Here is a 112,742-nt window from a genome sequence, read left to right on the forward strand (position 1 = left end):
CCGGCAAGAGCGACAATGGCGGCTCCGGCAAGAGCGACAATGGCGGCTCCGGCAAGAGCGACAATGGCGGCTCCGGCAAGAGCGACAATGGCGGCTCCGGCAAGAGCGACAATGGCGGCTCCGGCAAGAGCGACAATGGCGGCTCCGGCAACGGCTCCGGCAAGGGCGACAATGGCGGCTCCGGCAAGGGCGACAACGGCGGCTCCGGCAAGGGCGGCTCTGAATCCAAGCCGGACTAAGCTTATCCGCGCAGAAACGAAAAAGGTGAGGCCGGTCTCCGGCCTCGCCTTTTTGAGTCATCGCTTTGTATATCGATCGGTAGCAAGTACCGTGAGGGAACCAACGCGCGGATCGTTACCGCCGCTCGGCGAGCGCGAGCCTGCAGCCTTGCATATATGGGGGCAAACCGCGAATGCACTCTGCACAAGCGAAGGGTAATGAAGGATGCGCCGTGTAGCCCCCTCACCTACGCTCAGCGCATTTGAGGCTTGCGGGCATCCCTCGCTTCACGCCGCGCAGGTCTCGCACAATCCGCGGATCTCGATCGTCGTCTTCTCCGGCTTGAACTTCTGCCCGCGCACCCAGCTCATCAGCCGGTGGTCGACCTCGTGGTCGTGGAATTCCGTCACCTGGCCGCAGCTTTCGCAGATGGCGAAGGCGACGATGCCGTGGCTGTGGCAGTCGTCGCCGGGATGGGCACAGGCGACGAAGGAATTGATGCTTTCGAGCCGGTGCACGACGCCGTATTCGAGCAGTTTTTCCAGCGCCCGGTAGACTTGCAGCGGCGCGCGAAAACCGTGGTCGCGTAGCTTGTCAAGGATGGTATAGGCGCTGAGCGGCCCTTCGGCCTTTTCGAGCACATCAAAGACCAGCGACTGGTTCTTGGTGAGTTGCGGTGTCGTCATGAGCCTTGTCCTTGCATGACCGCGCGGTGCCGCCTGACGGGAAGCAGGCTGAACATGAAGAGGATCAGCGCCGCGACCACGATCGAGGGGCCCGACGGCGTGTCGTAGGTGAGCGAGCCGAACAGCCCGCCGACAACGGCCACAGCTCCGATCAGCGAGGAGAGCACCGCCATGATCTCCGGCGTCGCCGAAAAGCGCCGAGCCGCAGCCGCCGGAATGATCAGCAGCGAGGTGATGAGCATGATGCCGACGATCTTCATGGCGATGGCAATGACGACGGCCATCAGCAGCATAAAGAACAGCCGCGCGCGCTCCGGCTTCAGCCCCTCGGCCTCGGCAAGCTCGGCATTGACGGTTGCCGCGAGCAGCGGCCGCCAGAGCCAGGCCATTGCCACGAGCACGAAGAGCCCGCCACCCCAGATCAGCGCGATGTCGGTCGGGGAAACGGCGAGAATATCACCGAACAGGAAGGCGATGAGATCGATCCGCACCCAGCTCATGAAGGCGACCATGACCAGGCCGATTGCCAGTGTGGCATGCGAGAGGATGCCGAGCAGCGCATCGGCCGACAGCGCCTGGCGCTTCTGCAGGAAGAGCAGCAGCACCGACACGAGCGCGGCGACGGCAAAGACCGCCAGCGTCAGATTGAGTTCGAAGAGCAGCGACAGCGCGACGCCGAGCAGCGCCGAATGAGCGATCGTATCACCGAAATAGGCCATGCGCCGCCAGATGATGAAGCAGCCGAGCGGCCCCGTCGTCAGCGCCAGGCCGACGCCGGCAAGGATGGCGCGCACGAAGAAATCGTCAAGCATGGCGGCCCTCCCCACTGTGAGAATGGGCATGCGAGTGCTCATGTCCACGGTGATCGTCATGATCATGAGCGTGGTCGTGCGCATGATCGTGGTCATGCGCGTGATGTCCGTCGTCGGGGTGGCAGTGATCGGTGACCGTGCCGTCGGCATGCTGCACGCGCCCATCCGGCAGGTGCGTATGGTCGTGGTGATGGCTGTAGACGGCAAGCGTCTGCGCCGCCCGGCTGCCGAACAGGCGCACATATTCCGGGCTGCGGCTGACAGCCTCCGGCGTGCCGCGGCAGCAGACATGGCCGTTGAGGCAGATGACCGTATCGGTCTCGGCCATGACGACGTGGAGATCGTGCGAGATCAGCAGGATGCCGCAGCCAGTCGCATTGCGGATCGACTTAATAAGGTCGTAGAGCGCGATCTCGCCTGAGAAATCAACCCCCTGCACCGGCTCGTCGAGCACCAGCAGATCGGGTTTGCGGGCAATCGCGCGGGCCATCAGCGCCCGCTGGAATTCGCCGCCGGAGAGATGCTGCACCTCGGCATCAAGCATATGAGCGACGCCGGCGGATTCGAGCGCCGAAAGCATGTCACGCTCCGGCAGCGGGCCGGTCAGCGTCATCAACCGGCGCACCGAAAGCGGCAGCGTCCAGTCGATTGAGAGCTTCTGCGGGACGTAGCCCACTTTGAGGCCGGCCTTGCGCTCCACCCTGCCCTCATTGGGCTTCAACACGCCGATCGCCGCCTTGGCGCTGGTCGACTTGCCGGAGCCGTTCGGCCCGATCAGCGTGACGATCTCGCCGCGCGACACGGAAAATTCGACGCCGCGCACCAGCCAGCGGCCGTTGCGAAGGACGCCGACATTCTCAAGCGAAACCAGCGGTTCGGCCCTGATACCAGCGGGGGGCTTTGCGGGAGAGAGCATCAAATTTTCCGAAAGTGCTGTTGCGTCCTGCTATCGCACACGTTATAGCATAACGCAATTGATGTAATAACATAACAATTTGAATTCAAGCGGAGCATGCCAATGAAACGCGCCTTGGGGTCTGCCCTCAAAATGCTGGCCCTCAGAATGCCGGTTCTTGCAATCCCGGCTTTGGCAATCCCGGCTTTGGTAATCCCCGCTCTGTTCTTTGCCGGCACGATGCGTGCGGCGGATGCGCCTGTCGTCGTCACCTCGATCAAGCCGATCCATTCGCTGGTCTCGGCGATCATGCAAGGTGTGGGCGAGCCGGAACTGATCGTCGACGGCGCCGCCTCGCCGCACACCTACAATCTGAAGCCCTCGAACGCGCGGGCCTTGCAGGAAGCCAAGGTGATCTTCTGGGTTGGCCCCGGCCTCGAGGCCTTCCTCGAAAAACCGCTGCAGGCTCTGGGTTCGGATGCCAGCATCGCAGCACTCGACGACGCGCCCGGCCTCGTGAAGCTGCCGTTTCGCGAGGGCGGCGCATTCGAGCCGCATGACGACGGCGATGAACATAGCGAGGCCGAAGCCGCACATGGCGCCGAAGCCGACCATGATCACGACCACGGCGCCTTCGACACACATCTCTGGCTCGATCCGATGAACGCCAAGGCGATGGCCACCATGATCACCACGACGCTGGTCGCCGCCGATCCCGCCAATGCGCTGACCTATCAGGCCAATGCCAAGGCGCTGGACGACCGGCTGACGGCGCTGGACAAGGAGATCGCCGCCGCCGTCGCTCCCGTCAAGGACAAACCTTTCATCGTCTTCCACGACGCCTACCAATATTTCGAGCACCGCTACGGCATCCGCGTCGCCGGCTCGATCACCGTCAGCCCGGAAACCATCCCCGGCGCCGAGCGCGTCTCGGAAATCCACAGCAAGGTTGGCGAGCTTGGCGCAACTTGCGTCTTTGCCGAGCCGCAGTTCGAGCCGCGGCTCGTCGATGTCGTCATCGAGGGCACACGCGCCAAGTCAGCCGTGCTCGACCCCGAAGCCGCTACGCTGAAGGCCGGTCCTGATCTCTACTTCACCCTCATGCGCGGCATCGCCAACAGCATGAAGGACTGTCTCTCCAACGCATGACCACCATGCGGCGACGCGCGGAGAGAGCTGAGGCGGAAAGAGGCGGACAACCCCGTTCCGCTTTTTTTCGGCAATTCATAGGTAATGATATAACATTAATAATAATCTGATGAGGTCCCATGAACAACAGACTTCCCGTCACGGTGCTTTCAGGTTTTCTCGGCGCCGGCAAGACGACGCTACTCAACCATGTGCTCGCCAATCGCGAGGGTCTGCGCGTCGCCGTCATCGTCAACGACATGGGCGAAGTGAACATCGACGCTAGTCTGGTGCGCGATGGCGGCGCCAATCTCTCGCGCACGGAGGAGCAACTGGTCGAGATGACCAATGGCTGTATTTGCTGCACGCTGCGCGACGACCTGCTGGAGGAGGTACGCCAGCTCGCCGATCAGGGCCGCTTCGACTACCTGCTGATCGAATCCACGGGCGTCGCCGAGCCCCTGCCCGTCGCCACCACCTTCGAATTTCGCGACGAGAACGGCCAAAGCCTTTCGGACGTCGCAAGGCTCGATACGATGGCGACGGTCGTCGATGCCGCCAATCTGCTCGCCGACTACGCATCGGCCGATTTCCTCGCCGACCGCGGTGAAACGGCGGGCGACGGCGACGACAGGACCATCGTCGACCTGCTGGTCGAGCAGATCGAATTCGCCGATATCGTGGTGCTGAACAAGATCGGCACGGCAAGTGAGACGGAACGCGACGCCGCGCGGAAAATCATCATCGGCCTCAACCCCGATGTGAAGCTGATCGAGGCGGATTTCGGCAAGGTGGCGCTCAAGGAGGTGCTCGGCACCGGCCGCTTCGACATATCAAAGGCGGAGACCCATCCGCTCTGGTACAAGGAACTGCACGGTTTCCGCGACTATGTGCCGGAGACCGAAGAATACGGTATCCGCTCCTTCGTCTATCGCGAGAAGCGTCCCTTCCATCCGGCAAAATTGCAAGCCCTTCTCGACAGGACATGGCCGGGCGTGGTGCGCGCCAAAGGCTTCTTCTGGTTGGCGACGCGCCCGCATCACGTCGGCGAAATCAGCCAGGCGGGCGCGATCGTCCGCACCGGCAAGATGGGTCTGTGGTGGGCGTCGGTGCCGCGCGAACAATGGCCGGACGAGCCGGGCTTCCTGCGCGCCATCAGCCCCTATCTCGACCCCGTCTGGGGCGACCGTCGCCAGGAGATCGTCTTCATCGGCGCCGACCCCATGGACGAGACCTGGATCAGAAGAGAGCTCGACGCCTGTCTCGTCGAAACCGAAGTCTTCGCGCCCGAGCGCTGGCGAAACCTGCCCGACCCTTTCGCCAGCTGGAACCGCCAGGCGGCATGAAGGCAACGGCAATCAAACCCTACCGCTGCGTCTGCACGGAGTGTGATCCGTTGCCACCGATCAAGGGGCTGCATCCGTCGGCGCATGATGAGGATGTAAAGGTCGATGCCGGAAGTCCGAAGGGGTTGCTTGGCATCATCGCCGCCGTGCGCCGGAAGAATTAGCGCAGGCGTCACCTCACCCCACCCTCATCCCTGTGCTCGTCACAGGGATCCAGCCCACCCTCATCTCTGTGCTCGCTACAGGGATCCAGAGCGCCCAAGTCCTTACCGCGCGGACGCGCGGTGGCTGGATTCCTGTGACAGGAACAGGAATGAGCAGTGGGGGAAGCGATGGCGCTCTATCGAGACAAAATACCCACTCCAGCCAGGATCTCCACATTACTCCCAAAATCTGAAAGGGCGGCCGAAGCCGCCCTCCTCATATCCACCAATCAGCGACCAGCAATAATGCTGGAGATCACACCGCTGGTGACGCCGATCAGCAGGTAGTCGTTGTCGGCCCGGACCCAGCGATAGCCGCGCGGCGGCGCAGCCAGCCGGTAGCGGCGGTAGTCGTTGACGTCGTGAAACCGGCGGCGCTCGCTGGCGTTGACGCGGTACCCCTTCTTCCAGTGCGGCCGGACGACCGTTTTCTCGACGATCACCTTCTTCTGCACGACGACAGGCGGACGGCGATAATCATCGGCGCTGGCTTGGGAGACAACCATCGGGGAGAGAAGGAAGGAAGCGGAAAGGAGAGCTGCAAAAATCTTTTTCATGTGGGGTTCCTCGTGTTGGGCACGGGAGAGAACTAGGCCCGAAAAGATGAACCGAAACTGAAATTTAAATTAAACTTTCGTAACGGAATCTGTAGCCTGTAGCTCGGCGCTTATATTTTAGATTAGCCTTATACGCCATGCCGAGCAGCCGTTTTATTCGAGACGTCGTGATCGGCGGAGTCCGAAGATCGGATTCGATTTTCGGAAGGATTGGGCGCAGATTCAAAATCATGGAGCGTTTCTCCGCGGACCCGATCAGGAGCTTTGCGCCGCCGGACCGTCGTGCGGGATCGCTCGATAACAATGGAGGAAACCTATGCCCGGCATCAGCATGCGTTACATCGTCGACGACGTCGACGCCGCGTTGGAATTCTATACGAAACATCTTGGCTTCTCGATTGCGCTTCACCCCGCGCCCTCCTTCGCCATCCTGACCAAGGACGGGTTTCGTCTGCTCGTCAGCGGCACGACGGGACCGGGCGGAGCTTCCCAGCCAATGCCCGACGGGCGAAAACCTGAACCCGGCGGATGGAATCGCATCCAGATCGAGGTCGGCGACCTGGAGGCGGAGGTCGCGACGCTGCGCCAGGCGGGCGCGCGTTTTCGCAACGAGATCGTGCAAGGCATGGGTGGCAAGCAGATCGTGCTCGATGATCCGGCCGGAAACCCGATCGAACTCTTCGAGGCGCCGAAGAGATGAACGCCACGGCATCGATCATGCGGTCGGCTGCGCCCTCTTGTGCACCGCATCGGGCAACCGCGCACATCATCTGACGCGGTGGGCCGGCATCGGCATCATCACTGGAAGAACGGCGGCTGCGCCTTGCTACATGTGTGCGAGCGTGTAGTTTCGGGCTAGCATCATTTCAGAGGTAGGGAAAACATGTCCGAATCCGCGGGCGGGCTCTTCGACTATGTCGGGATACTAGCCGTGCTACTTCTCGTCGCAGCCAATGGCTTCTTCGTCGCCGCCGAATTCGCGCTGGTCTCGGTGAGGCGCAGTCGTGTCACCGAACTTGCCGCGGCCGGCCGCATGAATGCCTCAGCCCTTCAGCGCGCCGTCGACAATCTCGACGCCAACCTCGCAGCCACCCAGCTCGGCATCACCATCTCGTCGCTGGCGCTGGGCTGGGTCGGCGAACCGGCGCTTGCCCACCTGGTCGAACCTCTGCTGTCCTGGCTGCCCGGACAATGGGCGACCACAGGTGCACATACCGTCGCCATCGTCATTGCCTTCGTCATCATCACAGCACTCCACATCGTGCTCGGCGAGCTTGCACCGAAAAGCCTGGCGCTTCAGCGCAGCGAAGCCACTTCGCTTGCCGTGGTGCGTCCGCTCGGGCTTTTCCTGGTGCTGTTCAAGCCGGCGATCTTTGCTCTGAACGGCATGGGGAACCTGGTTTTGCGGGGTGTGGGTCTTCGTGCCGGAACCGGGGAATCGTCGTTCCATTCGCCGCAGGAGCTCAAGCTGCTGGTCGCCGAAAGCCAGGAGGCCGGCCTTCTCAACCAGGTGCAGCAGCAGCTTGTCGAGCGAGTCTTCAACATCGGCGACAGGCCGATCTCCGACATCATGACCCCGCGTCTCGATATCGAATGGTTCGACGCCGATGACAGCGAGGCGGAGATCCTGAAAACCATCCGCGAATGCAGCCACGAACAATTGCTGGTCGCCCGCGGCTCGATCGACGAACCGATCGGCATGGTGTTGAAGAAGGATCTTCTCGACCAGGTTCTCGACGGCGGCAAGGTCCGGCCGATGGCGGTGATCAAGCAACCACTGGTGCTGCACGAGGGCACCTCGGTCGTGCGTGTGCTCGACAGTTTCAAGGCCTCACCTGTCCGGCTCGCCATCGTTATCGACGAATATGGCAGCCTCGAAGGCATCGTCACCCAGACAGATCTGCTCGAAGCCATCGCCGGCGATCTGCCGGGATCCAATGAGGAGCCCGACATCGTCGTGCGGGAAGACGGATCGCTGTTGATCGATGCAATGATGCCGGCCTTCGACGCCTTCGAACGGCTGGGCCTGCGCGATCGCCCGGATGCGGATTTCCATACGCTTGCGGGCTTCGCGCTGCACCAGCTCCAGCATATCCCCGAAGCCGGCGAAACCTTCGTGTTCGACAGCTGGCGTTTCGAAGTGCTCGACATGGACGGCATGCGCATCGACAAGATGCTGGCGACGCGCATCCCTGCAGACGGGGTGGGAGCCTAAAGAATTTCGGTTTTTCTCCCACTCAGAAATGCTTAGTTTACTGATTTTTGCGCTATTCTGGACGCTACCGCTGCGGACCTTTGAAAGCGCTCTAGCTTACCGCCAGCGTCCAAAGCATTCCCGATATCGCACAGGCAAGCAACGTCGTGATGACCGATGTCTTGAACCGGAAGATCGCGATGGCGGCGGCGGCCGACAGCGCCATTGCCGCCGGCACGGCCGATTGCAGCACGGGGATATCGAGCCGCAGGCCGCCAAGGCGGACGGTCGCGACCTCGGCAAACAGCGTGTGCAGGCCAAACCAGATGGCGAGGTTGAGAATGACCCCGACCACAGCCGCCGTGATCGCCGACATCGCGCCGGCGAGCGCCACATTGCCGCGCAGTTTTTCGATGAACGGCGCGCCGAGGAAAATCCACAGGAAACAGGGCACGAACGTGACCCAGGTCGTCAAGATTGCCGCAAGCGTGGCGGCGAACATCGGATCGAGCGATCCGGGATTGCGGTAGGCGCCCATGAAGCCAACGAACTGAAGCACCATGATCAGCGGCCCCGGCGTCGTCTCGGCCATCCCCAGGCCATCCAGCATCTCGCCGGGTTTCAGCCAGCCGAAACGCTGCACGGCTTCCTGCGCGACATAGGCGAGCGCGGCATAGGCGCCGCCGAAGGTGACGACCGCCATCTTGCTGAAGAACAGACCGATCTCGGTGAAGACGTCGTGTGCCCCGAACGCTGCATAGAGGGCGGCGATGGGTAAAAGCCAGAGAGCAAGCAGAGCTGCCGACATACGCAGCGACCAGGCGAGATTGGGACGCGCATGATCAGGTATGCCGTCCCCGAGCGCAGACTCGGCATCCGAAAGCATCGAACCGCTCCCAGCCTTGTGGCCGCCACCCGGCCTGAAGGCGGCAAGCCCGAACCTGCCGCCGATGAAGCCGCTCATGCCGGCGGCAAGCACGATCAGCGGGAACGGCACGTGCAAGAAGAAGATAGCGACGAAGGCCACGGCCGCAATCAGGAGCATGACGTTGTTTCTGAGGGCGCGGCCGCCGATGCGGATGACGGCCTGCACGACGACGGCAAGCACCGCTGCCTTCAGCCCGAAAAACACACCGGCGACGATGCCGACGCTGCCATAAGCCGCGTAAATATAGCTGAGGCAGAGGATCGACAGGAATCCCGGCAGCACGAACAGCAGGCCGGCGACGAGACCGCCCAGCGTGCGGTGCATCAGCCAGCCGATATAGACGGCGAGTTGCTGCGCCTCGGGGCCGGGAAGCAGCATGCAATAATTCAGCGCATGCAGAAAACGATGCTCGCCGATCCATCGCTTCTCGTCGACAATGATCCGGTGCATGACGGCGATCTGGCCGGCCGGGCCACCGAAGCTCAAGGCGGCGACGCGCAGCCACACCTTGAAGGCTTCGCCGAACGAGACGCCGTGGTGATGCCCTTCTCCCGCATTTCTCTCCACCGTTTGGCCCGTAGGGCCATTGTCTGTCATCTCGGCCATCTCATGCCCTCTTCTTCGGCGCGGGCCAGTTGTGGGTTTCCTCGGTCGCGTCCCGGCACCAGCGGAAGAAGGCATCGTAGAGAAGCATTCCGGCCTCGAGCTGCTCCAGATCGTCGGAATACATCCTGGAGAGGCCGAGCGAAGCGGCAAGCAGGCCAGACGCCTCGGGCGCAAGATCGAACTTTGCGGTATCCGCCGCCCTGACGATCTGCGCCAGGCGCAGAAGCGGCTCGGACGCCAGGCCGAATTCCTCGACCATCACGTCGAAGGTGCAGAGCTCGCCGCGATGGCTCCAGAACACACCTTCGATATCGAAGGGTACGGCGCCGAAGCGCTCGCCGACGGCACACACTTCGGGCGCCGGGACGAACAGGAAGACGGCGTCCGGATCAACGAAGCGCCGGATCAGCCAGGGACAGGCAATGCGGTCGATTTTCGGCCGCGCGCGCGTCACCCAGACGGTGCGTCCTTCAGCGTCGCGGGGCGGCAGCTTTTCATCAGGCACCGCCGCTCCGCCAGCGATCCAGGCTTCGAAGCCGCCTTCGAGGCTTTCGGCGTCGATCCCGCTATGGCGCAGATAGGCGGCCACACCATGGCTGAGCTTGCTGCCCTTTTGACAGACCACAACGACGGCATCGGCATCGATGCTGCCCGCCCAGGACGCGACCTCGGCATGGTCGCGCCGGATCGAGCCCGGAACCAGGCGCGGATCGAGTGCGAAGTCCGCCTCGGTGCGAACATCGATAATGCAAGGCGCCCCGGGGGTTCCGATGAGGCGGCTGAGTTTTTCGGCGCAAATTTCGAGAAATGACGGCATGACGCGTCCCTCCGTTGATCGGTACTATTGGACGCGATTCTTCAGCATGACGCCTCGTGGGGTGATCGCGACCCCATGGCAAAACCATGGGCAACAGACCCCGTCGTGTCAAGCGGACGCTTGCATAGAACAGAGACGCGCAACGTTCACGTCGGAGCGGCTGTGGGCAAGCAAGCCCACAAGCAGACGGCCCTGGCTGCCGATTCTGGCGGGCTGCGGCGCGGAAACCCCTGATAGCAACCGGTTCCCGGCACCTGCACGGAACAAAATGCCCACTTCGGCATTCTTCTTTCACCGAAAGAGGAGAAAGTACCATGACGTACGACCCCAATAATGCCAACGACCCGAACCGCCCGCTGAACCCAAATCTGGATCTGCGCACCACGCCTAGCCCGCGCACCAATAATACGTGGGTTGTCTGGGTCGCTGCATTGGCCGTTATCGCTGTCGCTGCATTCGCCTATTCGCAGTGGAGCACCCCCGGCACATCCCCTGATACAACAGCCTCCACGACGCAATCCGAGCCGGCGCCGGCCAAGCCGATCGCTCCGACTGACAACCCTGCAACGCCTGCACCGGCACCAGCACCGGCACCGGCCACGCCGGCGGCGCCTGCCCAGCAGTAACAGTTGCTCACTCGAAAGAAGTCGGCAAAGCGCCGGCTTCTTTCTGCCGTGGGCTCTTGAACATTGTGAAACAAACCCTATTTGAGGGATAATAAATTTGTCTCTGACGGCTGACCACGGATGTACTGGCAGCCGTTATCGAGACAGATCGAGGAAGGGTCGGTGCGAGTTTCGCCCGGCCTTTTTTCTTGAGCGGGTTACCGAAGAATGCATGCCGGTGATGACGCTGAAATCAGCGATTGAAATCGGAAATTATTTCGGGATTCTGTTATAGAAGGACTGGGGATCGTACACGCACTGGTAGTCGAGAAGGCAAATTTTGCCGTTGCCATCCCTTAACCTCGCCGTTTCGTACTTGTCGCCCAGATTGCACCTGGCCGGTGGATAACGAAAGCTGCGGCCACCCAAGCCCATGCGCACGAAAACGGCTTTGTCTTTGCGGATGATCTGGGAAAGCTCATCGCAACTATGATCCTTGGCATTGACTTCCACCGCCTCGACGGCGAGGGCTGCGGACGGAAACAACAGCGCAACGGCCAGCACAACGCTTTTCATGAAAACTCCTGAATATGCAGATATGAAGTTGAGGCATCGCACCGATTCATGCCTCAAAAGCTAAGGGAAGTTATAGGGCGACGCGGGATCGAAGACACAGACATAGTCGAGAATGCACTGCTTCCCACCCGCATCGCGAAAACTCGTCGTCGCGCGCTTGTCGCCCATGCTGCATTGCGCTGGCGGATAGCGGAAGCTGCGGCCACCGAAGCCGACGCGGACAAAGACCTTTTTATTCTGACGGATAATCTGCGCAAGCTCGCTGCAGCTATGCTCGCTTGCCTTGACCTCCTTCGCCCCAGCGGCAAAGGCCGGCAACGGCAGCAACAACGCAATGGCTAGAATGACGCTTCTCATGAACCCCTCCCACTTATGAGAGAGCAAATAGGGCGCTGGGATCGACGCTGCCAGACCTGCGGACAGCCCGACCATGCCGCCCAGTCCGGAACAGTCTCCGGCAGGCCGGAAAACCCGGCCTGAATTCAAATAATTCAATATTATCAAGAGATTTTGGTGGGTGATGTAGGGCTCGAACCTACGACCCGCTGATTAAGAGTCAGCTGCTCTACCAACTGAGCTAATCACCCGTTCGCGCTTGGTTGCGCGGTGTGACGGGGCGTATAAACAGGATCGGCAGGCTTGTCCAGCACATCGGCGAATTTTCTTTGGTTAATCGCGAAGATTTTTCGGCATGGCTGCAATGCAGCGCGCAACCCCGACCATCGGAACCGATTTTCGGCAAGGATTATGCGCAGATTCAAAGCGATAAGGCGTTCTTAGCTATCGGACGCGCGGCGCTCTGGTGAAATCAAAGGTCGAGCGTGCCGCTGGCCAGTCGCACCGCCTGGCCGCCGATCCGCGCATTGGAAATCGCCCCGCCGTCGACATCGATATGCAGGTGGATGAAGGATGGCCGACCCATCTCGACGCCCTGCTCGATCATGATCGGGTGATGCCCGTCCGTCAGCCGGTCGAAATGGTGGATGGCACCGGAGAGTGCTGCCGCCGCCGAGCCGGTGGCCGGGTCTTCGACGATCCCCATGCCGCTTGCGAACATGCGCGCATGGAACTTCGCTACGTGGTTGACGCCGCCGCGGCAATACACATAGGCCGAGGCAAGCGCACCGTCGACGAAGGGCACGATCTTTTCCCAGAGCTGCGGATCGAATTCCACCCGCTGCGCGGCTCCGACATCGTGCACCGGGATGAGCAGGAAGGGAACGCCGGCGCTCCAGACCGAGGGCACGTGATTTTCGAAGCCGATCTCGGTCACCTTCAGCGACAGCGCATCGGCCATGCCGAGTTTGTCGAGCGGCATGATGGCCGGCTGCGATTTACGCGGCAGGTCGAATTCCGCAAAACTCGCCTCGCCCTCCCTAAGCCGCACGGCGCAGCGCACCGGCCCGACATTTTCCTCAAGCACCGTAACGAGATCGAGCATCGCAGCGCCATGCGCCCGCTCGGCCAGCGCCACCGCCGTACCGACCGTCGGATGGCCCGCAAACGGCAGTTCGCGCCCGGGCGTGAATATCCTGAGCTTCGCCGCATAGGCGGGATTGCTCGAAGGCTGCACGAACACCGTTTCGGAGAGATTGATCTCCCGGGTGATCGCCTGCATCGCCTCGTCGCTGAGATCGTCGCCGTCGAAGATCACCGCCAGCGGGTTGCCCGCAAGCTTTCGATCGGTGAACACGTCATAGACGCTGTAGCTGCGCGCCACATCGGCCTCCTTGAATCGGTCATCGCGCCGCCAACCTGCCCGACCAAACGGCCGAGTGCAAGGCGCTAAGTCCGCATGGGTGCAAGGAGCAAAAGCCGCGGCCTGTCCTTCGAGGCTCCGGTCTTTGGCCGGGTGCCTCAGGATGCGGGGCGTTGGAGGATGCCGCGACCTGTCTCCGACCTCATCTGAGGTGCCCCGCAGTGGCCTCGAAGGACGAGTTCGGCCTCCCGCCTCTTATGCGCCCGCCTTGCCGAAATACCAGCTAATCACCGGTAGCATCGAGATGTTATAAGGATGCGCCGAGGGGTCCGCCGAGCGGATGGCCACCGCACCGGCGATCTCCTTGTCCTCGGCGACCAGCATGTGGGCTTCGATCCGCTTCACCATCTCGTCCGCCGTCATGTCGAAGCGGAAGAGCCGCATGAGCGTTACCGTGCGTCTGGAATAGCTGGCGTAGAGCCCCGGCCCGGCCGCCGCGTCGGCGAGGTCCAGGCCTGTCTCTTCGTGGACTTCGCGGCGCATATTGGCCTCGATGTCGCAACGCCCGTCGACGATGTCCTCCTGTTCCAGCGAGCCGGCGGCGAAATAGACCTGGCCGGGATTGGCGGTGTGGGCGCCCATGCGGATCGCCACCAGCGCGCCGTCGGCGCTTTCGAGCACCGGATAGGCAAAGATATGCAGGCCGCCCTGACGCTGCGGCTGCCGGCGCCACCACATGAAAGCGGAAAAGGGAGTAACGTAGCCCTCGCCCGCAATCCCGTCTTCACTGAACGACAGCCGCTGCTGGAACACCAAGCGCCCATCGAACAGCGCCGGGTTGGCGGCCGTTTCCTTGGCCCAGTTTTCGCGGATCGCTGCCTCCTCGGCGAGGACGAAGGGATGGCTGCCGGGCAGGACGCGCAGATTAACGCCGGCGATCGGGAAAACCGTCGCCTCCGGCGGCCAGCCGGCGAAATCATCGGAAAGGTCGCTCGTCGGAAATTTCATGTTCAAATTCGTTTTCATGTTCGCTTTCAGGGGAGATCCAGTGTCATGACAACGGGGCAATGATCGGACGCTTTCGGCCTGTCCCAGCCGGTGCGCGGGTAACGTTCCACCTCCTGCCCCGGCGGGAAGATGGTGCGGTAGGGTTGGCCGCTGCGGACAATTTCCGGCAGGCGGCCGGCATTGTGGGCGGCGAGATCAGGTGAAAGCCAGAGATAATCGAGCTGGCAGAGCCACTGCTCCTGCGGCCCGCGCGCGTGATAGAGCGTCCAACGGTCGAGGGGCTCGCGGCGGCGCACGACGTTTTCGGCAAAGCCGTCATGGCTGAAAACGTCGAGTGCGCTCTCGGCCTCATCGTGGTGCTCGAAACGATAGCCGGCCCCGCGGCGGCCGATGACATCGACGCGCTCCTGATAATCGTTCATGTCGCCGCAGATGGCGAAGCTCCTCGCGCCGGCTTGATCCGCACCGAAGCGATCCTCGATGATGCGCCGCACAGCGCGCGCCTCGGCGCGGCGGATCGGCATCGTCGATTGCCGCCCGTCCAGCCCGTCGCGCGGATTGCCCATCGACTTGAAATGCACGACATAGAGCGAGAACGGCCGACCACCGATCAGAAGATCGAGTTCCAGGCAGTCGCGTTTGAAGATCTTGTCGTCGACGCGGTTGGTAAGCGCCAGCTCCTCGTCGAAGAGATCGAGATCGCGATAGGTCGTCATCGCATGGCTTCTTATACCCCTGAGCTCGATCTTCTGGCCGTCGCGCGTTTCCTCGCGCATCAGCACGGCGACATCGATGCCGCGGCTGTCATTACCCTCCACCAGATATTTCTGCCGGTAGCCGTTTCCGACCATGCGGAAGAGATAACCATATTCGAAGGCTTGAAGGGCGGCCATATTATCGATTTCCTGCAGGCAGAGGATATCGGCATCCGCATCGGCGATCGCCAGCGCCGTCATCTGCCTGGTGTCGTCGGTGGCGGCGATCACCCGCGCCTGCTCAAGCTGCTGATAGACACCCTCGCTCGACACCTCGAAAAGCTTGATGACGCGGTCCTGGCGTAGCTGGTTGCGAAAGCCGGTGAAATCGAAACGGGTCAGGAGATTTTCGACATTGAAGGTGGCGAGGCGAAGCGACATGGCAGGAGTCCGGTTGCGAGCAGTACCTTAACCGGCAATCGCCGCAGGAAAAGGTGGCGCGGCCAAGAAAGTTGCGGACAAATGCCCTCTGCGCCTAGATATGGCTGGGCGGGCTTGAGGTGGCGGAGTCGTGAGGTTGGCTCGGCGCGCTATTGGAACTGCTCGATGAGCTCCCGTTGCTCGAACTGCCATGTAATTCACTTGGCTTAAATGTTCGGGTTTTCCATTCGCCATCCCGTTTCTGCGGCTGTAAAGATGGGCATCCCTGAAGCACGCTCGCGGCACTCAAAAGAACCGCCGAAAGCACGAAAACGGATCGAATACGCCTTACTTGAACTGGAATGCGAGTATGGTCCCTCAATAAACTGATTATCGCGGGGGTTTTGCTTAGTCCATTGCGTTCGTAATAACTTAGCCGTTTGCTTTACATCATGGATGGCTAGATCGAATTCGGAAGAGATATTCAATTTTTTGGCGATTCGTAAGAAGATAACCGCGATTTTCAATCTTATATTGCCGATCTTCAACTGGCTCACCGTAAAAGTCGAGACTTCCTCCATCAAGCCGCCACCCGGCGCGGATGACGACGCGCACCGCTTCACCGGGCAAGACAGCCACGCGGCTGAAAGCGCGCAGCGTCTGGCCGTTGCCGAGCGTGAGTTTGACGGCATAGCGCTCGCCTTCGAACAGCACGGTTTCGACAACTGCCGGAGCCCCCTCGCCGCCGATGATCACATCCTCCGGCCGCACCAGGATATCGGCGCCATCGGCATTGGCCGCCTGCAGTGCATCCTGCAGCTCGTCCCACTCCAGATGGCGTTCGCTTCCCATGACCGGCAGCGTAAGGACGGCCCCTCGCCCGATCAGCCCTCCGACAACATGCCCCTCCGGCCGTGCGTAGATCTCGGCCGGCGGCGCCACCTGCAGCAGGCGGCCTTCGGACATCACGGCGACGTCGGTTGCCAGCGCCATCGCCTCGCTCTGGTCGTGGGTGACGTAGATCATTGTCGCGCCGGAGCGCTGGTGAAACTCGCGAAAAGTCTCCTCCATCTCGTGTTTCAGATGCTGGTCGAGATTGGCGAAGAGACCGTTTGATGATCCTCGCTTGGAATTAATTGAAAGCGTAAGCTAACGCGAGCGCTTCACGCAGGCGTGAACGCCCGGCCATTGCCATCGAGCCGCTTTGCGGTACGTCAATCATTTTTCGATGAAGGAGGAGTTTCAATGGAATATCGTTCGCTCGGCCGTTCCGGCCTGAAGATCTCCACATTGACCATGGGCACAATGACCTTCGGCGGCGTCGGATGGGCGAAGACCGTCGGTGACCTCGGCGTCTCGGAGGCGCGCAAGATGATCGATATGTGCATCGATGCCGGCATCAACCTGATCGACACCGCCAATGCTTATTCCAATGGTGAATGCGAAAACATCATCGGCGATGTGCTCTCCGGCAAACGGCCGCAAGGCGTGCTGCTGGCCACCAAGGCCCGTTTCGGCATGGGTGACGGCCCGAACGATCAGGGCCTGTCGCGCTACCACCTGATTCGGGAATGCGAAGCGAGCCTCAAACGCCTGAAGACCGATGTCATCGACCTCTACCAGGTGCATGAATGGGACGGCCAGACGCCGCTCGAAGAGACGATGGAAGCCCTCGACACCCTGATCAAGCAGGGCAAGGTGCGTTACGTCGGCTGCTCGAACTATTCCGGCTGGCACATCATGAAGGCGCTTGGCATTGCCAACGAGCACCGCTACCAGCGCTTCGTCAGCCAGCAGATCCATTATACGCTGGAAGCCCGCGACGCCGAATACGAGTTGCTGCCGATCGCAATCGACCAGGGCCTCGGCGTGCTGGTCTGGAGCCCGCTTGCCGGCGGCCTGCTTTCCGGCAAGCATCGCCGCAACCAGGCTGCTCCCGAAGGCACGCGCCAGTTCGCCGGCTGGACCGAACCGCCGATCCGCGACGAAAACCGCCTCTGGAATATCGTCGAGACGCTGGTCGCGATCGGCGAGGAACGTGGCGTCTCAGCCGCCCAGGTGGCGCTCGCATGGCTGATCGGCCGCAAGGCAGTGACCTCGGTCATCATCGGCGGCCGCACCGACGCCCAGTTCCGCGACAACATCGCCGCCGCCGAACTGACGCTCACGGGCGAGGAGCGCAAGCGCCTCGACGCCGTCAGCCTGCCGCCGGTGATCTATCCCTATTGGCATCAGCTGAACACGGTCAGCGACAGGCTCGGTGAAGCCGATCTCGAGCTTTTCGGCCCGCATCTTCAGCGATAGGCGATCATGACGGCGCCGTAGTAGACCGCGTCGGCTACGGCAAGAGCGAAACGGCGAACGAAGGCTGGACGACGATCTTCTGATTGGCGCTGGCTGGCTGCTCCCCCTTCTCCCCACCGGGGAGAAGGGGGCCCGAAGGGTCGGATGAGGGGGCCACACGGCGGGCCTTTGCTTGCCTTCGCTTGCGCTCGGCGCATTCGCGGCGTTCGCCGCTCACCCCCTCATCTGCCTGCCGGCATCTTCTCCCCAGCTCGCGCGCACGCCACGCCCACCCTCGCCGCAACCTGCAGCGATCAGCCGCCGATCTCGGCCGCAATCAGCGCGCCCAGGCGACCGATGCCGTCCTCGATCATCTGCTCGTTGGCGCACGAGAAGCTGACGCGGAAGGTGTTGGCGCCCGAACCATCGGCGAAGAAGGCCTTGCCGGGCACGAAGGCGACCTTGGCGGTTTCGAGCGATTTCGCCAACAGCTTGGCGCCGTCCATGCCTTCCTGCAGTGTGATCCAGATGAACATGCCGCCTTCCGGCTTCGTCCAGCTGGTGCCCTTGGGCATATATTTCTCGAGCGCCGCCAGCATGCAGTCGCGGCGACGGCTGTAGGTGGCCTTGATCTTAGCGACCTGGGCATCGAAGCCGCGCTCGGCGACATCGGCAATTGCCATCTGGTTGATCGTCGAAGAATGCAGGTCGGCCGCCTGCTTCATCAGCACCAGCTTGCGGATGACGGGGGCATTTGCGACGACGAAGCCGACGCGAAGGCCGGGCGCCAGCGTCTTCGAGAAGCTGCCGCAATAGATCGTGCGCGTATCGTTGATATGCCCCTTCTCGGCGATCTCCAGCGCCAGGATCGGCGGGATCGGGTCGCCGTCGTAACGCAACGACTGATAGGCGGCGTCTTCGATGACGGCGATCTCAAGTTCTTCGGCCAGCGCCAAAACCTTCCGGCGGCCATCGAGATCGACCGTTTCGCCGGTCGGGTTGGAGAAGTCGGCGGAGAGATAGGCGAACTTCACCTTCCCGCCGGCTGCCGCTGCGGCCGCGCGGTAGGAGTCCGGCGTTCGGTTGCCGTTCGGCGTTAGCTGGTCGTAGGCCGGCTCATAGGCGTTGAAGGCCTGCAGCGCGCCAAGATAGGTCGGCCATGTCACCAGCGCGGTATCGTTCGGCGACAGGAACAACTTGCCGAGATAATCGAGGCCCTGCTGCGAGCCGGAGACGATGAAGACATTGTCGAGTTCGCAGGGAATGCCGAGATCGGCCATCTGCCGGACCAGCCATTCGCGCAGCGGCTTGTAGCCTTCGCTGACCGAATATTGCAGCGCCGAATTGACGGCAGCGCCAGCGAAAATATCGGCATAGGCCTGCTTGAACTCCTGATCGGGAAACAACGCCGGATCCGGAATGCCGCCAGCAAAGGAAATGATGTCAGGTCGGTCGAGAAGCTTCAAAAGCTCGCGGATCTCGGATGCGCGCATGCGCGACGAGCGCGACGCAAACATGGTGTCCCAGTTCAGCATGGGGTTTCCTCGTATTTTCTATTCCCTGCAGCAGACCATGCCGGGGAATTTATGTCAATAATGCTGACCTATTTTCTTGTCATGGTGACATGTTGGAATCTTATATTCAAAAGCCTTTGATGTTCGGGAATTCACTTGATGTAGCCGCCATCCGATGTCGAAGGCATCGGTTGCGAATTTGCTGCTCGACGTCAGCCACATCAAACGGTTATTCCTCTGATCAAAGTCGAAACCGGCTGATTCAGACCCTTTCAAGACCTACTCGGCGGCGGTAGTGTCGCCACTATTCAATTTACTATCAAGGTGCCAGAAATGACCGTGACGTCAGCCTCCCCTGAAATCAAAATCGAACTCCACAAGTCTCCCGTCTCGGACGCCGATCGCATCCAGGCACTCGAGACTCCCGGTTTCGGCAAGCTCTTCACGGATCATATGGTCCTGGCACGATGGACTGCCGAAGATGGCTGGCACGATGCAAAGGTTACGCCGAGGCGGCCCCTGGAGCTCGATCCTGCGAGCGCCGTGCTGCACTATGCTCAGGAAATCTTCGAGGGCATGAAAGCCTACAAGGCGGATGATGGCCGGATTCTGCTCTTTCGGCCTGAAGAGAACGCACGCCGCTTCGCGCAGTCGGCGACCCGCATGGCGATGCCTCCTGTGCCCGAAGAACTCTTCCTGAAGGCGGTCGAAGAACTGGTCCGCGTTGACAAGGCCTGGATTCCGTCCGGCGACGCCAGCCTGTACCTTCGCCCCTTCATGTTCGCCAACGAGGCGTTTCTCGGCGTTCGTCCGGCTCAGGAATATGTCTTCTGCATCATCGCCTCTCCGGTCGGCGCCTACTTCAAGGGCGGCGCAAAGGCGGTTTCCCTATGGGTCGAGACCGAATACACACGTGCAGCCGCCGGCGGCACCGGCGCTGCAAAATGCGGCGGAAACTACGCAGCCAGCCTCGTGGCGCAAGCCGAGGCGACCAAAAAGGGTTGCGATCAGGTGGTCTTCCTGGACGCCGCAGAGCATCGCTGGGTCGAAGAACTCGGCGGCATGAACGTCTTCTTCGTGATGAACGATGGATCAGTGGTGACCCCGCCCCTTGGCGGCACGATCCTGCCGGGCATCACCCGGGCTTCCGTGATCGTGCTCGCCGAAGAAAAGGGCTTGCGCGTCGAGCAGCGCCCCTACTCGTTCGCGGAATGGCAAGACGACGCTGCCAGTGGCAGGCTCGTCGAAGCGTTCGCTTGCGGCACTGCCGCCGTCCTGGCGGGCATCGGCCTGGTTCGACATGCCGGCGGCGAGTTTCTGGTCGGAGACGGACAGACCGGCAAGTTGACCAGCGAACTGCGCCAACAACTCGTCAGTCTGCAAAAGGGCGTAACGAACGATGCGCACGGCTGGACGCGCTTGATCCCGACCTGAACTTCGGACGTTCCACGCGAACGGCGGCGTCAACACCGACAGGGTAGGCGCCGCTGTCCGTCGCCCGCCATCGACAGCTTCATCGCCTATACCGCGAGATGCATGGTGGTGCCCCTCGACACGACGCTTGCCCACCGTGCCGCGGAGATATCGGCAGCCCTCAAACTTGCCACCGCTGATGCGATCATTTACGCGACGGCCGAGCACCATGATGCAGATATTCTGACCTGCGACGTCCATTTCAAGGATTTCGAGCGGGTCGTCTCCATCGATAAAAAAGACTGACCTTGATGTGACCCAAGTGTTCGACGGCGGCGCTCAACGCTTCTATGATAAAGTGGGAAATGGTAATCTGGCATCGGGGACGCCGACACCGGCATGGACGGGCGGCACTGAATTCAATGGCGAAAATGACGATCTCCCTTCCGGATGATCTGGCCGAATACGTCGCACGCCGTGTTGCAAGCGGCAGATACAGCAGTGCCGGCGCATTTCTGGCGGAACTCGTCCTGAAGGATCAAAACCACCGCAAGCTCGATGACGAAGAACTGCGCGAGATTCTGAGGCTGGCTGAGGAAAGCGGCATCAGCGACCGGCGCATTGCCGATATTCTGCTGGAAACGAAGGCGAAGCTGCGTGACCACCTATAGGCTGACCCGAACCGCAGACGCCGTGTTGTCGGGCATCGACGAATATGCCAGCCTGCATTTCGGCGAGGCGCAGGCGGATGCCTATCTTCTCGATTGGGACAGAATTTTCGTGCTTCTTTCGCGCGTGCCCTCCATGGGAGACGAGTGCGACGAACTCGGCGCCGGCCTTCGGCGCCTCCTCCACATGCGCCATGTCGCCTTCTACCGCGAGATACCGGAAGGCATCCTGGTCATCGACATTATCGGAGCCGACCGGCTTCCCGAGAGACACCTTCAATCCAACCGACGCCCCCGAACGGCCGACCCGCATGCCTCGTGACACGACCTCCGCCTTTTACGAGAAAAACGCCGAGACATACGCCGATCGGGCACGCAGCCTGCCGAGGCAGCAGCTCGATGCCTTCCTCGCCGGTATTGCACCGGGTGGCGCAATCCTCGAACTCGGCTGCGGCGGCGGGCAGGACAGCGGCTACATGCTGTCGCAGGGTTTCGAGGTGACACCGACGGATGGCTCCGCCGAGCTTGCCAGACAGGCGGAAGTGCGGATCGGCAGGCCGGTCAAGGTCATGCTGTTCCAGGAGCTCGACGCCGACAGCGCCTTCGACGGCGTCTGGGCACATGCGAGCCTTCTCCACGTCCCGAGGGCTGAACTGCCCGATGTCTTCGCCCGCATCCGCCGCGCCCTGAAAATCGGCGGCTTCCTCCACGCAAGCTTCAAGGCGGGAGAAGCGGAAGGCCTTGACGGCCTCGGGCGTTATTACAACTATCCGTCCGCCGAATGGCTGTCGGAATTGCTGAAAAAAGACGGCTGGTACAACATCGCCATCGAGGAAAGCGACGGCGGCGGCTATGATGGCAAGCCGACCCGCTGGCTGACGGTGAGCGCGGAACGATAAAGGCCGAAGCTTTCGCCCCGGCCTTAAACTGCAGCAGCTTGATGCATATCGCCCAAAGCGCGGAATTACCTCTCGAAAGCATGTCACCCCGTCCTGGCCGGTCAGTTGGCAACAGGATCGCCGCGAAGGGTTTGAGCGGTAATGGACTGCCGGCGCACAAGCAAATAGAGCGCAACCATATGGGTGATCATCAGCAGCGGTACATAGACGATCACGACCACATAGGCTGCGCCTAGCTGCCCCGCCAAGACAGGCAGACCGGACTGGGCGCCGCGGTAATAGTCGATGACGAGATCACCGGCGCCCACGAGATTGAAGGCAATGACGAGCAGCCAGAACAGTGGCCGGATGCGGAACGAGATCAGCGCCAGCATGGCCAGTAGCCCGGCAGCAAGGTCGCCATAGGCGGCCGTGACGGCAAAGCCGGCCGGCAGATCGGGACCGACGACGCCGGGAAGGATGAAGACGAGGCCGAAGAAGCGGAAGCTATGGAGCGTTGCGACCGCCCGTTGCGCCCCGGCGCGGTCCATCGACTTGAGCCGGGGCAGGACATAGACGCCGATGCAAAGCAGCCAGGCGACGTAGCCGAGCAGCAGGTGAAGCTGGAAGATGGCGGCCGGGGACATTTTGCCTCCTGTCTGGCTGCTGGTTCCAGCGCAATATACGGCCGCTTACACCGGCGACTATTCGGGATAATATGGACGGGGCATGAAGCAGAACTTCACAGTCAGGCAGGGCGCGCTCGACGGGGTGGAGGCGTTCCTCAGCGTTGCCCAGCACCGCAGCTTTCGCCGGGCGGCGGCGGAACTCGGCGTCACTCCCTCGGCGATCAGCCAGGCCGTGCGCACGCTGGAGGCGCGGATCGGCGCAGCCCTGTTCATCCGAACGACGCGCAGCGTCGGGCTGACGGAAGCTGGCGAGCGTTTCCTTTCGCGTGCAAAACCGGCCTTCGAAGAACTCATCGCCGCAAGCGCCGTCGCGCATGAGCTTGGACGACGACCGACCGGACGGCTGCGCCTCTCGGTGCCGCGTGCCGTTGTCCCGGTCCTGCTCGAGCCGCTGATTGCGTCCTTTTCCCAAGCCTATCCCGAAATTGAAGTGGAGATCGCCGCCAGCGAGAAACTGGTCGATCTCGCCGTCGAAGGCTTTGATGCAGGGATAAGAATGGGCCAGTTCATCGATGCCGACATGATCGCGGTTCGGTTGACGCCGCCGTTTCGGTTCATCATCGTCGGGAGCCCGATCTATTTCTCCAACCGGGATCTTCCAGCGTCCCTGGACGACCTGCGTCACCATGCATGCCTCAGAATACGCCGCTCCAATGGCGCGCTCGCGCCGTGGTCGCTCGACGACAAGGGCCGCGCCATCGAGATCGCCGTCGCGGGGCCGCTTATCACCCACGACTTCCCGACCATGCTCGGCGCAGCCATCGAGGGGATGGGCGTAGCCCATGTGCCGGAGCCGATCGCCGTCGAACAGATCAGGGCGGGAAAGCTCATCGAGGTGCTGGCATCATTCGCGCCGACGGCGCCGGGCGTATTTCTCTATTATCCCAGCCATCGGCAAATGACGCCGAAACTGCGCGCCTTCATCGATCACATGAAGAACCGTCCGGATGCGGCCGGCAAGACTCGCATTCGGGGCAACGGTGACAAGCCAGTAAAATGATTCCCGGTCGGCTTGAAATCATCGAGCACGAGCATCGCAAGTTCCACGATCTCAGGTGGCGAGCCGCCTTTGCCCTCGATCTCAACAATCCAATATCGTTGCCCGGTCCTTGTGATCCCAGCCCGCTCTCCCACGGCGATGCGGCCAATGCGGCTGGCGCCACCGACGTCGATGCATCGATCGAAAATCAACGAGCCGTCGATCGATAGGCCGAGGGCTTTGCCAACATGTGAACGGCCATCAGGTCGTGGACGCGCCGACGGATACCTGCGCACAATGTAGCGGTTTTTGGGAGACGACATGCCCAAAACAAAAAAACAAGCGCGCCGCACGAACCAAGGCCCGTGCGACGCACCCTTGAAACCGCTTAGTTGACCGACTTATCGACCAGCTTGTTCTTGCCGATCCAGGGCATCATGCCGCGCAGCTTGGCGCCGACTTCCTCGATCTGGTGGCTGTCGTTCAGGCGGCGGATGCCCTTGAAGCGCGAGCCGCCGGCGCGGTATTCCTGCATCCAATCGGAAGTGAACTTGCCGGTCTGGATGTCGTTGAGGACGCGCTTCATCTCGGCCTTGGTCTCGGCGGTGATGATACGCGGACCGGAGACGTATTCGCCCCACTCGGCCGTGTTCGAGATCGAGTAGTTCATGTTGGCGATGCCACCTTCATAGATCAGGTCGACGATCAGCTTCACTTCGTGCAGGCACTCGAAGTAGGCCATCTCAGGCGCGTAACCGGCTTCGGTGAGCGTTTCGAAACCAGCGCGGATGAGCTCGACGAGACCGCCGCACAGAACGACCTGCTCGCCGAAGAGGTCGGTTTCACACTCTTCGCGGAAGTTGGTTTCGATGATGCCCGAACGGCCGCCGCCAACGCCGCAGGCGTAGGAGAGCGCCAGTTCAAGCGCATTGCCGGAAGCATTCTGATGAACGGCAACGAGGCAGGGAACGCCGCCGCCCTTCTGGTATTCACCGCGAACCGTATGGCCCGGGCCCTTCGGCGCGATCATGACGACGTCGACCGAAGCCTTCGGCTCGATCAGGCCGAAATGCACGTTGAGGCCGTGAGCAAAGGCGATCGCAGCGCCGTCGCGGATATTCGGCGCGATCTCCGCCTTGTAGATGTCGGCCTGCAGCTCGTCGGGGGTTGCCATCATCATCAGATCGGCCCAGCCGGCGGCTTCGGCAACCGTCATGACCTTGAAGCCGTCGGCTTCGGCCTTCTTGATGGTCGGCGAGCCGGCCTTGAGCGCGATGACGAGGTTCTGGGCGCCGCTGTCCTTGAGGTTCAGCGCATGGGCACGGCCCTGCGAACCGTATCCGATAACGGCGACCTTCTTGGCCTTGATGAGGTTGAGATCGGCATCACGATCGTAATAGACGCGCATTTGAATTTCCTTCCCTTTGCTTGTCTTGTTGACTGTCATTAAAGCGAAATCAGCCGAGAACCGGCATCTCCGCCAGAACCTTGTCCGTGCCATGGAGCCTGAGGAAGGCGGTGACCGCCCTCTCCGCCTGGCGTGCGGTATCCTTGAGGCCCGGTTCACCGAGCAGCATGCGCACATGCAAGTCGGAAACGACAAGGCCGTAAAGCGTGTGATAGGCCTCATCGGCATCGGAAAACCGCAGGAGCCCTGCCCTCTTTCCGGCATCGATCAGCGCCATGGCTCGGCGGTCGATCTGGCGGCGGCCGCGCTCGAGCAGCAGCCTGCCGAGCTTCGAGCCGTCGCGGTTCGACTGGCCGATCGCCAGCCGGTTCAGCGCCAGCGAGACGTCGCCCGCAAGCACCTCCAGCAGATCGCGCGCGAAAATCACCACATGATCGTGCAGGCTCGCCGCCGTTAGCCGCTCACCATTGCGCTCGAAGGTGCGCACCTTGCTCGCCTGATAGGCAATCATCGCCGACAGCAGCCCATCGCGATCGCCGAACCACTTGTAGAGGCTTTCCTTCGAGCAATTGGCAGCACGTGCGACACCAGACGTCGTCAGCGCCTTCTCGCCGCCATCGACGAGCAACCGCAGCGCCTGTTCCAGAACGGCGTTCTGGCGCGGCGAAAATTCGCTCGGCTCTGCGGTATCGACTGACACGGTCATGGCTCCCATATACGTACCGTACGGTACGGTTCTTGAGGTTTATGCGACAAACCGATCAGGCCGTCAAGAAGCCCGGATAGATTTTTTTAGTACGGGAAACCGCGCTGAAACACCAGAATTGGATAGGCACCGCCGCTCAGCGATCGCATAATGCCGCGCTACGCGATTTTCCCGGAGGCTTCGATGTCACGTCTGTCTGCAGCTGTTTTCCTGCTCGTAGGAATTTTCCTTGGCGGCTCAGACACTCTCGCCCAGTCCGACAGCGACGTCTATAACCGCATCGAGGAACTGCACGGCGATGCCGCAGGATTTGACCGGCCGCTGCGCCAACTCGTTCAGGCCATGCGCTCGGGCGACGCCGAAACCATCGCCGGCCTTGCCGAATACCCTTTGACGGTCAAGGCCGATGGCGAGAGCTATGACGTTGAGAGCGCTGAGGATTTCATCGACAATTTCGGTGATCTGGTGACACCGGAAACGCGCAGCGCCGTCGGGCGCCAGCAATATCAGGATCTCTTCGTCAACAGCGACGGCGTCATGCTCGCAAACGGCGCAGTCTGGATGGGCGCCGTCTGCGAAGACAGCGCCTGCGAGGCGAGCCATTGGGCGATCATCGCGATCAACAACTGAAATCAGGCAACAAGGAAAGCCATGAAATACCGGATAGCCGCCGCGGTCATGACCGTAGCTCTTGTGGTCGCAACCAATACGCGGGCCGCCGAGACCCATTGCGGCTGGATCGAGAACCCGACCCCCGCCAACTGGTGGCTCGAGGATGCCGAGAACACCTGGACGATCATGACCAGGGTGACGAGAACGGCGAACCCGAAGGCATGGAGCTGATCCCCGATATCTCCGAGAATGATTATGTCAGGAGCAACGGCAATTACGGCTATGCCTGCGCCTGCATGAACGTCGAGACGGATGGCAAGGAACGCATCACGAAAATCCTTTCCTTCCGCCAGCTTGCGCTCGCCAAATGCCGTGCCGACAAGGCGCTGAAATTTCCTGGCTGATCCGCGAAGAGGCGCAGCCTATGACGTCGTAGCGCAGCCAGCCGGGATCGACAGAGGCTCTGCCGTCATCGTCTTATCGATCGCGTAAAGCTTTGCGAAACCGGCATCCTCGATCAACGTCAGGCCCGCCGGCATGAAGGTGCCGACATAGCGGTCGGAAACATCGCCATTAGCGACAAGAATAAAATCGAAACGTCTGCGCCAGTCCGAAAGATAGGGCGTAAAGTCTCCATACTCCCGCATCATTGCGGGACATGAAAGCACGCCGATCGACAGCAGATTGCCTTCAGGGACCGCGATCTCAGACCACGGCGGCAGAACGGATAACGGCTGCTTGCCTTTTGCCGTGAAGACCGTCGGCACGAAAGCATGGGAGAAGGGAACGGCGAGCGTCGGCAGGTGCCGGAAAGTATCCAGCCCCCAGGCAAAATACCGATTGGAGTGGGCAAGACCGACCACTGTCGTGGGTTCATGCCCCAGAGGCAGCACAGCCGCACCGGCCGGCACATTTTTCAGCACACGCTCGACAGCACCGACATCCTTCTGTGCCAACCACCAGTTCCACCCGACCCAGGCTGTACGGCCGAAGACCGCAAGATTGACCACGAGCGCCAGCAACAGGGACTGCCGGCGCGTGAGATTGGCAAAGGGGCACACCATCGCCATGGCGACGAGCGCCGTCATGATCGGAAAGCGCCAGCTGATCCATCCGGTGCCGAGCATGTGCCGTGGCGAAACACAGGAGAAAAGCAGTAGGCCGAAGGCGGCGACGGCAAGACCTGCATGCACGCGGATGTCGCCCGCCCGTGCGGCACGCGTGCAAACGAGGATCAGCGGCAAAATCAGCACGACATCCACCAGCGGGACGTAGGTGACGATGGCCGACAGCAGATTGATGGCGATAAGGGCGACGCCGTCGTTCCAGACAATACCAAGTCCATCACCACCGGCATTGGGCAAAGCTGCCGTATGGAGATAGAGCGCGAGCGGCGGCAGGATGCAGGTCCCGAGCGCCAGCGCCAACCGGCCGGCAAGCCTGACGACGCCCGCCTTCAATCGCAGTATGTCGAAGCGCCAGGAAAATTCGAGGCCGCAGACGATCGCCATGTAGAAGCCGAGCGAGAAGATATGCATTGACGTCAGCAGCAATGCCGCGGCAAGCCGCCAGGCAAACAGCAGGCCGGGATTTCGGCCCTGCAGCCGTAAATCGACGCAGGCGAAGAACAAGGCCATACCAAGGCCGATCTGGAAATTGATGAAGCCGCCGATCATCGTCGAGCACCAGCCAAGCGACGTTATTGCGATCTGCCAATAGTGCCGGCCGCCGAAAAGGGCGCGATGCAAGGCGATCGCGCCAAGCGGCGGCAGCACGATCGCCAGGAAAAGCAAGGCCCGCGCCAGCCTGTCGGCGCCAACAACCGGCCCCAGCCAGGTGGCAAGAAGATCGATGCCGACATTGGTAAAGGTGCGGTTCCAATCGACCGCGTAGATTTCAGGAAACGGCTGCTCGCTGATCCCGCCGGAAAGAAGCCAGATGCGGGCGTAGTGATTGGCGTAGTCGAGCACTGGCGGAAAGGGAAAAAGCACGACCAGGATCGCGGCAAGTGTGACGAAAGCGACGATCGCAATAGTCGAATCCTGCGGGGCGGTGCATTCCCCAGGCTCGGCTGCCGCCATGGGAGACCTCGCAATCCGGTCCATCAACCGATCCGACTGTTCTTCTGCGACCGCAGCTCACCGGATGCGAGGGCTGCATCCAGCGCGGCGCGCTTGTCGCCGGCGTTCATCTCCGAAAAAGTGGTGGGCAGTTCGGCCGGTTCGCCGCCGCGCAGGATTGTTTCGATCATGAACATCGGCCGCTTCTTGCTCTCCTGTACGAGACGCCCGAGATACTCGCCGATGATGCCGATACAGATCAGCTGGATGGCGCTGAAGGCGCTGACCGCAGCCATGATCGACGACCAGCCAGTGACCGTCTCGCCCTGCAACCAGCGAACGAAGGTGAAGACGAGCAGCGCCATCGCGACGCCGGCGCTGATCATGCCGAGCCATGTGGCTATACGCAGCGGCGTCGTTGAAAAGCTGGTGATCGCATCGAGTGCAAAATTGATCATCTTGCGCAGCGGATATTTCGTCGTGCCGGCAAAACGGGCGTCGCGCTCATAGGGAAGCGCCACCTGCCTGCCGCCGATCCAGCTGACCATGCCACGAATGAAACGATCGCGCTCCGGCATCGCCAGCAAAATATCGACGACGCGTCGGCGCATCAGCCGGAAATCGCCGGTATCGCGCGGGATGGTCACGGAAGCGAGCTTGGAAAGCGCGCGATAGAAAAGCGAAGCGGACGCGAGTTTGAACCAACTTTCGCCTTCGCGGCGCGTGCGCTGGCCGTAAACGACATCGGCGCCGCGCTCCATGATTGGCATCATCATCAAAAGCAGCTCGGGCGGGTCCTGCAGATCGGCGTCGATCAAAAGAACGCGCTCGCCCCGCGACGCCGAAAGCCCTGCCGTCGCCGCCAGCTGATGGCCGTGATTGCGCAGCAGACGAACGCCGAGCACCTGCGGCACATCAGCCGCCAGATGTGAAATAATCTTCCAGGTGTCGTCGGACGAGCCGTCATCGACGAGAATCAGTTCGAAGGCATCGCCGGCGACGCTCTGGGCAGCAGCGGCGGCGCGGCGGCAGAACTCGCGCAGTCCCTCTTCCTCGTTATGACAAGGCGCGACGATGGAAAGGAGTGGTGCTTGCGTCATGCGGACAGCGGTGCCTGCTCGATGTTCGGCGCCAGACTAGCCACGAAACGTCAAACATCCTTTAATGCCGCGCCGTGCCTTGGCGCGTCGCGCGCGCCGGCGCGCTATTCCGCCGCCATGATCTCGCGCCCGCCGTCGACATCGCGGGCGGGCGAGGCGCCGTAGAGGCGGCTGTATTCGCGGCTGAACTGCGACGGGCTCTGATAGCCGACGCGGTGGCCGGCCGTGCCCGCATCGAGGCGCTCGACGAACATCAGCCGGCGCGCCTCATGCAGGCGAAGCTGCTTCTGATACTGCACCGGCGTCATCGCCGTGACCGATTTGAAGTGGTGATGGAAGGACGAGACGCTCATGCTGACGCGGTCGGCAAGATCCTCGATGCGCAGCGGCCGTGCAAAATTCTCCTTCAGCCAGGCGACGGCGCGCGAGATCCTGTTGCTGTGGCTGTCAGCCGTGGCGATGTTGATCAGCCGCGCGCCATCCGGCCCGGTCAGCACCCGGTAGAGAATTTCCTGCTCGATCAGCGGCGCCATGGCAGGAATGTCGCCCGGACGATCGAGCAAGCGCAGCAGGCGGACGGCAGCATCCAAAAGCTCCGGCGGCGCGACGTTCACCACCATGCCGCGCTGCCCATCGGTATGGGCGGCAGGGCGGGGAATATCGATGCGGCTGAGCAACTCCAGCAGCTTTTCGGAATCGATTGCCAGCGCCAGGCAGAGATGCGGAACCTCAAGGCTCGCCTCCGTGACACGCCAGGCGACCGGCAGGTCGAGCGAGGTCAGCAGATAGTCCCCAGTCCCGTAGCTGATCAGTTCCGTGCCGAGGCGCAGCCTCTTGGCCCCCTGCAGGACAAAGCCAAAACAGGGCCCGTAGCTGCTGTGCAGCGGATCGCTGGGCTTGGAGCAACGGCTGAGGTGAAGATTGCCGATATCAGTCGAGAATGCGCCGTCACCCGGCGTGAAGCGCAGCGCGATGTCGACGATTTCCTGATAGGGGCTGAAAGGCAATGTCATGCGGCAACTCTTTCTGTCTGACGCCAATTGGGCAGCTTTTATGTAAGTAGCTCCGGCACTTCCCAAATAGGCCGCTCCCGGCATTTTTGCAGGATCGTGCAAAAAGCTGAGAGGATCACTCTACCTCCGTCGCGCAGTTCCGGGCAATAGTCCGCCATCCCGATCAACCCCTACCTCCAAAATCGAAAAGGAAGGTTCCCATGCCTATTGCAAAAGGCTACGCCGCGACCGACGCCTCCAAGCCGCTAACCCCCTTCACCTTCGAGCGCCGTGAGCCGAACGATGACGACGTCGTCATCTCGGTGCAATATTGCGGCGTCTGCCATTCCGACATTCATCAGGCCCGCAACGAATGGGGCAACTCCAGATACCCGATGGTGCCCGGCCACGAGGTTGCCGGCGTCGTTTCCGCCGTCGGCTCCAAGGTCACCCAGTTCAAGGTCGGCGACCGCGTCGGTGTGGGCTGCTTCGTCAATTCCTGCGTCGGCTGCGCCACGCGCGACCTGGATTACGAGCACTTCATGCCGGGTCTGGTCCAGACCTATAACGACGTCGAAGCCGACGGCGCGACCCCGACCTTTGGCGGTTATTCCGATTCTATCGTCGTCAAGGAAGGCTATGTGCTGCGCTTTCCCGACAATATCCCGCTCGATGCAGGCGCTCCCCTGCTTTGCGCCGGCATCACGCTCTACTCACCGCTCGCCCACTGGAAGGCCGGCCCCGGCATGAAGGTCGCGATCGTCGGCATGGGCGGCCTTGGCCATATGGGCGTGAAGATCGGCGCGGCCATGGGCGCCGACATCACCGTACTCTCGCAGTCGCTGTCGAAAAAGGAAGACGGCCTGAAGCTCGGCGCCAAGGACTATTACGCAACGAGCGATGCAGAAACCTTCACCAAGCTGGCCGGCACCTTCGACCTGATCATCAACACGGTCGGCACGGTGATCGACTGGAACGCCTATCTCAGCCTCCTGAAGCCCGATGGCACGATGGTACTGGTCGGCGTTCCCGAGCATCCGGTTCCGGTCCATGCCTTCTCGGTCATCGGCGGGCGCAAGAGCCTCGCCGGTTCCATGATCGGCTCGATCAAGGAAACCCAGGAAATGCTCGACTTCTGCGGCAAGCACAACATCGTCTCGGAGATCGAGAAGATCAACATAGAGCAGGTCAACGAAGCCTATGAACGCGTCCTGAAGAGCGACGTCCGCTACCGCTTCGTCATCGACATCGCCTCGCTGGCGGCTTGAGGAAACGAGAGGCGGCTCCTTTGGGAGCCGCCTCGTCGATAGCGAGCGGCATCCTCAGCCGCCCTCATGCCGAGGTGCGATCCGCAGGATCCCCTCGAAGCACCCCCGCAAACGCCGCTCCGTGGCTCGCCAGAGCGCCCGCCCCGTGCTTCGAGGCTCCGGCCTTCGGCCTGCGCACCTCAGCATGAGGCTCTCTTGGACTTTTGGGCTCTCAGGCAAGCTCAACCGTCTCGCGACACGCTCTCGGCACGGCCCAGCAAACGCAGCAGATATTCGACGGGGTTGAATGGATCAGGCCCCGAGCGCCGGCGCAGGCGTGGCGGCCCGGCCATAGGGTTATAGTGTTCGAAAGCGGTTTCCATCGTCCCTGCCCCGCTCGTCAGGCCCGGCAATTGCTGCTGGACGCTTTGAACCATCTGAGACGCCAGAGTGCCTTCGAGCCGCGCCACGCCATCGGCGATCACCGAATCCGACGTCGCCGCAGCGGATTTCGCCAGCAAAGTGAGCACGCTGCTCAGGCTCTCGACAGGCGCTTCCAAGTGAAAGCGGTTGAAAGGCTCGCAGACGACCGTTTGCGCAGCCGAGAGCGCCGTTGCCAGCACCCAGGGCGTCAATTGCCGGAAATCGGCGGCGGTGCTTGCGGGCGAACTGTGCCGCGCCGCCGTCATCGCCACATGACAATCGATGACCTGCCAGCCGAAAATGCCCTGTTTCAGCGTCTCGAACACGGTTTCCTCGACCGCCCGGTAAAAGGCAACGGGCATCTGCCCGACCTCCACCTCCAGCGCGAAGCTGTTGCCTGCGCCGGCAGGACGCGGCTCGACGCGCAGGCCGATGGTGGCGAGAAACGGATTCGGCTCCTTGAAGAGGATCTGCAGGCCGGCCCCGGTGCCGGCGGGTCTCTCGACCAAGATGGGCGTACTTTCCTCGAAACCCGCATCGAGGCCGAAATCCGTCAGCAGCGTCGATTGGATAACCTCCTTCTGCACCTCGCCATAGAGCGACACGAAGACTTCATTCGTCTCCTCGGTCCTGCGCAGATTGATCAGCGGATCCTGCTCGGCCATCTGGTTCAGTGCCAGCCAAAGTGCCGCGCTGTCCGAGGGCCGCCGGGCAAGCACGCGAGTTTCGAGCGTCGGCGGAGCGAAGTACGCCCGCCCGCCCGAGGCCGGATCGCTGCCCACCGCATCGCCGATCCGGGCGCCGGCAAGGCCGCCGACGCGGGCAATCTGGCCGGCGCAGAAGCGCGCGGCGCCATGGCTGCGGCCGGCCTCGAACACATGGATTGCGGTCACCCGATCCTCGCCCCTGGGCAGATCCAGATATTGCCGCAGCCGCACGGTGCCCGAAGTCAGGTAGAGATAGGCGAGCTTTTCGCCGCCCCAGCCGCGCTCGATCTTGAAGATCTTGCCGGCGACCGGCCCGTCCGGATCAAGCCGCCGCCCGGGCAACAGCGTCGCGATGGCCGAGCTTAGCGCCGGCAGGCCGGCGCCGGTCATGGCCGCTCCTGCGAAGACGGGATTCACCAGGCCCCTTGCCACCTGATCGGCCAGGCTGCGCCTGAGCCTTTCCGTGGTCAGTCGTTCGGGGGCGAGCACATAGTCATCGAGCAGCGCCTGGTCGTTCTCGCCGAGCGCCTCGCAGAGCGCCGAAAAAAGCGGCTCGTCTCCCGGCGCCAGAGCCTCCACCCGGGCAAGCTTGCTGCCGGCGTCGATGACGGAAGACATGGCGATGGGACGCACCGCCAGTTGCGCGGCAAGCGCTTCCATCACGTCCGGATACCGCGCGCCGAGGCGATCGACCTTGTTGATGAAGAAGACGAAGGGCACGCCAAGTCGCCGCAGCGCCCGCACCAGCACACGCGTCTGCGCCTGCACGCCCTCGACCGCCGAAACGACGACGACCGCGGCATCCAGTAACCCAAGCACCCGCTTGACCTCGGCGATGAAATCGGGGTGGCCGGGTGTGTCGATCAGATTGACGGTCCTGTCGCCGATCGTAAACGACACAACCGCGGCCCTGATCGTAATGCCGCGTTGCCGTTCGAGTTCGAGCGTGTCCGTCTGTGTATTGCCTGTATCGACGCTGCCGAGCTTGTCGATGACCCCGGCGTCAAAAAGCAGTCTTTCGGTAAGACTAGTCTTGCCCGCATCCACATGGGCGAGGATGCCCAGATTCAAAGTGCGCATGAACCACCAACTTCTCAGAATTTCGGATGTGATTTTCGTGAGAAGTGAGTCGGCGCATTGGAACCTCTATTCGCTGATCGCGACGGCTGGATGCGGAGCGCCCGGTGGTTGGGCGACGCGGGTGGAATGCTAAGGGCGCGTGGGCAGATGTGTCAAGCCTGGGTGTATCCCTGCGCGTGGCGCGGCGCCAAGCACACCGATCAGCCCTCATGGTGAGGGGGCCCAGAGGGCCGTCTCGAACCACGAGGGCGGGTGACTATGCGGGAGCGTGCTGCGGGCCGAATCGCTGGTGACGCGCCGGTGGCCGGCCCCGTCCTTCGAGGCCCCTCCGGGGCACCTCAGATGAGGCCGGAGAGAGGGCGCATTCCGAGATGCACTTTAGGCAATCCGCAGGATCGCCATACACACCGCCGAGTCCTACCCCTCCTCCCGCATCGTCTCCCGCTGCGTAATCAGCCGGGCGCTGTGCTGGCCGCTGAGATAGATCCATAGCCAGCTCCAGGCGACGGAGAAGCGCGAGCGGGTGCCGATCAGGAAGTAGATGTGGGCAAGGCCCCAGATCCACCAGGCGATCCAGCCCTTCAGCTTGATGCGGCCGAAATCGATAATCGCCGCACTCTGGCCGATCGTCGCCAGGCTGCCCTGATGCCGGTAGCGGAAGGATGCGGGCGCCGGCTTGCCGGACAGGCGGGCGCGGATGACCTTGGCGACGTAGCCGCCCTGCTGCTTGGCCGCCGGTGCGATGCCCGGCACCGGCTTGCCATCCTCGCGCATGACCGATGCCGTGTCGCCGATGACGAAGACATCGGACAGACCCGGTGCGCTCAAGTCCTTTTCGACGACGACGCGCCCTGCCCGGTCGGCGGCAACGCCGAGCCAGCGTGCCGCCGGCGAGGCGGTGACGCCGGCTGCCCAGACGATCGTCCGGCTGGCGACGAAGGTATCGCCGATCTTCACGCCGTCGGCGCTGCACTCGGTCACCGGCCTGCCGAGATGGATCTCGACGCCGAGTTTCTCCAGCACCGTCTGGGCATAGGCCGAAAGCTCCTCGGCGAAGCTCGACAGCACCCGCGGGCCGGCCTCGACCAGCACGACGCGGGTCTTGCGCGTATCGATGTTGCGGAATTCCTTCGGCAGCGTGAAATGCGCAAGCTCGGCGATGATGCCGGCAAGCTCGACGCCAGTCGGCCCGGCACCGACGATGGTGAAGGTCAGAAGCGCGTCGCGCACGGCAGGATCGCTCTCCATCTCAGCCTTCTCGAAGGCGAGCAGCACGCGCCGGCGGATCGTCGTCGCATCCTCGAGCGTCTTCAGGCCCGGCGCCACTGGCTCCCATTCGTCACGGCCGAAATAGGCATGCGTCGCCCCGGTCGCCAGCACCAGCGTATCGTAACCCAGAGTCATGCCGTTGCGGAGGGACACCGTCCTGGCGCCGCTATCGACACCGGTGACCTCGCCGAGCAACACCTTCACATCGGGCCGGTCGGCATAGAGGCGGCGGATCGGCCAGGCGATCTCCGAGGTGGAGAGAATGGTCGTCGCCACCTGGTAGAGCAGCGGTTGGAAGAGATGGTGATTTCGCCGGTCGACGAGCGTGATCCTGACGCCGGCACCTTTCAACCCGTTGACGAGCTGCAGCCCGCCGAAACCGCCGCCGACAACGACGACATGATGGTCGCTCATGACATACCCCTTTGCGCCATTTTGCACAAAGCCAATGTGGCCCTCGGCGCAATGGTTGCAACCGCCGTTTCGGCATGTCTCCCCTCCGCCGATCGCAGTCGATGGCGCTGAGATTATCGGCTACTCCTGCAATGATCCCGGCGAAGTTCCGGCGCGGAAAGCCAGTCGGGTTTTAGTTGCCCGGAGCGAGCTTCGGCTGGGTGCAAGGCAGACATGCCATGCGAACGGGTCGCAGGACGGTCGTCGGGCCTGCAACCAGTTCACAAGCGGCATATGCGTCGTACCAATCAATAGGCACCGACGCACTGGCGACGGGGTCCGTGATAGGGCTGGAAGGTATTGTCGAACGCCCTGTACGAACGATAGCGCGCATAACACCAACTCTCGTGGCTGCTTCCCCCTCCATAATAGGCTGATGATGCATAGTTCTGATATGGCCGGCCGTAATAGCCGTAGTAGGGCCGGCGGTAGCCGTATGGCGAGCCGTAATAGCCGTAGGGCGACCCGTAGTACGAGCCGTAATAGGGCTGTGACAAGGCGCCGCCAATGATGGTGCCGACAGCGAGACCACCCAAGGCCCAGCCCCAGCCCGCTCCACTATGGTGGTGCCCCCCGTAATACCCGCCTCCGTAATGGCCGCCACCCCCGTAATGGCCGCCACCCCCGTGGCCGCCATGGCCACGCCATTGCACCTGCTCTATCTGCTGCTGTGCTTCGATCCTGGGTGGGTTGATAGCCGGAAACGCCTGAGCCGGCGTGATGCCCGGCACACCTATGATCAAGCATAACGCGGCGACGCTTAGCTTTCTCATGACTGTTCTCCTCTGCTCCTCCAAGTGGAGGAGACATCTTCCCCTCCTCCTGAACCAAAGGTGAACGCAATATGTCGAAAAATGTTCCGTCTGGAGACAAATTAATCGCTATCGCTGGTGCTGAGAATTATCGGCTCCTCGTGCAATCCGCACCTTGCCTTTTCCAGAAGGCTGTAAACGTGTCGCGCATCGTCGATCCCCAGAAGCTGAGGTTCGTTGGCGAGACTACCGGGCGTAGCCCACGGGTATCGCCATTCCATGTTTCAATTCTTCCATCGAGATCGACGCCGAAACATCGAAGAGTTCGAGCTTGCGAACGATCTGCTTGTAGATCACGTCGTAATGCTCGACGCGCGGCAGCACGATTTTCAGGATGTAATCGTGATTGCCGGTCAGCCGGTGCGCCTCGACGATCTCGGGAATGTCGGCGATGATCCGGCGGAAGGTCTCTGTCCACTCGTCGGAATGATGCGCCGTCTTGACCAGCGCAAAGACCGTCGTCGGCACGCCCATCTTTTCCCGGTCGAGCACGATGATGCGCCGGGCGATATGGCCGCTCTCTTCCAGCCGCTGGATCCGCCGCGAGCAGGCCGACACCGAAAGCGCCACGCGCTCGGCCAGATCGGTCACGGATATGCCTGCATCCTTCTGCAGCATGTCGAGAATGCGCCTGTCGCGATCGTCCAACATGTGTAAGAAATAACCCTTCCGCCCTGATTTTGCACGATCTCTCCAAATCGCGCAAAATAATAGCATGTATTGGACGTAAGGGACAAATAATGCAAACACGCCGCGCCAGAACTGCGGCATTATTTTCGAAACTCGAAGCATGAGGAGCATGAAGAGATGGAAACGATCGGCCTGATCGGCGGCATGAGTTTCGAAAGTTCGGCGGTCTATTACCGCTTCGTCAACGAGATGGTGCGCGCCCGCAGGGGCGGCCTCGCCTCGGCCGAGCTCATCCTGCATTCGGTCAATTTCGAGGAGATCGTCGCTCTTCAGAAGGCCGGCGACTGGGCTGGAGCGGCCCGCCGCCTCGGCGCAGTTGCGGAACGGCTGCAGGCTTCAGGCGCCGGCTGTATCCTCATCTGCACCAACACCATGCACCTGATCGCCGATGAAATCGCGGCAAAGGTGTCCGTGCCGCTAATCCATATCATCGACGAGACGGCGAAATCGCTGCATGCGGCCGGCCGCAAGCGTCCGCTGCTGCTTGCCACGCGCTACACGATGGAGCACGGCTTCTACGCCGACCGGATGAAGAGCCTCGGCCTAGACATCATGGTGCCCGACGCCGCCGACCGCACCATCGTGCACGACATCATCTTCAACGAACTCTGCGCCGGCAGGGTGCTCGACAGCTCGCGCGAAAAGCTGATCGATATCATCGACCGCGCCATGGATAACGGCGCCGACAGCATCATCCTCGGCTGCACCGAGATCTGCCTGATCCTCGATCCCAACCGCCTGCCACTGCCGGGCTTTGACACTACCGCGATCCATGCCCGCGCGGCGGTGGATTTCGCTCTCGGCGACGAGGAGGCGGAGACAGAAGAGGCGGAGACAGAAGAGGCGGAGACAGAAGAGGCGGCTTGACCGCGCCACAATTTAGTTGACTCAGTCAACTAAATGTATGAAAAATGTCTTCGTTCGGAGATCTTTTTTCAGTTTGTTGGCACAGTCGGCCACCCCTCCTTCGTCATGCTCGGGCTTGTCCCGAGCATCTGCCTCCGGTTGACAGGCAGCAAATCCTCGGCACAAGGCCGAGGATGACGCCGAGTGAAGAGCGTGCTTTGCCCCGCAGTCTGGCGAGATCTCCATCTGGAGATCTCCGTGTCTCCCTTGGAGATCACGCCCATGTCCGATTCCGCCCTCATCGAAACCGCCCGCGATTTCAACCGCTTCTACACGAACTTCCTCGGCCTGCTGAACAAGGCCTATCTTGACTCGCCCTTCACCCTGACGGATGCCCGCATTCTCTTCGAGATCGGCTCGCATGACGGCGTCAGCGCCGCAGCCCTTGTCCGCGACCTGCATCTCGACCCGGCCTATCTGAGCCGCATCCTCAAGCGTTTCCGCACCGAGGGGCTGATCGAGACCAGCCCGGATCCGGCCGACCTGCGCAGCCAGATCATCAATGTCACCGACCGGGGACTCGCGCAGTTCGAGGAACTCGGCCGGCGCGCCAATGCCCAGATCGCCGCCCGTTTTGACGATCTGGCGATCGGCGAACCGCAAGCCGTCGTCTCGGCCATGCATACCATCCGCGCCCTGCTCGACCCGGCGGCCAAGCCCGCACCCGCCATCATCCGCGCCCACCGCGCCGGCGATATCGGCTGGATCGTTCAGAGCCAGGGCCGCTTCTACGCCGAGGAATATGGCTGGGACCTGCGCTTCGAGGCGCTGGTCGCCGAGGTCGCCGGCAAATTTCTCGCCAACTTCGATCCCGCCAAGGAATATTGCTGGATCGCCGAACGTGGCGGCGTCAATGTCGGCTCGGTCCTCGTCACCAATGGCGGCGACGGCATCGCCAAGCTGCGGCTGCTCTATGTCGACAAATCGGCCCGCGGCCTCGGGCTCGGCAAGCTGCTGGTCGACGAATGCATCCGCTTTTGCAGGCAGAAGGGCTACCGCGAGCTTTCGCTCTGGACCAATGACATGCTGGAGACGGCCCGCGTCATCTATATCAAGGCCGGCATTCGGCTTGTCTCCGAGGAGAGACATCGAATGTTCGGCCCCGAAGCGAATGGCCAGACCTGGGTCCTCACCCTCTGACTTGCTTCGTCGCAAAATTTCGCTTGATTTGGAAACGATCATTTCCTAATTAGGCGAACATGAACGCAACGACCCTCGACCATCAAGAGAAGACCCGGAGCCGCGGTCGTCCGCGGGAATTCGATGCGGAGGCGGCACTCGACGCAGCCCTGCGCGTCTTTTCCGAGCGCGGCTATCATGCCGCCTCGATCAGCGAACTCACCGAGGCCATGGGGCTGGCCGCCGGAAGCGTCTACAAGGCCTTCGGCGACAAGCGCGGCATCTTCCTCGCCGCCTTCGACCGCTACCGCGCCGTGCGTCGCGGCCTGCTCGATGCCAGGCTGGCAAGTGCCGAGACCGGCCGCGACAAGCTCCATGCGCTCATCACCTTCTTTGCCGGCTCTTCGCACGGTGAAATCGGCAGGCAGGGTTGCCTCGTCGTCGGCAGCGCCAGCGATCTCGCCCTCTTCGACGAAGAGGCGGCCGAACGTGTCGCCACCGCCTTCATGACCGACGAGACGCTTCTCGCCGACCTCATCCGCCTCGGCCAGTCCGACGGCTCGATTTCGGCGCATATCGATATATCGGCGGTCGCACTTGCGCTTCTCTGCCTCACCAAGGGCATGCGCGTTATCGGCAAGACGGAACGCAGCGGCGAAGAAATGGCTGCCGCTGCCGAAGCCGCGATGAAGCTGGTGACCTGACATTTCCCCCAGGGGAATGCCAGCATTCCCCTGGGCGGCCGGAAACGGGTGGCTGCCGGCAGACCGATTTGCGATTATTCCTTTCAACCATACCGGAGTTTCTGATGAGCATTTCAGCCACCGCGCCGGATAAGGCCATTCCACGGGCGCTATCCCCCTGGCTCACCTTTCTTTTTGCCGCCGCCTGCGGGCTGGTGGCCGCCAATCTCTATTACGGCCAGCCGCTTGCCGGCTTAATCAGCGCCGAGCTCGGCTTCACGCCTGCCGCAACCGGCCTGATCGTCACGCTGACGCAGATCGGCTACGGCCTCGGCCTGCTGCTGATCGTGCCGCTCGGTGACCTCACGGAGAACCGCCGGCTTGTGCTGCTGCTGGTTGCCGTCTCCGCTGTTGCGCTGATCGGCGCGGCGCTGGCTTCAACACCCACGGCCTTCCTCGTCGCCTCACTCTGCATCGGCCTTTCATCGGTCGCCGTTCAGGTCCTGGTTCCCTTTGCCGCCAACATGGCCCCCGATGCGACACGGGGACAGGTCGTCGGCAATGTCATGAGCGGCCTGCTCTGCGGCATTATGTTGGCCCGCCCCTTCGCAAGCTTCGTCGCCGAGGCCTCGTCCTGGCATGTGGTCTATTACGTCACCGCAGCGTTGATGATCGTGCTCGCCGTCATCCTGCGCGCCAACCTGCCGGTCCGCGTGCCGAAGACGAAGCTACGCTACAGCGAGCTGCTGGCTTCCATGGGCCACTTGGCGCTGACCTCGCGCGTGCTGCAGCGCCGGGCGCTTTATCAGGCCGGTATGTTCGGCGCCTTCAGCCTGTTCTGGACGACGACGCCGCTGCTGCTCGCAAGCCCGGCCTTCGGCCTGACGCAGAACGGCATCGCCCTCTTCGCGCTCGCCGGTGCTGCCGGTGCCATCGCCTCGCCGATCGCCGGCCGGCTTGCCGATCGCGGCATGACGAAAATTGCCTCGACGCTTGCCATGCTGCTCGGAATGGCTTCCTTCCTGATCAGCCATTTCGCCGCGGACGGCTCGCTGACCGCCCTGATCCTTCTGACGGTGGCGGCGATCATGCTTGATTTCGGGGTGACGACCAATCTCGTCTGCGGCCAGCGCGCCATCTATGGCTTGAACCCGGAACATCGCAGCCGGCTAAACGGCCTCTTCATGGCCACCTTCTTTGCCGGCGGCGCGCTCGGCTCGGCGCTCGGCGGCTGGGCCTACGCGACCGGCGGTTGGACGATGACCGCCTGGATCGGCTTCGCCTTCCCGGCGCTCGCCTTCCTGTTGTTTCTGACGGAACACCGCGGCAAGCAGGAAAGCAAAATCTGAGACCGGATATCTAAAACCTTGACAGTGCCGGCTTATAAATGCGGACATCCCGGCAGCAGCCTACGCATCCGCTCACTGCTGCCGAATTTTCGTTTCTGCATGGGATGTTCCAGCATGGACATAGACGAAGACAAGATCGATGACGCTGTTCTGGCATTGCTATGACTGACGCTGCATGACGAGGACAGAGCTTGGAAAGGCTTCGACTGGGACGCAATGGACCGTCTGTATCGGAAGGGCCTGATCGCAAATCCCGCAGGCAAAGCCAAATCCGTCGTCCTGAGCGACGAAGGTTTGCGACGATCTGAGGAATTGTTCCGCGCTCTTTTTACTCGACCGCCGGAATGATCACCGTTTCCGGTTTCTAGAAACGTGACCTACCTTACTAACTATCGGCTGAATCAAAACGCGAACGGGCGGCGCGAACGGCGTCGTGGTTCGCTTCCGCCCAGTTCAACAGTTGCGACAGTGGCCGGTAGAGCGAACGGCCGAGATCCGTCATAGAATATTCGACGCTCGGCGGCTTGGTCGGGAAGACTTCGCGAGCGACATAACCGTCCCTTTGCAGATCACGCAGCGTCTGCGTCAGCATGCGCTGCGATATATCGGGAAGCATGCGCCGCAGCTCGCCGAAGCGGCGGGGCTCGGCCGCCAGCACTTCGAGCAGCAGCGTCGACCATTTGCCGCCGATCTGCTGCATCATGTCCCTGACGGGACAATTGGAAAAATCGAGGCCAGCCAGATCGATCTCGCGCCGCGCCCCCGGCATTCTGTTCTTCAGACTGACGACCGCACCGCTCATCTGCTGGTTCCCTTTTGGTAACGTAGAGCCGAAAAACTGCCTCCTTTACATCGCCGAGTCAATTCCTATTCTAGTGTTACTCTCTTTTCGAGACTACCCCCAGAACACAGAAGGAAACGACGTATGAACGAAACCATCCTTGTCACCGGCGCCGCCGGGCAGCTCGGCCAGCGTGTCATCCATCATCTCATCGAGACCTATAAGGTCGCTCCCGGCAGCATCGTGGCGGCTACGCGCAGCCCGGAAAAGCTCGCCGAACTCGAAAACAAGGGCGTCGTCACCCGCAAGGCCGATTTTGATGACGCGGCAGGCCTGGAGAAGGCTTTCGCCGGCATCGACCGGCTGCTAATCATCAGCACCGATGCGCTGGATACCCCCGGCAAGCGCCTCACCCAGCACAAGGCAGCCGTTGCCGCTGCCGCTAAGGCAGGCGTCAAGCACATCGCCTATACCTCGATGCCGGCGCCGGACGATTCGCTCGTCACCTTCGCGCCGGATCATCTCGGCAGCGAAAACGCCATCAAGGCAAGCGGCATCGCCTATACGATCATCCGCGACGCCTGGTATCACGACAATTACCTGCACGGCATGCCGCACAACCTGCAGGGCGGCAAATGGTACAGCGCCACGGGCGACGGCAAGGTCTCGACCATTTCGCGTGACGACTGCGCCCTGGCAATCGCCGCCGCCCTTGCCTCCGGCACCTCCGAGAGCGCCACCTATACGCTGACCGGCGCGCAATTGCTCACCAACCGGCAGATCGCCGCCATCGTCTCCGATGTCGCCGGCAAGCCGCTCGAGGTGGTCGACGTCAACGACGAGCAGCTCGGCCAGGGCATCCGCGGCGCCGGCCTTCCCGGTTTCGTCGCCGACATGCTGGTTTCGGCCGACGCCAACATCCGCGCCGGCAAATTCGACATCGTCACCGGAGACTTCACCAAGCTGACCGGCAAACAGCCGCAGCCGCTGAAGGATTTCTTCGTGGCGCACAAGGCTGCGTTGACGGCTTCAGGCAATGCCGGAGGCCATTGAGCTTTCCGCTCATCCCTGCGCTCGCGGCAGGGATGAGCGGACTCCGATTCTGGACACTGGATCCCTGATCACATCAGATGTGTCGCTCACCGCACCGACGCGCAGGGTCGCCCCTCAGAATTGCGAAACGAAGCCAGGCGGTTTTTCCCTGAGGTCAAGTCCGTATTCAAGCTCGGCCCGCATCCAGAGCACGCCGCTTTCATAGGGATCGTCGGACATTGTCTCAGTTCGCGCGTCGGCGACATTGCTGTCAGCCCAGTTCTTGACACACGCGACGCTCTCGCGTTTCCGCTCATTCCGATCGATTGCACACCATTCTCGTCCTTCGTCGAGCGGAACCCATGCGAGACCATCCCGGAAACAGGTGATGGCCCGATATTTCGGCTCGACGACAGTGTTCCCGGCGGCATCCTCAATGCCCCAAAGCAAGGTTCCGTTCGAATTCCTCGAGACGCGCTGTCCGCCGTCGGGTCCGCAACGCAACTTTGATCGCCGGTCTTCCAGGCGGCGCGGCTCGGAGACTTCACGTCCTGATGCGTCGATCCAAAACTTCCGCCCATCCTTCGATACCGCATAGGCACCGGAATCGGGCTGCAACTCATCGAACTGCGGAGCGAGGGCTAACACACCGTTGGCGTCCAGTATTCCCCATTTGCCCTGAACATCGACGCCGGCATAGCCACCGCTGAAACCAGATTGGCTCTGAAATGATGGTGGATCGACAAGCAGTTTACCGTCCTGCTTGAGAAACCCCCATTTTCCATTGTACCGAACCGATACGGGGAATTCGCAGGTCATGTACGTGTTGTCAAAAAGATACGAAACGGTCGGCTTTCCATCCGCTCCGACGACCTGAATAAGGTTACCGCGGTGGATGAATTTGAGACCCGAAGGACATGCCGCCCACGCCTTCCCGTCCTCCGGGTCGGGCACCAGATCCCCGGCCCGGTTGAGCCCGATCCACTGGCCGTCCACCGATACCCTGGCCACCTCACCGGAATAATCCGGCAGTCTCGCATCGTCAAACAGACGACCGCCAAGCAACCGTCCCGCCTCGTCAAGGACGCCCAATTTCTGGTCTTTGGCCACACGGTAAAACCCGTTTCGATGATCCTGGATCCTAAATTGCTGTGGGGCGAGAATAGTTTGGCCGTCCCGGCCGATCACGCCGCATTGGGTGGCGTCGGCCCGGTCACGTTGGCTGGACTGTCCTTTGTGTCCGGCCGAACCGCCATAACAGACAATTGCTCTTCCTCCACCGAGTTTGCTGGCTGTTTCGAAGCGAGGCTCGACCTTCCAGGTTCCGTCGGGAGCAAGCAATCCGTATCGTTTATCTCCCGGCTGAGCTGCCCAAACGAAAGTGCCGAATTCGAATTCTTTAATGGCCAGCTCGTCCTTCAGTATCTTTCCTGAAGGCAGATCGACGAGCAGATAGGGTCGATCGCTCCTCTCAAAAAACAGTTCCCCGAACATAAAACGCAGGAAGCCGAAAGAATCCGACGCGACCGCTTTGCCGGGACGAACGAGCGCCGCCCCGGCTCCGAATGGAATGGCACGCGCATAGTACGGCAACAGCAGAAACTTGCCCGTTCTGTCGATAATTCCTGCCTTGTCAGCGACCACCACTTCGGCGTGGCCTTTGCGAAATCCGCGGGCAAGGTCGAACGCAGGCGCGATCACCATCTCGCCACTCGAATTGATATAGCCGAATTTCCCCTCGGAGCGCACGGCGGCCAGCCCCTCCGAGAAAGGAAGCGCAACTTCGAACTTGCGATCAATCCGCGGTTCTAACGTCGCTCTGTCGATATAGCCGCAAAGAGCGTAGACGCCGCCGCACCTTTCCACCCATCTTTCCGGCCGGGGATCGGCCACGCCGGTTCCAACGGAGCAGAGCAAACTCGCCCATGCCGCCGCGACAAACATAAATTGACGTGTAGCAACGCTCACCCTAACGCCCCCCGGTTGAAAGAACTAGGAGATGCTCGTGTGTTGGAAATATGGCCAATCCGCAGGTCGGAGGTCATGAGTACAGGAATCCAGCGCCTTCACCCCATGAGCACGGGAAACCTTTGCAGCGTATCAAATTAGTTGCCGCCAATACGCAAGAAGGAAACAGCCCTTCCTTAAACCGCCTGCCCACAAGCCCGGCAGAACCGCCGCACCGTCTCGGCCATGCCGTATTCCAGCGCGTCGGCGGTCAGGCCGTGGCCGATCGAAACCTCGGCAAGCTGGGGAATGCGCTTCACCAGCGCCGGCAGGTTTTCGACGGTCAGATCGTGGCCGGCATTGACGGCAAGGCCGATCGCCAGCGCCGCATCCGCCGTCCGTCCGAGCGCGTCGAGGATCGGGGCCGCCCGTTCCGGCGCGTCGTAGCAGCCGCCATAGGGACCGGTATAAAGTTCGATCCGGTCGGCGCCGACCGCCTTGGCGATATCAATGGCTTCAGCATCGCCATCGCCGTCCGCAAACAGCGACACGCGGCATCCCATCGCCTTCAGCTGCGCGACGGCATCGGTCAGAAATGCCCGGTGCTTGCGGAAATCCCAGCCGTGATCCGAGGTCGCCTGGGCGGGATCGTCGGGCACCAGCGTCACCTGCTCCGGTGCCGCCCCGGCGCAGAGTTCGAAGAACTCCTGCGTGGGATAGCCCTCGATATTAAACTCGGCCTCGGGGAATTCGTCGTCGATCAGGTTGCGAATGACCGGCAGGTCGGAAAAGCGGATGTGGCGCTGGTCGGGGCGCGGATGCACCGTCAGGCCGCTGGCGCCGGAGGCAAGCGCAATGCGCCCGAGCGCTTCGACGCTCGGCCAGAGCAAATCGCGCCGGTTGCGCAGCATGGCAATGGCGTTGAGGTTCACAGAGAGGTTGGCGGGCATGGCTGATATCCATCGGTGCTGAAACAAAGGCCCCTGCTTTTAAGCCAAGTGCCTTGAGATGACCAACGAGATTCGCAGATGGATGCGATGCCGATTGTTGATGGCCATCGCTGTCGGTGGGGGTATTCACCCGCCCCGGCGTACCGCAAACAGTAATTCCCGTCGCCTTTGAAGACGGCCGACCGATGCTGCAATGCAGCGCGTGTTTTGCTGCAGCACACCCAGAAACCCGGGCAAATCACGTCGTCGCGTTGCTATCCCATTTAAAAGAGATTACTTTTAGCACTTATAAAAAAGATCGTTCACGCATAACGTGGACATTGTATAGCGTAAACGTAGGCCGCGTACTGCTTCTTTCCCAATGACAAGAACGCCAGAGGAAAACCCCACTCGCCGCGCCTGGGAAGCAACTGGCAAATCCGCATGAGGTGCAACACTATGCCCTAGGAGGGTTCATGCCAGACGGTTCCAAACGCCTGTTTGCTGCCGCCGGTAACGCTTCGGAGGCCCGGTCAAAATACCGGTTCCTGCCTTCGGCCGCGCTGCCGCCGGATCTACCGGATGGTCCGGTGCCCATTGCCGATATGGCCAACGCATTCGGCGTTACGCACAGGACGCTGCATTTCTACGAAGAGAAGGGGTTGGTTTCGGCCAATCGCATCGGCCTGATGCGGGTCTACGGACAAGACGATGTGATGCGTATGGCGGTCATCACCGTCTGCCGTGAGACCGGAATGCCGATCGCCGTCATCCAGGAATTGATGGACGAGCTTCGCAAGGCCGAGTCGCAGGAAAGAGCCGAGGCGATGTTCCGCGAAGCGCTGCAGGTGCGCAAACGCGAGCTGACGGCCGAGATGTCGACCCTGCACCGCCAGCTCCAGCAGGTCGGCGACCTCCTGGACTATGACGCCAGTGTCGAAGAGCCGCCGTTGAACGACAACCAGGACAGCGCAAGCCTGACCCCGCAGGAGCGGCAGTGCCTGGAGCTGATGGCGGAAGGTTATTCCACCCAGCGAATCGCCCGAGCGCTCGACCTGAAACACGACGAAACCAGGGATCTCGAAGCCGGAATCATCCTGAAATTCCGCGCCAACAACCGCTTCCAGGCGATCGCCAAGGCTGTTCTGCTCGGCATCGTCCAGGCATAACCACGTGCAAGCCTGACGCACGTCGCGTGCAAGCCTAACGCACGCCGCATGCAAACTTGCACGCATCATTCTCGACGGCCGCCACCGTCGACTTCCCGCCCAAGATCGCCAGGCGCGATCGAGGTCAGCGCACGATCGTCAGCGTCTCCGCCGCGCGCGTGATCGCGGTATAAAGCCAGCGTTCGCGCGTATCGCGAAAGGCCCAGCTCTCGTCGAACAGCACGACGTCGTTCCATTGCGAGCCCTGCGCCTTGTGAACGGTAAGCGCATAGCCGTAGTCGAACTCGTCGTAGCGTTTGCGGGTGTTCCAGGGGATCTCGCCTTCGACATCCTCGAAGGCCTGTTTCAGGAGCTTGATCTTGGCAGCTCCCCGGTCCATGTCGTCGTCCTCGGGCCGAACGAGGAGATTGATGCCGGGCTTCGTCGTTTCCTTGGACGAGGTCATCACCTGCCAGAGCGAGCCGTTCAGCAGGGCCTTGGCGGGATCGTTCCGGAGACAGACGAGCTTGTCGCCGGTCTGCGGGTAATCGGCATTGAAGCCTTTCAGCTCGCGCAGGCGCTGATTGTAGCGCCGCCGGGTCCTGTTGGTGCCGACGAGCACTTGGTCGGCATCGAGTACCAGCTGCTGCGTCACCTCGTTCTTCGAGATCACCTTGGCCGTGCCGTAATCGCCGTACATCACCTCATTGCCCTCGCGCACCTGCATGGCGAGCTTGATGATCGGATTATCGCGCGCCTGGCGATGGATATCGGTCAGCAGGTAATCGGGATCCTGATTGGTGAAGTAACCGCCGCCGGTGACCGGCGGCAGCTGGCCGGGATCGCCGAGCACCAGGATCGGCGTGCCGAAGCTCATTAGATCCTTGCCGAGCGCCTCGTCCACCATCGAGCATTCGTCGACGATAATCAGCGCCGCCTTGGCGACCGGGCTCTGCCGGTTGATCGAAAACATCGGTGCGATCGAAGTCTTGCCGGTCTCTTCGTCCTCCACCGCTTCCTCGCCGCGCGGGCGGTAGATCAGCGAATGGATCGTCCGGGCGTTGGAGGCGCCGCGCGAGCGCAACACTTGTGCGGCCTTGCCGGTAAAGGCCGCAAACAGCACATCACCGTCGACATTCTCGGCGAAATGCTTGGCAAGCGTCGTCTTGCCCGTTCCGGCATAGCCGAATAGGCGAAAGAGCGGCGAACGCCCTTCATTCAGCCATTTCGAAACAGCCTTGAGGGCTTCGTCTTGTTGCGGCGCAAATTGCATGATCGGACGACTTGGCAGGATTCGCGGGCGTTAGGCAAGGCGGAAAACGGCAAATCGCGCGGCGGGACGATCATCCGTTCTACTGCCAGCCCATGCCGCTCGCGCACATAGACGGGTCCCGCCCGATCGCGTCGGTCAGAAAATCCAGAACCGTCTTGACGCGGAGCGGCATGTTGCGCCTCGAGGGATAGACGACCGTGATCGGCAGGCGGCTTGGTTGAAAATCCTCCATCAAGGGGATCAGCCGGCCATCGGCGATATCCGGGACGGCGATGATATGGGAGAGGACCGCCAGGCCCGCGCCGGCAAGGGCTGCCCTGTGAATGGCGACGGCGCTGCAGGCGGTCAGGCGCGGCGAAATCCGAACCGAAATGTCTTCCGAGCCATTCGAGAACGACCAGGTGGAAGCTCCGCCGGCCCTGTTGTAGCACAGACATTCGTGCTCCCTGATGTCTTTCGGCGCCCGCGGCGCTTCCTTGCGCGCGAGATAGGTGGGTGATGCCACAAGGAAAGCCGTCGTCCAACCTATCCGCCGGCAAACGAGGCTGCTGTCAGCGACCGAGCCCAGCCGCACTTCGAGGTCGAGGCGCTCCTCGATCATATCGGAGCTTTGCTCCCTGAGGAGCAGTTCGACCGAAAGCTTCGGATGGACGGCAAGAAGATCGCCCAGCCGTTCGCTGAGATAGAGGCCGAGCGGCGCGGGGACGCTGAGTCTGACCTTCCCCGAAGCCATGGCCCCATCCGATCCGGCCGCATCGCCAAGTTCCTCCACCGCTTCAAGAATCCTCAGCGCCATCGGCAGCATCCGTTCCCCCTCCGCCGTCAGCGACAGGCCGCTCGTCGTGCGATGTAGGAGGCGCGTGTTGAAATGGCCTTCAAGGGCTGCGACCTGCCGTGAAACCGCCGGCTGTGTCACGTCGAGATCATGCGCCGCCGCTGAAAACGAGCCCGTCTCCACGACGCGTTGGAAGGCTCGCAATGCCGAAACGATATCCATCCCTGCCCCCTCATACTTTTGCGCATAGGCCTTATGCAGCCAAACTAAGCGAGAATGGCTTTACAGTCCAGCAATTAAGGATATCTTATATCCATAAGGATACTAAATATCCTTAATTAGAGGAGAGATGACATGAGCCAGCGATTGAACTACGCCCAGCAGTCCCCCGAGCTTTTCAAGAAATTCATGGAATTCAGCATGGCGCTGAAGAGCAGCGTGATCGACGAGAAGCTTCAGGCCCTCATCGAGATCCGCGCTTCACAGATCAATGGATGCGGCTTTTGCCTTGACATGCATGTGAAGCAGGCAAAGATCCATGGTGAGACCGAGCTCAGGCTCCATCACGTCGCCATCTGGCGGGAATCCAACCTGTTCGTTCCCCGCGAGCGCGCAGCCCTTGCCTGGACCGAAGCGCTGACGAAGCTTCCCGAGGGCGGCATTCCCGACGAGATTTACGAACGGGTTCGCGGCCAGCTTTCCGAAAAGGAAATCTCCGATCTGACCTTTGTCGTCATGGCCATCAATGCTTGGAACCGCGTCAATGTCGGCTTCAAGACGGTCCCCGGCTCGGCCGACAAGGCCTATGGCCTCGACAAATCAGGCTTGAACTAAACCCCACAATTCATTGAGAAGATTCACCTTTGACGCTGTCGCACCCCGGCAGCGAACGGAGATCTGTTATGAAAATCGTTGTCATCGGCGGAACCGGCCTCATCGGTTCAAAGACTGTCGAACGCTTGCACAAGCGCGGGCATGACGTGATTGCCGCCTCGCCGAACTCAGGCGTCAATACGATCACGGGAGAAGGATTGGCGAACGCGCTCTCGGGCGCCGAAGTGGTGCTAGACCTTGCCAATTCGCCATCTTTCGAAGACAAGGCCGTGCTCGAATTCTTCGAGACCTCGGGCCGCAATCTTCTCGCCGCCGAGAAGGTTGCCGGGGTAAAACACCATGTCGCTCTCTCCGTCGTCGGTACCGAGCGACTGCAGGAAAGCGGCTATTTCCGCGGCAAGCTCGCTCAGGAAAGACTGATCAAGGCGTCTGGTATTCCCTACACCATCGTGCATTCGACGCAATTCATGGAATTCCTCGGCGGAATCGCCCAATCGGCAACGGTCGGCCAGACAGTTCGCCTGTCGCCGGCCTATGTCCAGCCGATCGCCTCCGACGACGTCGCCGACGTCATGGCGGATGTGGCGCTCTCCGCGCCCGCCAACGCCACAATCGAGATATCAGGTCCGGAACGGGCGCGCCTGAGCGAACTCGTCGCCCGATATCTGAAGGCGATGAAAGACCCGCGTACCGTCGAAGCCGATCCGGAAGCGAAATATTTCGGCGTCCGGCTCAACGACCAGTCGCTCGTTTCCGACGACAGCCGCAGCCTCGGCTCGATCACCTTCGAACAATGGTTCGCAAAATCCGCCCAGCCGAAGTGATTTGCGCCAGGACGCGGCCGCTCAGGCGCGTCCTGCTCATCCAAGCAATATGGAGATTCCAATGATCAAAACCTCAGTCCTCGCCGCCGTCGCCCTCGCCTTTCTGACTGCCACCGGCGCCAGCGCCCACGACAACAGCAAGTCTGCGAAGGTCACCCTCGTCTATGAGCACGAGCTTCCGAACGTGCCGGGCAAGAGTATCAAGGGCGTGCTGGTCGAATATGGGCCGGGCGGCTTCTCCGAAGGCCACACCCATCCGGACACGGCCTTCATCTACGCCACCGTGCTCGAAGGAGCGATCCGCAGCCAGGTCAATGACGGCCCCGTCAAGGTCTATCATGCCGGCGAGAGTTTCTCCGAAATGCCGGGCGACCGGCACGGCGTCAGCGCCAACGGCAGCGAAACCAAGCCCGCCCGCCTGCTCGCCGTCTTCGTGGTCGACACCAACCAGAAAGAGCTGACCTATCCCCTCAAGAAGTAAGTGGCCGCCAAACCCGTCCGCGCGGGCCGATGCTTGCGCTGGCGGCCGACATGCTGAATCATACGCCGCCCGCCCCTCCCGGAGACAAAGACAGATGATCTACGACGCGCTCTTCGGCAAGCCTCTGATATCGCTCATAACAGTCGGCTTCGCCGGGATCGTCGTCTGGCACCTGCTTTCCCGCCAACGGCCCACGACGCGGCTGGTGGTGCAGATATTCTTCTTCGCCGCGATGACTTTGATCCTCGTCGGCAGCGGCATCGAACCCCACCGGTTTCAAGGATATGAGTCCGAGGATCCGCAGGCCCTGCTCGTCATCGTCGCGAAAACGCTCTGGTGGATTCATTTGGCATGGGCCGTCATCGGTTTCATCAGGCTGTATCTGGTGCTGGAAGGCAGTCCACGAGAGGCTCGCCTGCTCCAGGATCTCGTCATTGGCGTCGTCTATATCGGCATGGCCCTGTCCGTTCTGGCCTTCGTCTTCGGCGTGCCGATCGGCACCCTCGTTGCGACCTCGGGCGTCGTCGCCATCATTCTCGGCCTTGCGCTGCAGAGCACGCTCGCAGACGTCTTCTCCGGCATCGCGCTGACCCTCGGCCGGCCATACATCATCGGTGACTGGATTCTTTTGAGCGACGGCACAGAGGGACGCGTCGTCGAAAGCAATTGGCGTGCGACGCACATCCTGACCAGCGCAAACAATCTCGTCGTTCTGCCGAACAGTTTTCTGGCCAAGCTCGCCGTGACGAATGTAAGCCGGCCGGACGAAAGCCATCTGCTGATCCTCACCATCCGCATCGCCCCGACACGGATGCCGGCATCGGTCCGCCAAGTGATGTTGTCGGCGCTCGCGAGCTGCAATTCCATCGTGCGCGAGCCGCCGCCGGTCGTGGCGCTGAGGGGGCTGGACGCCACGGCACTGGAGGTCGAGCTACAGTTCCGGGTGACGAGCCCCAGCCAGCGCGCGACGGCGCGAAACGAGGTGCTCGATCTCGTCTACCGTCACTGCAAATCGGCCGGCCTGCTTTTGGCCGTTCCGGCGGCCGCCTCGGTCCTGACGGGCGATCTGCCGACCGAAGAGAGCGCACGGGCGCCCCGCGTAACGCCGCTCGAACTGATCGAGGCCATACCGATCTTTGCGGCGCTGACGACCGATGAAAAGCAGAAACTCGCCGAGACAACCGCCGTGCGTGAGTTCCGCAAGGGCGACGTGATCGTGCGGGAGGGCGAAATGCTGCCGTCCCTGATGATGGTGCGGGCCGGCATTATCGCGGCGCGGCACGGAGATTGGGAACGCGGGCGGCTCGCGCCGGGTGATTTTTTCGGAGAAACCGGACTGCTCTCCGCCATGCAGGAAGTCTGTACCCTGGAGGCTCTTACCGCCGTGACGGTCTATGAAATCGATCAGCAGGCCTTCGCGCCGCTGCTGAGTGAGCGTCCGGCGCTGGCGGAAGAAATCGCCGAAGACCTCGCCCTCCGCGCGGAGCGATTCCGCGACGATGCCGCCCTGCCCGCCGAACCCGCCCACAGCGCGCGCGCTATCCTGAAAACCATCAGGACAATCTTCAGGGCCTAGCGCATCGTGCTTTCCGAAAATCGAAATCGATTTTCGGAAAGCACGATGCGTAGATTCAAAGTGTTACAGCGTCCTTTGCGCGTCTAATACGACCCGCGGCGCTGTAATCAGCCGGCGCGCTTGAGCACCCATTCGAACGTGCTCCGCCAGAGCTCGGGGGGCACTTCCTCGGACAAGGTGCCGACCAGATCGGAAAGCCGGACGCGTCTCAGCGTATCCCGCCAGGCCTCGTCCGCCGCCCACATAACGCGCGCGACCGCGCAGGGCTTGCTGTCGCAATATCCTTCGGCCCGGCAAGGATTGTTCGCCCGGATGTTCGTGCAGGTGAAGCTCAGCGTTTTGCCCTCGACCGCCTCGACGATGTCGAGGAAATTGATCTCCGAAGGAGGGCTCGCAAGCCTGTAGCCGCCAGTCGGGCCAAGCGTGGTCTCGACCAGCGATGCCTGCGAAAGGCTCTGCAGCGCCTTGGAGAGATATTCCTTCGGCAGACCATGAAGCTCTGCGAGCGCCTTGGTGGAAAGGTACCTGCCCTCGGGCAGGCCTGCGAGAATGGCGCAGCAGTGGAGCGCCCACTCGACCTGGCTTTTCAGGATCATTCAGCAACTCGCGTGATGGCTGTTTCAGGATGCGAATTAAGGATATACGCTATCCGAAAACCGGCATAATGTAAATGACCGCGCAAACCGGCCTTCGCCCCTGCCCGCGGAATATCGGCACGGGCTCGCGCGCCTCCTGCCATAAAACTTTCCATGCGTTGGGAACAAAACCGCCTCGTCTCGTGTCTCATCTCAGGCATCGCAAAATTGCATGCCCAATCTCAAGGAGAGACATCATGAAATCCGTGAAATTCCTGTTCGCCGTGGCGGCTGCCGCCCTTGCCGCCACCGCTGCTTTCGCAGCCACTCCAGTCAAGGAAGTCGAATCCGCCAAGGGTAAAGTTCTTGCCGGCAAAGACGGCATGACCCTCTACACCTTCAAAAAGGACGCCAAGGGGGTTTCCAACTGCAACGACGATTGCGCCAAGAACTGGCCGCCGCTGATGGCCGCTGGCGGTGCCAAGGCTGATGGTGCATATTCTATCATCGACCGTAAGGACGGCACGAAGCAATGGGCCAAGGACGGCATGCCGCTTTATTACTGGGTCAAGGACAAGAAGATGGGCGACATCACCGGCGATGGCGTCGGCGGCAACTGGAGCCTTGCCAAACCTTGATTGTAGAGGCCTTGATCGAAGGGGCGGTCATTACAAGAGAGCGGTCGGCGTGAAAACACCCGCACCGGAAAGTTTCGAGGGCCAGATCCTGGCCCTCCTCCCCTCGCTCCGGCGCTATTCGCGCAGCCTGACGCGCTCGGATGCCGATGGCGAGGATCTGCTCCAAGACTGTGTCGAGAAGGTGCTGGCGCGCCGTGGCCAATGGCGCGGCCTCAATCTGCGCGGCTGGGTCCTGACCATTATGACCAATCTCTACCGCAACGGCCGGCGCGGCAAGGCGCGCGACGCTATCGTCGAACTCGACGCCGCAGGGGACATCGCCGCACCCGAAACGCTGGCCGATCCGCTGGAGCGCGCCCGGCTCGACAACGCGCTGAACAGCCTTTCGGAGGAGCGCCGCGCCGTGCTGATGCTCGTGGTCATCGAGGGATACACGTATAGCGAGGTTGCCGCAGCCCTCGACATCCCCATTGGCACCGTCATGTCCCGGCTGTCGCGCGCCCGCCAGCGCGTCGCCGAGCGGCTGAAAGCCGATAACATCATTACGCTTCGGAGGCCGAAATGAACGAAGCCAACCCGATCGTCACCGAAGCCGATCTCCACGCCTATGCCGACGGCCAGTTGCCGCAAGCGGCGCGCGCCCGGATCGAGGCTTACCTCGCCGACAACCCCGACGAGGCGGCTCTGGTCGCCGAATGGCAGGCGCAGAATAGCAGCATCCGGTCGCTGTTTTCAGGATATGAGAAAGCGAAGGGCACGGACACCCTGCTCGTCTCGCCCCTGCGCAGCGTCTCATCGGGGCGGAAACGCCTGGCGATCGCCGCCGCCGCCCTCGTCGTCTTCGCGCTCGGCGCCGTCGCCGGCCACTACGGCCCGGCTCTGCTGGAAAGGCCGGAGCTGCAGCTTGCCGGCTCCGAAACCCTGCCGAAGCAGGCTGAGACCGCGTTCATGGTCTATGCCGCCGAGGTTCGCCATCCGGTCGAGGTCTTCGCCGACGAGGAGCTTCATCTCGCCACCTGGCTCGGCAAGCGCCTGGCCATCCAGAATCTGAAGATCCCCAATCTGCAGCCGCTCGGCTTCAAACTGGTCGGCGGCCGCCTACTGCCCGTCGATGGCCGACCGGGCGCCATGTTCATGTACGAGAACCAGGCAGGCGAACGCCTGACCGTCATCGTCGGCCGCAACACCGAAAACCGCACGACCAGCTTCCGCTTCGCCTCATCGGGCAATCTCGAGACCTTCTACTGGATCGACGGCGAACTCGGTTATGCCGTCACCGGCGAAATCTCCAGGCAGGCGCTGCGTAATGTTGCCGAGGAATGCTACCGGCAGTTTCCGTCCTAGAGCATGTCTCGCAAAAGTGTGCCGCGGTTTTGCGATAAAGACATGCATAAAAACAAAGACCTAAAGCGTGACAACCGAATCTGAAAGATCGCGACACGCTTTAGAGCAACTCCAGGAAAAGTGCGAAGCGGTTTTCCGGCCGAAATTGCGTAAAAACAAAAGACTAGAGCGGTTCTGCGCTTCCGTTGAACCGCTCTACAGATCAGCGCAGCGGATCGTTGGTAAGTTCGATCGGCTGCCCGTGCGGCGTGGCTTCGGCAGCCCGCTGCCAGCTCTGCTGCAGGTCGAGGATGACGGATGCATCTGCTATGTCGCGGCTGACGAGCAGCTCGGAAAGGGCCGCCACCCAGCAGTCGAAATAATCGCTGCCATCTTCGGCACGGCCGGGCGTATGCAACTCCTTAGACAGGACCTCAGCCCATTCGCCCCAGGCGAATAGCCCCTTCTCATGCAGATGCACGGTCATAGCGAAAGCTTCCGCCGCCCAAGGCTCGGGAAAAATCGGATCACCCTCCGACGACCTCGGCAAACCTGGCGATTGCGCCAGCTGAGACGGCGTCTCACAAACGCTCAAGATAGCTCTCCCACGCATCGATGGAGACCCTCAGTGATGGATCCGCCCCCTCGCCCCAGATCTCGCCGCCGTCGAAGACGACTGTGTAGAGCCATTGCGGATTTTCGCCGCGGCCATGCGCGTTATCGTCGGGGAAGACGAAAGCCCCTTGCACCGCCTCGACGACACCCGTCTTGGCGCGCGCATAACGTGGCAGCCGCGTATGCGTGGCCGGATTGAAATTCTTCGTCCTCACCGTCTCGCCGACCGCGAAGAGCGGCGTCGTCCCGATCGGACGATCGCAAGGTCCGCCTTTGGCCAGAGTAGCGGGCACCATCTCCGCCTTCAGCACCCGCTTCGGCGCCGCACCGCCCTGCTGGGCATGGCCTGACTGCAATTCCGCGCGCGTCGCAAAGCCGTGCCGTTCGAGCAGCACCTCGACGCCGCGGATCCAGATCTCGTAATAGCTGGCGGCGAGGTAGTCGGCCGGCGGAATATTCTCGCGCACATGCCGGCTTTCATCGATCGTCCATGCGCCGAAAGCCCCGCAGGAAAGCGTGACGCCGAGCGCCCGCTTTTCCCATTCGGCGTGGAAACAGGGTTCGTCCTTTTCCGGCGCGACAGGACCAAAACCCATCTGACCACCGAGATCGTGCGGTCCGTTCATGCAGGAGCCTCCGGGCTTCGGGCGACGGCCGTGCCGATCATTGCATCGCGGCTGACGAGATCAGCGAGAGCTGCCTCGTCTATTCCGTCCGTGCCGTCCGGCCGTTCGGGAATGACGAGATAACGCAGCTCCGCCGTCGAATCCCAGACGCGGATCTTCTTCTCCTTCGGCAGCGTCAGCCCGAATTCGGCAAGCACGCCGCGCGGATCGATCACCGCGCGCGAGCGATAGGCCGGCGCCTTGTACCAGACCGGCGGCAGGCCGAGCACCGACCAGGGATAACAGGAGCAGAGCGTGCAGACGATGAGATTATGGGTCTCGGCCGTATTGAAGACGGCGCGCATATGCTCGCCCTGCCGGCCGGTATAGCCGAGGCTGGCAATCGCCGCCGTCGCATCGCGCTTCAGCCACTCGGCGAAATCGGCATCGCTCCAGGCCTTGGCAACGACATGCGCACCGTTCCTCGGCCCCACCTTCGTCTCATAGGTCTCGACAATCGCATCGATCGCCGTCGGGTCGATCAGACCCTTCGCCGTCAGCAGCGTTTCCAGCGCTTTGACGCGGGCTTGCATGTCGGAATAGTGGTTGTCGTGGTCATGGTCGTCGTGGTCATGACCTGCATGATCGTCGCTGTGCCGCATAACGCTCTCCCGAATAGGCGGCTGGATCTTAGGCGCTGGTCGGATGGCCGCCAAGTGCGTTTCTCGTAAAGATGCCGCCAGGCGAATAGGGATTGGTTAAGCAAACCATCCTTCACCCCGCCGATATAACCAAACATTAATGGCTTCATCTTCAGATTGCACCGCATGAAAACTCCGACATTCGGCCGAAGAACCAATCCGCCCGCCTCTTCCTCCTCCTCTCAGGCAGAGGAAATAAAGATCCGTGCGCAAAGCGCTGTGCAGGACGATCCGCGCCCGAACGAGGCCGGCAATCCTTTGCAAGGCCCGAGGCTCGTGGCCCGCGCCCTCCTCGACCGGATCCGTCAGGAAATCGCCGAAGACGGCCGTTTTCGGATGATCGATCTATTGGCGGCGCTCGGATCAATCGGCGGATTCTCTTGTGTTCTTGCCGCACTCAATGTGGCTGAAGCAGGGCAATGTCGCGACGGCGCCGATCTAGTCACCATGGAAACAAGGGATGGATCTCGCTACTACGCTGGCAATCTGCCGAATGCTTTCCTGCTGGAAAGCCATGATTCTCTGCTGGCGCTGACCTATGGCGCCGCCGGAAACCAGGGCGCGGTTCTGTCGCAAGAGACGGTCCTCGATACGTTTCGCCATGTCGCGGCCACCATCGGCGATCCGCAGTTCGGCAGGCCACGGTTGGCGCAAGATGATCAGCCCGGCGCCCTGCCCATCAGCTATGTCAGGCGCCTCTGGCCGATTGCCCGGCAGGTTCTGGATATGAACCATGTCCCGGTCCGGCGGCGGCCGCTGGCGATCGGCATGGCAATCGAGCTTGCTTTCGCGATCGACGAGCAGCCGATAGACCCGCTACTGGCAGCACAAATCGTGACCGAATGCGCCGTTCCCATGGCAAAAATCGATCCGCGTAAAATTACTTGAGGTATCGGTAACCTCCTCCTTATGAATATTCTCATTCTCGGTGCTACAGGCTTTATCGGTTCGGCGGTCGCGGCAAGATTGCTAGAGGATGGCCATGTCATCACCGGGCTTGGCCGGAATCCCGGCCGGGCGCGCCTCCGCCAGCCCAGCATCCGTTGGATCAGCGCAAATCTGGCTAGGATGACCGACGCGGCCGACTGGGCGACGGTACTTGAAGGCCAGCAGATTGTCGTCAACGGCGCTGGCGCTTTGCAGGACGGCCTGTCTGACGACCTTGCCGCCACACAGGAACGGGCGATGATCGCGCTGCAGGGAGCAGCACGCACGGCCGGCGTGAAGTTGATCGTCCAGATATCGGCGCGCACTGACGGCGCCGGTCGTGATCGGCCCTTTCTAGCGACCAAGCGTGCCGCCGACCTGGCGCTTGCGGCAAGCGGCATTCCCTACGTGATCCTGCGCCCAGCGCTAGTGCTCGGCCGAAACGCCCACGGTGGCACAGCGCTGCTGCGTTCCCTCGCTACCATCCCCCTCGTCCTGCCGCTCATCCACGCCGACAGCCCGGTCGAAACCGTCGCCGTCGAAGATGTCGCCGCCGCAGTCTCAGCCGCAATCTGCGGTGCGCTCCCCTCCGGCAGCGATATCGAACTGGCGGCCGAAGAACGGCAAACGCTCGCAAGCCTCGTCAAACTCCACCGCGCCTGGCTCGGCCTGCCGCATGCACCCGTCATTTCCATTCCGCCCATTCTTGCAAGGCCGGTCACATGGCTTGCGGATATGGCCGGTCATCTCGGCTGGCGCTCGCCGCTGCGCTCTACCGCCATGACCGTCATGTCCGAAGGTATCAGCATGGATCGCGCGCCACCGTCAGGCCTGGCGACTCTCTCGGCGGCCGCAACCCTTTCGGGCAATCCCTCCGGCGTGCAGGATCTCTGGTTTGCCCGGCTCTATCTCCTGAAGCCGCTCGTCATATCGGGCCTCTCCGCCTTCTGGCTACTCTCCGGCCTGATCCCGCTGCTTGCGATCGAGAAAACATCCACCCATTTCCTGCCGTTTATGCCGGAGGCAGCCGCAACGATGCTGACACTGGCCACCTGCCTGATAGACATCGCGCTCGGCGCCGCCGTCCTTTTCCGTCCGCTGGCCAAACGCGCTCTTCTCGGCATGCTGGCCGCGTCGCTCGCCTATCTCATTGGCGCAAGCCTCATAGAACCGGCACTCTGGCTCGATCCGCTCGGCCCGCTCGTCAAGGTGCTGCCGTCGATCCTGCTGACGCTGACAGCCCTCGCCACCCTGGATGAACGCTGATGCTTGAGCAATGGTTGCTCTTTGCCCATGTCATCGGCGCGACCGTGCTCTTCGGCACCGGCGCCGGCATCGCCTTCTTCATGATGATGGCGCACCGGACACGTGATCCCCGGCTGATTGCCCATGTCGCCGCCACCGTCGTCGTCGCAGACACCGTCTTTACCGCCACCGCAGCCATTCTCCAGCCGGCCACCGGCGCTCTGCTGGCCCGATCGATCGGCTGGGAGCTGTCGGAGGGATGGATCGCGCTTTCGCTGCTGCTTTACGTCGTCAGCGGCCTGTTCTGGCTGCCGGTTGTCCGGATCCAGATCCGGCTGCGCGATCTCGCCCGCATGGCCGCGGCGTCTGGAAGCGCCTTGCCGCCGGCTTATTTTCGCCTCTACCGCATCTGGTTCGCCTGCGGTTTTCCGGCCTTCTCAGCCGTCGTCGGCATTCTCTGGCTGATGCTGATGAAGCCGGCAATCGCTCTATTTTAGCATCGGCCAGAGGCTCGCCACCAATAGCACCGCCATGCTGATATTGAACCATCTCAGCCGCACCGGATCGGAAAGCCATTCCCGCAACGCCGAACCAAAGCCCGCCCATGTCGATACGCTTGGCACGTTGACGGCTGCGAAAGCCAGGCCGACGAGAAGCACGCTGCCCAAGTAAAGCTCCTGATTGGTATAGGTCGCCATCGCGGTGACCGCCATTACCCAGGCTTTCGGATTGACCCACTGGAAGGCGGCAGCCGAAAAGAAGGACATCGGCTCGACGCCGCTCCTGCCTTCGACGAGCGACCGCGAAGAGGCGATCTTCCAGGCGATCCAGACGAGATAGGCACCGCCGGCAAATTTCAGCGCCATATAGACGACCGGCACCGTATGCAGAACCGCACCGAGCCCGAGGCCGACGCCGATGAGCAGCGAGAAGAAGCCGACACCGATGCCGAACATATGCGGGATCGTCCTGCGGAAGCCGAAATTCACGCCCGATGCAAAAAGCATCATATTGTTCGGCCCCGGCGTGATCGACGTCGTAAAGGCGAAGAGAATGAGGGCGAGAAATGTATCCAGCGGCATGCGACCTCCCGAACCGACCTTCTCGGCCGAGTTCATTTTAGGTCAGCATAACTGTCCTAAACAGCTGACACCATTCCATCATTGTCACGGTGACAGGATTGCTTGAAAGATGGCGATACGGCCCAATCTCTTCGCGAACGGAAGAAAACCCATGCAGGACGACCCGATCCCATCCATTACATTCCCGAACGGCGTGCAAGTGCCGGCACTCGGCCAGGGAAGCTGGGCCATGGGCGACGATGCCGGCCACGCTAGGGCGGAGATCGAAAGTCTCAAGGTCGGTATCGATCTCGGCATGACGCTGATCGACACCGCCGAAATGTACGGAGACGGCGGTGCCGAAGAGATCGTCGGCCAAGCGATCAGCGGACGGCGCGACGAGGTCTTCATCGTCAGCAAGGTCTATCCCTGGAACGCCAGCCTGAAGGGCACGGTCGATGCCTGCGAGCGCAGTCTCGAACGGCTTCGCACCGACCGCATCGATCTCTATCTCCTGCACTGGCGCGGTAGCCATCCGCTGGCCGAGACCGTCGCGGCCTTCGAAATGCTGAAGGCATCCGGCAAGATCGGCGCCTGGGGCGTCTCCAACTTCGACACCGGCGACATGGAGGAACTTCTCGGAGTGCCCGACGGCGCCAATGTCGCCGCCAACCAGGTGCTCTACAATCTCTCCCGCCGCGGCATCGAATTCGACCTCTTGCCCTGGTGCCAGAGCCGTAAGATTCCCGTCATGGCCTATTCGCCGATCGAGCAGGGACATATCCTGCATCATCCCGAGCTGATCCGCATCGCCAAGGCCTATCAGGCAACGCCCGCCCAGCTGGCGCTGGCCTTCCTGCTCGAACGCGACGGCGTCATCGTCATCCCGAAGACATCGAATGCTGAACGCGCGGCGGAAAACCGCGACTGCGTCTCGCTCGATATCACTGCCGAGGACTGGCAGGCGCTCGACGCCGCCTTCCCGCCGCCCACCAAGAAAAAACCGCTGGAGATGCTCTGATCTTCAGCGGCTTCCAATTATTACAGCAGCGAGCTTACATGCCCTGCGCGCCGCGATTCATTGCGGCGATGCCGGTGCGGCAGACCTCGATGAGGCCGAGCGGCTTCATGATCGCCACGAACTGATCGATCTTCGATGACTTGCCGGTTATCTCAAGAATAAAGTGACCGACCGTCGCATCCACCACCTTGGCATGGAAGGCATCGGCCAGGCGCAGCGTCTCGGCGCGCATGTCGCCCTCGCCGATCACCTTGACCAGCGCCACTTCGCGCTCGATCGGCCGGTCCTGGCCGAGTTCGCGGGCACGCACCGTCAGGTCGACGACGCGGTGTACCGGTACGATGCGCTCGAGCTGCGCCTTGATCTGCTCCAGCACATGCGGTGTGCCGCGTGTGACGATGGTGATCCGGGAAAGATGCGCCTGATGTTCGGTCTCGGAGACCGTCAGGCTTTCGATATTGTAGCCCCGGCCGGAAAACAGGCCGATGACCCGGGCAAGAACGCCCGGCTCATTGTCGACGAGAATGGAAAGCGTGTGGCTTTCGATCGCCGCCGTTTCCGGCGAAATGAAATAGGCGGAGCCCGTGGGCTGAAGGTGTGCGTTCATGGTCTTGAGTTTCCTCTTCCCTGCCGCATAACCCCGAAAATCGGAAACGATTTTCGGAAAGGATTATGCGCAAATTAAAAATGTCAGACGAGCGCGCGGCCCTTGGCATCGATTGCATTGGCGACCGCTTCGTCCGTGGCCTCATCCGGCAGCAGCATTTCGTTGTGGGCCTTGCCCGAGGGGATCATCGGGAAACAATTGGCGAGATTGGCAACGCGGCAATCGAAAATGACCGGCTTTCTGACCTCGATCATCTCCAGAATGGTGTCGTCGAGATGCTCCGGCTTTTCGCAACGCAGACCGACAGCACCATAGGCTTCCGCCAGCTTGACGAAATCAGGCATCGCCTCGGTATAGGAGTTCGACAGCCGGTTGCCGTGCAGCAGCTGCTGCCACTGGCGCACCATGCCCATATACTGGTTGTTCATGATAAAGATCTTGATCGGCGCATCGTGCTGGATCGCAGCCGACATTTCCTGGATGCACATCTGGATCGAGGCATCGCCGGCAATGTCGATGACGAGGCTGTCGGGATGGGCGATCTGTACGCCGAGCGCTGCCGGCAGGCCATATCCCATCGTGCCGAGGCCGCCGGAGGTCATCCAGCGGTTCGGCTGCTCGAAGCCGAAGAACTGCGCCGCCCACATCTGGTGCTGGCCAACCTCGGTCGTGATGTAGGTGTCGCGGTCCTTGGTATGCGCGTAGAGCCGCTCCAGCGCATATTGCGGCATGATGACATCGCTGCTCCTTGTATAGGCAAAGGAGTTGCGCGCCCGCCAGCGAGCGATATCGGTCCACCAGTCCTCAAGGCGGCCCTTTTCCGGCTTCTTCGGCAGCGCCCTCCACAGGCGGACCATGTCTTCGAGGATATGGCCGACATCGCCGCGGATGCCGATATCGACACGGACGTTCTTGTTGATCGAAGATGGATCGATATCGATATGGATCTTCTTCGAATTCGGCGAAAAGGCATTGAGACGGCCGGTGATACGGTCGTCGAAACGGGCGCCGATGCAGACCATGACATCGCAGTCGTGCATCGCCATGTTGGCCTCATAGGAGCCATGCATGCCGAGCATCTTCAACCAGTTCTTGCCCGAAGCGGGATAGGCGCCGAGGCCCATCAGCGTCGAGGTGATCGGGAAATCGGTGAGTTCGACCAGCTCGCGCAGCAGCTTGGAAGCCTCAGGCCCGGAATTGACGACGCCACCGCCGGAATAGATGACCGGACGGCGCGCATTCGCCATCAGCTCGATCGCCGCATGGATCTGGTTGAGGTCGCCCTGGATCTTCGGCTGGTAGCTCTTCTGGATCGCGTAATCGGCGGGCGGCGTGTAGGTGCCGGTCGCAAACTGCACGTCTTTCGGAATATCGACGACGACAGGACCCGGACGACCGGACTGGGCGATGCGGAAGGCTTCGTGGATGACTGCGGCGAGCTGGTTGACGTCCTTGACCAGCCAATTGTGCTTGGTGCAGGGCCGGGTGATGCCGACCGTATCGCATTCCTGGAAGGCGTCGGAGCCGATCAGCGGCGTCGGGACCTGACCGGTCAGGCAGACGAGCGGGATCGAATCCATCAGCGCGTCCTGCAGCGGCGTGACCGCATTGGTAGCGCCCGGGCCCGAGGTCACCAGCATGACGCCGACCTTGCCGGTGGAGCGCGCGTACCCTTCGGCCGCATGACCTGCCCCCTGCTCATGGCGGACGAGGATGTGCTTGACGTCTTCCTGCTGGAAGATCTCGTCGTAGATCGGCAGGACCGCGCCGCCCGGATAGCCGAAGATATGTTCGACGCCGTTGTCCTTCAGCGCCTTGAGAACGATCTCCGCTCCCGTCATCCGATTGCCTGCCGCCTGATTGTCCGTGCTCATCTGTCTGTTCCGTTTGATGCTGGGATTGCGTTTGTGGCCGGAAGCCCGAATTTCGGGCATAAAAAAAGGCCCCGGAGGAGCCTGTCATCTAGCGCATGGGTGGCTACCGCCGGATGGTTACACCATCCTGCCCATGCGCTTTCCCACCACGATAAGAGCCGTTGCGATTTTCATGGTCGGAAGTGATAGACAGAAAATTTCGCAGCGTCAACGCATGCCGCAATAAAAATCCATCCGCGCTCCTTTACCCTCTAAAAACCATGGTTTGAAGGATTTGTTAAAGGATGGACTTTATTCTTATGTCCCATTGCAGGGAGTAGCCCTTTGCTCAACAACGACTTGCGCGTGTCTGGCAAGGCAGGCGAGCACGATCGCCGCGATGGCCATGCACCGGGAAATCGCTTTCTTGGCCGCGTCGTTGCGTGCAGCGGCTCGCGGGCGACCATTGCTGCCGTCGCCGAAGAAGGCGGCACCGATCTGACCGAACTCTGGTCCGTCGGTCGGCTGATTTCGATCAGTGTCGGCCGCAACCGCGTCGTCGCCCTCGTCTACCAGATGAACACCGGCAGCCATGCCTGGGGCGAAGGCGAGGACAATAATTTCAAAATCGAGACCGAGCTGCTCGGCGAAGTCCGTGTCGATGAGGACGGGCGCGAAGAATTCTCGACCGGCATCTCGTGTTATCCCTATCTCGGCGCCATCGCCCATCGCATCCGCGCTGCCGACCTGATACGCATCTATGATGCGGGAGAGGGCACGACCGCCGTCATCGGCAAGCTGACTCAGGATGAAAGTATCGACGCAGCGATCCACATCCCCTCGATGCTCTCCAAGCATTTCGCCGTCGTCGGCTCCACCGGCGTCGGCAAGTCGACGGCCGTGTCGCTGCTCTTGCACAAAGCGATCGCGGCGGATCCGAAACTGCGTGTGCTGATCCTCGATCCGCATAACGAATTCGCCGCTGCCTTTCCCAACCACGCCGTCACGATCGATACCGATACGCTCGACCTGCCCTTCTGGCTGATGCGATTGGAGGAGTTTGCCGAAGTCGTCTTTCGCGGCCGCCCGCCGGTGCCCGAAGAGCTCGACATGCTGCGCGATATCCTGCCGGAAGCCAAACGCGCCTTCCGCGGCAGTGACAATTCGCTGGTGCGCCGCACGACGGAAAAGAGTTCCATCACCGCCGACACGCCGGTGCCCTACCGCATGGCCGATCTGCTGGCGCTGATCGACGAGCGCATCGGTCGCCTCGAAGGTCGTACCGAAAAGCCCTTCCTCCGGTCGCTGAAAATGCGCCTGATCGCCGCGATCAACGATCCGCGCTACCACTTCATGTTCTCCAACAACACGATCAGCGACACGATCACCGAGACCATCGCGCAGATCTTCCGCGTTCCGGGCGAGAACCGGCCGATCTGCGCCTTCCAGCTCGCCGGCATTCCCTCCGAAGTCGTCAATTCGGTCGCCTCCGTGCTCTGCCGCATGGCCTTCGAGGTGGCGCTGTGGAGCGAAGGCGCCATCCACATGCTGGTCGTTTGCGAAGAAGCCCACCGCTACATCCCCTCCGATCCGAGCCTCGGCTTCGTGCCGACGCGCCAGGCGATCGCCCGCATCGCCAAGGAGGGACGCAAATACGGCGTCTCGCTCGGCATCATCACCCAACGGCCGGGTGAGCTCGACCAGACGATCCTGTCGCAGTGCTCGACACTCTTTGCCATGCGCCTTGCCAACGACCGAGACCAGGAAATCATCCGCTCGGCCATCCCGAACTCGTCGATCTCGACGACGAGTTTCATCTCCTCGATCGGCAACGGTGAGGCGATTGCTTTCGGCGAGGCGATCAGCGTACCGATGCGCATGCGCTTTTCCCGCGTCGACGAGAGCCTGCTGCCGAAGGCGAGCAGCGCCAACAGCAAACACAGTGACGAAGATCCGGATACGGTCGACCTGCGCAAGATCGTCACCCGCATGCGGGCGGTCACTGTCGGACCCGACATCTCGAATTTCCAGGTGAGCTATGCTGCGTCCGCCGCAGGCCCCGACGAGGCCGATGCAGCCGACGAGGATATCGACGCAATACCCTACGCGCCGCCTGCGCCGTCGTCCGCTCCGCTCGAATCCTACCGGCGCGAACTGCTGCCGCAGACACCGCGACTGGACCCGGTCGCACCGCCAGCGATCGACCCCCGGCTGGACGCGCTCCGCCGCGAGATGCGCCGCGAGGAGCCGGTCTTCCCCCGGCCGGCATCACCGACGGACCAGCCCGCGATCACCCGCCGGGAACCCGGCACGTCGCTGCGCGAAAGCATCCTGAAAAAACCGCTGAGCAGCCTCTACAACAAGGATTGACGCTGGCGCTCGATCTCCAAAGTACGACCCGAAAAGCGTAGCGGTTTTCGGACGACATCATGCCCTACCGTTCCAAGGCGCTCAGGGGCTCGACAGCGTCGAGCACACGCTGCCGATCCATCGGCCCAAGCGGCAAGAGTGGCCGCGGCAGCTGTACCTGGGCGAGAGAAAGAACGTCGACCAGCGTATAGACCACACGGATGCTTCCGAAATCCTTGAACGTTTTCCAGAGCGGCTGCAGGAGGCCATCGAGCCGGAGCGTCTCGGCGCGGTCTCCGGCAATCGCGGCTGTGGTTAGCGCAAGAGCAACGCGCGGAAACAAGCCGCCGACGACGCTGTACCAGGCGTCGGCGCCTGAGAGGAGCGCCTCGGCAGCGCCCCAGTCGCCGCTGTAGCCGATCTCAAGGTTCGTCGTCTGACGCAATGCCGCCAGTTCGCCTCTGAAATCGCTGTCAACGGGCAGAGGCATCTTCACCGCCCTGATTGTCTCGATCTCGGAGAGCCGCTGCAAAAGGTCCCGGCTGAAGGTAAAGTGGGTCGTGCCGGGATTGTTGTAGATGCAAAGCGGCAGCTTCGCCGCCTTCGTGACCGCGAGGAAGTGCTGGTAGGCTTCTTCCTGGGTGAGCGGCGTATATGAGACGGGCGCCAGCAGAAGAGCGTCTGCACCAGCGGCCTCGGCATCCCTGGCGAGATCGACGGCATGGTCCGTCCGCAGGGCACCGGCGCCGACGACGAGGGGAACGCGACCTGCGACGCACTCGACCGCAGCTTGAACGGCCCGCAGCCGCTCCTCACGCGTGAGAAAGGCGTAGATCCCGGTGCTGCCGAGAAGGCCGATGGAAGCGACGCCTGCGTCACACAGACGATCCAGCAGGCGGCAGAGGGATTCGGTGTCCACGCGGCCATCTATATCGGCGGGGGTCGGCGGAAAGGCCGAAAGGCTATGAAACGGTGAAGCGACAGACATGATGCGATCCTAAAAGACGGTCGACATGAGAACAACAGGCGCGATCCGGCACCGGCGAAAAACACGGCAAGACTTCCCTCGGTCGCCGACGCAGACTTTGGTAACAGCACCAATGTCGACTATGCCAATGACACTTATCAGATCTCCTGCGATCGCAAAGTACCCGGTTACCATATGCCTGATCGAGACCGACCGGGAGCCGTCGACGAAGGCGGGCTCTTATGGTCACGAACAACCGCACAGAATGAAAGTGGATTTTGCCCAATACCCAGCACAAGTGCGACAGCCGAACGACTTCGCCGCCTCACCTAAACCGTCATCCGTTCCCAGCTGCCGCCCATCTGGTTGCGGAACCAGGTCATTTGCCGCTTGGCATATTGCCGCGTTGCCGCAGCCCCCTTCTCCAGCACCTCGTCGCGCGTCATCTGGCCCTTCAGCATCGCCGCAATCTGCGGCACGCCGATTGCCTTCATCACAGGGGCCTCGGCCGGCAGACCAAGCGCCACCAGCGTCTTCACCTCGTCCTCCGCGCCCTGCCGCAGCATCTTTTCGAAACGACCGTTGATGCGCTCATGCAGCACCGCCCGGTCCGGCAGCACGACGATCTTGCGAGCCTGGGCAGCGTCGATCACCACTGGTCCGGACCGGCCCTGGAATTCGGCGATCGACCGTCCCGTCGCCTTGACCACTTCAAGCGCCCGGACGATGCGCTGCCCGTCCTGGCGGTTGAGGCTTGCCGCCATGGCGGGATCGGCCTCGGCAAGCTCTGCATGAAGCCCCTCCGGCCCCTCCTCCAGCAGCCGCGCCCTGAATTCCTCCCGTAACGCCTCCGGTATCTCGGGCATATCGGCGAGGCCGCCGGTCAGCGCTTTGAAATAGAGCCCGGTGCCGCCGACGAAGACCGGCAGCCGGCCGGCAGCTCTGAGCGCCGGCAGCAGCACCGCGACATCGCGCAGCCAGGCGCCAGTGGAATAACCGGAACCCGCCGGCACATGGCCGTAGAGATGATGCGGCACACCCTGCATCTCCTCTTCCGACGGGCGCGCGGTCAGCACCTGCAGCGTGTCATAGACCTGCATGCTATCGGCGTTGACGACCGCGCCGCGATGGCGCTTTGCCAGTTCGACGGCGAGAGCGGACTTGCCGCTGGCGGTCGGCCCGGTTATCAGGATCGCGTTCACTGTGCTCAGAAGGTTTTCCATCATGGCCCTCGTTGCCACGCTTGTTGCCAATCCGTCAAATCCCGTGCTGACACCCGCAATTGCCGAAAAGGCGGCCGAGGCGGTGAACGCTGCCGGCCTCTACTGGCTGGCCGACGGCATCGCCTGCGACATCGCGCTGCGTGACGGCATGGATGCGCAAGCGACCGAGGCCAATATTCTTGCAGTCCTATCAGGCGCGCCGATCGACCTCGTCATCCAGGAGCAGGAAAGCCGCCGCAAGAAGCTGCTGATCGCCGACATGGATTCGACCATGATCGGCCAGGAATGCATCGACGAACTTGCCGCCGAAGTTGGCCTGAAGGAGAAGGTCGCGACCATCACCGCCCGCGCCATGAACGGAGAGATCACCTTCGAGCCCGCTTTGCGCGAACGCGTCGCCCTGTTGAAGGGCCTGCCGATATCGGTCGTCGACGAAGTGATCGCCAAGCGCATCACGCTGACGGCGGGCGGCCCGGAACTGATCGCCACCATGAAGTCGAAAGGTCACTACACCGCCCTCGTCTCCGGTGGCTTCACCGTCTTCACCAGCCGCATCGCCGCCGCTCTCGGCTTCGATGAGAACCGCGCCAACACGCTGCTCGAAGACGGCGGCATCCTCTCCGGCTTTGTCGCCGAACCGATCCTCGGTAAGCAGGCGAAGGTCGATGCACTGAACGAGATTTCGGCAAGCCTTGGCATTTCGCCGGAAGAAGCAATCGCCGTCGGCGACGGCGCCAACGACCTCGGCATGCTGCACCTCGCCGGCGCCGGCGTCGCCCTCCACGCCAAGCCCGCCGTTGCCGCAGAAGCCAAAATGCGCATCGACCACGGCGACCTGACCGCGCTGCTCTACATCCAGGGCTATAGGAAGACGGATTTTGTGACCGCGTAAACCACGCGACACACACTTCTCCGCCTTCACCCGTGTGACTGTGGCCGCCCCTCTGCCCTGCCGAACATCTCCCCCACAGGTGGGGAGATCGGCTGGGCGCACTGGCTTCCCCAAACAATTAACGTCCAGCACGGCAAAACGATAGATAGGAGGCGCAGGCCATATCCGATCTCCCCCCCTTGTGGGGGAGATGCCCGGCAGGGCAGAGGGGGTACCGCACGGCACGCCCTCTCCTCGCTCATTCCAGTGCTTGTCAATGAAGGAAGTCGAGGCCACGGCAGCGAGACGGTCACCGCCGCCGTCCCCTTACTCCATCGGCACCGCCACAAACCGCAGATCGCCGTTTGCCGATGCGATCATCAACTGGGCGTTGCGGCGGCCCTCCTGTTTCAACGCCTGCACTTTGGCGGCGACCGCATCCGGCGACTTCATGAACTCCTGCGCCACCTCGACGATCACATCGCCTGGCTTTAACCCCTTTTCGGCCGAGGCCGAACCGGGCGTCACCTCCGTCACGACGACACCGTCGACGCTCTCGGCGATGCCGAAAGCCTTGCGCGTTTCGGCACTCAAAAGCGACAGCGACAGCCCGAGCACGTTCTTCGGCGTTGCCGCATCCGGCGACACCTGGCCCTGGTGATGGTCGGGCTTGCCCGGTGTGGGCTGCGCCTGATCGTCGGAATCCGGCTGGTCCATGTCGTTGTTCTCGCCGGGATCAGGCGTAATCACCCCGTCATCCTGTGAACCATCGGGCGCCGCATCGTCGGATGCTGCCGCCTGATCGCTGTCCTCGAGCCGGCCAAGTTTGACCTTGACGGTCTGTTCCTTGCCGTCGCGCAGCACCACCACGTCGACTTCCTTGCCGACCGTGCTTTCCGCCACAACGCGCGGCAGATCGCGCATTTCGCTGACGGTCTTGCCGTCGAATTTCAAGATGACATCGCCAGCCTTGATCGAACCATCGTCGACGGGGCCGCCCTTGATGACCCCGGCGACCAGCGCGCCCTTGGCGGTGTCGAGCCCGAGGCTGTCGGCGATATCGTCGGTCACCGGCTGAATGCGCACGCCGAGCCAGCCGCGCCGCGTCTCACCATATTCGCGTAATTGGTCGACGACGCCTGAGGCAAGCTCGGAGGGTACCGAGAAGCCGATACCAATCGAGCCGCCGCTCGGCGAAATGATCGCGGTGTTGATGCCGATCACCTCACCCTTCATGTTAAAGAGCGGCCCTCCGGAATTGCCCTTATTGATCGCCGCATCCGTCTGGATGAAGTTATCGTAGGGGCCGGCATTGATGTTGCGGCCGCGCCCGGAAATGATGCCCACCGTCACCGAGCCGCCGAAGCCGAACGGATTGCCGATCGCCATCACCCAGTCGCCGATGCGCATCGTGCTGGAATCGCCGAATTTCACCGATTTCAGCGGTGCCTTCGGCTCGACCTTCAGCACCGAAAGATCGGTCTTCGTATCCGTGCCGATCAGCTTCGCCTTGAGCTTCGAACCATTGGCAAAATTGATCTCGATGTCGTCGGCACCCTCGATCACATGGTTGTTGGTGACGATATAGCCGGCCGGATCGATGACGAAGCCGGAGCCGAGCGAGCTGACATTATGGTTCGGGCCCTTGTTGCCCTGCTGCTTGTTGAAGAAATCGTTGAAGAATTCCTGGAACGGCGAGCCGTCGGGCGCCCGCGGCGCCGGGCCTGCGCCCTCGTCGTCCTTCACATTCTGCGAGGTCGAGATGTTGACCACGGCGTCGAGCAGCCCCTCGGCGAGATCGGCAACCGAAGCCGGACCACTGTTGGGCACTCCGGGCTGAATTGCTGGGGCCTGAATTGCTGGGGCCTGAATTGCTGGGGCCTGAATTGGTGAGGCCTGCATCGGTGCGGCCTGCTGCGGTGCGGAGGGTGCAGGCGGCGTAGGTGCAGGAGCGGCCGTTTCCGGAGTAGAAGGAGCGGGTGCAACAACCCCAGGCGCTGTCGTCTCAGGCGCGGTTTGCGCATAGGCGGCCCCGTTCATGCCGGCATGCGCAAGAATTGCAGCGCTGGCCATAAGCGCGAGCGTTCGTCTGAAGGGCGAGCGAGTCGTGGGGGCCATCAAGCATCCTCATAAGCGGTAAATGCGCACATTGAGCACCAGCATAAGGCGGAATGATGGAGGGTGAAATCACCTTTTCGCGAAATCCCCGAGCAATATGATGCGCCCTCGCAAAAGCCTGATTATCTCGACCTTTCCACGAAAAAAGGGCCGGCACTCGGGCCGGCCCTTCCAGGATTGTCAGGATGCGAATGGCATCCTTTGGCGTCAGTTCGCCGGCTGCGCGGGTGCTGCGGGAGCAGCCGCGCCGGGAATTGCCGCCGCCGGATTTGTCGGCGTTCGCAGGGTGCCGGCGGCATTGTCGAAATAGCGGAAGAATTCCGAATTGGGCGACAACACCAATGTCGTGTCCTGCGACGAGAGCGCGGAGGAATAGGCCGCCATCGAGCGATAGAACTCGAAGAAACCAGGATCCTTGCTGAAGGCGTCGGCGAAGACGCGGTTGCGTTCCGCGTCGCCCTGACCGCGCAGGATTTCCGCATCGCGCTGGGCGCCCGCGGTGAACTCGACAACCTGGCGGTCGGCGATGGCTCGGCGCCGCTGGCCTTCTTCATTACCCTCGGCACGGATACGCTCGGCCTCGGCCAGGCGTTCCGAGCGCATGGCGTTATAGGTGTTGGGCGCAACCTCAGGCGAAAGGTCGGTGCGGCGGATGCGAACATCGTCGATATGCAGGCCGAGATTTTCGGCATCGGTTCGCAGGTCGTCGCGAATCTCCAGCATCATCGCGACACGCTCTTCCGAGAGCGCGGCATTATAATCGCGCAGACCGTAGACGCGGCGAAGCGATGAATCGAGCTGCGCCCTCAACCGCGCTTCTGCGGCCTCGCGATCGCCCGAGACCGTTTCGCGGAAGCGGCGAACATCCGAGATGTTATAGATCACGAAGGCGTCGACGTCGAAGGTTTGACCGTCCTGGACCTGAACGCGGATATTGTCGAGATCGAGCCTCAATGCCTGCTTTTCGACCAGTTGAACGCGGTCGGCATCCATGAAGCCGAAGGGCAGCTTGAAATAGATGCCGGGCTCGGTCTTGACCGACTGGATCTGGCCGAAGCGGACGACGATCGCCTGCTCGCGTGCATTCACCACGAAGATGGACGAATAGAGCCCGACCAGAACGATGGCGAGGATGAGGAGTATGATGGGAAGTCTGTTCGATATCATGGCTCAACCTCCCTGCTGCGCCGGCTTGCCGAGCTCATTGAGCGGCAGATAGGGCAGCACGCCCTGCTTCTCGTCGATAATGACCTTCTTCGAATTCTTCAGTACCTGCTCCATCGTTTCGATGAACAGCCGCTTGCGGGTCACTTCGGGAGCCTTCGCATATTCGTCGTTGATCGCAGTGAAGCGCTGCGCCTCACCTTCCGCCTCCTTCACGACGCGGTCCTTGTAGGCGGCTGCATCTTCACGGATTCGCGCCGCATCGCCTCGCGCCTGGCCGAGCTTCTGGTTGGTGTAGCGATTGGCCTCTTCGATCGTGCTGTCGCGGTCGCGACCGGCACGCTGCACTTCTTCGAAAGCATCGGCGACTTCGCGCGGCGGCGCCACGTTCTGGATCGTCACGCCGGTGACGGTCACGCCTGCGCCGTAGCGGTTCATCGTATCTTGCAGGATATTGAGCACGTCCACTTCGATCGGCTGTCGATTGCTGCGGAAGGCGTCCTGCGCCGGACGCCGTCCGACGATTTCGCGCATGGCGCTGTCGGAAACCTGCTGCAGGGTCTCTGCCGGATTTTCGACGTTGAAGAGATAGGCCTTCGGATCACTGACCGTGTAGAACACGGCGAACTGCACGTTGATGACGCTCTTGTCACTAGACAGCATCAGGCCGTTTGAAGACGATGCCGAGGTCGCCCCGATATTCAGCTGTTGCACGGTCACCTTGACGGTCTCGACGGAGTCCATCGGCCACAGATGAAAATGCAGGCCGGGCATCGAGATCTCGTCCTTCGGCTTGCCGAACCGCAGTTCGACGCCGCGCTCATCCGGCTGCACCACGTAGACGCACTGGATCAGCCAGACGACTGCGACGATCGCCGCGACGATCACCGCGACGCCGCCGTTGAAACCGCCGGGAATGATGTTGCGCAGCTGGTCCTGGCCGCGCCGGATGATATCTTCCAGATCGGGCGGTCCGCCCTTGCCGCTGCCACCGCCGCGCGGGCGGTTCGGCCCCTGGCCCCATGGTCCCTGATTATTATTACCGCCGCCGCCGCCCCAAGGGCCGCCGCCGCCATTCTGATTGCTCCAGGGCATCAAAACCTCGTTGTTCGTTAAGTCTTCCACGCATCCGGAACCGTGGGGGCTGACCGGTGGATGCGTTGGTGACCGTTATAGGTATCGCCGCATCCGCTTTCAACGCAACGTGAGGAACTTGGTCAATTTAAATGGAAAATAGTTCATTTTCAGCCGTGTCGGCGTTCATAGACGACGAAGCGCGTGGGGTGACTGTCCTTCTCGCCGGCCGGAACCGCGATAGACTCCCCTGCACGCCAGATGTCGGGATCGATCGCGGGGAACGAAGCGTCCCCATCGAGGTCGGCCTCGACATGGGTGATGCACATCCGGTCTGCAAGGCCGATCGCCTGGGCGTAAACCTGCCCGCCGCCGATAATGCAGATCTCGTCGACGCCCGTTTCGATGGCCAGCCTTTCGGCCGCCGTCATCGCCTCCGGCAGCGAATGCGCCATGGAGACATCAGCATGGTCGATCGCCACCTGCCGCGAGATGACGACATTCGGCCGCCCCGGCAGCGGCTTGCCGATTGAATCGTAGGTCTTGCGGCCCATCACGACCGGCTTGCCCAATGTCAGCGCCTTGAAGCGCTTGAGATCGCTCGAAAGCCGCCAAGGCATGTCGCCGTCGCGGCCGATGATGCCGTTGCGCGCAACGGCGACGATAATGGTCTTGCGGATGTCAGCCATGAAATATCCCGGATCAGACCGCGATCGGCGCCTTGATGCTGGCATCGGCCTCGTAGCCGATCAGCTCGAAATCGTCGAAGGTGAAGCCGAAGATGTCCCTTACATCGGGGTTGATGCGCAGGAAAGGCAGCGGCTTCGGCCGGCGCGCCAGCTGCAGCTTCGCCTGGTCGAAATGATTGTGATAGAGATGGGCGTCGCCAAGCGTGTGAACGAAATCGCCGGGCTTCAACCCGGTCACCTGAGCCACCATCATCGTCAAAAGCGCATAGGAGGCGATGTTGAACGGCACACCGAGGAAAATGTCGGCCGAGCGCTGATAGAGCTGGCAGGAAAGCTTGCCTTCGGCGACATAGAACTGAAATAGACAATGGCAGGGCGGCAGCGCCATCTCGTCGACCTCGGCCGGATTCCAGGCCGAGACGATGTGGCGGCGCGAATTCGGGTTGTTGACGATACCTTTGACGAGGTTGGCGATCTGGTCGATATGGCCGCCATCCGGCGCTGGCCAAGAGCGCCACTGGGCGCCGTAGACCGGCCCGAGATCGCCGTTTTCGTCAGCCCACTCGTCCCAGATAGAAACGCCGTTCTTCTTGAGATAGCGGATGTTCGTCTCGCCCTTCAGGAACCAGAGGAGCTCGTGGATGATCGAGCGCAGATGCAGCTTTTTCGTCGTGAGGACGGGAAAGCCCTCTTCGAGATCGAAGCGCATCTGATAGCCGAAGACCGAGCGCGTGCCGGTGCCGGTGCGGTCGCCCCGGTCGGAGCCCTTTTCCATCACATGGGTCAGGAGATCGAGATATTGCTTCATGTTGCGCTGATTCCGTTTGCGTTAATTTAAGCCTCTAGCAGCAGGAAACCAATCGCCGGCAGGCATTTTCCCAATATTTCTGATGGATCGCATAACGCTTTTATGACGTTTGCCCTTTCCATCGGCTGAGGAAACCACTATATCACCCGTGCTAGCTTTCGGGCTGGCTATGGCGATAAATGAGCGGTGTAATAAGCCTATTGGACCCGGGGGCGGTACCCGGCGCCTCCACCAAAAACCGGCGGCCTCGAAGGCCGGCTTTTGATGGGGGCGAAACAGGATCGACAAGGGTGTAAAGATCGTCTTTTTGCTCGGCATTGTACCGCCGTTATCGGGCTAAAATTGTAGTTGCAAACGACAACTATGCGGAAGCTCGTCTCGCTGCTTAATCGCGGTGTGACACTTCAATCAAAGTCCTAGTGGTTCGCACCTCTAGGCGGGGTCCGAAGGCACCTGGCAACAGAAGCCTTCACCTTCTCCCTGCCGCCGAAATCATGTATGCTGCTTAAAAACGTGACTCGGCTCCGGTCTTTCCCAAGGCGCCTGGACGTGGCATATAACCTTGTGAAAAGACTTCCGAACCGACGAAAGACAGGAAAAGCATGGGGCAGGATCATATCCGCTACGACATTCTGGCACAGGATGCACTTCGCGGCGTCATCCGCAAGGTTTTGGCGGAAGTCGGAGCGACGGGCCGCCTGCCGGGCGACCATCACTTCTTCATCACCTTCCTCACCGGTGCCACCGGCGTACGCATTTCCCAGCACCTGAAGTCGAAATATCCCGAGCAGATGACCATCGTCATCCAGCATCAGTTTTGGGAGTTGAAGATCACCGAGACGCATTTCGAGATCGGCCTTTCCTTCTCCGACGTTCCAGAAAAGCTGGTCATCCCGTTCAATGCGATCCGCGGCTTTTACGATCCCTCCGTCAATTTCGAGCTCGAATTCGACGTTCCGCTCGCCGATGGCGAGGAATTGCCGTCCGGTGAAATCACCGCCTATCCAGTCGACGCGGCAGGAAAGTCGGATGAGGCCGCAGGAGCAAAACCTGCCGATGGCGAAGAGAAGAAACCGGGTTCGGTCGTCTCGCTCGACTCCTTCCGCAAGAAGCAGTGATTGAAGGGAGGCCAAGCCTCCCTTTTTCATAAGGATTAAGGCCCCGCATGAGTGCCGAAATCGTCAATCTGCGCCAATTCCGCAAGAAGCAGGCCCGCTCCGAAAAGGAGACGCAGGCCGAACAGAACCGTATTTCCTTCGGCCGCACCAAGGCCGAAAAGCAGCTCACCCGCAGCCTGAACGAAAAGGCTGACAGGGCGCATCGAGACGGCCGGATCGAGACGGATGACGATGGCGCGTGACGGTTTCATGCAAAGCTTGAACAGCCGGAGTGGGCTCTGAAAGTTTTGTCTTGTGCATGTCGTTGTCCCGCAACTGCTGCACACTTCCGGGCGACCTGCATTGAGATCAGCCACTTATGCGGTTTGCATGAATCGATCTGACAATCCCATCAAGATGTAAAGCCGCTTCATGATCCGCAAGCATTCGGCGACATTACACGGCCACCGCACCAGTTTCTCGCTGGAGGATGAATTCTGGGCCGAGCTGAAGACGATCGCCGCAAGCCGCTCTATACCGCTCGCCGCGCTGATTTCGGAGATCGATGATCATCGGCCGCCAGACAGCAACCTGTCCTCGGCGCTCCGGCTGTATGTGCTCGCTTGGGCGAAAGCCGGCGCTACTGCATAGTTCTTAAATCGGAATCGAAAGCGTTACAGCGTCCTTTGCGCGTCTTTCAGACGCGCGGCGCTGTAGCCGCGAGCTGTAATCAAATCCCATGCATTTTCATTGCGCCTGAACGCCTGGCACCTGGTCGAAATTGAGCGAACCGGGCAGCGGCCCGCTGCGCCGCGCCGCTTCCGCCTCGGCGGCAGCCCTCGCCTGCGCATCCGCCTTGGCTTTGGCTTCCGCCGTGCGTGCAGCCTCAGCCTCGGCAGCAGCCTTTTGCGCCGCCGCTGCCTGCGCCAATGCGCGCAGTCGCTCTTCCTCCGCCTGCCGTTGTTGCTCGATCTCAGCCGCCTTGACGCGCTCGGCGTCATTGAACCGGTAGAGTGCTGCCTCGCGCCGCAGCCGCTGCTTTTCGAGCACGATCGCTTGTAGCCGCTCGACGCGCCGGCGCTCGCGCTCAAAAGCGCGTAGCGACAGATAGCTGGTGATATCGGTCACATCCATCGTCTTGCCGGGCGACGGCAGCATGCCGGAAAAATTCAGCCTGAGCGCCGGCTCGGCGCCGGACAGCGCTTCCGTGCCCGGATTGAGCCCGACGCCCAGCGTCGCGGTGATCCGCTCCTCCGGCAGCGCGATCTGCGCATCGGCGGTGATGCGGGCCAGATCGTTGGCGACGGTGACGTTCTGCACGCGCAATGTCCCATCGGTGATATTGAAGGGGATGCCGAGTGGCGGCAGCTTCGCCTCTCCGTTGCTGAGCAGCGTCTCGACGATAGGATGCACCTTGCCGGCATTGATCTGCTCCTGCATGGTGTCGGTCGCAGCAAGCAGCGGTGGAAGGATGGCAAGGTTCAGCCCACGTATGCTGGTTTCGCCGAGCCTCAGTTCGCCCGAACCGTTGAGCGAACTGGCAATCTCGCCGATCGTCTTGCCCGAGGCTTCCATCGACAGCGACAATCCGAATTTGCCGTTGGCGATCGGCGCGCCGTCGCGCAACCAGACGACGCCGGCAAGATCGGAATCGGCAAGTGCAAGCTTCGTCTGCAGGAAGCCGGTACCATCGGCATTGGTGAACAGCAGATTGCCGGAGAGCTTTCCGCCATCCAAGTTGCCGGCCATGTCATTGAGCTGCAGCTCGTCTCCCTTGTAGGCGACGTTGCTGGTAAAGTCGGTGACCTCCGTTTCCGGCAGACCGGGCCAGAACTGCTTGGCCGTCAGCTTCACATTGACGTCGAGATCCTTGAAGACGGGCAACCCGAGCGGCGCCGTCGTCAGCGCGCCATTGGCGGGATCGACGATCTGGCCGAACACCGCCTCGCCGAGCCAGCCGGCATCAGCCTTGGAGAGCCTCAGCTCGCCGGACGCGGTCGTCTTCGCAGCCTTCCGGTCAAAGCTTAGCGCGCCTGAAAACTCGTTGTCGGCCGCATGGCCCTTGAGATCGGAAAAGACGATCTTGTCGCTATCGACGGCGGCATTGACCTGCAGGCCGAACGGCAGCCCGGTTCCCGTCTGCGGCAGGGCGATCCCGTTCATGATGAGGTAGGGGTCGATGTCGGCGCTGTCGAGCGAAAGCACGATCTGGCCGTTCATGAAAGTCTCCGGCCGGACATCGACCTTACCATTGGCGGTGAACGAGGTCCGGTCGGTCGCAAAGGTCAGCGCCGCATCGGCAGGATCGTTGCCCGATGCCTTCACCTTCAGTGTCAGGCGGCCATTGGCGCCGACATCGACCGGCAGCGGATCGAGCCCGGCCTGGCCGAACAAGACGGACGGCACGGCGTTTTCGAGCGTCGTTTCGAGGCTCGTCGTGCCGTTGCCGGTCAGCGCCAGGAGATCGGACATGCGGTAGTCGAGATTGACGCGGCTGCCATTCGAGACGCCCGCCAGCGTTACCGTCAGGGCGTTGCCTTCATCACCGCCGAGCGTCAGCGCGCCGCGCAGCGCCGTATTGCCGTACCAACCGGCATTGCGCACCAGCCGGTCGAGCACCGGGTGATGCGGCAGGTGCTCGCGCAGCATGGTGAAGAAGCCGCCGGGATCAGCCGATTTGAAGGTGATCTCGCCCGCGCCCTTGTAGTCGAGCAGCGAGCCTTCCGCCCTGCCGGTCGCCGTCAGCTCGGCGCCGGCGATGTTCTTGATCGACAGCCGGTCGACGGCAAGCGCGCCGTCGGCGATCGTGAAGGTGGTCTCGACATTTTCGGCATCGACGCCGAAGGCGGTGAACTTATCGGCCTTGAGCTGGGCGGCAATCTTGTGGTCCAGCACGTTGTCGCCGGCATCCTGGCCAGTCATCAGCCCGCTCAGCGCCTGCAGCGCATCGAGATCGAGCGTATCACCGTTCAGCGCCACCGACAGCGTCGGCGTCTGGCCGGAAAGCGCCTGCCGCTCCAGCCGGCCCTTCAGGGTCGCCGGCCCGATGGCGATTTCAAGATTTTCGAACCGCTGCAATTCATGTGTCAGGCTGACATTGGCGGAAAAGCCCGCCTGCCGCAATTGCCGGATGGCCGGATCGACCGAGCCGGCAAGCCAGGAGGCAAGTCCCGTCGGCTGGCTGGAGGCCACCACGATCTGGCCGTTGAACGAGGCGTCGCCCTGAAGCAGCAGCTTGCCCTTGCCTTCCACCTGCGTACGCCCCGGCAGCGTACCGCTGGCGCTGTCGATCATCCAGCCGGTACCGGCCGGCTCCAACTCCAGTTGCACGTCGCGCAGCGTCGTATCGCCGGCGACGATCGCCGGCAGCTTGACACTCGCCTTGCCCGGCACCTGCGGAATCGGCACCTGGCCGATGACATCGATCAGCGAATTAAGGCGCTGGCGTGCCGAAACCGCCGCGTCGCGCGTCGTCTTGCCGGCCTCACCCTGATTGCCGATGCGGTTGACATCGATCTGCTGCCCGTCGGCGGTCAACAGGAATTCCGGCTCATTGCCGGTATCCAGCGTCGCCTCGCCGGTTATGACGTAGGGATCGTCGGTTGGGCCGATCTCCATCCGGTATTCGGGAATGCGGATGCGTTCGTTGGTGAGCTCGAAGCGGCCCTTGACGCGCGGCGGCTGCTCTTTCTTGTTGGCGGGCTTGGCACTGTTGCGGTTTTCAATCGCTGCCGAAAGCTGGCCCTGATAGTTCGGCTTGCTGTCGACGAGCTTCAGTTCACCGTCGAGATCGATGCTGACGGGGTGCTTGTCCGGCGAAAGCTTCGTGCGCATGCGCAGCACGCCCTTCTCGTCCGGCTGGCTGCTCGAGATCGAAAAGCTGCCGTGCTCGCCGTCAAGGGCCGCATCGCCCTCGATGCGCCAGGGGCCGGCCAGCGACTTGGCCGACATTTCCGCATTGAAGCCGGTGATGCGGCGTGAACGGCCCGACTGATCATCGATGAACTCGACTTCGCCGCCACTGACATGCACGTTTTCGAGAACGACGGTTTTCGCCGGTATTTCGGCGCGGCTGCCGCGCATCCAGTCGAGCGTGCCGTCCTTGAGCAATCTCAGGCGCACCTTCGGATTGACGACGCGCATGTCGAAGATCAGCGCCTCTCCCGACAGGAAAGGCGCGAGTTCCGCATCCATGGAGAACTGCTCGACCTGGACGATCGGCGTGCCGTCCGCTTCCTGGCCGACGCGCACATCATGCAGCGTGACCGACGGAAACGGCAGGAGCCGCGCATCCACCGTCCCGTAGACAGTGACTTTCTTGCCGATGATGCGGCTCGCCTGATCCTCGAAATTCTTGCGGAAATCCGTCCAGTCGATGAATAGCGGCGCAAGCAGCGCCACAAACAGCGCTACGACGATCACTCCCCCCAGAAAGACGAGGAACCGGCCTACCAATTCAAGGATTCTCCATTCGGGATTCTGGTGCCGACACTAGAGCACTTACAGCAAAAGTGCACAGCGGTTTTGCCGGGAAAAGCGCGAAGTGATGTTCTCAGCGAATTGCGGAAAAACAAAAAGACAGAGCATTTCCGAAGTGCAGAGAACGGAAATGCCCTAGCGCTGTCGATGCCGGGGCGAAGGCCCAAGTTCAGGAGAATATTCCGGTCAGCCATGGTGGAAAATCTTGCCGGGATTGAAGATATCGTCCGGATCGAGCGCCTGTTTCACCTGTCGCATCAGATCTACCGCGCCTCCGAGTTCCTGTTTCAGAAACGCCATCTTGCCTTGACCGATCCCGTGTTCACCGGTGCATGTCCCGTCCATGTCGAGCGCCCGCCGGTTGAGCCGCTGCACGAAACTCTCGGCCATGACGATGTCTTCGGCGCGTCTATCGTCGAACAACAACAGCACATGGAAGTTCCCGTCGCCGGCATGGCCGACGATCGGTCCCAGCAGCCGGTGCTCCTCGATATCCGCCTGCGTTTCGGAAACGCAATCGGCGAGCCTCGATATCGGAACACAAACATCGGTCGAAAGTGCGGCAAGCCCAGGCGCCAGCGCCCTTGCAGCCCAATAGGCGTCGTGGCGGGCCTTCCAGAGTTTCGTCCGCTCCTCGGCATTGGCGGTCCACAGGAATTCGGCCCCGCCACATTCTGCCGCGATCTCCGCGAAGGCTGCCGATTGAAGCGGCACCGTCTCGTCGGTGCCGTGGAATTCGAGGAAGAGCGTTGGGCTTTCGGCATAGGAAAGCTTGGAATAGGCATTGCAGGCCCGCATCTGCACCGTATCGAGCAGCTCGATGCGCGCCACCGGAATACCCATCTGGATCGTCATGATGACGGCATCGCAAGCAGCCTTGACGCTCGGAAAGGCGCAGGCGCCACCGGCGATCTTCTGCGGAATCGCCTGCAAGCGCAGCGTCACCGAGGTCAGGATGCCGAGCGTACCCTCAGCGCCGACGAAGAGCCGCGTCAGATCGTAGCCGGCGGAAGACTTGCGGGCGCGCCGCGCCGTGCGGATCTCCTCGCCATTGGCGGTGACCGCGGTGACGGCAAGCACATTGTCCTTCATCGTCCCGTAGCGCACGGCATTGGTGCCGGAGGCCCGCGTCGACGCCATGCCGCCGATTGAGGCATTGGCGCCGGGATCGATCGGGAAGAACAGGCCGGTATCGCGCAGATGGATGTTCAGCGCTTCGCGCGTCACACCCGGCTCGACGGTGCAGTCGAGGTCCTCCGGATTGACCTCGAGCACGCGGTTCATGCGGCTGAAATCGATGGAAATACCGCCATTGGCGGCATTGACCTGGCCCTCCAGCGAGGTGCCGACGCCGAAGCCGATCACCGGCACCTTGTGGGCCGCACACGCCCTGACCGCCGCCTTCACATCTTCGGCGCTCTCGGCAAAGAGCACGCCGTCGGGCAACTGCGGCGGGATGTAGGTGGTCGTGTGGGCATGCTGTTCGCGGAAGGACTGGCCGGTCTGGAAGCGCTCGCCGAAGCTCTGCTTGAGAATACCGAGCACGGCGGCGATGCCCGCCTCGTTGCGTGTGCCGGCCTTCGCGTCCTTCAGCGCCATCCCTTTAATCTCCCTGCCATTCCGCCGAAACCGTATCGTGTCCCGCAGGCTACAGCGCCGCGCGTCTTTTCAGATGTGCAAAGGACGCTGTAGAACTTTAAAATTGCTGCATAATTTCATCCTTAAATCGATTCCGATTTAAGGAATTATGCAGCAGGCTGGGTATGCGGCAAGTCAAAGCGGCTGTCCAGTTAAGATTGGCAGAAGATTTCATTCCCCCTTTGTTATAGGCCGGTAGCCATACACAAAGTCCGCCGTCTCCGGCGCCTCAGACGATCGGCGGGTTGAGCCGCGCAAAACCCTCTTGCCGCCGATAGGGGAAATAGGGATAGGGCACTGTTACAGCGCTGACGGCGTCGAGCCTTTCGATCTGATCCTTGGACAGGCTCCAGCCGACCGAACCGAGGTTTTGCCTGAGTTGCTCCTCGTTGCGGGCGCCAATGATGACGCTCGATACCGTCGGCCGGCTGAGCAGCCAGTTGATGGCGATCTGCGGCACCGTCCGGCCGGTCTCGGCTGCGATGGCGTCCAGCACATCGATGATGTCGAACAGTTTCTCGTCGTCGACCGGCGGGCCATACTGCGCCGTCTCGTGCAGCCGGCTTGACGCCGGCAGCGGTTGGCCGCGGCGGATCTTGCCGGTCAACCGTCCCCAGGCAAGCGGGCTCCAGACGAGGGCTCCAACGCCCTGGTCGGCGCCGAGCGGCATCAGCTCCCATTCGTAATCGCGGCCCGCCAGCGAATAATAGACCTGATGGGCGACATAACGCGGATGGCCGTGGCGCTCGGCGGCGGCAAGCGATTTCATCAGCTCCCAGCCAGAAAAGTTCGAAACCCCGACATAGCGGATCTTGCCCGATGCCACGAGCCCGTCAAGCGTCGATAACACCTCCTCGACCGGCGTCGAGGCATCGAAGGCGTGAAGCTGCAGGAGGTCGATATAGTCGGTCCCGAGCCGGCACAACGCATCTTCCGTCGCACGGATCAACCGCGCCCGCGAAGTTCCCCAGTCCTGCGGCCCCTCGCCCGTTGGCAGCGCCGTCTTCGTCGAGATCAGCACAGCGTCGCGCCGGCCGCGGATCGCCTGGCCGAGCACCTCTTCGGAAGCGCCGGCCGAATAGACATCGGCCGTGTCGAAGAGATTGACGCCGGCTTCGAGGCAGATATCGACGAGCCTTCGCGCCTCCTCCGCATCGGTATTGCCCCAGGCGCCGAACAGCGGCCCGCTGCCGCCGAATGTGCCCGCGCCAAAGCTCAACACCGGCACTCTGAGGCCGGATGCGCCGAGATTTCTGTAGTCCATGGATCTGTCTCCTTCGTTTCCTGTAGGATAGACCTTGGCCGCTTGGTGATATAGATTGCATTCCAGCAAATCATCTGTGACTTGAATTCATCATGAGCCGTCAGGACATTAACCGCTCCGGCGAAATGGAAGTCTTCGTCAGTGTCGTCGAGCGCGGCGGCTTTTCCGCGGCCGCCATGGCCCGCCGCATGACGCCGTCGGCCGTCAGCAAGCTCGTCGCCCGGCTGGAGGCACGCCTCGGCGCCCGCCTTGTCAATCGTTCGACCCGCAAGCTGCAACTGACGCCCGAGGGCTGCGCCTTTTATGAGCGCAGCATCGCCATCCTTGCAGATATCGGCGAGGCGGAACGCCATGCTTCGACCGGCGAGGAAGCGGCCGGCCGCATCCGCATTAACACCAGCGGCTCGTTCGGCTATCATGTGCTGTCGCCGCTGGTTCCAGCCTTCATGGCGCTTCATCCCGCCGTGACGCTGGATATTTCCCATACCGACAGGATTGTCGACCTGATGGAGGAACGCGCCGACGTCGCGATCCGCGCCGGCCCCTTGAAGAACTCCAGCCTGATCGCCCGCAAGCTCGGCGCCACCGGCAAGATCATCGTTGCCTCGGCGGATTATCTCGGGCATCACGGCGAGCCACGCACGGTCACCGATCTCCACCGCCACTGCCGCATCGGCTTTTCCTACGTCCGCGCCGTCGAGGGCTGGCCGCTACGCGAAGGAGGCGAGACGGTAACTGTCCCGATCATGCCGGGCGTACAGGTGGGAGACGGCGAAGCCATGCGGCATCTGGCGCTATCCGGCGCCGGCCTCGCCAGACTTGCCGCCTTCACCGTGCGCGCCGATATCGATGCCGGCCGGCTGGTGCCGGTGCTCGAAAACCTCAATCCCGGCGATCGCGAGGAATTCCACGCTCTCTATATCGGTCAAGGCGGCCCGCTGCCGGCACGCGTGCGCGCGCTACTCGATTTTCTCGCCAGCCACGTGCGTCTCTGATGCATCGCGGCCAAACCGTTCAGCAGTTCGCGACGACGACGCGCATAAAAACAATGGCTTGAAGCGGCCGGATGAATCAATTTCGCAGTCCAGGACGCCGATAAAGCCCGATTTCGCAATTGACCGTCCGCCTCGCACCCGCCTATACCGGACCGCGCTAGGCGGTCTTTGCCACCGGCCGCTCTTTGCCATGCCGGGACATCCTCCCACCTTCAGCCTCAGGGCTTGGCACCGGCCAGGAAAGATACGGGGAACATGTCACCCAGCGACGCAAGCCGCCTGCTGCGCGATACCGGCCTGCCGAAATGGGCGCTGCTGCTGGCGCTTTCGCTCGCTTTCACCGTCTTCCTCGAACTCTTCGCCCTGCCTGCCTCGCTGCTGATCGGGCCGATGGTCGCAGCGATCTTGCTGGCGCTCGCCGTCGGCAAGGGAAAGCTTCATGTGCCCTTCTGGCCGCTGCAGCTCGGCCAGGTCCTCGTCGGCCTCATGATGGCGCGCACCATTACGCCAGACATTCTCGGCACCATGGCAAAGGACGCACCGCTCTTTCTGCTGTTCATCTTCTCGGTCATCGCCATCGCCACCAGCCTCGGTTGGCTTCTGACACGCTGGCAGGTCCTGCCGGGAACGACTGCCGTCTGGGGCTCCTCGCCGGGCGGCGCGTCCGCCATGGTCATCATGTCGGAGGCGTATGGCGCCGACGCCCGCCTCGTCGCCTTTATGCAATATCTGCGCGTCGTCTTCGTCGCCGTCGGCGCCTCTGTGATCTCGCGCCTGTGGGTGGCGGCCGACGGTGCCGAGCCGCCGCCGCTCGTCCTCTTCCCCGAAGTCGACTGGCCGGCCTTTGCGGCGACGTTAGCTTTTGCGGCCTTTTGTACCTATGGCGTAAAACGTCTGCGCATCCAGGGCGGCACGATCATCGTGCCGCTCTTTCTCGGCGCCTTTCTGCAGGGCTCGGGCCTCCTGAAGATCGAGCTGCCGATGTGGCTGCTTGCCATCGCCTATGCGCTCGTCGGCTGGAGCATCGGCCTGCGTTTCACCCGTTCGATCATCAACCACGTGGCGCGCGCCCTGCCGCGGGTATCGGCCTGCATCCTCCTGCTGATGGCGCTCTGCGGCTGCATGGCGGCTGCCCTTCAGATTTTCGCCGGCATCGATCCGCTGACGGCCTATCTCGCCACCAGCCCCGGCGGCGCCGATTCCGTCGCCATTATCGCCGCCTCCAGCGATGTCGACGTGCCCTTCGTCATGGCGATGCAGACCGGCCGTTTCCTGGTGATCCTGATGATCGGCCCGATGCTCGCCCGCTTCATCGCCCGCCGTTCAGGCCTTGCGGAAAACCCCGTGTAAAGCGCCGCGCAGAGTTGTGGACGAGCGTTGCCCACTGGCCAGGCGTCATGCCATAGGCCTTCTTGAAATGCCGGTTGAGATGGCTCTGGTCGGCAAAGCCCGTTGCCGCTGCCGTATCCGAAATCCCCTCGCCTGCGCCGATCATCGCCCGCGCCTGCTGCAGCCGCCGCATCAGCAGGTAGCGATGCGGGCTGGTGGCGAAGGCCGTCCGGAAATGCCGCGACAACGCGAAACGGTCGAGCCCGGTCACCGCCTCGAGTTCACCGGAGCGTACCGGCCGCGTTGCATGCGCCTCGAGATAATCCCGCGCCGCCCGCGCCTGCCGCCAGGCAACGCCGCCGAGCGGCCGGCGCGGCATCGACGCATGCCGGGACAGCCCGCCCGCCACCTGCGACAGGAAATCGTCGACGAAAAGCTCATCCAGTTCGCGGTCGAGTTCGCTGAGAGCGGCGAGCAGCACACCCGCCAGCGCTGGATCGCCGATGACGGGTTCGTCGACGAAAGGCAGGCCGACCCCATCCGCCTCCAGGCATTCGAGAAGCAACGACGGCTCCAGGTAGAGCATACGGTATTGCAGCCCGTCCTCGGTCCCTGCCCCGCCGTCATGCTCCTCGTCCGGATGCAGCACGATCACCTGCCCCGGCAGGCTGAAACGTTGCTCACCGCGATAGCGGAAGGTCTGCACCCCCTTCAGCGTCACGCCGAGCGCATAGGTGTCGTGACGGTGCGGCTCGAAGGCATTGCCTGAGAATTGCGCCCCGATGCGCTCGATGCCGGGAAAAGCCGGCGCCGCCAGGATGGCGTTGCCGGATGGTCCTGCGCACAAACGTTCAAGACCTTCGAAGGCCTGCGGATGTAGATCCTGGCTCAATGGGCCCGATACTCCATGACCGATACAGAGGTAACTGTCCGATGTTTGATACCAAAATTGCCGTCGTCCTGCGAAACAATCTTGCCGGCTGGCAGAAGCTGAACGTCACCGCCTTCCTGATGACCGGCATCGCCGGCGGGCATCCCGAGATCATTGGCGAGCCCTACAAGGACCGTGCCGGCAATCTCTACAATCCACTATCGATCCAGCCGATCATTGTTCTCTCCGCTGACGAGGCGACGATGTCAGCCGTCCACCGCCGTGCGCTGGAGCGCGATATCACCGCCTCGCTGTTCATCGAGGAAATGTTTGCGACCGGCCACGACGCGGCCAACCGCGCCGTCTTCGCCGAGTTTGCGCCCAACGATGCCAAGGTGGTCGGCATCGCAATACGGGCCGAAAAGAAGATCGTCGACAAAATCACCAAGGGCGCGACGATGCAGCAATAACAAAACGGCCGGGCATGGCCCGGCCGCTTCAAAGACGGAAAAATCCCACTCAGCCCTGGGTGATCGGCGCGATCTGGATTTCGACGCGGCGGTTCTGGGCGCGGCCGGCCTCGCTCGCATTGGAAGCTACCGGCTGCGAAGGGCCGAAGCCGACGGCTGACACCCGGCGCTGGTCGATTCCCTGGCCGCCGAGGTAATCGGCAACCGAAAGCGCGCGGCGCTGCGACAGGTCCTGATTGTGTTGCAGGCTGCCGGTCGAATCCGTATGGCCATTGACGTCGATCAGCGTGCGATTGAATTTGCGCAGCACGATCGCCACCGAATTCAGCGTCGGATAGAAGCCCGGCTTCACCGCGTCCTGGTCGACGTCGAAGGTGATGTTCGACGGCATGTTGAGGATGATGTTGTCGCCGTTGCGGGTCACCGAAATGCCGGTGCCTTCGAGCTGGGCGCGAAGCTCGGATTCCTGCTGGTCCATGTAATTGCCGATCGCGCCGCCGGCGAGTGCGCCGACGCCGGCGCCGATCAGCGCTGCGTTGCGCTTGCCGTGGCCGCCGCCACCGACAGCCACGCCGACGAGAGCGCCCCCGAGGGCGCCAAGCGCCGCGCCGCCCGCCGTATTGGAAACCTTCTGTTCACCGGTATAGGGATCGGTCGTCGTGCAAGCGCTGAGATAGCTTGCTGCAACAGCCAGAAGTAGGAATTTCTTGATCATGGACAGGTCGGTCTCCGTTCAAAGCTGATGCGAGCAAATGGCAAGGATTGCGGCAAGAAAATGAAGATGTGCTGTTGATAAGGGAATTTCAGTCGCCGAAACAGGCGCCATGTTGCGGGAATGCGCTGATATCACCGGTTTTGACAGATCGACCACGCTTACGGGCAGCAAGGTGCGACGATAAGCCCGGTAAGAAGGCCCGAATGCATGTCGCCCGGAAGTGTGCAGCGGTTCCGGGATAACGACATACATAAAAACAAAGACTTAAAGCGCGAGAAGCGAATCCGAAGGATCGCGACGCGCTTTAGGGGCCGTCTCGAACCACGAGGATGGCGGGCTGGGCGATCGCTTAGAAATTCTGGAACAACTGCCTTACCGTATCATAAGTGGCATTTGCGATATTCAGCGATTGCAAGCCGAGCTGCTGCTGCGTCTGAAGCGCCTTGAGCTTGCTGGACTCCTCCTCCATGTCGGCATCGACGAGGCGGCCGATGCCGGCGGTGTTGTTATCGTGCAGTTTGGTGGCAAAGTCGTTCTGCAGGTTGATGCGTTTTTCCAGCGCGCCGAAGGCCGAACCGACCGTCGTCAGCTGCGTCAGCGCCGCATCGACAACGCTGATCATCTGCCCGATCTGGCCTTTCGTCATACCTGTTGCCACCGAGATCACCACCTGGCCGGCCGTGGTGCCGTTCTTGCTCGTCATCAACACGTAGTTCTGTGCGGCGCCGAGTTCGGTGGCGAAATTGGACGAGGTCAGCACGCCATATTCACCAGAACCGGTGGCACGGTCGTCGATCAGATAGCGCGCATCCTTGGAGGTCGTGGCTCCGACCGGCGTCGTGTCGATATGATAGCTCAGCATGCCGACGGAGACCGTCCCGTCGGCATTGCGGATGAAGGAGGCCGGAATCTGGCGCGGCTGCGTCGGCGTCGCGTCGTTGTTGAGGATCACCCAATTGTCGCTGTTGAAGGTTGCTGATTCAGAAACACTGCGCAGTTGCTCCTGCAACTGCTTGATCTCTTCATCGACCTTGTTCTTGTCGATGCCGTCTTCGGTTGCGGCAACCAGCTTGGCTTTGATCTCGGAGACGACGTCGATGACGTTCTGGACGCCGGTATAGGCTGTGCCCATCGTCGCAGCCGCCATGCCGAGCGCATCCTGGATCGCCGAAACCGCCTTGTTGTCAGTGCGCGCGGTGGTGGCGACCGACCAGTAGACGGCATTGTCGGCGGCTTTTGCGACACGCATGCCGGTCGTGATGTGGTTCTGCGTGACCGTCATATTCCGGTTGATATCGCGCAGCACATGAAGCGCCGCGTCCACGGAGACGCGCTGATAAATACTCACGGGAACTAAACTCCAAAACGCAAAACAGACGCAAACGACACAAGAAATGAACCGTTGCCGCGCGGACATTCATGTCCGGGGTCGCTGGAACTCCAGCGAATTGCAGCCTTCAAGAAATGAAGAAGACCAGCCGGTTACTGGTAACGATAATTGCCGTTTATGCTTAACAAACGGCTAAACTTCGGAAGTAATTTATCTTATTTCGTAAGGTTCATAGCCCATAAAAATGCCGTCAGACGGGATCCGGCGGCGCTTAAGTCGGATGTGAACTTTACTCGGCGGCCTGAAGCTGCTCCTCGGCGGATGCTGCGCGCGGCCGGGTGGCGACCGCCATCTCCTCGTGTAGCCGCGCTTCTTCATGAGCGTGCGGCTTGGCGAAGCGGGCAAGCAGCAGGTAGGCGACCGGCGTGATGAACAGCGTCACCAGCGTCGCAAAGCCGAGACCACCGACGATCACCCAGCCGAGCGCGACGCGCGCTTCGGCGCCCGCGCCATGGGCAAAGACCAGCGGCACGCCGCCGAGGATGGTGGCGATCATCGTCATCATCACCGGGCGAAGGCGCAGCGCGCAGGCCTTCTCGATCGAGGAACGCACGTCCTCGCCCCGGTCGCGCAGCTGATTGGCGAATTCGACGATCAGGATGCCGTTCTTCGCCATGACGCCGACCAGCAGCACGAGGCCAATCTGGCTGTAGATGTTGAGGCTGGAGCCGGTGATGATGAGCGCAAAGACAGCGCAAGCCAGGCCGAGCGGCACCGTCGACATGATGATCAGCGAGGACAGCACGCTTTCGAACTGCGCCGCCAGCACCAGGAAGATGATGACGATGGCAAAGCCGAAGGTCAGCGCCATGCCGCTCGAATTCTCCTCCAGCGTCGCCGCTTCGGCGAGCGGCAGCAGGCGCGAGCCCGCCGGCAGCAGCGGCGCGGCAAGTTCCGTCACCTGTTTGACGGCATCGCCGAGCGACATGCCGTTTTTCAGGCCGGCAGTGACCGCGACGGAAGCAAGCTGTTGCTCGCGGTTCAGCTGCGGCGCAACCGAACCTTCCTTCATCGTGGCGATCACCGACATCGGCACGATCTTACCGTCGCCGGTTTTCAGGAACACGTTTTCGAGGTCGGTGGGGTCGTCGATCGGCCGCGTCGTCGAGGTCAGAAGCACGGGATAGGATTCGCCGTCGACAAAGACATCGACTACCGAGCGCCCCTCGAGCAGCGACTGGATCGCCGTCGAAAGCCCGGTGATATCGATACCGAGATCGGAGGCGCGCTCGCGGTCGATCGCCACGGACACCTGCGCCTGGCTGGGCTCGTTGGTCAGCCGCGGCGTGTCGTACCGGCCGGTGGCATCGAGCGCCTGGACCAGCTTGGCCGCCGCCGCCGTCAACGCCTCGTGATTATTGCCGATCAGCGCCATTTGCAGACCGCTGCCGGCGCCGCGGATGCGCAAGCTGTTGGAGGAGATGGCGTTGCCGCGCAGCGCCGGCACCCTTGCCGCCGCCTGGTTGATATCGCCGACGATCTCCGTCTGCGTCCTCTGGCGCTCTCCCCAGGGGGCAAGCGTCAGCACCATGAAGCCGCTGTTCAGCGAACCGCCCTGGCCGGAAATCGAGAAGATGTTGCGGATGTCGCCGCTGGTCACCAGCGGCTGCAGATATTCCTCGACGAGCTGCATCTTGTCGCGGGTGTATTCGAGGCTCGATCCCTGCGGCGTCGTCAGCCGCATCATCACCATCGACCGGTCTTCTTCGGGCGTCAGCTCGCTCTTGACTGTGGAAAAGGCGATGAGCGCAGCACCGGCAAAAATCACCGAAAAGAGGATGACGACGAAGGGCGCGTTGAGGCAGCCGTGCAGCGCCCATTTGTAGAGGCTGGCGAGCGCGCCGCCGAAGCGGCCGAGCACGCCGTGATCTTCCAGCATCGGCTTGGTCAGCATGCGCGAAGCCAGCATCGGACACAGCGTCAGCGCCACGAGCGACGACAGCCCGACCGAGAAGGCGAGCACGAAGCCGAATTCGCGGAAGAGGCCGCCGACCTGTCCCGGCAGGAAGGAGAGCGGAATGAACACGGCCGCCAGCGTCGCCGTCGTCGCGATGACGGCGAAGAACACCTCGCGCGTGCCGAGCACGGCGGCTGCGCGCGGCCCCATGCCTTCGGCGCGACGGCGCACGATGTTTTCGAGCACGACGATCGCGTCGTCGACGACGAGACCGGTCGCCAGCACGATCGCCAGCAGCGTCAGGATATTGATCGAGAAGCCGACCATGTAGATCGCCGCCAGCGTGCCGATCAGCGCCACCGGCATGCTGACCGCCGGGATCAGCGTCGCCCGCCAGTCGCGCAGGAAGAGATAGATGACGGCGGTAACGATGACGGCGGCGAGTACCAGCGCCAGCACCACCTCGTGGATCGCGCCCTGGATGAAGACGGCGTCATCGCTGGTGATCGCGATCGTCGTGCCCTCGGGCAGCGTCTTCGACAATTGCTCGACGGCGGCTTTGATGCCGGTCGAGATGTTCAGCGTGTTGGATTGCGCCTGGCGGATGATGCCGAGGCCGATGCCCGGCTTGCCGTTCGATCGCAGCGCCGTTTCGCCATCACGGGGTCCGAGCGTCACCGTCGCGACGTCGCCGAGCCGGATGCGGTCCTGCAGCATAACCTTGGAAAAATCCGCCGGCGTCTGCAGGTTGGCGGTGGCGCGCACCACGATATCCTGGGTATTGCTCTTCAGCGATCCCGCCGGCACGTCGAGTGCGGCATTGTCGAGCGCCTTCGTCAGGTCGCCGATGGTCAGCCCGCGGCTCGCCAGTGCGCCCTGGTCGACATCGACGCGGAAGACTTTCTCCTGGTCGCCATATTCCTCGACGTCGGCGACGCCGTCGACGGAGGCGAGGCGATCGATCACCTCGTTTTCGACGAGTTGTGTCAGATCGTCCATGTTGAGCTTGGTGGAGGTAACGGCAAGGCGCATGATCGCCGAGGAATCCGAATCCGCCTTGACGATCTGCGGCGCATCCGCTTCATCGGGCAGGTTCTGGGTGATGCGGCCGATTGCGTCGCGCACGTCGTTGGCGGCGACCGCGAGATCGATCGCATCCGAGAATTCGAGCGTCACCCGGCTCTGGCCGAAGGAAGAGGTCGAGGAGATCGATTTCAGGCCGCTGACGCGCGCGGCAGCACCCTCGATCACCTTGGTCAGTTCCTGATCGATCGTCTGCGGCGATGCGCCGTCGAAGGTGGTGCGCACGGTGACGACGGGACGGTCGACATCCGGCAGCTCGCGCACCTCGACGCCGACATAGGCCGCAAGGCCGGCGACGACCATCAGTGTGTTGAACACCAGCGCCAGGATCGGCCGGCGAACGAAAAGCGCGGTGAAGCTCTGCTTGCCCGAGGCCCTGTCCTGGTGAATCTCGGTCACACTCATTGCGTGGCGACCTCCGCACTCGCGGCGACATCGGCGGAAACGCGCACCGCCCCGCCTTCACGCACGCGCTGCAGCCCCTGTGTCACGATCTTGTCGCCGTCCTTGAGATCGGCTTTGACGAGCACGAAATCCGGGTTGCGCTGTACAACGCTGACCCGCACCTTGTGCGATTTGTCGTCGTTGACCAGCCAGACGAAAGACCCTTGAGAATCCCATTGCACGGACTGCGGATCGACCGCCGGATATTTGTCACCGGGGAATTTCATGCTGACGCTGAAGGACATGCCGGCGCGCAGCTCGTCGGAAGAGTTGTCGATGCGGGCGCGCAGTCGAAGCGTACGGCTTGCCGCGTCGATGCGGTTGTCGACGGCTTCGACCACGCCCGAGAATACCTGTCCCGGCCGTGCGACCGACATCGCCTCGACCGGTTGGCCGACCATGACAGTATTGGCGAAACGCTCCGGCACCCAGAAGTCGACGAGGATTTCCGAACGGTCGTCGAGCGTGACGATCGGGATGCTCGTCGTGACATTGTCGCCGATATTGACCGGCACGATACCGACGATGCCGTCGATCGGTGCGGTAATGTTGCGCCGTGCGAGATTGAGTTCGGCGGCCTGCAGCAGCAGCCGCGCGCCCTGCTCGGCGATCTCGGAATCGAACACGTCCATGCGCGACACGCTGGACTTGATGTTATGATAGAGATTGGATTTCTCGACGGCGGCCTTGACCGCCACATCGGCCTGGCCGCGGGCGATCACCTGCTCCTCGCTGTCGAGTTTGGCAAGCACCTGGCCGGCCTTCACCCTGTCGCCCGACTTGATGAGGATTTCGCGGATCGTGCCCGATGCCTGCGGCGTGACCGCGACCGAGCGGATCGCATCCCCCGTGCCGATAGCGTTCAGCCGGTCGTTGACGACGCCCTGGACGACCGCCTGCGTCGCGACGAGAATGGCGCCATTGCGCCCGCCGCCATTGCGGCGGTTCTGCCCCTGTCCTTGGCCCTGTCCCTCGCCACGCTGCTGGCCTTGCGCCCGGGCGGGGGCGTCGGCATCCGCCGTCTCCTCAGCCTTCGGCGCGATCTTGGAAATGATGCTCTCTGGAATACCCGCATCGCGCATCGTATCGCCGGCGCCGGGCACAAGGAAAACCCACGCGGCAAAGCCGGCAACAATGACGATGAGAGACAGTATAAATTGCTTCCAAAAGGCCATTCACGTCTCCGGAGGGACTCGAGGTTAGACCAGGGTCGGTCGAAAGAGGCGCTGCGGGATCCAGATCCCGTCTGATGCGACAATATCGCGCGTTTGCAGCTTACCGGCAAGCATAAGCAGCCGGCATTACCGATTTGTAATATCAGCAAAGAATGGAAATAACCCGGCCGCTCACTTTTGCTTGAACGAACACTCGCCATGTCTTTGACGCCGCCGATTGGCGGGCGAAATACCGCAGCCAATCTCCGACGATGCGGGTCGGATGTCTATCGGCGCATCGACCATCGCAGGCCCATGACGGCCGCAATTCCCAGTATCGGCCACACCGCCCAGAACTGCCCCGTCCAGCTCAAGAGGTTGATGCCGGCAATGCCGAGCGCCACGATCGCCAGCGAGGTGATCTTCCGGTTGAACAGGGTCTGGTTGCGATTCCAGGCGAACGCCGCGACGACGGCGAGCGCAAGCACCGGAAAGTGCGCCCAGAAAACGCCCTGCCACGATAAAAGATTGATACCGATCAGCACAGCTGCGATGACGCCGAGCACCCCGAACAGCCTGCGTCTGCCAGGTAGCGGGCTTGCATCAGTGATTTCAGCCGCCGGCTGCGGCCGCGCGGGGCCCGGTCGTTGGGGAGGCGGCGTCTCGTCATTGACATCGCCGATCTTCACCGCGTAGCTCGGCACGCCTTCATCGACGTTCTTCACCATCAGTGGCCCGAGAAACTCAAAACCGACCGCGACCTTGTTGCGTACCTGGTCGTAAACGGTGCTTGATATGACGATGCCGCCGGCCGAAGCCGAGGCCTGCAGCCGCGCGGCGATGTTGACGCCGTCGCCATAGATGTCGTCGTCTTCGACGATCACATCGCCGAGATTGATGCCGATGCGAAACAGCATGCGTCCGTCTTCCGGGCGGCGGGCGTTGAAACCGGCAAGTTCGTTCTGCGTATCGACGGCCGCGCGCACCGCCTCGACCACGCTTGGGAAATCGGCGATCAGCCCGTCACCCCAGGTATTGATGACGCGGCCGCCATGGCTTTCGATCAGGCGCCCCATCGCCTCCCGGCAGCGCTTCAGGCTCGCAAGCGTCCCCTCCTCGTCAGCCCCCATCAGCCGCGTGTAGTCCTGCACGTCAGCGCAGAAGATCGTCGTCAGCTTGCGCCGCGTTTCACTCATGGTCTCTCGTCTCCGCGCTATCCGCCCCCGGCCACAGAACGATATGGGCGGTTGCAGTGGCGGTAGATTACGAAGCCTTTGCGTTTGTTGCCATCGATAATTGTTGATTGTCGACCCACATCACCTCCAACCGCGCCGCGTCGACCACACCTCACCCGATGTCCGCCATAAGACGGGCTTCCGAGGTTCGTGACAAAATTGCCAGCATTGAAAAGCCAGAGGATTTGCGATGGCGGCTTTCGGCCCGAGCAGCCGTCATCGCCATGATGGCCGTCATGCGTCACCGCGCCAACGCCATGCCGCCGCAAAAACGATGCGACATTTAAGACCGGCAATTGATCCGCTGGTCGATCCAGGAAATCCGCCGGATTGCGCCCGCCTCGCGCGACGGCGAATTGAGCCTTCGAGCCTTCCTGCGTCATCACGTGGTCGCTTTGGCGACGGGCCACCCAGCCGCCGCGAGGCAAGCTCGCGTCACATCCAAAATGCAACTATATGTTAGGAACTGCCCGTCGCCCCGACTCCGTTTTGGTCGGCCGGAGCGACTGGTTCGTCACTGCGGATTGGCGCTCTTCTGGAAGGCATCGTCAATCATCTTGTTGAGGCCGCCCCTGATCCGGTCGAGATCGAGGTTCTTCCTGAACTCCTCCCGCTGCTTGATGCTATCGAGCGTGGATTCCATGACGTTTGCCGGATTGAACGACGGCGGGAACGACCGAGGCGGAAACTCCTTGAAGGTAGCCACGAACTCGAACACCTCCTCCATCATCCCGTAGGCGGAACCGACGTGGTTGAGCTGCCAGTCCCAGAAGGTATTGGATGTGATATCCGCGCGCTCGAAAGGGTCCTGGAACAGGTTGAATATCTTCTGCAGGCGCAGCGTCGTGAACGGTTCCGCCCACAGGCCCATCGTTCCTTCCTTGCGCTGCTCGGAGAAGACATATTTGTAGTCGCCTTGGCGCATCGCCACGAGCAAACCGTCGTCGTCGGAGTAGAAGAACGACTTTCGGACACTCTTCGCGCCATTGTTGTTTGCGGCACTTCCCTTGGCCGCCTTCAGGAAGGTGGACTGGTCGTAGCCGTCGAGGTGCACCTTGTATTCGATCCCGTTGGCGGTGTAGCCGGCCTTCAACTTGCCGACGATATCAGGTTCGCCGGCGATCGCGCACAGCGTCGGTATCCAGTCGTTGTGGCTCATCAACTCGTTGGTGACTGTGCCTGGCTCGATGACGCCGGGCCAGCGCACGAAGCAAGGCACGCGGAAGGCGCCTTCCCAATTGGTGTTCTTCTCCGAACGGAAGTATGTCATCGCCGCATCCGGCCAAGTGTTCATATGCGGACCGTTGTCGCTCGTGTAGAGGACGATGGTATTATTCGCGATTCCCATATCGTCGAGCGATTTGAGCAACGTACCGACCGTGTCGTCGTGCTCCATCATGCCGTCGATGTATTCGCTGTCGCCGTGCGTGTAGCGGCCACGATGACCTTCGCGGACATGGGTCCTCAAATGCATGCGGGTTGCATTGAACCAGCAGAAGAACGGCTTGCCCGCGGACTGCTGCCGCTTCATGTAGTCGATGGCGGCGGCCGACGTCTCGTCGTCGATGGTCTCCATGCGCTTCTTGGTGAGCGCGCCCGTGTCCTCGATCGTCTGCTTGCCGATCTTGCCGAAACGCGGGTCCATAGTTTTGTCGTCCACCTCCGTCGCATTGCAGCGCAGAACGCCGCGCGGCCCGTACTTCGCAAGGTAGGCGGGGTCTTTTGGGTAATCGGGCAGCTCCGGCTCTTCCTCCGCATTGAGGTGATAGAGATTGCCGAAGAATTCGTCGAAGCCGTTCACGGTCGGCAGCGACTCGTTGCGATCGCCGACATGGTTCTTGCCGAACTGACCCGTGGCGTAGCCGAGGTTCTTCAGGAGACCGCCGATCGACGGGTCGAGCTGGCTCATGCCCATCGGCGCACCGGGGAAGCCGACCTTGCTGAGGCCGGTTCGGATGATGTGCTGTCCGGTGAGGAATGCCGAGCGGCCGGCGGTGCAGGACTGTTCGGCGTAGTAGTGCTGAAACTTCAGACCGTCCCTCGCGATGCTGTCGAGGTTAGGGGTCTCGTATCCCATCAGTCCGTTCGAATAGGCGCTGATGTTGGCGACGCCGACGTCGTCGCCAAAGATGATGAGAATGTTAGGCTTGCTTCCTGAAGGCGCGGGCTGCGTCTGGGCCCGGGCGGGCGACGCGGCCGGCACCGCCAGAGCGGCGGCCGTGAGTGCGCTTCCCGCCAGCAGCAGGTCTCGCCGGCTCATGCCGTTATGGTGCTTGTGTTCGGAAAGGTCGTCTTCAGACATGTTGACTGGCTCCCGTAGGTCCGGTTGGGCACGACGCCTTCGGTCAACGGCCCGGGCCTCCCACGCCCATTCGTGGAACGCAATGTGGTCGTCGCTCGTGCCGCTGAGGGCTCGGCATTCCAGCCCCAACGCCGGCAAGCTGACACCACGAGGAAGTTGTGCAAGTACGTAACGGTAAATGACTGCGTAACATCGCGCGCCGCAGGCATGGTCGGTTACTCCAGCGACGACGTCATTTACCGTAACGTACTTCCAGTTTACGCCGCTTCCGCGCGAAGCTACCCTCTCCAACATCGGAGGCGACGACGGCTTTGGCATTCGACACCGAAAACGAAACCCCGGCAGCGCCTGACGGAATGATCTTGATTCCCGGCCGGATCTTCACGATGGGATCGAACGACCACTATCCCGAGGAGGCGCCCGCCCATCCCGTGGAGGTCGGCGGCTTCTGGATCCATGAGACGCCCGTCACGAACAGGCAGTTCACGGAGTTCGTCAAGGCAACGGGCCATGTTACGATGGCGGAGAAGGCGCCTGATCCGAAAGACTATCCGGGAGCACTTCCGAACATGCTGAGAGCCGGATCGCTCGTCTTCACGCAGCCGAAGTCGGTCAGCGGTCCGGATATTGCGCAGTGGTGGAGCTTCAAATTCGGCGCGACCTGGCGGCGTCCTCTCGGAGGCCTCAGCGATCTGCGTGGAAAGCTCGACCATCCGGTCGTGCATGTCGCCTGGTCGGATGCGAACGCCTACGCCGACTGGGCCGGTCTCAGCCTGCCGACCGAGGCCGAATGGGAGCTTGCCGCCCGCGGCGCGATCGAGGACGCCGAGTATGCCTGGGGCGATCACATCATGCCCGGCGACATCGTCATGGCCAACACCTGGGCCGGCACCTTTCCGACGCATTCGACGAAGCCGAAAGGCACCGAGCGAACGAGCGCGGTCAAGACCTATCCGCCGAACGGCTACGGCCTCTACGATATGATCGGCAACGTCTGGGAATGGACCGACGACTACTGGTCGACGCGACATCCGGAACCGGCAAAGCACTCCTGCTGTATCCCGAGCAATCCACGCGGCGTCGGTGCCGAAGGGAGTTACGATCCCCGCCAGCCGGAGATCAGGATTCCACGCCGCGTGCTGAAAGGCGGCTCGCATCTCTGCGCTCCGAACTACTGCCGGCGATACCGTCCCGCCGCCCGCCATGCCGAGCCGGAGGACACTTCCACCAGTCATGTGGGGTTCCGATGCGTGAAGAGAGCGGCCAGGGAGAAAGCAGATGAGAATTCGTTTACAAGCCACTGATACAATTATCACTTCCAGCGTCGCCTGGATCGTCCTCATGCTGATCGGCGCCTTTCCTGTGCTGGCGCAAGAGATCCTTCCATCATGGAGCGACACCGTCGCCAAGACCAGGATCGTGGGATTCGTCAAGGCGACCACGACCGAAGGCGGCGACGGATACGTCGCTCCGCAGGACAGGATCGCGGTCTTCGACAACGACGGCACTCTCTGGTCGGAGCAGCCCTTTTATTTCCAGCTCGGCTTCATGCTCGACCGGGTGAAAACGCTGGCACCGCAGCATCCGGAATGGAAGACGAAAGAGCCGTTCAAGAGCATTCTCGAAGGCGATCTCAAGGGGATCGCCAAGGGCGGCGAGAAGGGCATCGTCGAGCTGGGAATGGCGACGCATGCCGGCATGACCACCGACCAGTTCGCCAAGATCGTGACCGACTGGTTCGCCACGGCCAAGCATCCGAAGACGGGCAGGCCGTATGACGAGATGACGTTCCTGCCGATGCGGGAGCTGCTCGACTACCTCAGGGACAATGCCTTCAAGACCTATATCGTCTCCGGCGGCGGCGTCGAGTTCATGCGCCCGATCACCGAAAAGGCCTACGGCATCCCGCCCGAGCAGGTCGTCGGCAGCACGATTGCGACCGAATATGCTGTCGTGGGCGACGTCCCTGTGTTGAAGCGGCTGCCGAAGATCGACTTCGTCGACGACGGTCCCGGCAAGCCTGCCGGCATCAACAAGTTCATCGGCAGGAAGCCGATCTTTGTCGCCGGGAACTCCGATGGCGATTACGAGATGCTGCGTTGGGTCACAGCGGCGAAGGGACCTGCCTTTGCGATGATCGTGCATCACACCGACGCGGAGCGGGAATACGCCTACGACCGGAAGTCCGAGTTCGGGAAGCTCGACAAAGCCCTCGACGAGGCCGAGCGGCGAAACTGGCTGGTGGTGGACATGAAGGCGGACTGGAAGAAGTTCTACGGCTTCGAGAACTAGAGCGCCGCGTGTCCAGTAAGACGAAGGACGCCCTACAGCGCCGCGTCTTTTCAGACGCGCAAAGGACGCTGTAGCACTTTGAATTGCTGCATAATTTCGTCCTCAAATCGATTCCGATTTTCGGGGTTATACGTTGGCGTTCCCACGAGCGGCCGACATCGCCGCCTCTATTGCGCGGCGATGGTCGTCGGCTTGGTGATCGACAAGGGGACGGCGATCGTCAGGAAGACGGCGTCGCCCTCTGCCCGATTCTCCGCGGCGAATTCGTGGAAATACTTCAGTCGGGTCGAGACGGGCACCTCGCCTGCCTTGAAGGTCCATCCAATCGTCGCGCCGATGGCAGCCACCCTGCCCTTGAACGGTCCCGGCGCGCCGTCGCCGGAGTCTCCCGTCACCTGATCGTAGTAATAGCCGACAAGACCGGCGTCGAACTCGGGACTGAAGTGCTGGACGGCCGCCCATTCGAAATGGAACTCGTTGCCTGTCCGGTAGTCGGTGGCCGGGTTCTCGGCGTTGAAGGTCATGCCGATGACACCCGAGAGATCGAATCCCGTAGTCGGGTCGAGCCAGGTCGCCGCGGCAAACACATCGGCGCCCCAGTGGTGGAAGGCAATATTGGAAATCTCGCCGTCCTGGTAGTCGCCGATCGGGATGTTGATCATGGTGCCGACCTGCCAGTGGAAGTTTCCCTGCTCCCATCCCAGGAAAGCACTGACCAGTGGATCTCCAATCGTGAAGACATCGTCGGAGACGGAACCGGTAGCGCTTCCGCCCCGTGGCCCGGCAAGCGTGACGTCGGCGTCGGCGTTCTTCCAGCCAAGCGGAAGCGTGGCGCTGAGGCCCAGATGGCCTCCCGCGATATCCTCGGGAAGGATCCAGATGACCGTCGGGATTTCGATGGCCGCCTGTCCTTCGACGCCGACGGCGAGGCGTCCGCCCGTCGGCAGGGCCGTGCCGCCGCCGAGGTCACCGGAATAGTAGTAGAAGTCGCTCTGGAAATAGACGCCTGGAGGCGGCGTGATCGCCGCAGCCGGACCCTTCGATCCGAGCAGGTAGAAGCCCGCTCCGCCCTCTGCGGCGAAGACCGCCGATGGAAGAGCGACGGCCGCCCCCGCCAAAAGAACCGTCGTCGCCTTCGAATATCGTTGCATGTCGCTCTCCAGATGACTCCTGTCCGGCGCAGCTTCGCAAAGACCGCTTCGAGGACAAGTACGTTACGGTAATCGGCCGTAACTTGCGTTTAATCCGCCACGGCAACGCCGCGGCTGGTGAACGAAGCGCCCGCCTTCGTCAGCCCGGCTTCCAGCGACGCCGTGATCGACGGCTTCACCCCCCGCGCCTCCAGCTTCCTGAAAAGATCGCTCTCGAAGCCGGGGCTGGAGGCCCTCAGATCGGCAAGCCTCCCCTTCGCCTGGTCTGATCCAAGCTCGCCGAGGGAGGCGGCCCTGATCGCCCGGACGAGATCGTCTCCGAAGTTGATCTGCTCGGCGAGCAGCGACGCCTCCGACCAGTCGTTGCTCCGGTAGGCGTCGAGCGCCAGCACCAACTGCGCATCGCGGGGCATGGAATCGACCGATCTCCCCGCGTCCTGGGCAAGCGAACTGCCGGCCTCCCAGAAGCCCGAGAAGTAGAGTACCAGTGCGAGCTTGGCGCTGACCTCCGGGTTGTTGGGATTGAGCGCGAGCGCGCGGTTGCCTGCGCCGATCGCCGCCTCCGTCCTTCCCGAAAAAAAGTGCGCGGCCATGAGCGCCATCTGCGCCCGGTCGGACAGTGGGGCGAGAGACACGGCACGGTTCGCCAGCGCGATCGCTCGCCGCATGATCGCGGGATCGGTTGCGGCGCCTGCCGGAGCAAGCAGCAGACGCGACAATGTCGCCATGGCGTCGGTGTCCAGCGGGTCGGCGGCGATGGTGCGGCCGAGGCAGTCCGCCATCTGCGCCATGTCGCCGCTCCCCCCCTCGTCGACGAGATATTCCGCCCGCAGCACGCAGGCATTGCCGAGCGACGCTGAGGACGTCTCATGGAGCTCGATATTGTTGATCACACCACGCGTGGCGGCGAACCGCCTCGCCAGGATCGCGACCAGTTCGGCCCTCGCCGCGACCGGCGTTCTTCCATCCGCCTCCACCCGTTCGATCCCCGACCGCAGGACGTCCTGCGCCCGGCCGTCAAGGACCTGCCACCATACCATTCGTTCGTCGCCGTCCGAGTAGTACTTCATCTCCACACGGTAAACGCCGAGCCTTGAAGATGGCGGCGGCGGAGCCGAAGCGGAAACGGTCAGTGTCTGGAAGCGCGTCAGGGCAGTGAGGAGCAAGTCGCGCGTCTGGCTCGCCTCCCCCCTCAGGTCGTCGTCGGCCGCCTGAATGGAGATGGCGACGACAGGCTGTTGTGTGAACACGGGCTGCCGGCCGTAGAGGGTCGCTCCGGCACCGGCCGCGACGATCGCGCCGGCTATCGCAAAAAGAGCCGCGCGCGCAGACATCCGGAAACCATGGGCCGGTGACGAGCCCGACGTCAGCTCGGGCTCTTCTGCAGCGATCTCCTCCCCACGTTCCAGGTCGCCCACCTCGGCGGGGAGGAATACGCGGTTGAAGTCGGCGACGTACCGTCCCTTTGGGAGGCCGATGACCACATCGCCTTCGACGCCGAAGGCCTCGTAGTAGTTGGAGACCGCCGAGCGCAGCCGACTCATCTCGATGCGCACGATGGGATCGGTGGATGGATCAAAGCCGCTTGGCCTGCCCAGGACGTCTATGGCGATAGCGTAGGCTTTGGTGCTGTCGTCGCAGCCGGCGATCTGTTTTTCGGCAAGATAGATGAGGATCGCCTTCTGACGCTCCGTGGCGTGGAACCTGACGTCGGCGATCAGCCTTCCGAGTTCCGCCTCGGCATCCGCTGTCGTAACCTTGACCGTGTCTGCATCCCTTACTTCAGCACTCATGACCGCCCCTCGCGTTGGTCCAAGCTAAAGTATTCCGGAAGCATTTATCGTCCGGATGCCCTGTAGTTGCAACAGAATATTCTTATTAAACCAAGGATGTTTAGCGTTGGGCGACCGGCGCCCTGTTTCGACACGCTACGGATGATCGAGACAATACCTGATCACGTCGGCCTCGATCTCGGAACAGATCGCCTCGTATTCGCGCACCATAGCCGGGTCGCTGCGGAACTCGTCCTTCAGCAGTCGGTCGAGCGTCGTCGCCGCATCGTGGTAGGCCTCGAAGAGACTTCCGAGCGAACTCGACTTGCGGCCGAGGATCTGGAGCTGTCCGCGCAACGAAGGGAGCTTCAACATGAGCCGCCAAAGCCCCTGTTGTTCGATCGGTATCGGCTTGCCATCTCCCGGCCTGGTGCTCATCGGCTCATGCCGCTCTCCATTCGACCCGTCTGTCGATTAGAGGCGGAACTTGAACTCATGGGAAGTACGTTACGGTAAAACCGGACGCCGCTTTCCAGATTCGGTGCGGTTGCACACATCTGCGCCGTCCCGATCCGCCGCCGGTAGCAGGCGATCGGCGATGTAACGTCTGAATTTACTGTAACGTACTCCCTCGTTGATCGAAGTCGTGCTGAGCTTCTCGGACAGCGCTGCCGGAGCCGCCAGCATGAAGAAGTTTGCATCACTTGTTGCTGCCATTGGATCCCTGCTCGCAGGTGGCGCCTCCGGCCAGGAGCATTAAGAGGTCAACGAGGCCAACAATCCGCTGACGCCCAAGGTCACGATCAACTTCCAGGATTATTACATTCCGAGCTTCATCGGCACGCCTGGATACCCTGAGGCGAACCAATTGCTGTTGCGCGGCCTGATCCCCCCTGACATGTGGGGCCGGCCTCAACTCATCAGATTCACTCTTCCCGTCGCAGCCGCGCCCAACGGTAAGCAGCGCGCCGCTCCCACCTTGACTGAATTCCTGTTGTCGATGCCGACGATTGCAACCGTGATAGACGCGGCAACTATCGCGAAGACGGCACGGATATTTGAAAACACCTCTCGCCGCACTCGAGCACCACCGCCGGCCAAAGAGTGACACTGCGGACATCGGTGGCCGCAGCCAATAACTGGCGAAGATAAGTTTCCTCAATCTGCTCTCCGCCTCAGTTCTGGCCAGGCGCTGCTGTTGTGATCTGTTCCATCGCGTCACTGACAGTGAAGCTTGCCGCTTTGGCGCGCGGTGGGAACTCCTTGAAGCTTTCCAACCATTGTCCGACGATGACCTGCGCTGGCACGAACGCGAAAGCACGGCGTGCCTGCCAGTCTCCATAGTAGATACTTGTGGTGGCTCGTTCGAACGGATCGGAACGCAGATTGTACAGCATGGGAACGCGCAGCTTGGTGAATTGACCCTGCCAGACACCCAACGGTGTTTCTGTATTGATTGCGACGTTCTGCTCAAGGAACGCAATTTTCCAATTGCCGACGCGGATTGCCATCAGATCGCCGTCGTCGCTCCAGTAGGGAAAGCCCTCGCGCGGTGATGCAGCCACCTCGCCTTTAAGAAAAGGCATGAGGTTGCGGCCGTCGAGATGGACCTTGAAGTCCCGTCCACCGAGTGCATAGCCTTTCAGCAACTTCCCCACGATGTCGTTATGTCCGGCCGCTGCAGCGAAGGTTGGGATGAAGTCCTCATGCGCGCAGATGTCGTTGATGATCGTGCCGGGCTTGATTACGCCGGGCCAGCGGATAAGGCAGGGAACGCGGAACGCACCTTCCCAGTTGGTGGCCTTCTCGCCCTTGAACGGCGTCGCCCCACCATCAGGCCAGGTAAAAACTTCGGCTCCGTTGTCCGTCGTATAAACGACGATCGTTTCCTCCGTGACGCCGAGGTCGTCGAGTAACTGCAGGAGTTGACCAACGTGGCCGTCAGTTTCGACCATGCCGTCCGGATAGACACCCAGACCCGTCTTGCCCTGAGATTCCTTTTTCAGATGGGTGAAGATGTGCATGCGGGTGGTGTTGAAATAGCAGAACCATGGTGATCCGCTCTGGTGTTTGCGATTGATGAAATCCTTGGCGGCGGATAGGAACTCTTCGTCGATAGTCTCCATGCGCTTGACGTCGAGCGGACCGGTGTTCTCGATTACCTGCTTGCCGACCCTGCCGAATGCAGGGTCAACAGTCGGGTCGTCGGTATCACTCGATTTGGTTCTCAGAACGCCTCGTGGTCCAAACCGTGCACGAAAGCTTGGGTCCTTCGGGTAGTCCGGATTTTCGGGCTCCTCCTCGGCGTTGAGGTGATAGAGATTCCCAAAGAACTCGTCGAACCCGTGCGCCGTCGGCAGATGTTCGTTGCGATCACCGAGGTGGTTCTTGCCGAACTGGCCGGTGGCGTAGCCAAGCGACTTCAAGACGTTCGCGACCGATGGATCATCGGGTCCAAGCCCGAGTTTTGCGCCGGGACTTCCCACTTTGGTCAGGCCGGTACGGATCGGCGACTGACCAGTGATAAAGGCGGCGCGACCAGCCGTGCAGCTCTGCTGGCCATACCAATCCGTGAACGTCGCTCCCTCTCTACCGATCCTCAATATTGGGAGTCCGATAGCCCATCACCCCCATGTTGTAGGCGCTGATGTTGAACCAACCGATATCGTCTCCCATGATCATGAGGATGTTCGGCTTCTTGCCAGCCCCTCCCGGTTGTGCCGATTGCTGCGCGCTCGCGCTTTTCGCTGAAACCAGCGATAGAGTTGCTGCTGTGAGAGCCGTCGTCGCAACAAGAACGTCGCGCCGCGTCAGGCCAGCGCGATCTTCGTGCAAAGAGACATCCTTCAGATCATCTGCCATGAAATTTCTCCGTTGGAACAGGCGTTAAAATGCCTTTGTCGATCTCACGACTGACGCGTGTGAAGACCGGATGATCCAACAGATGATCTCGTGCCGATGGAAGTACGTTACGGTTAATTTGGGCGTAAATTGATGTCGGTCAGGTTAGCTTCGGGCACATTCCGGAGGGACATCCTGATCGGCAGTTGCTTTGAGCACCCGTTACGTCGCAATGATCGCCCAATTCTCAACTCCTGCGTCATGATCAGCAAACAGAGCATGGCCCAAGGTCATCAGGCCATCCTTGATGCCCGGCCAGGTGAAGGTGTGTTCCTCCAGCCGCTTGTATGCCATCACCAGACCGCTGCCATCCCAGTAGATCAGCTTCAACGCGAACGGAATACAAAAATGGTGCCGGTGAACGGGTCCTTGTGCAGCTCATTCTTGACCAGTGCAGCCAAGCCATCGTGGCCCCTGCGGAAGTCGACCGGCTTGGTCGCTACCATGATCCGGACGCGGTTCGGGGGAAAGATCATGCCGGAACGGCGCAGGCACGCGCAACAGCGGCAATCCGGGCCGCAGACGCGCCTTCTTCCAGGCGGATAGTGACGGAACCGATGATGATCTCCGGGCGACTGGCCTTTTTGATCGGCGGCTCCGAAGCGGGCGGATCGATGATCACCGCTGCAAACTCCACTGCATCCTCGGGTGCGGGTAGTACCAGTTTGCCTTGCCGCGCCATCGTGCGCCAAGTCGAAAGCGTTCGCCCTCAATCCATAGCGCTCCGCGACTTCATTGACCGCCACACCGGGCCGGAGGCTCTCCGAAACGATCTGCGCCTTGACCTCGTCCGGCCAGTGTCGGTGAACCTCACGCCCAGACTTCCTGGTCGTGAGAACCTCCAATGTAGTCTCCATGGAGAAACTCCCGTTGCTAGTCCATGGAAAGGCGATCACATATTAGGGTCGCGAGAACAACGTGGTAGTAGAACATCGGTTACGCCCAACGTGCCGTCCGGCTAAGTGACGGGTCTCGGCGACCTGACGCTGATGTGCATTTTCATCCTGCCTAAGAAAGGCGAGCTCACATTCGGCGTCGGCCCGCTCATCGTCCTGCCGACGGCGACGGACGATTTCCTCGGCGGCGGCATGTTGCAGGTGGGTGCAGCCGGCGTCGCCGTCGCCCCCAGAGTTGGGGACTGCTCGGCGGCCTCGCCGCCTACCAGACGTCCTTTGCGGGAGAGAGCGAGGACGTGAGCCTCCTCACCTTCGAACCCATCGTCAACATCAACCTTTCGGGCGGCAGGTATCTTCGGTCCGCGGCGACGTGGAACTTCAACTTCGAAAGCGGCGACAGTTACATCCCGGTCGGTTTCGGCATCGGCAAGGTCTTCGTGCTTGACAAGGGCGCCACCATGAATGCCTTCATCGAACCTCAATATACCGTCTGGCATGACGGCGATGGCGCGCCGCGGTGGCAGATTTTCGCGGGCCTGAACTTACAGTTCCCGATCCGGAAGCCGTCGGAATGATCCGGATCGCAGCGATCAGCGTGGAAAAACGACGACATACAGTCCAGCGCCTCCGGGAAAACGTCACCCGATCATTACACGATCTTGCGCGGGCTCGCCGTGTGTTCTCTGGCCACGGTGCTCGAGCCATCGATTTCCTGAAGCAACACGTCGTAGCCCCAGAGATCGGCGAGATGTTGCAGGACGAGCCTCGTGTCGGCTTCCTGAAGATAGCTGCCATTCATCATAATATGCTGCAGCAACAGGCGGCGGTCACCGGCGAGGTCGACATCGACGATATCGATTGCCGGGTCGGTCCAGCCAATATCGTATTCGCGGGAGAGCTGGCGGCGGATGCGCAGGTATCCGCGCTCATTGTGGATCGCCGAAACCAGCACACCCTCGGTCTGTTCCGGGTCGTCGTAGAGATGGAATAGCCGCAACTGGCGGATCAGGTTCGGGCTGAGGAATTGGCTGATGAAACTCTCATCCCGGTAATTGGCCCAGATGTCGCGCAGGATTGCCATTGCATCCCCTCGCCCTGATATATCGGGGAACCATGCGCGGTCTTCTTCCGTCGGCTTCGTGACGATCCTCTCGATATCCTGCATCATCGCAAAACCGAGCGCATAGGGGTTGAAGCCCGAGAACCGCCGGTCGTCATAGCCAGGCTGGAACACGACGTTGGAGTGGGACTTCAAGAATTCGAGGAAGTTTCCGTCGCTGATCTGCCCCCGCTCATGCAGCCGGTTCATGATCTTGTAATGGACGAAGGTGGCGGTTCCCTCGTTCATCACCTTGGTCTGCCGCTGGGGATGGAAATATTGAGCGACATGGCGGACGATGCGAAGGATCTCACGCTGCCATGGCTGCAGCCGCGGCGCGGTTTTCTCAAGAAAATAGAGGATGTTGTCCTGCGGAAGGCCAAGTGCGGCGCGGCGCTTCTCCAGACCGTGGTCGCTCGTCTTTTTGGCCTTTCCGACGGGAACCGTGCGCCACAGATCGTTGAACATCTGCTCCTCGTGGGCACGGCGCTCCTGCTGCCGCTTCTCCTCCTGGCGAAGGTCGATGGTGGTCTTGCCCGCATATCGATGCACCCCGTGCGACATCAGCGCATGCGCCGCATCCAGCGTCCGCTCGACCGCCGTCTCGCCATAACGTTCTTCGCAGCGGGTGATATAACCCTTGGCGAAGTCGAGGTAATCGAGGATGCCCTCCGCATCGGTCCAGAGCTTGAAGAGATAGTTGTTCTTGAAGAAGTGGTTGTGGCCAAACGCCGCGTGCGCGGTGACGAGCGTCTGCATCGTCGCCGTGTTCTCCTCCATCAGGTAGGAAATGCAGGGAGAACTGTTGATGACGATCTCGTAGGCGAGGTCGCGCATGCCGCGGCGGTAGAAGGCTTCGTGATGCGCGAAGTGCTTGCCGAAGGACCAATGGCGATAAAAGAGCGGCATGCCGGTCGAGGAATAGGCATCGAGCATCTGTTCAGAGGTAATGACTTCGATCTGGTTCGGATAGACATCGAGGCCGAGTTCGCCGAGCGCGATCTCCTCGCAGGCGTCGTGGATACGCTGGAGCGTTGAAAAGTCCCAGTCCGCCCCCTCGAACAACAGCCGCTCCCTTGGCCTCATCGTCATGGTCATGGCGTCACCCTCGACTGTGCATCCCGCTTCTGGAAGAGATCGTGGAAAACAGGGAATATCTCGCCGCGCCGGCAGACCTTGCGCATCGAAAGCGGCAGCAGCTCTGAACGGATCCCGTCATAGAGCATCCAAAGCGGTGAACGGGATACGGAAGAGTCGCCGCCTTCTTCGCCCACCTCGATATAGGCGAAGTACTGGCATAGCGGCAAAATCTCGCGCAGCAGCTGTCCGCTCAAATTTCCGTCCGAATGGGCGTTGTCGCCGTCCGAGGCCTGGGCGCCGTAGATATTCCACTCTGCCGGATCGAAACGCGCAGCAATGATCCGACGCATGGCAACAAGCGCGCTGGATACCAGCGTGCCGCCGGTCGCCGGACCGTAGAAGAAGGTTTCCTCGTCGACTTCCTCGGCCTTGTCGGTATGGCGGATGAAGACGATCTCCACTTTCTTGTAGCGCTTCGACAGGAAAAGATAGAGCAGCAGGTAAAACCGCTTGGCAAGATCCTTCATGTGTTCCGACATGGAGCCGGAGACGTCCATAAGGCAGAACATCACGGCTTTGGCCACAGGCTTCGGCTCGTTCTCGAAACGGCGATATCGTACGTCGAGCGGATCGATATAGGGAATGCGCCGGCTTTTTTCCGTTAGGGATTTGAGTTTTGACTCAAACGCCAGGCGGCTCTCGTCGTCCTCGCACTCCTCGATCTGCCGCTGCAGGGCTTCGATCTCTTCGCGACGCGGACGGTGAAGCGCGACGCGGCGCATCATTGCAAGTCTCGTTGTGCGGCCGACGGCGATGTTGGACGGCGATCCGGAGACGGAATAGCCGGCCCGCACCGGAGTCTCCTCTTCCGTTTCGGCTAGACGCCGTTTGGCAAGGTCTGGAAGTTCCAGGTCATCGAGAAATACATCAAGGAATTCCTCCCGGGTGAGCACGAAGCGGAAACCGTCCTCCCCATCGCCTTCGCCCGCATCTTTTGGTTTTCCGCCCCTCGCGCTCGGCGGCCGCGGAATGATGTCGCCTTCTACGAAGGCTCTGTTTCCCGGCAGAATGTGATCGGCGGTGCCGCCGTCGCCCCTCCGAAGGCTCGGTTCGGCCATTCCGTCGATCGGCAGGCTGATCTCACCGCCGTCGAGCACATCGCGAATGTTTCGGTTTTGCAGAGAACGCTTTACCGCCTGCTGCACGGCACCTTTCATGCGCCGAAGAAACCGTTGCCGATTTTCGAGACTTTTACCGCGCGGATTTAGCCGACGGTCGACAATGTGCATATTGGCTCCGCATTAACTTGCCTGTTTGACGCGCATGTACCATTCGACGAGGCGCCGAACCTGCCTCTCCGTGTAACCCCGCGCGGCCATGCGCGAGACGAATTCGCTATGCTTCTTTTCTGTTTCCGAGTCCTTCTTCGATCCAAAGGAAATGACCGGCAAAAGATCCTCGACCTGCGAGAACATACGCTTCTCGATCACTTCCCGGATCTTCTCGTAGCTTGTCCATGACGGATTTTTTCCGCCATTGGATGCCCGGGACCTCAACGAGAACTTGACGATTTCGTTGCGGAAATCCTTCGGATTGGCAATGCCTGCCGGCTTTTCGATCTTCGTCAATTCCTGATTGAGGAGCTCGCGGTCGAGAAGCTGGCCAGTATCGGGATCCTTGAAGTCGACGTCTTCGATCCAGGCATCGGCATAATCGACGTAGCGGTCAAACAGGTTCTGTCCGTAGTCCGCATAGGATTCAAGATAGGCCTTCTGAATCTCATTGCCAATGAACTCTGCATAACGTGGCGCAAGATCGGCCTTGATGAATTCCAGATAACGCTTCTCGACATCATCGGAAAACTGCTCGCGACGGATCGACTGTTCCAGCACATACATCAGATGGACAGGATCGGCGCCGATATCCGTGGTGTCGTGATTGAAGGTCGAGGCAAGCACCTTGAAGGCGAAGCGGGTCGATATGCCGTCCATGCCCTCATCGATGCCGGCAGCATCCCGGTATTCCTGAACGCTGCGGGCGCGCGGGTCGGTTTCTTTCAGGCTCTCGCCGTCATAGGTGCGCATCTTCGAGAAGAACGTCGAGTTCTCGTGCTTGCGCAGGCGTGAGAGCACGGAAAAACGGGCCAGCATTTCGAGCGTTGCCGGGGCACATGGCGTATCCGCCAGCTCCGATCCCTCGATCAGCTTCTCGTAGATCTTCTGCTCCTCCATCACCCTGAGGCAATAGGGCACCTTGATCACGCAGATGCGGTCGATGAAGGCCTCGTTGTTCTTGTTGGCCTTGAAGGTCTGCCATTCGGCTTCGTTCGAATGCGCAAGGACGACGCCTGAGAAGGGTATGGCGCCGATATTCTCGGAACCGATATAGTTCCCCTCCTGGGTCGCCGTCAGCAGCGGATGCAGCATCTTGATCGGCGCCTTGAACATCTCGACGAATTCAAGGATACCCTGATTGGCGCGGTTGAGCCCGCCGGAATAGCTGTAGGCATCGGGATCGTTCTGCGAGTAGGTCTCCAGCTTGCGGATGTCGACCTTGCCGACCAGCGACGAGATATCCTGATTGTTCTCGTCTCCGGGCTCGGTCTTGGCGATGGCGATCTGGCGCAACCGCGAAGGCTGAACTCTGACGACACGGAAGCGGGAAATATCGCCGCCGAAATCGTCGAGCCGCTTCAGGCACCACGGGCTCATCAGCCCGTTCAGGCGCCGCAGCGGGATACCGTATTGCTCCTGGAGCAGCGACCCCATCGTCTCCGGATCGAAGAGGTTGAGCGGACTTTCGAAAACGGGGCTGATCTCGTCGCCCGCCTTCAGCACATAGATTGGATGAACCTCCATCAATTGCTTCAGCCGCTCCGCTAAGGAAGACTTGCCGCCGCCGACCGGGCCGAGCAGATAGAGAATCTGTTTGCGCTCCTCGAGCCCCTGTGCCGCGTGCCGGAAGAAGGAAACGATGCGCTCGATCGTCTCTTCCATGCCGTGGAAACCGGTAAAGGCCGGATAGATCCGGATGGTCCTGTTCATGAAGATCCGGCCAAGCCGCGTATCCTTGGCGGTATCGACCATTTGCGCCTCGCCTATCGCGGAGAGCAGGCGCTCCGTCGCATTGGCATAGGCAATCGGGTCCTTTTTGCAGAGATCGAGATACTCGGCCACCGACATATCGGTTTCGCGGCGTGCTTCGTAACTGCGCGTAAACGCATCGAATACGGATTCGTTCAGCATGGGCCCTCCATTAAGGTTATGCCGCAGGCTCAAAGTCGTATAACCATCGAGATGGCTACGACGTTCCTAAGAATCAATAATTTCGTAGGTATATTCGACGCTCACCGGCTGTTTCTTGCAACGCACAAAAACGTGCATGCACCGGTTATTTTTACTCTACGAAACTGTTTCTCATTATAGTTGAAAAAAGCACCCCTGCGGTATCAGCACATTTCGCGACGTGACAGAAAGATGAAAAGGGTGTGCAATGTCGCCCGTGATTCGAACTCTGGAAAAATCGGCGATTGGCAGCCAAATCTGCGCAGAGTCGATGCTGGCCAGCACGTGCCGACCCGCTCCTGACATGATGGAAACGGGCGCATCCGGGCCGTGAGCCAATCGTCGCGACCGTCCCCCGCCGCGGCAATTCAGCCGTTGAATGCCTTCTCCAGCGCAGCGACATCGATCTTGACCATGCCGAGCATCACCTCGGTCA

At 61.7% G+C, this 112,742-nt stretch carries 104 protein-coding genes, 1 tRNA gene, 1 other RNA gene and 6 pseudogenes (1 of these 112 running past the window's edge); 48 read left to right on the top strand and 64 right to left on the bottom strand.

Annotated elements, in window-relative coordinates; translation table 11 throughout:
• A partial coding sequence (locus HJB84_RS08705) for a hypothetical protein (RefSeq protein WP_221115728.1) occupies window positions 1-239 on the top strand: 239 nt, incomplete at its 5' end.
• A gap of 267 nt (window positions 240-506) precedes the next feature.
• Here the strand turns inward: HJB84_RS08705 and HJB84_RS08710 are convergent.
• The 3 genes from HJB84_RS08710 to znuC are packed head-to-tail and all read right to left on the bottom strand — an operon-like array spanning window position 507 to window position 2,633.
• Window positions 507-905 carry a Fur family transcriptional regulator gene (locus tag HJB84_RS08710; protein WP_207581016.1) on the bottom strand — a complete coding sequence of 133 codons (399 nt, stop codon included), beginning with the start codon at window positions 903-905 and terminating at the stop codon, window positions 507-509.
• Window positions 902-1,717 carry a zinc ABC transporter permease subunit ZnuB gene (gene znuB / locus HJB84_RS08715; RefSeq protein WP_207581017.1) on the bottom strand — a complete coding sequence of 272 codons (816 nt, stop codon included), beginning with the start codon at window positions 1,715-1,717 and terminating at the stop codon, window positions 902-904. The genes HJB84_RS08710 and znuB overlap by 4 nt, the downstream gene beginning before the upstream one ends.
• Window positions 1,710-2,633, bottom strand: coding sequence for a zinc ABC transporter ATP-binding protein ZnuC (znuC, locus tag HJB84_RS08720; RefSeq protein WP_221115729.1), 924 nt, complete (start codon window positions 2,631-2,633; stop codon window positions 1,710-1,712). The genes znuB and znuC overlap by 8 nt, the downstream gene beginning before the upstream one ends.
• 102 nt (window positions 2,634-2,735) lie before the next feature.
• Here znuC and HJB84_RS08725 point away from each other — a divergent pair, with 102 nt between their 5' ends.
• The 3 genes from HJB84_RS08725 (at window position 2,736) to HJB84_RS08735 (ending at window position 5,250) form a co-directional block, all read left to right on the top strand.
• Window positions 2,736-3,761: a zinc ABC transporter substrate-binding protein gene (locus HJB84_RS08725; RefSeq protein WP_311044138.1), complete on the top strand. Its 1,026-nt coding sequence runs from the start codon at window positions 2,736-2,738 to the stop codon at window positions 3,759-3,761.
• Between the two features lie 119 nt (window positions 3,762-3,880).
• Window positions 3,881-5,086, top strand: coding sequence for a GTP-binding protein (locus tag HJB84_RS08730; protein WP_221115730.1), 1,206 nt, complete (start codon window positions 3,881-3,883; stop codon window positions 5,084-5,086).
• On the top strand, window positions 5,083-5,250 hold the full coding sequence (locus HJB84_RS08735; RefSeq protein WP_207581020.1) for a hypothetical protein: 168 nt from the start codon (window positions 5,083-5,085) through the stop codon (window positions 5,248-5,250). The genes HJB84_RS08730 and HJB84_RS08735 overlap by 4 nt, the downstream gene beginning before the upstream one ends.
• Window positions 5,251-5,519: 269 nt before the next feature.
• Here HJB84_RS08735 and HJB84_RS08740 read toward each other — a convergent pair whose 3' ends face one another.
• On the bottom strand, window positions 5,520-5,846 hold the full coding sequence (locus tag HJB84_RS08740; protein ID WP_221115731.1) for an RcnB family protein: 327 nt from the start codon (window positions 5,844-5,846) through the stop codon (window positions 5,520-5,522).
• Between the two features lie 316 nt (window positions 5,847-6,162).
• Between HJB84_RS08740 and HJB84_RS08745 the strand changes: the two genes are divergently transcribed.
• Window positions 6,163-6,546: a VOC family protein gene (locus HJB84_RS08745; protein WP_207581022.1), complete on the top strand. Its 384-nt coding sequence runs from the start codon at window positions 6,163-6,165 to the stop codon at window positions 6,544-6,546.
• Window positions 6,547-6,729: 183 nt separating this feature from the next.
• Window positions 6,730-8,061: a hemolysin family protein gene (locus HJB84_RS08750; protein WP_207581023.1), complete on the top strand. Its 1,332-nt coding sequence runs from the start codon at window positions 6,730-6,732 to the stop codon at window positions 8,059-8,061.
• Between the two features lie 91 nt (window positions 8,062-8,152).
• Here HJB84_RS08750 and chrA read toward each other — a convergent pair whose 3' ends face one another.
• A complete protein-coding gene (chrA, locus tag HJB84_RS08755; protein ID WP_207581024.1) occupies window positions 8,153-9,574 on the bottom strand; it encodes a chromate efflux transporter in 1,422 nt (473 codons plus the stop codon).
• A gap of 1 nt (window position 9,575) precedes the next feature.
• Window positions 9,576-10,391 (bottom strand): sulfurtransferase/chromate resistance protein, encoded by an 816-nt coding sequence (locus HJB84_RS08760; RefSeq protein WP_221115732.1) that lies wholly within the window; start codon window positions 10,389-10,391, stop codon window positions 9,576-9,578.
• Window positions 10,392-10,705: 314 nt separating this feature from the next.
• On the opposite strand from HJB84_RS08760, the gene HJB84_RS08765 reads away from it, so the two are divergent.
• Window positions 10,706-11,017, top strand: coding sequence for a hypothetical protein (locus tag HJB84_RS08765; RefSeq protein WP_207581026.1), 312 nt, complete (start codon window positions 10,706-10,708; stop codon window positions 11,015-11,017).
• A gap of 252 nt (window positions 11,018-11,269) precedes the next feature.
• Here HJB84_RS08765 and HJB84_RS08770 read toward each other — a convergent pair whose 3' ends face one another.
• From HJB84_RS08770 to HJB84_RS08800, 7 genes and pseudogenes are all read right to left on the bottom strand, one after another.
• The gene (locus tag HJB84_RS08770; protein WP_207581027.1) at window positions 11,270-11,572 is read right to left on the bottom strand and encodes a hypothetical protein; all 303 of its coding nucleotides are present in this window, start codon (window positions 11,570-11,572) and stop codon (window positions 11,270-11,272) included.
• Window positions 11,573-11,632: 60 nt separating this feature from the next.
• Window positions 11,633-11,929, bottom strand: a complete 297-nt coding sequence (locus HJB84_RS08775) for a hypothetical protein (RefSeq protein ID WP_207581028.1) — start codon at window positions 11,927-11,929, stop codon at window positions 11,633-11,635.
• 154 nt (window positions 11,930-12,083) lie between these two features.
• Window positions 12,084-12,159 (bottom strand) — tRNA-Lys (locus HJB84_RS08780).
• Between the two features lie 221 nt (window positions 12,160-12,380).
• Window positions 12,381-13,292, bottom strand: a complete 912-nt coding sequence (locus HJB84_RS08785; protein WP_221115733.1) for a PhzF family phenazine biosynthesis protein — start codon at window positions 13,290-13,292, stop codon at window positions 12,381-12,383.
• Window positions 13,293-13,526: 234 nt separating this feature from the next.
• Complete coding sequence (locus HJB84_RS08790; RefSeq protein ID WP_207581030.1) at window positions 13,527-14,297, bottom strand: NUDIX hydrolase; 771 nt, start codon at window positions 14,295-14,297, stop codon at window positions 13,527-13,529.
• A gap of 8 nt (window positions 14,298-14,305) precedes the next feature.
• On the bottom strand, window positions 14,306-15,415 hold the full coding sequence (locus HJB84_RS08795) for an endonuclease/exonuclease/phosphatase family protein (protein ID WP_207581031.1): 1,110 nt from the start codon (window positions 15,413-15,415) through the stop codon (window positions 14,306-14,308).
• A gap of 561 nt (window positions 15,416-15,976) precedes the next feature.
• Window positions 15,977-16,495 (bottom strand): annotated as a pseudogene (locus HJB84_RS08800) (TOBE domain-containing protein); the annotation flags it as partial.
• A gap of 144 nt (window positions 16,496-16,639) precedes the next feature.
• Between HJB84_RS08800 and HJB84_RS08805 the strand changes: the two are divergent.
• Window positions 16,640-17,698 (top strand): aldo/keto reductase, encoded by a 1,059-nt coding sequence (locus tag HJB84_RS08805; RefSeq protein ID WP_207581032.1) that lies wholly within the window; start codon window positions 16,640-16,642, stop codon window positions 17,696-17,698.
• A gap of 293 nt (window positions 17,699-17,991) precedes the next feature.
• Here HJB84_RS08805 and HJB84_RS08810 read toward each other — a convergent pair whose 3' ends face one another.
• The gene (locus HJB84_RS08810; protein ID WP_221115734.1) at window positions 17,992-19,212 is read right to left on the bottom strand and encodes a PLP-dependent aminotransferase family protein; all 1,221 of its coding nucleotides are present in this window, start codon (window positions 19,210-19,212) and stop codon (window positions 17,992-17,994) included.
• A gap of 312 nt (window positions 19,213-19,524) precedes the next feature.
• On the opposite strand from HJB84_RS08810, the gene HJB84_RS08815 reads away from it, so the two are divergent.
• The 5 genes and pseudogenes from HJB84_RS08815 (at window position 19,525) to HJB84_RS08835 (ending at window position 22,171) form a co-directional block, all read left to right on the top strand.
• A complete protein-coding gene (locus HJB84_RS08815) occupies window positions 19,525-20,625 on the top strand; it encodes a branched-chain amino acid aminotransferase (protein WP_221115735.1) in 1,101 nt (366 codons plus the stop codon).
• A 66-nt stretch (window positions 20,626-20,691) separates the two neighbouring features.
• A pseudogene (locus HJB84_RS08820) lies at window positions 20,692-20,910 on the top strand (PIN domain-containing protein); the annotation flags it as partial.
• A 116-nt stretch (window positions 20,911-21,026) separates the two neighbouring features.
• The gene (locus HJB84_RS08825; protein ID WP_221115737.1) at window positions 21,027-21,275 is read left to right on the top strand and encodes a type II toxin-antitoxin system ParD family antitoxin; all 249 of its coding nucleotides are present in this window, start codon (window positions 21,027-21,029) and stop codon (window positions 21,273-21,275) included.
• Window positions 21,262-21,594, top strand: coding sequence for a type II toxin-antitoxin system RelE/ParE family toxin (locus tag HJB84_RS08830; protein ID WP_207581037.1), 333 nt, complete (start codon window positions 21,262-21,264; stop codon window positions 21,592-21,594). Before HJB84_RS08825 ends, HJB84_RS08830 begins: the two co-directional genes overlap by 14 nt.
• A complete protein-coding gene (locus HJB84_RS08835; RefSeq protein WP_221115738.1) occupies window positions 21,584-22,171 on the top strand; it encodes a bifunctional 2-polyprenyl-6-hydroxyphenol methylase/3-demethylubiquinol 3-O-methyltransferase UbiG in 588 nt (195 codons plus the stop codon). Before HJB84_RS08830 ends, HJB84_RS08835 begins: the two co-directional genes overlap by 11 nt.
• Before the next feature lie 101 nt (window positions 22,172-22,272).
• On the opposite strand, the gene HJB84_RS08840 is transcribed toward HJB84_RS08835, so the two are convergent.
• On the bottom strand, window positions 22,273-22,797 hold the full coding sequence (locus HJB84_RS08840; protein ID WP_221115739.1) for a hypothetical protein: 525 nt from the start codon (window positions 22,795-22,797) through the stop codon (window positions 22,273-22,275).
• An 82-nt stretch (window positions 22,798-22,879) separates the two neighbouring features.
• Here HJB84_RS08840 and HJB84_RS08845 point away from each other — a divergent pair, with 82 nt between their 5' ends.
• On the top strand, window positions 22,880-23,839 hold the full coding sequence (locus HJB84_RS08845; protein WP_221115740.1) for a LysR family transcriptional regulator: 960 nt from the start codon (window positions 22,880-22,882) through the stop codon (window positions 23,837-23,839).
• Between the two features lie 367 nt (window positions 23,840-24,206).
• Here HJB84_RS08845 and ilvC read toward each other — a convergent pair whose 3' ends face one another.
• Together ilvC and HJB84_RS08855 are read right to left on the bottom strand one after the other, a co-directional pair.
• Complete coding sequence (ilvC, locus tag HJB84_RS08850; protein ID WP_221115741.1) at window positions 24,207-25,226, bottom strand: ketol-acid reductoisomerase; 1,020 nt, start codon at window positions 25,224-25,226, stop codon at window positions 24,207-24,209.
• 49 nt (window positions 25,227-25,275) lie between these two features.
• On the bottom strand, window positions 25,276-25,941 hold the full coding sequence (locus HJB84_RS08855) for a TetR/AcrR family transcriptional regulator (RefSeq protein WP_207581040.1): 666 nt from the start codon (window positions 25,939-25,941) through the stop codon (window positions 25,276-25,278).
• Between the two features lie 141 nt (window positions 25,942-26,082).
• Here HJB84_RS08855 and HJB84_RS08860 point away from each other — a divergent pair, with 141 nt between their 5' ends.
• Both HJB84_RS08860 and HJB84_RS08865 read left to right on the top strand, forming a co-directional pair.
• On the top strand, window positions 26,083-26,562 hold the full coding sequence (locus tag HJB84_RS08860; RefSeq protein WP_207581041.1) for a hypothetical protein: 480 nt from the start codon (window positions 26,083-26,085) through the stop codon (window positions 26,560-26,562).
• 21 nt (window positions 26,563-26,583) lie between these two features.
• Window positions 26,584-26,948 (top strand): annotated as a pseudogene (locus HJB84_RS08865) (DUF4087 domain-containing protein).
• An 18-nt stretch (window positions 26,949-26,966) separates the two neighbouring features.
• On the opposite strand, the gene HJB84_RS08870 reads toward HJB84_RS08865, so the two are convergent.
• The 3 genes from HJB84_RS08870 to HJB84_RS08880 all read right to left on the bottom strand — a co-directional run bounded on the left by HJB84_RS08870 (window position 26,967) and on the right by HJB84_RS08880 (window position 30,717).
• On the bottom strand, window positions 26,967-28,649 hold the full coding sequence (locus HJB84_RS08870) for a hypothetical protein (protein ID WP_221115742.1): 1,683 nt from the start codon (window positions 28,647-28,649) through the stop codon (window positions 26,967-26,969).
• Window positions 28,649-29,704, bottom strand: a complete 1,056-nt coding sequence (locus HJB84_RS08875; RefSeq protein WP_207581043.1) for a glycosyltransferase family 2 protein — start codon at window positions 29,702-29,704, stop codon at window positions 28,649-28,651. Before HJB84_RS08875 ends, HJB84_RS08870 begins: the two co-directional genes overlap by 1 nt.
• Before the next feature lie 104 nt (window positions 29,705-29,808).
• The gene (locus HJB84_RS08880) at window positions 29,809-30,717 is read right to left on the bottom strand and encodes an AraC family transcriptional regulator (protein WP_207581044.1); all 909 of its coding nucleotides are present in this window, start codon (window positions 30,715-30,717) and stop codon (window positions 29,809-29,811) included.
• 200 nt (window positions 30,718-30,917) lie between these two features.
• Between HJB84_RS08880 and HJB84_RS08885 the strand changes: the two genes are divergently transcribed.
• A complete protein-coding gene (locus HJB84_RS08885) occupies window positions 30,918-31,964 on the top strand; it encodes an NAD(P)-dependent alcohol dehydrogenase (protein WP_207581045.1) in 1,047 nt (348 codons plus the stop codon).
• Window positions 31,965-32,185: 221 nt separating this feature from the next.
• Here the strand turns inward: HJB84_RS08885 and HJB84_RS08890 are convergent, their stop codons facing one another.
• From HJB84_RS08890 to HJB84_RS08905, 4 genes are all read right to left on the bottom strand, one after another.
• Window positions 32,186-34,153, bottom strand: a complete 1,968-nt coding sequence (locus HJB84_RS08890) for a translation factor GTPase family protein (RefSeq protein WP_221115743.1) — start codon at window positions 34,151-34,153, stop codon at window positions 32,186-32,188.
• A 417-nt stretch (window positions 34,154-34,570) separates the two neighbouring features.
• Window positions 34,571-35,836: an NAD(P)/FAD-dependent oxidoreductase gene (locus HJB84_RS08895; protein WP_221115744.1), complete on the bottom strand. Its 1,266-nt coding sequence runs from the start codon at window positions 35,834-35,836 to the stop codon at window positions 34,571-34,573.
• Window positions 35,837-36,123: 287 nt separating this feature from the next.
• Entirely contained in the window at window positions 36,124-36,648 is a 525-nt protein-coding gene (locus tag HJB84_RS08900) for a BA14K family protein (protein WP_207581048.1), read from the bottom strand.
• A 225-nt stretch (window positions 36,649-36,873) separates the two neighbouring features.
• Window positions 36,874-37,338, bottom strand: coding sequence for an Lrp/AsnC family transcriptional regulator (locus HJB84_RS08905; RefSeq protein WP_207581049.1), 465 nt, complete (start codon window positions 37,336-37,338; stop codon window positions 36,874-36,876).
• Between the two features lie 156 nt (window positions 37,339-37,494).
• Between HJB84_RS08905 and HJB84_RS08910 the strand changes: the two genes are divergently transcribed.
• From HJB84_RS08910 to HJB84_RS08930, 5 genes are all read left to right on the top strand, one after another.
• The gene (locus tag HJB84_RS08910) at window positions 37,495-38,244 is read left to right on the top strand and encodes an aspartate/glutamate racemase family protein (RefSeq protein ID WP_221115745.1); all 750 of its coding nucleotides are present in this window, start codon (window positions 37,495-37,497) and stop codon (window positions 38,242-38,244) included.
• Between the two features lie 261 nt (window positions 38,245-38,505).
• On the top strand, window positions 38,506-39,423 hold the full coding sequence (locus HJB84_RS08915) for a helix-turn-helix domain-containing GNAT family N-acetyltransferase (protein ID WP_221115746.1): 918 nt from the start codon (window positions 38,506-38,508) through the stop codon (window positions 39,421-39,423).
• Window positions 39,424-39,482: 59 nt separating this feature from the next.
• On the top strand, window positions 39,483-40,106 hold the full coding sequence (locus HJB84_RS08920; protein WP_207581052.1) for a TetR/AcrR family transcriptional regulator: 624 nt from the start codon (window positions 39,483-39,485) through the stop codon (window positions 40,104-40,106).
• A 104-nt stretch (window positions 40,107-40,210) separates the two neighbouring features.
• On the top strand, window positions 40,211-41,434 hold the full coding sequence (locus HJB84_RS08925) for an MFS transporter (RefSeq protein WP_207581053.1): 1,224 nt from the start codon (window positions 40,211-40,213) through the stop codon (window positions 41,432-41,434).
• A gap of 165 nt (window positions 41,435-41,599) precedes the next feature.
• Window positions 41,600-41,782, top strand: coding sequence for a DUF6429 family protein (locus tag HJB84_RS08930; RefSeq protein WP_246762763.1), 183 nt, complete (start codon window positions 41,600-41,602; stop codon window positions 41,780-41,782).
• Between the two features lie 37 nt (window positions 41,783-41,819).
• On the opposite strand, the gene HJB84_RS08935 is transcribed toward HJB84_RS08930, so the two are convergent.
• Complete coding sequence (locus HJB84_RS08935) at window positions 41,820-42,236, bottom strand: helix-turn-helix domain-containing protein (protein WP_207581054.1); 417 nt, start codon at window positions 42,234-42,236, stop codon at window positions 41,820-41,822.
• Window positions 42,237-42,359: 123 nt separating this feature from the next.
• Between HJB84_RS08935 and HJB84_RS08940 the strand changes: the two genes are divergently transcribed.
• The gene (locus HJB84_RS08940) at window positions 42,360-43,268 is read left to right on the top strand and encodes an SDR family oxidoreductase (protein WP_207581055.1); all 909 of its coding nucleotides are present in this window, start codon (window positions 42,360-42,362) and stop codon (window positions 43,266-43,268) included.
• Window positions 43,269-43,382: 114 nt separating this feature from the next.
• Here HJB84_RS08940 and HJB84_RS08945 read toward each other — a convergent pair whose 3' ends face one another.
• Window positions 43,383-45,215: a WG repeat-containing protein gene (locus HJB84_RS08945; RefSeq protein WP_246762675.1), complete on the bottom strand. Its 1,833-nt coding sequence runs from the start codon at window positions 45,213-45,215 to the stop codon at window positions 43,383-43,385.
• 176 nt (window positions 45,216-45,391) lie between these two features.
• Window positions 45,392-46,144: a pyridoxine 5'-phosphate synthase gene (locus tag HJB84_RS08950; protein WP_221115747.1), complete on the bottom strand. Its 753-nt coding sequence runs from the start codon at window positions 46,142-46,144 to the stop codon at window positions 45,392-45,394.
• Between the two features lie 455 nt (window positions 46,145-46,599).
• On the opposite strand from HJB84_RS08950, the gene HJB84_RS08955 reads away from it, so the two are divergent.
• Window positions 46,600-47,292, top strand: coding sequence for a MerR family transcriptional regulator (locus tag HJB84_RS08955; RefSeq protein ID WP_221115748.1), 693 nt, complete (start codon window positions 46,600-46,602; stop codon window positions 47,290-47,292).
• Between the two features lie 124 nt (window positions 47,293-47,416).
• Here HJB84_RS08955 and HJB84_RS08960 read toward each other — a convergent pair whose 3' ends face one another.
• Window positions 47,417-48,544 (bottom strand): ATP-dependent RecD-like DNA helicase, encoded by a 1,128-nt coding sequence (locus tag HJB84_RS08960; protein WP_221115749.1) that lies wholly within the window; start codon window positions 48,542-48,544, stop codon window positions 47,417-47,419.
• Window positions 48,545-48,623: 79 nt separating this feature from the next.
• A complete protein-coding gene (locus HJB84_RS08965; RefSeq protein ID WP_221115750.1) occupies window positions 48,624-49,541 on the bottom strand; it encodes a LysR family transcriptional regulator in 918 nt (305 codons plus the stop codon).
• A 132-nt stretch (window positions 49,542-49,673) separates the two neighbouring features.
• Between HJB84_RS08965 and HJB84_RS08970 the strand changes: the two genes are divergently transcribed.
• The 4 genes from HJB84_RS08970 (at window position 49,674) to HJB84_RS08985 (ending at window position 53,034) form a co-directional block, all read left to right on the top strand.
• Window positions 49,674-50,153 carry a carboxymuconolactone decarboxylase family protein gene (locus HJB84_RS08970; protein WP_221115751.1) on the top strand — a complete coding sequence of 160 codons (480 nt, stop codon included), beginning with the start codon at window positions 49,674-49,676 and terminating at the stop codon, window positions 50,151-50,153.
• 68 nt (window positions 50,154-50,221) lie between these two features.
• A complete protein-coding gene (locus HJB84_RS08975; protein ID WP_221115752.1) occupies window positions 50,222-50,977 on the top strand; it encodes an SDR family oxidoreductase in 756 nt (251 codons plus the stop codon).
• Window positions 50,978-51,038: 61 nt separating this feature from the next.
• Entirely contained in the window at window positions 51,039-51,458 is a 420-nt protein-coding gene (locus HJB84_RS08980; RefSeq protein WP_221115753.1) for a cupin domain-containing protein, read from the top strand.
• Window positions 51,459-51,552: 94 nt separating this feature from the next.
• Window positions 51,553-53,034: a mechanosensitive ion channel family protein gene (locus HJB84_RS08985; protein WP_221115754.1), complete on the top strand. Its 1,482-nt coding sequence runs from the start codon at window positions 51,553-51,555 to the stop codon at window positions 53,032-53,034.
• A 107-nt stretch (window positions 53,035-53,141) separates the two neighbouring features.
• Here HJB84_RS08985 and HJB84_RS08990 read toward each other — a convergent pair whose 3' ends face one another.
• Window positions 53,142-53,630 (bottom strand): Rrf2 family transcriptional regulator, encoded by a 489-nt coding sequence (locus HJB84_RS08990; RefSeq protein WP_207581063.1) that lies wholly within the window; start codon window positions 53,628-53,630, stop codon window positions 53,142-53,144.
• A 236-nt stretch (window positions 53,631-53,866) separates the two neighbouring features.
• On the opposite strand from HJB84_RS08990, the gene HJB84_RS08995 reads away from it, so the two are divergent.
• The 3 genes from HJB84_RS08995 to HJB84_RS09005 are packed head-to-tail and all read left to right on the top strand — an operon-like array spanning window position 53,867 to window position 55,591.
• A complete protein-coding gene (locus HJB84_RS08995) occupies window positions 53,867-54,247 on the top strand; it encodes a hypothetical protein (protein WP_207581064.1) in 381 nt (126 codons plus the stop codon).
• A 49-nt stretch (window positions 54,248-54,296) separates the two neighbouring features.
• Window positions 54,297-54,812: an RNA polymerase sigma factor gene (locus HJB84_RS09000; protein ID WP_221115755.1), complete on the top strand. Its 516-nt coding sequence runs from the start codon at window positions 54,297-54,299 to the stop codon at window positions 54,810-54,812.
• A complete protein-coding gene (locus tag HJB84_RS09005; protein WP_221115756.1) occupies window positions 54,809-55,591 on the top strand; it encodes an anti-sigma factor in 783 nt (260 codons plus the stop codon). The genes HJB84_RS09000 and HJB84_RS09005 overlap by 4 nt, the downstream gene beginning before the upstream one ends.
• A 202-nt stretch (window positions 55,592-55,793) precedes the next feature.
• Here HJB84_RS09005 and HJB84_RS09010 read toward each other — a convergent pair whose 3' ends face one another.
• Genes HJB84_RS09010 through nthA form a run of 3 tightly spaced genes read right to left on the bottom strand, consistent with a single transcriptional unit; the run spans window position 55,794 to window position 57,452 of the window.
• Window positions 55,794-56,165, bottom strand: coding sequence for a nitrile hydratase accessory protein (locus tag HJB84_RS09010; protein WP_207581067.1), 372 nt, complete (start codon window positions 56,163-56,165; stop codon window positions 55,794-55,796).
• On the bottom strand, window positions 56,152-56,811 hold the full coding sequence (gene nthB / locus HJB84_RS09015) for a nitrile hydratase subunit beta (RefSeq protein WP_221115757.1): 660 nt from the start codon (window positions 56,809-56,811) through the stop codon (window positions 56,152-56,154). Before nthB ends, HJB84_RS09010 begins: the two co-directional genes overlap by 14 nt.
• Entirely contained in the window at window positions 56,808-57,452 is a 645-nt protein-coding gene (gene nthA, locus HJB84_RS09020) for a nitrile hydratase subunit alpha (protein WP_221115758.1), read from the bottom strand. Before nthA ends, nthB begins: the two co-directional genes overlap by 4 nt.
• A gap of 258 nt (window positions 57,453-57,710) precedes the next feature.
• Between nthA and HJB84_RS09025 the strand changes: the two genes are divergently transcribed.
• From HJB84_RS09025 to HJB84_RS09035, 3 genes are read left to right on the top strand one after another with little or no spacing between them, the layout of a single operon-like run.
• Entirely contained in the window at window positions 57,711-58,379 is a 669-nt protein-coding gene (locus tag HJB84_RS09025) for a hypothetical protein (protein ID WP_311044993.1), read from the top strand.
• A gap of 21 nt (window positions 58,380-58,400) precedes the next feature.
• The gene (locus HJB84_RS09030; RefSeq protein ID WP_221115759.1) at window positions 58,401-59,684 is read left to right on the top strand and encodes an SDR family oxidoreductase; all 1,284 of its coding nucleotides are present in this window, start codon (window positions 58,401-58,403) and stop codon (window positions 59,682-59,684) included.
• Window positions 59,684-60,160, top strand: a complete 477-nt coding sequence (locus tag HJB84_RS09035) for a DUF2269 domain-containing protein (RefSeq protein WP_221115760.1) — start codon at window positions 59,684-59,686, stop codon at window positions 60,158-60,160. Before HJB84_RS09030 ends, HJB84_RS09035 begins: the two co-directional genes overlap by 1 nt.
• On the opposite strand, the gene HJB84_RS09040 is transcribed toward HJB84_RS09035, so the two are convergent.
• The gene (locus HJB84_RS09040; protein WP_221115761.1) at window positions 60,152-60,745 is read right to left on the bottom strand and encodes a LysE family translocator; all 594 of its coding nucleotides are present in this window, start codon (window positions 60,743-60,745) and stop codon (window positions 60,152-60,154) included. The two genes, HJB84_RS09035 and HJB84_RS09040, sit on opposite strands and share 9 nt — an antisense overlap.
• A gap of 151 nt (window positions 60,746-60,896) precedes the next feature.
• On the opposite strand from HJB84_RS09040, the gene HJB84_RS09045 reads away from it, so the two are divergent.
• Window positions 60,897-61,745 carry an aldo/keto reductase gene (locus HJB84_RS09045; protein ID WP_221115762.1) on the top strand — a complete coding sequence of 283 codons (849 nt, stop codon included), beginning with the start codon at window positions 60,897-60,899 and terminating at the stop codon, window positions 61,743-61,745.
• A 34-nt stretch (window positions 61,746-61,779) separates the two neighbouring features.
• Here HJB84_RS09045 and ilvN read toward each other — a convergent pair whose 3' ends face one another.
• Window positions 61,780-62,352 carry an acetolactate synthase small subunit gene (ilvN, locus tag HJB84_RS09050; protein ID WP_207581073.1) on the bottom strand — a complete coding sequence of 191 codons (573 nt, stop codon included), beginning with the start codon at window positions 62,350-62,352 and terminating at the stop codon, window positions 61,780-61,782.
• Between the two features lie 83 nt (window positions 62,353-62,435).
• Window positions 62,436-64,226 carry an acetolactate synthase 3 large subunit gene (locus HJB84_RS09055; protein WP_207581074.1) on the bottom strand — a complete coding sequence of 597 codons (1,791 nt, stop codon included), beginning with the start codon at window positions 64,224-64,226 and terminating at the stop codon, window positions 62,436-62,438.
• 324 nt (window positions 64,227-64,550) lie between these two features.
• Between HJB84_RS09055 and HJB84_RS09060 the strand changes: the two genes are divergently transcribed.
• Window positions 64,551-66,575 carry an ATP-binding protein gene (locus tag HJB84_RS09060; protein WP_221115763.1) on the top strand — a complete coding sequence of 675 codons (2,025 nt, stop codon included), beginning with the start codon at window positions 64,551-64,553 and terminating at the stop codon, window positions 66,573-66,575.
• A 64-nt stretch (window positions 66,576-66,639) separates the two neighbouring features.
• On the opposite strand, the gene HJB84_RS09065 is transcribed toward HJB84_RS09060, so the two are convergent.
• On the bottom strand, window positions 66,640-67,542 hold the full coding sequence (locus HJB84_RS09065) for a dihydrodipicolinate synthase family protein (RefSeq protein ID WP_221115764.1): 903 nt from the start codon (window positions 67,540-67,542) through the stop codon (window positions 66,640-66,642).
• 308 nt (window positions 67,543-67,850) lie between these two features.
• Complete coding sequence (gene miaA, locus HJB84_RS09070; protein WP_221115765.1) at window positions 67,851-68,747, bottom strand: tRNA (adenosine(37)-N6)-dimethylallyltransferase MiaA; 897 nt, start codon at window positions 68,745-68,747, stop codon at window positions 67,851-67,853.
• On the opposite strand from miaA, the gene serB reads away from it, so the two are divergent.
• A complete protein-coding gene (gene serB / locus HJB84_RS09075; RefSeq protein ID WP_221115766.1) occupies window positions 68,746-69,636 on the top strand; it encodes a phosphoserine phosphatase SerB in 891 nt (296 codons plus the stop codon). The two genes, miaA and serB, sit on opposite strands and share 2 nt — an antisense overlap.
• A 306-nt stretch (window positions 69,637-69,942) precedes the next feature.
• On the opposite strand, the gene HJB84_RS09080 is transcribed toward serB, so the two are convergent.
• From HJB84_RS09080 to HJB84_RS09100, 5 genes are all read right to left on the bottom strand, one after another.
• Window positions 69,943-71,733, bottom strand: a complete 1,791-nt coding sequence (locus tag HJB84_RS09080) for a Do family serine endopeptidase (protein ID WP_221115767.1) — start codon at window positions 71,731-71,733, stop codon at window positions 69,943-69,945.
• A gap of 207 nt (window positions 71,734-71,940) precedes the next feature.
• A complete protein-coding gene (hflC, locus tag HJB84_RS09085) occupies window positions 71,941-72,900 on the bottom strand; it encodes a protease modulator HflC (protein ID WP_221115768.1) in 960 nt (319 codons plus the stop codon).
• Between the two features lie 3 nt (window positions 72,901-72,903).
• The gene (gene hflK / locus HJB84_RS09090; protein WP_221115769.1) at window positions 72,904-73,992 is read right to left on the bottom strand and encodes an FtsH protease activity modulator HflK; all 1,089 of its coding nucleotides are present in this window, start codon (window positions 73,990-73,992) and stop codon (window positions 72,904-72,906) included.
• A gap of 149 nt (window positions 73,993-74,141) precedes the next feature.
• The gene (locus HJB84_RS09095; RefSeq protein ID WP_207581082.1) at window positions 74,142-74,660 is read right to left on the bottom strand and encodes a dihydrofolate reductase; all 519 of its coding nucleotides are present in this window, start codon (window positions 74,658-74,660) and stop codon (window positions 74,142-74,144) included.
• A gap of 13 nt (window positions 74,661-74,673) precedes the next feature.
• Window positions 74,674-75,468 carry a thymidylate synthase gene (locus HJB84_RS09100; protein ID WP_221115770.1) on the bottom strand — a complete coding sequence of 265 codons (795 nt, stop codon included), beginning with the start codon at window positions 75,466-75,468 and terminating at the stop codon, window positions 74,674-74,676.
• Window positions 75,469-75,579: 111 nt separating this feature from the next.
• On the opposite strand from HJB84_RS09100, the gene ssrA reads away from it, so the two are divergent.
• From ssrA to HJB84_RS09120, 4 genes are all read left to right on the top strand, one after another.
• Window positions 75,580-75,942: a transfer-messenger RNA gene (ssrA, locus tag HJB84_RS09105) on the top strand.
• A 128-nt stretch (window positions 75,943-76,070) separates the two neighbouring features.
• On the top strand, window positions 76,071-76,586 hold the full coding sequence (locus tag HJB84_RS09110; protein WP_207581084.1) for an SspB family protein: 516 nt from the start codon (window positions 76,071-76,073) through the stop codon (window positions 76,584-76,586).
• Between the two features lie 47 nt (window positions 76,587-76,633).
• Window positions 76,634-76,828 (top strand): DUF4169 family protein, encoded by a 195-nt coding sequence (locus HJB84_RS09115; protein ID WP_007630199.1) that lies wholly within the window; start codon window positions 76,634-76,636, stop codon window positions 76,826-76,828.
• A 169-nt stretch (window positions 76,829-76,997) separates the two neighbouring features.
• Window positions 76,998-77,216, top strand: a complete 219-nt coding sequence (locus tag HJB84_RS09120) for a ribbon-helix-helix domain-containing protein (protein WP_221115771.1) — start codon at window positions 76,998-77,000, stop codon at window positions 77,214-77,216.
• A gap of 96 nt (window positions 77,217-77,312) precedes the next feature.
• Here the strand turns inward: HJB84_RS09120 and HJB84_RS09125 are convergent, their stop codons facing one another.
• The 3 genes from HJB84_RS09125 to HJB84_RS09135 form a co-directional block, all read right to left on the bottom strand.
• On the bottom strand, window positions 77,313-81,020 hold the full coding sequence (locus HJB84_RS09125; protein WP_221115772.1) for an AsmA-like C-terminal region-containing protein: 3,708 nt from the start codon (window positions 81,018-81,020) through the stop codon (window positions 77,313-77,315).
• A gap of 210 nt (window positions 81,021-81,230) precedes the next feature.
• Window positions 81,231-82,643: an FAD-binding oxidoreductase gene (locus HJB84_RS09130; RefSeq protein ID WP_221115773.1), complete on the bottom strand. Its 1,413-nt coding sequence runs from the start codon at window positions 82,641-82,643 to the stop codon at window positions 81,231-81,233.
• A 268-nt stretch (window positions 82,644-82,911) separates the two neighbouring features.
• Window positions 82,912-83,946 (bottom strand): aldo/keto reductase, encoded by a 1,035-nt coding sequence (locus tag HJB84_RS09135; RefSeq protein WP_221115774.1) that lies wholly within the window; start codon window positions 83,944-83,946, stop codon window positions 82,912-82,914.
• 92 nt (window positions 83,947-84,038) lie between these two features.
• On the opposite strand from HJB84_RS09135, the gene HJB84_RS09140 reads away from it, so the two are divergent.
• Window positions 84,039-84,941 (top strand): LysR family transcriptional regulator, encoded by a 903-nt coding sequence (locus tag HJB84_RS09140; protein ID WP_207581089.1) that lies wholly within the window; start codon window positions 84,039-84,041, stop codon window positions 84,939-84,941.
• A 255-nt stretch (window positions 84,942-85,196) separates the two neighbouring features.
• A complete protein-coding gene (locus tag HJB84_RS09145) occupies window positions 85,197-86,291 on the top strand; it encodes an AbrB family transcriptional regulator (RefSeq protein WP_221115775.1) in 1,095 nt (364 codons plus the stop codon).
• On the opposite strand, the gene HJB84_RS09150 is transcribed toward HJB84_RS09145, so the two are convergent.
• On the bottom strand, window positions 86,251-87,162 hold the full coding sequence (locus tag HJB84_RS09150) for an AraC family transcriptional regulator (RefSeq protein WP_207581091.1): 912 nt from the start codon (window positions 87,160-87,162) through the stop codon (window positions 86,251-86,253). The genes HJB84_RS09145 and HJB84_RS09150 overlap by 41 nt on opposite strands.
• Before the next feature lie 41 nt (window positions 87,163-87,203).
• Between HJB84_RS09150 and HJB84_RS09155 the strand changes: the two genes are divergently transcribed.
• Window positions 87,204-87,611 carry a DUF2000 family protein gene (locus HJB84_RS09155; RefSeq protein WP_207581092.1) on the top strand — a complete coding sequence of 136 codons (408 nt, stop codon included), beginning with the start codon at window positions 87,204-87,206 and terminating at the stop codon, window positions 87,609-87,611.
• A gap of 49 nt (window positions 87,612-87,660) precedes the next feature.
• Here the strand turns inward: HJB84_RS09155 and HJB84_RS09160 are convergent, their stop codons facing one another.
• The 5 genes from HJB84_RS09160 to HJB84_RS09180 all read right to left on the bottom strand — a co-directional run bounded on the left by HJB84_RS09160 (window position 87,661) and on the right by HJB84_RS09180 (window position 95,490).
• Window positions 87,661-88,326, bottom strand: a complete 666-nt coding sequence (locus HJB84_RS09160; protein ID WP_003564977.1) for an OmpA family protein — start codon at window positions 88,324-88,326, stop codon at window positions 87,661-87,663.
• Window positions 88,327-88,675: 349 nt separating this feature from the next.
• Window positions 88,676-89,674 carry a flagellin gene (locus tag HJB84_RS09165; protein ID WP_207581093.1) on the bottom strand — a complete coding sequence of 333 codons (999 nt, stop codon included), beginning with the start codon at window positions 89,672-89,674 and terminating at the stop codon, window positions 88,676-88,678.
• A gap of 271 nt (window positions 89,675-89,945) precedes the next feature.
• Window positions 89,946-93,101, bottom strand: coding sequence for an efflux RND transporter permease subunit (locus HJB84_RS09170; protein ID WP_221115776.1), 3,156 nt, complete (start codon window positions 93,099-93,101; stop codon window positions 89,946-89,948).
• Complete coding sequence (locus HJB84_RS09175) at window positions 93,098-94,315, bottom strand: efflux RND transporter periplasmic adaptor subunit (RefSeq protein WP_221115777.1); 1,218 nt, start codon at window positions 94,313-94,315, stop codon at window positions 93,098-93,100. Before HJB84_RS09175 ends, HJB84_RS09170 begins: the two co-directional genes overlap by 4 nt.
• A 266-nt stretch (window positions 94,316-94,581) precedes the next feature.
• Complete coding sequence (locus HJB84_RS09180) at window positions 94,582-95,490, bottom strand: adenylate/guanylate cyclase domain-containing protein (RefSeq protein WP_221115778.1); 909 nt, start codon at window positions 95,488-95,490, stop codon at window positions 94,582-94,584.
• Window positions 95,491-95,597: 107 nt separating this feature from the next.
• Between HJB84_RS09180 and HJB84_RS09185 the strand changes: the two genes are divergently transcribed.
• A complete protein-coding gene (locus tag HJB84_RS09185) occupies window positions 95,598-95,816 on the top strand; it encodes a hypothetical protein (protein ID WP_221115779.1) in 219 nt (72 codons plus the stop codon).
• 227 nt (window positions 95,817-96,043) lie between these two features.
• Here the strand turns inward: HJB84_RS09185 and HJB84_RS09190 are convergent, their stop codons facing one another.
• The gene (locus tag HJB84_RS09190; protein ID WP_221115878.1) at window positions 96,044-97,831 is read right to left on the bottom strand and encodes an arylsulfatase; all 1,788 of its coding nucleotides are present in this window, start codon (window positions 97,829-97,831) and stop codon (window positions 96,044-96,046) included.
• A 356-nt stretch (window positions 97,832-98,187) separates the two neighbouring features.
• Here HJB84_RS09190 and HJB84_RS09200 point away from each other — a divergent pair, with 356 nt between their 5' ends.
• Window positions 98,188-99,135, top strand: a complete 948-nt coding sequence (locus HJB84_RS09200; protein WP_221115880.1) for a formylglycine-generating enzyme family protein — start codon at window positions 98,188-98,190, stop codon at window positions 99,133-99,135.
• Window positions 99,110-100,123, top strand: a complete 1,014-nt coding sequence (locus HJB84_RS09205; protein ID WP_221115780.1) for an HAD family phosphatase — start codon at window positions 99,110-99,112, stop codon at window positions 100,121-100,123. Before HJB84_RS09200 ends, HJB84_RS09205 begins: the two co-directional genes overlap by 26 nt.
• Before the next feature lie 167 nt (window positions 100,124-100,290).
• Here HJB84_RS09205 and HJB84_RS09210 read toward each other — a convergent pair whose 3' ends face one another.
• The 7 genes and pseudogenes from HJB84_RS09210 to HJB84_RS34070 form a co-directional block, all read right to left on the bottom strand.
• Entirely contained in the window at window positions 100,291-101,274 is a 984-nt protein-coding gene (locus HJB84_RS09210; RefSeq protein WP_221115781.1) for a transporter, read from the bottom strand.
• A gap of 89 nt (window positions 101,275-101,363) precedes the next feature.
• Window positions 101,364-103,067, bottom strand: coding sequence for a tetratricopeptide repeat protein (locus tag HJB84_RS09215; protein WP_221115782.1), 1,704 nt, complete (start codon window positions 103,065-103,067; stop codon window positions 101,364-101,366).
• Between the two features lie 135 nt (window positions 103,068-103,202).
• Complete coding sequence (locus tag HJB84_RS09220) at window positions 103,203-103,484, bottom strand: hypothetical protein (protein ID WP_221115783.1); 282 nt, start codon at window positions 103,482-103,484, stop codon at window positions 103,203-103,205.
• Window positions 103,485-103,553: 69 nt separating this feature from the next.
• Complete coding sequence (locus tag HJB84_RS09225) at window positions 103,554-103,763, bottom strand: hypothetical protein (protein ID WP_221115784.1); 210 nt, start codon at window positions 103,761-103,763, stop codon at window positions 103,554-103,556.
• A gap of 458 nt (window positions 103,764-104,221) precedes the next feature.
• Window positions 104,222-105,908 (bottom strand): annotated as a pseudogene (locus HJB84_RS09230) (arylsulfatase).
• Window positions 105,909-106,109: 201 nt separating this feature from the next.
• A pseudogene (gene tnpB / locus HJB84_RS34065) lies at window positions 106,110-106,423 on the bottom strand (IS66 family insertion sequence element accessory protein TnpB).
• 231 nt (window positions 106,424-106,654) lie between these two features.
• Window positions 106,655-106,804, bottom strand: a pseudogene (locus tag HJB84_RS34070) (transposase); the annotation flags it as partial.
• Window positions 106,805-107,139: 335 nt separating this feature from the next.
• Here HJB84_RS34070 and HJB84_RS33975 point away from each other — a divergent pair.
• The gene (locus tag HJB84_RS33975) at window positions 107,140-107,418 is read left to right on the top strand and encodes a hypothetical protein (RefSeq protein WP_311044994.1); all 279 of its coding nucleotides are present in this window, start codon (window positions 107,140-107,142) and stop codon (window positions 107,416-107,418) included.
• Between the two features lie 74 nt (window positions 107,419-107,492).
• On the opposite strand, the gene HJB84_RS09250 is transcribed toward HJB84_RS33975, so the two are convergent.
• From HJB84_RS09250 to HJB84_RS09265, 4 genes are all read right to left on the bottom strand, one after another.
• Window positions 107,493-109,040: a SpoVR family protein gene (locus HJB84_RS09250; RefSeq protein ID WP_221115787.1), complete on the bottom strand. Its 1,548-nt coding sequence runs from the start codon at window positions 109,038-109,040 to the stop codon at window positions 107,493-107,495.
• Entirely contained in the window at window positions 109,037-110,311 is a 1,275-nt protein-coding gene (locus HJB84_RS09255; RefSeq protein WP_207581098.1) for a YeaH/YhbH family protein, read from the bottom strand. The genes HJB84_RS09250 and HJB84_RS09255 overlap by 4 nt, the downstream gene beginning before the upstream one ends.
• 12 nt (window positions 110,312-110,323) lie before the next feature.
• On the bottom strand, window positions 110,324-112,267 hold the full coding sequence (locus HJB84_RS09260; protein WP_207581099.1) for a PrkA family serine protein kinase: 1,944 nt from the start codon (window positions 112,265-112,267) through the stop codon (window positions 110,324-110,326).
• A gap of 407 nt (window positions 112,268-112,674) precedes the next feature.
• Window positions 112,675-112,742 carry the 3' end of a VOC family protein gene (locus HJB84_RS09265; protein WP_207581100.1) on the bottom strand. 409 nt of this gene lie beyond the right edge of the window, so the window shows 68 of its 477 coding nt (coding positions 410-477); its start codon lies off the right edge, out of view; its stop codon occupies window positions 112,675-112,677.

It is taken from the genome of Rhizobium sp. NZLR1b, assembly GCF_019685155.1.
In the GTDB taxonomy this organism is placed as follows: domain Bacteria; phylum Pseudomonadota; class Alphaproteobacteria; order Rhizobiales; family Rhizobiaceae; genus Rhizobium.

Coding starts and splice junctions, on each gene's coding strand:
- HJB84_RS08885 (WP_207581045.1), top strand. CDS start 30,918: ATGCCTATTGCAAAAGGCTACGCCGCGACCGACGCCTCCAAGCCGCTA.
- HJB84_RS08750 (WP_207581023.1), top strand. CDS start 6,730: ATGTCCGAATCCGCGGGCGGGCTCTTCGACTATGTCGGGATACTAGCC.
- HJB84_RS08860 (WP_207581041.1), top strand. CDS start 26,083: ATGCCGCGCTACGCGATTTTCCCGGAGGCTTCGATGTCACGTCTGTCT.
- HJB84_RS08890 (WP_221115743.1), bottom strand. CDS start 34,153: ATGCGCACTTTGAATCTGGGCATCCTCGCCCATGTGGATGCGGGCAAG.
- HJB84_RS09035 (WP_221115760.1), top strand. CDS start 59,684: ATGCTTGAGCAATGGTTGCTCTTTGCCCATGTCATCGGCGCGACCGTG.
- HJB84_RS08960 (WP_221115749.1), bottom strand. CDS start 48,544: ATGCAATTTGCGCCGCAACAAGACGAAGCCCTCAAGGCTGTTTCGAAA.
- serB (WP_221115766.1), top strand. CDS start 68,746: ATGGCCCTCGTTGCCACGCTTGTTGCCAATCCGTCAAATCCCGTGCTG.
- HJB84_RS09045 (WP_221115762.1), top strand. CDS start 60,897: ATGCAGGACGACCCGATCCCATCCATTACATTCCCGAACGGCGTGCAA.
- HJB84_RS08725 (WP_311044138.1), top strand. CDS start 2,736: ATGAAACGCGCCTTGGGGTCTGCCCTCAAAATGCTGGCCCTCAGAATG.
- HJB84_RS09115 (WP_007630199.1), top strand. CDS start 76,634: ATGAGTGCCGAAATCGTCAATCTGCGCCAATTCCGCAAGAAGCAGGCC.
- HJB84_RS09080 (WP_221115767.1), bottom strand. CDS start 71,733: ATGGCCCCCACGACTCGCTCGCCCTTCAGACGAACGCTCGCGCTTATG.
- HJB84_RS08835 (WP_221115738.1), top strand. CDS start 21,584: ATGCCTCGTGACACGACCTCCGCCTTTTACGAGAAAAACGCCGAGACA.
- chrA (WP_207581024.1), bottom strand. CDS start 9,574: ATGGCCGAGATGACAGACAATGGCCCTACGGGCCAAACGGTGGAGAGA.
- HJB84_RS08815 (WP_221115735.1), top strand. CDS start 19,525: ATGACCGTGACGTCAGCCTCCCCTGAAATCAAAATCGAACTCCACAAG.
- HJB84_RS09005 (WP_221115756.1), top strand. CDS start 54,809: ATGAACGAAGCCAACCCGATCGTCACCGAAGCCGATCTCCACGCCTAT.
- HJB84_RS08795 (WP_207581031.1), bottom strand. CDS start 15,415: ATGTCGCTTCGCCTCGCCACCTTCAATGTCGAAAATCTCCTGACCCGT.
- HJB84_RS09175 (WP_221115777.1), bottom strand. CDS start 94,315: ATGGCCTTTTGGAAGCAATTTATACTGTCTCTCATCGTCATTGTTGCC.
- HJB84_RS09215 (WP_221115782.1), bottom strand. CDS start 103,067: ATGAGTGCTGAAGTAAGGGATGCAGACACGGTCAAGGTTACGACAGCG.
- HJB84_RS08965 (WP_221115750.1), bottom strand. CDS start 49,541: ATGGATATCGTTTCGGCATTGCGAGCCTTCCAACGCGTCGTGGAGACG.
- hflK (WP_221115769.1), bottom strand. CDS start 73,992: ATGCCCTGGAGCAATCAGAATGGCGGCGGCGGCCCTTGGGGCGGCGGC.
- HJB84_RS09110 (WP_207581084.1), top strand. CDS start 76,071: ATGGGGCAGGATCATATCCGCTACGACATTCTGGCACAGGATGCACTT.
- HJB84_RS08870 (WP_221115742.1), bottom strand. CDS start 28,649: ATGGACCGGATTGCGAGGTCTCCCATGGCGGCAGCCGAGCCTGGGGAA.
- HJB84_RS08810 (WP_221115734.1), bottom strand. CDS start 19,212: ATGCTGAACTGGGACACCATGTTTGCGTCGCGCTCGTCGCGCATGCGC.
- HJB84_RS08765 (WP_207581026.1), top strand. CDS start 10,706: ATGACGTACGACCCCAATAATGCCAACGACCCGAACCGCCCGCTGAAC.
- HJB84_RS09200 (WP_221115880.1), top strand. CDS start 98,188: ATGATCTTGATTCCCGGCCGGATCTTCACGATGGGATCGAACGACCAC.
- HJB84_RS08910 (WP_221115745.1), top strand. CDS start 37,495: ATGGAAACGATCGGCCTGATCGGCGGCATGAGTTTCGAAAGTTCGGCG.
- HJB84_RS08735 (WP_207581020.1), top strand. CDS start 5,083: ATGAAGGCAACGGCAATCAAACCCTACCGCTGCGTCTGCACGGAGTGT.
- HJB84_RS09155 (WP_207581092.1), top strand. CDS start 87,204: ATGTTTGATACCAAAATTGCCGTCGTCCTGCGAAACAATCTTGCCGGC.
- HJB84_RS09030 (WP_221115759.1), top strand. CDS start 58,401: ATGAATATTCTCATTCTCGGTGCTACAGGCTTTATCGGTTCGGCGGTC.
- znuC (WP_221115729.1), bottom strand. CDS start 2,633: ATGCTCTCTCCCGCAAAGCCCCCCGCTGGTATCAGGGCCGAACCGCTG.
- HJB84_RS08855 (WP_207581040.1), bottom strand. CDS start 25,941: ATGGGAGCCATGACCGTGTCAGTCGATACCGCAGAGCCGAGCGAATTT.
- HJB84_RS09255 (WP_207581098.1), bottom strand. CDS start 110,311: ATGCACATTGTCGACCGTCGGCTAAATCCGCGCGGTAAAAGTCTCGAA.
- HJB84_RS08760 (WP_221115732.1), bottom strand. CDS start 10,391: ATGCCGTCATTTCTCGAAATTTGCGCCGAAAAACTCAGCCGCCTCATC.
- HJB84_RS08975 (WP_221115752.1), top strand. CDS start 50,222: ATGAAAATCGTTGTCATCGGCGGAACCGGCCTCATCGGTTCAAAGACT.
- HJB84_RS09180 (WP_221115778.1), bottom strand. CDS start 95,490: ATGAGTGAAACGCGGCGCAAGCTGACGACGATCTTCTGCGCTGACGTG.
- HJB84_RS08955 (WP_221115748.1), top strand. CDS start 46,600: ATGCCAGACGGTTCCAAACGCCTGTTTGCTGCCGCCGGTAACGCTTCG.
- HJB84_RS08875 (WP_207581043.1), bottom strand. CDS start 29,704: ATGACGCAAGCACCACTCCTTTCCATCGTCGCGCCTTGTCATAACGAG.
- HJB84_RS08900 (WP_207581048.1), bottom strand. CDS start 36,648: ATGAGAAAGCTAAGCGTCGCCGCGTTATGCTTGATCATAGGTGTGCCG.
- HJB84_RS08970 (WP_221115751.1), top strand. CDS start 49,674: ATGAGCCAGCGATTGAACTACGCCCAGCAGTCCCCCGAGCTTTTCAAG.
- HJB84_RS08925 (WP_207581053.1), top strand. CDS start 40,211: ATGAGCATTTCAGCCACCGCGCCGGATAAGGCCATTCCACGGGCGCTA.
- HJB84_RS09190 (WP_221115878.1), bottom strand. CDS start 97,831: ATGTCTGAAGACGACCTTTCCGAACACAAGCACCATAACGGCATGAGC.
- HJB84_RS09220 (WP_221115783.1), bottom strand. CDS start 103,484: ATGAGCACCAGGCCGGGAGATGGCAAGCCGATACCGATCGAACAACAG.
- HJB84_RS08840 (WP_221115739.1), bottom strand. CDS start 22,797: ATGTCCCCGGCCGCCATCTTCCAGCTTCACCTGCTGCTCGGCTACGTC.
- znuB (WP_207581017.1), bottom strand. CDS start 1,717: ATGCTTGACGATTTCTTCGTGCGCGCCATCCTTGCCGGCGTCGGCCTG.
- HJB84_RS08770 (WP_207581027.1), bottom strand. CDS start 11,572: ATGAAAAGCGTTGTGCTGGCCGTTGCGCTGTTGTTTCCGTCCGCAGCC.
- HJB84_RS09260 (WP_207581099.1), bottom strand. CDS start 112,267: ATGCTGAACGAATCCGTATTCGATGCGTTTACGCGCAGTTACGAAGCA.
- miaA (WP_221115765.1), bottom strand. CDS start 68,747: ATGATGGAAAACCTTCTGAGCACAGTGAACGCGATCCTGATAACCGGG.
- HJB84_RS08935 (WP_207581054.1), bottom strand. CDS start 42,236: ATGAGCGGTGCGGTCGTCAGTCTGAAGAACAGAATGCCGGGGGCGCGG.
- HJB84_RS08730 (WP_221115730.1), top strand. CDS start 3,881: ATGAACAACAGACTTCCCGTCACGGTGCTTTCAGGTTTTCTCGGCGCC.
- HJB84_RS09145 (WP_221115775.1), top strand. CDS start 85,197: ATGTCACCCAGCGACGCAAGCCGCCTGCTGCGCGATACCGGCCTGCCG.
- HJB84_RS08775 (WP_207581028.1), bottom strand. CDS start 11,929: ATGAGAAGCGTCATTCTAGCCATTGCGTTGTTGCTGCCGTTGCCGGCC.
- HJB84_RS08985 (WP_221115754.1), top strand. CDS start 51,553: ATGATCTACGACGCGCTCTTCGGCAAGCCTCTGATATCGCTCATAACA.
- HJB84_RS08845 (WP_221115740.1), top strand. CDS start 22,880: ATGAAGCAGAACTTCACAGTCAGGCAGGGCGCGCTCGACGGGGTGGAG.
- HJB84_RS09065 (WP_221115764.1), bottom strand. CDS start 67,542: ATGTCTGTCGCTTCACCGTTTCATAGCCTTTCGGCCTTTCCGCCGACC.
- HJB84_RS08980 (WP_221115753.1), top strand. CDS start 51,039: ATGATCAAAACCTCAGTCCTCGCCGCCGTCGCCCTCGCCTTTCTGACT.
- HJB84_RS09130 (WP_221115773.1), bottom strand. CDS start 82,643: ATGGCGCTGAAGGACGCGAAGGCCGGCACACGCAACGAGGCGGGCATC.
- HJB84_RS08940 (WP_207581055.1), top strand. CDS start 42,360: ATGAACGAAACCATCCTTGTCACCGGCGCCGCCGGGCAGCTCGGCCAG.
- HJB84_RS08790 (WP_207581030.1), bottom strand. CDS start 14,297: ATGAAAACGAATTTGAACATGAAATTTCCGACGAGCGACCTTTCCGAT.
- HJB84_RS08915 (WP_221115746.1), top strand. CDS start 38,506: ATGTCCGATTCCGCCCTCATCGAAACCGCCCGCGATTTCAACCGCTTC.
- HJB84_RS08920 (WP_207581052.1), top strand. CDS start 39,483: ATGAACGCAACGACCCTCGACCATCAAGAGAAGACCCGGAGCCGCGGT.
- HJB84_RS08950 (WP_221115747.1), bottom strand. CDS start 46,144: ATGCCCGCCAACCTCTCTGTGAACCTCAACGCCATTGCCATGCTGCGC.
- HJB84_RS08825 (WP_221115737.1), top strand. CDS start 21,027: ATGGCGAAAATGACGATCTCCCTTCCGGATGATCTGGCCGAATACGTC.
- hflC (WP_221115768.1), bottom strand. CDS start 72,900: ATGATATCGAACAGACTTCCCATCATACTCCTCATCCTCGCCATCGTT.
- HJB84_RS08895 (WP_221115744.1), bottom strand. CDS start 35,836: ATGAGCGACCATCATGTCGTCGTTGTCGGCGGCGGTTTCGGCGGGCTG.
- HJB84_RS09210 (WP_221115781.1), bottom strand. CDS start 101,274: ATGCAACGATATTCGAAGGCGACGACGGTTCTTTTGGCGGGGGCGGCC.
- HJB84_RS09095 (WP_207581082.1), bottom strand. CDS start 74,660: ATGGCTGACATCCGCAAGACCATTATCGTCGCCGTTGCGCGCAACGGC.
- HJB84_RS09160 (WP_003564977.1), bottom strand. CDS start 88,326: ATGATCAAGAAATTCCTACTTCTGGCTGTTGCAGCAAGCTATCTCAGC.
- HJB84_RS09225 (WP_221115784.1), bottom strand. CDS start 103,763: ATGGCAGCAACAAGTGATGCAAACTTCTTCATGCTGGCGGCTCCGGCA.
- HJB84_RS09205 (WP_221115780.1), top strand. CDS start 99,110: ATGAGAATTCGTTTACAAGCCACTGATACAATTATCACTTCCAGCGTC.
- HJB84_RS08745 (WP_207581022.1), top strand. CDS start 6,163: ATGCCCGGCATCAGCATGCGTTACATCGTCGACGACGTCGACGCCGCG.
- HJB84_RS08990 (WP_207581063.1), bottom strand. CDS start 53,630: ATGATCCTGAAAAGCCAGGTCGAGTGGGCGCTCCACTGCTGCGCCATT.
- HJB84_RS09170 (WP_221115776.1), bottom strand. CDS start 93,101: ATGAGTGTGACCGAGATTCACCAGGACAGGGCCTCGGGCAAGCAGAGC.
- HJB84_RS08740 (WP_221115731.1), bottom strand. CDS start 5,846: ATGAAAAAGATTTTTGCAGCTCTCCTTTCCGCTTCCTTCCTTCTCTCC.
- HJB84_RS09140 (WP_207581089.1), top strand. CDS start 84,039: ATGAGCCGTCAGGACATTAACCGCTCCGGCGAAATGGAAGTCTTCGTC.
- HJB84_RS08805 (WP_207581032.1), top strand. CDS start 16,640: ATGGAATATCGTTCGCTCGGCCGTTCCGGCCTGAAGATCTCCACATTG.
- nthA (WP_221115758.1), bottom strand. CDS start 57,452: ATGCGGCACAGCGACGATCATGCAGGTCATGACCACGACGACCATGAC.
- HJB84_RS08880 (WP_207581044.1), bottom strand. CDS start 30,717: ATGACATTGCCTTTCAGCCCCTATCAGGAAATCGTCGACATCGCGCTG.
- HJB84_RS09100 (WP_221115770.1), bottom strand. CDS start 75,468: ATGAAGCAATATCTCGATCTCCTGACCCATGTGATGGAAAAGGGCTCC.
- HJB84_RS08995 (WP_207581064.1), top strand. CDS start 53,867: ATGAAATCCGTGAAATTCCTGTTCGCCGTGGCGGCTGCCGCCCTTGCC.
- HJB84_RS09040 (WP_221115761.1), bottom strand. CDS start 60,745: ATGCCGCTGGATACATTTCTCGCCCTCATTCTCTTCGCCTTTACGACG.
- nthB (WP_221115757.1), bottom strand. CDS start 56,811: ATGAACGGACCGCACGATCTCGGTGGTCAGATGGGTTTTGGTCCTGTC.
- HJB84_RS09250 (WP_221115787.1), bottom strand. CDS start 109,040: ATGACCATGACGATGAGGCCAAGGGAGCGGCTGTTGTTCGAGGGGGCG.
- HJB84_RS08710 (WP_207581016.1), bottom strand. CDS start 905: ATGACGACACCGCAACTCACCAAGAACCAGTCGCTGGTCTTTGATGTG.
- HJB84_RS09120 (WP_221115771.1), top strand. CDS start 76,998: ATGATCCGCAAGCATTCGGCGACATTACACGGCCACCGCACCAGTTTC.
- ilvC (WP_221115741.1), bottom strand. CDS start 25,226: ATGCGCGTCTATTACGATCGTGATGCCGATCTCAACCTCATCAAGGCC.
- HJB84_RS09135 (WP_221115774.1), bottom strand. CDS start 83,946: ATGGACTACAGAAATCTCGGCGCATCCGGCCTCAGAGTGCCGGTGTTG.
- HJB84_RS08905 (WP_207581049.1), bottom strand. CDS start 37,338: ATGTTGGACGATCGCGACAGGCGCATTCTCGACATGCTGCAGAAGGAT.
- ilvN (WP_207581073.1), bottom strand. CDS start 62,352: ATGAACGCACACCTTCAGCCCACGGGCTCCGCCTATTTCATTTCGCCG.
- HJB84_RS09055 (WP_207581074.1), bottom strand. CDS start 64,226: ATGAGCACGGACAATCAGGCGGCAGGCAATCGGATGACGGGAGCGGAG.